Annotated in this window: 101 protein-coding genes, 3 pseudogenes and 1 riboswitch (1 of these 105 only partly in view); of the genes and pseudogenes, 37 read left to right on the top strand and 67 right to left on the bottom strand. The window is 35.7% G+C overall.

The window, feature by feature from the left end:
• Both U860_RS0100800 and spo0F read right to left on the bottom strand, forming a co-directional pair.
• Positions 1-341: the start of a class II fructose-bisphosphate aldolase gene (locus U860_RS0100800; protein ID WP_001131852.1), read on the bottom strand. Its footprint begins 517 nt before the window's first position; 341 of the gene's 858 nt are visible here — the first part of the coding sequence; it begins with the start codon at positions 339-341; its stop codon lies off the left edge, out of view.
• Positions 342-551: 210 nt separating this feature from the next.
• Complete coding sequence (gene spo0F, locus U860_RS0100795) at positions 552-920, bottom strand: sporulation initiation phosphotransferase Spo0F (protein WP_000398594.1); 369 nt, start codon at positions 918-920, stop codon at positions 552-554.
• Between the two features lie 202 nt (positions 921-1,122).
• On the opposite strand from spo0F, the gene U860_RS0100790 reads away from it, so the two are divergent.
• A complete protein-coding gene (locus U860_RS0100790; RefSeq protein ID WP_025147039.1) occupies positions 1,123-1,647 on the top strand; it encodes a DUF2529 domain-containing protein in 525 nt (174 codons plus the stop codon).
• A gap of 32 nt (positions 1,648-1,679) precedes the next feature.
• On the opposite strand, the gene pyrG is transcribed toward U860_RS0100790, so the two are convergent.
• From pyrG to U860_RS0100750, 8 genes are all read right to left on the bottom strand, one after another.
• On the bottom strand, positions 1,680-3,287 hold the full coding sequence (gene pyrG / locus U860_RS0100785; RefSeq protein WP_025147038.1) for a CTP synthase: 1,608 nt from the start codon (positions 3,285-3,287) through the stop codon (positions 1,680-1,682).
• Between the two features lie 257 nt (positions 3,288-3,544).
• Positions 3,545-4,087: a DNA-directed RNA polymerase subunit delta gene (rpoE, locus tag U860_RS0100780; protein WP_025147037.1), complete on the bottom strand. Its 543-nt coding sequence runs from the start codon at positions 4,085-4,087 to the stop codon at positions 3,545-3,547.
• A gap of 154 nt (positions 4,088-4,241) precedes the next feature.
• Complete coding sequence (locus U860_RS0100775) at positions 4,242-4,871, bottom strand: TetR/AcrR family transcriptional regulator (RefSeq protein WP_025147036.1); 630 nt, start codon at positions 4,869-4,871, stop codon at positions 4,242-4,244.
• Positions 4,872-4,936: 65 nt separating this feature from the next.
• On the bottom strand, positions 4,937-6,076 hold the full coding sequence (gene acdA, locus U860_RS0100770; protein WP_025147035.1) for an acyl-CoA dehydrogenase AcdA: 1,140 nt from the start codon (positions 6,074-6,076) through the stop codon (positions 4,937-4,939).
• Between the two features lie 22 nt (positions 6,077-6,098).
• The gene (locus U860_RS0100765; RefSeq protein ID WP_025147034.1) at positions 6,099-7,229 is read right to left on the bottom strand and encodes an acyl-CoA dehydrogenase; all 1,131 of its coding nucleotides are present in this window, start codon (positions 7,227-7,229) and stop codon (positions 6,099-6,101) included.
• 73 nt (positions 7,230-7,302) lie between these two features.
• On the bottom strand, positions 7,303-8,154 hold the full coding sequence (locus U860_RS0100760; protein WP_025147033.1) for a 3-hydroxybutyryl-CoA dehydrogenase: 852 nt from the start codon (positions 8,152-8,154) through the stop codon (positions 7,303-7,305).
• A 72-nt stretch (positions 8,155-8,226) separates the two neighbouring features.
• On the bottom strand, positions 8,227-9,510 hold the full coding sequence (locus U860_RS0100755) for an acetyl-CoA C-acetyltransferase (RefSeq protein WP_115610278.1): 1,284 nt from the start codon (positions 9,508-9,510) through the stop codon (positions 8,227-8,229).
• A gap of 9 nt (positions 9,511-9,519) precedes the next feature.
• Positions 9,520-11,631 carry a (Fe-S)-binding protein gene (locus tag U860_RS0100750; protein WP_025147031.1) on the bottom strand — a complete coding sequence of 704 codons (2,112 nt, stop codon included), beginning with the start codon at positions 11,629-11,631 and terminating at the stop codon, positions 9,520-9,522.
• A 238-nt stretch (positions 11,632-11,869) separates the two neighbouring features.
• On the opposite strand from U860_RS0100750, the gene cls reads away from it, so the two are divergent.
• The 3 genes and pseudogenes from cls (at position 11,870) to U860_RS30980 (ending at position 16,854) form a co-directional block, all read left to right on the top strand.
• A complete protein-coding gene (cls, locus tag U860_RS0100745) occupies positions 11,870-13,063 on the top strand; it encodes a cardiolipin synthase (protein WP_025147030.1) in 1,194 nt (397 codons plus the stop codon).
• A 33-nt stretch (positions 13,064-13,096) separates the two neighbouring features.
• Positions 13,097-14,050 (top strand): UV DNA damage repair endonuclease UvsE, encoded by a 954-nt coding sequence (gene uvsE, locus U860_RS0100740; protein WP_025147029.1) that lies wholly within the window; start codon positions 13,097-13,099, stop codon positions 14,048-14,050.
• 159 nt (positions 14,051-14,209) lie between these two features.
• Positions 14,210-16,854 (top strand): annotated as a pseudogene (locus U860_RS30980) (DUF4084 domain-containing protein).
• A 16-nt stretch (positions 16,855-16,870) separates the two neighbouring features.
• On the opposite strand, the gene papR reads toward U860_RS30980, so the two are convergent.
• Both papR and U860_RS0100725 read right to left on the bottom strand, forming a co-directional pair.
• Positions 16,871-17,017 (bottom strand): quorum-sensing peptide PapR, encoded by a 147-nt coding sequence (gene papR, locus U860_RS0100730; RefSeq protein ID WP_025147028.1) that lies wholly within the window; start codon positions 17,015-17,017, stop codon positions 16,871-16,873.
• An 89-nt stretch (positions 17,018-17,106) separates the two neighbouring features.
• Positions 17,107-17,964, bottom strand: coding sequence for a helix-turn-helix domain-containing protein (locus U860_RS0100725; RefSeq protein WP_025147027.1), 858 nt, complete (start codon positions 17,962-17,964; stop codon positions 17,107-17,109).
• 165 nt (positions 17,965-18,129) lie between these two features.
• Between U860_RS0100725 and U860_RS0100720 the strand changes: the two genes are divergently transcribed.
• The gene (locus U860_RS0100720) at positions 18,130-19,890 is read left to right on the top strand and encodes a M4 family metallopeptidase (protein WP_025147026.1); all 1,761 of its coding nucleotides are present in this window, start codon (positions 18,130-18,132) and stop codon (positions 19,888-19,890) included.
• 39 nt (positions 19,891-19,929) lie between these two features.
• Here U860_RS0100720 and U860_RS0100715 read toward each other — a convergent pair whose 3' ends face one another.
• From U860_RS0100715 to U860_RS0100700, 4 genes are read right to left on the bottom strand one after another with little or no spacing between them, the layout of a single operon-like run.
• Positions 19,930-20,532: a response regulator transcription factor gene (locus U860_RS0100715; RefSeq protein WP_025147025.1), complete on the bottom strand. Its 603-nt coding sequence runs from the start codon at positions 20,530-20,532 to the stop codon at positions 19,930-19,932.
• Positions 20,529-21,659 (bottom strand): sensor histidine kinase, encoded by a 1,131-nt coding sequence (locus U860_RS0100710; protein ID WP_025147024.1) that lies wholly within the window; start codon positions 21,657-21,659, stop codon positions 20,529-20,531. The genes U860_RS0100715 and U860_RS0100710 overlap by 4 nt, the downstream gene beginning before the upstream one ends.
• Complete coding sequence (locus tag U860_RS0100705; protein WP_002174390.1) at positions 21,660-22,394, bottom strand: ABC transporter permease; 735 nt, start codon at positions 22,392-22,394, stop codon at positions 21,660-21,662.
• Entirely contained in the window at positions 22,391-23,293 is a 903-nt protein-coding gene (locus U860_RS0100700) for an ABC transporter ATP-binding protein (RefSeq protein WP_025147023.1), read from the bottom strand. Before U860_RS0100700 ends, U860_RS0100705 begins: the two co-directional genes overlap by 4 nt.
• A 157-nt stretch (positions 23,294-23,450) precedes the next feature.
• Here U860_RS0100700 and map point away from each other — a divergent pair, with 157 nt between their 5' ends.
• The 3 genes and pseudogenes from map to U860_RS36200 all read left to right on the top strand — a co-directional run.
• Positions 23,451-24,245, top strand: a complete 795-nt coding sequence (gene map / locus U860_RS0100695; protein ID WP_025147022.1) for a type I methionyl aminopeptidase — start codon at positions 23,451-23,453, stop codon at positions 24,243-24,245.
• Positions 24,246-24,765: 520 nt separating this feature from the next.
• Positions 24,766-26,163 carry a M28 family metallopeptidase gene (locus tag U860_RS0100690; RefSeq protein WP_025147021.1) on the top strand — a complete coding sequence of 466 codons (1,398 nt, stop codon included), beginning with the start codon at positions 24,766-24,768 and terminating at the stop codon, positions 26,161-26,163.
• A 329-nt stretch (positions 26,164-26,492) separates the two neighbouring features.
• A pseudogene (locus tag U860_RS36200) lies at positions 26,493-26,663 on the top strand (M24 family metallopeptidase); the annotation flags it as partial.
• 193 nt (positions 26,664-26,856) lie between these two features.
• On the opposite strand, the gene U860_RS32540 reads toward U860_RS36200, so the two are convergent.
• From U860_RS32540 to U860_RS0100670, 3 genes are all read right to left on the bottom strand, one after another.
• The gene (locus U860_RS32540) at positions 26,857-30,540 is read right to left on the bottom strand and encodes a Cna B-type domain-containing protein (protein ID WP_162790985.1); all 3,684 of its coding nucleotides are present in this window, start codon (positions 30,538-30,540) and stop codon (positions 26,857-26,859) included.
• Positions 30,541-32,027: 1,487 nt separating this feature from the next.
• The gene (gene argS, locus U860_RS0100675) at positions 32,028-33,698 is read right to left on the bottom strand and encodes an arginine--tRNA ligase (RefSeq protein ID WP_025147020.1); all 1,671 of its coding nucleotides are present in this window, start codon (positions 33,696-33,698) and stop codon (positions 32,028-32,030) included.
• Positions 33,698-34,135, bottom strand: coding sequence for a DUF1934 domain-containing protein (locus U860_RS0100670; protein WP_000744343.1), 438 nt, complete (start codon positions 34,133-34,135; stop codon positions 33,698-33,700). Before U860_RS0100670 ends, argS begins: the two co-directional genes overlap by 1 nt.
• A 202-nt stretch (positions 34,136-34,337) precedes the next feature.
• On the opposite strand from U860_RS0100670, the gene U860_RS0100665 reads away from it, so the two are divergent.
• On the top strand, positions 34,338-35,324 hold the full coding sequence (locus U860_RS0100665; protein ID WP_025147019.1) for a S66 peptidase family protein: 987 nt from the start codon (positions 34,338-34,340) through the stop codon (positions 35,322-35,324).
• 25 nt (positions 35,325-35,349) lie between these two features.
• Here the strand turns inward: U860_RS0100665 and U860_RS0100660 are convergent, their stop codons facing one another.
• Positions 35,350-35,712 carry a YxeA family protein gene (locus U860_RS0100660; protein ID WP_002174401.1) on the bottom strand — a complete coding sequence of 121 codons (363 nt, stop codon included), beginning with the start codon at positions 35,710-35,712 and terminating at the stop codon, positions 35,350-35,352.
• A gap of 233 nt (positions 35,713-35,945) precedes the next feature.
• Here U860_RS0100660 and U860_RS0100655 point away from each other — a divergent pair, with 233 nt between their 5' ends.
• Positions 35,946-36,983: a PTS sugar transporter subunit IIC gene (locus tag U860_RS0100655; RefSeq protein ID WP_025147018.1), complete on the top strand. Its 1,038-nt coding sequence runs from the start codon at positions 35,946-35,948 to the stop codon at positions 36,981-36,983.
• 276 nt (positions 36,984-37,259) lie between these two features.
• On the opposite strand, the gene speB is transcribed toward U860_RS0100655, so the two are convergent.
• The 4 genes from speB to U860_RS0100630 form a co-directional block, all read right to left on the bottom strand.
• Positions 37,260-38,132 carry an agmatinase gene (gene speB / locus U860_RS0100645; protein ID WP_025147017.1) on the bottom strand — a complete coding sequence of 291 codons (873 nt, stop codon included), beginning with the start codon at positions 38,130-38,132 and terminating at the stop codon, positions 37,260-37,262.
• A gap of 218 nt (positions 38,133-38,350) precedes the next feature.
• On the bottom strand, positions 38,351-39,178 hold the full coding sequence (gene speE / locus U860_RS0100640) for a polyamine aminopropyltransferase (protein ID WP_000424696.1): 828 nt from the start codon (positions 39,176-39,178) through the stop codon (positions 38,351-38,353).
• A 186-nt stretch (positions 39,179-39,364) separates the two neighbouring features.
• On the bottom strand, positions 39,365-40,528 hold the full coding sequence (locus U860_RS0100635) for an MFS transporter (protein WP_025147016.1): 1,164 nt from the start codon (positions 40,526-40,528) through the stop codon (positions 39,365-39,367).
• A gap of 5 nt (positions 40,529-40,533) precedes the next feature.
• On the bottom strand, positions 40,534-40,941 hold the full coding sequence (locus U860_RS0100630) for a MerR family transcriptional regulator (protein WP_002016353.1): 408 nt from the start codon (positions 40,939-40,941) through the stop codon (positions 40,534-40,536).
• A 152-nt stretch (positions 40,942-41,093) separates the two neighbouring features.
• Between U860_RS0100630 and U860_RS0100625 the strand changes: the two genes are divergently transcribed.
• Positions 41,094-41,819 (top strand): glycerophosphodiester phosphodiesterase, encoded by a 726-nt coding sequence (locus tag U860_RS0100625; protein WP_025147015.1) that lies wholly within the window; start codon positions 41,094-41,096, stop codon positions 41,817-41,819.
• 101 nt (positions 41,820-41,920) lie between these two features.
• Positions 41,921-43,972: a PBP1A family penicillin-binding protein gene (locus tag U860_RS0100620; RefSeq protein WP_025147014.1), complete on the top strand. Its 2,052-nt coding sequence runs from the start codon at positions 41,921-41,923 to the stop codon at positions 43,970-43,972.
• A 32-nt stretch (positions 43,973-44,004) separates the two neighbouring features.
• Here the strand turns inward: U860_RS0100620 and U860_RS0100615 are convergent, their stop codons facing one another.
• Both U860_RS0100615 and U860_RS0100610 read right to left on the bottom strand, forming a co-directional pair.
• Positions 44,005-44,514: a YwhD family protein gene (locus tag U860_RS0100615; protein ID WP_025147013.1), complete on the bottom strand. Its 510-nt coding sequence runs from the start codon at positions 44,512-44,514 to the stop codon at positions 44,005-44,007.
• Between the two features lie 25 nt (positions 44,515-44,539).
• Positions 44,540-45,214, bottom strand: coding sequence for a site-2 protease family protein (locus U860_RS0100610; protein ID WP_002174409.1), 675 nt, complete (start codon positions 45,212-45,214; stop codon positions 44,540-44,542).
• 112 nt (positions 45,215-45,326) lie between these two features.
• On the opposite strand from U860_RS0100610, the gene U860_RS0100605 reads away from it, so the two are divergent.
• The gene (locus U860_RS0100605; protein ID WP_001147171.1) at positions 45,327-45,512 is read left to right on the top strand and encodes a 2-hydroxymuconate tautomerase; all 186 of its coding nucleotides are present in this window, start codon (positions 45,327-45,329) and stop codon (positions 45,510-45,512) included.
• A 38-nt stretch (positions 45,513-45,550) separates the two neighbouring features.
• Here U860_RS0100605 and U860_RS0100600 read toward each other — a convergent pair whose 3' ends face one another.
• The 6 genes from U860_RS0100600 to U860_RS0100575 all read right to left on the bottom strand — a co-directional run bounded on the left by U860_RS0100600 (position 45,551) and on the right by U860_RS0100575 (position 51,497).
• Entirely contained in the window at positions 45,551-46,855 is a 1,305-nt protein-coding gene (locus U860_RS0100600; protein WP_025147012.1) for an HD domain-containing protein, read from the bottom strand.
• 145 nt (positions 46,856-47,000) lie between these two features.
• The gene (locus U860_RS0100595) at positions 47,001-47,939 is read right to left on the bottom strand and encodes an ABC transporter substrate-binding protein (protein WP_002174411.1); all 939 of its coding nucleotides are present in this window, start codon (positions 47,937-47,939) and stop codon (positions 47,001-47,003) included.
• 202 nt (positions 47,940-48,141) lie between these two features.
• Entirely contained in the window at positions 48,142-48,954 is an 813-nt protein-coding gene (locus U860_RS0100590; protein ID WP_002174412.1) for an ABC transporter ATP-binding protein, read from the bottom strand.
• Positions 48,955-48,969: 15 nt separating this feature from the next.
• Complete coding sequence (locus U860_RS0100585) at positions 48,970-49,986, bottom strand: iron ABC transporter permease (RefSeq protein ID WP_001260763.1); 1,017 nt, start codon at positions 49,984-49,986, stop codon at positions 48,970-48,972.
• The gene (locus U860_RS0100580; protein ID WP_002174413.1) at positions 49,983-51,038 is read right to left on the bottom strand and encodes an iron ABC transporter permease; all 1,056 of its coding nucleotides are present in this window, start codon (positions 51,036-51,038) and stop codon (positions 49,983-49,985) included. Before U860_RS0100580 ends, U860_RS0100585 begins: the two co-directional genes overlap by 4 nt.
• A 234-nt stretch (positions 51,039-51,272) precedes the next feature.
• Positions 51,273-51,497, bottom strand: coding sequence for a DUF1450 domain-containing protein (locus U860_RS0100575; RefSeq protein WP_002174414.1), 225 nt, complete (start codon positions 51,495-51,497; stop codon positions 51,273-51,275).
• Between the two features lie 289 nt (positions 51,498-51,786).
• Here U860_RS0100575 and U860_RS0100570 point away from each other — a divergent pair, with 289 nt between their 5' ends.
• Positions 51,787-52,479 (top strand): RsfA family transcriptional regulator, encoded by a 693-nt coding sequence (locus tag U860_RS0100570; RefSeq protein WP_025147011.1) that lies wholly within the window; start codon positions 51,787-51,789, stop codon positions 52,477-52,479.
• 168 nt (positions 52,480-52,647) lie between these two features.
• A complete protein-coding gene (locus U860_RS0100565; protein ID WP_025147010.1) occupies positions 52,648-53,493 on the top strand; it encodes a biotin/lipoate A/B protein ligase family protein in 846 nt (281 codons plus the stop codon).
• 204 nt (positions 53,494-53,697) lie between these two features.
• Here U860_RS0100565 and pta read toward each other — a convergent pair whose 3' ends face one another.
• Positions 53,698-54,669 carry a phosphate acetyltransferase gene (gene pta / locus U860_RS0100560; RefSeq protein ID WP_000067215.1) on the bottom strand — a complete coding sequence of 324 codons (972 nt, stop codon included), beginning with the start codon at positions 54,667-54,669 and terminating at the stop codon, positions 53,698-53,700.
• 278 nt (positions 54,670-54,947) lie between these two features.
• On the opposite strand from pta, the gene hemQ reads away from it, so the two are divergent.
• The 4 genes from hemQ (at position 54,948) to gerQ (ending at position 58,220) form a co-directional block, all read left to right on the top strand.
• The gene (gene hemQ / locus U860_RS0100555; RefSeq protein WP_025147009.1) at positions 54,948-55,691 is read left to right on the top strand and encodes a hydrogen peroxide-dependent heme synthase; all 744 of its coding nucleotides are present in this window, start codon (positions 54,948-54,950) and stop codon (positions 55,689-55,691) included.
• A 194-nt stretch (positions 55,692-55,885) separates the two neighbouring features.
• On the top strand, positions 55,886-57,163 hold the full coding sequence (locus U860_RS0100550) for a serine hydrolase (protein WP_025147008.1): 1,278 nt from the start codon (positions 55,886-55,888) through the stop codon (positions 57,161-57,163).
• A gap of 174 nt (positions 57,164-57,337) precedes the next feature.
• Positions 57,338-57,760 carry a cell wall hydrolase CwlJ gene (gene cwlJ, locus U860_RS0100545; RefSeq protein ID WP_025147007.1) on the top strand — a complete coding sequence of 141 codons (423 nt, stop codon included), beginning with the start codon at positions 57,338-57,340 and terminating at the stop codon, positions 57,758-57,760.
• A 28-nt stretch (positions 57,761-57,788) separates the two neighbouring features.
• On the top strand, positions 57,789-58,220 hold the full coding sequence (gerQ, locus tag U860_RS0100540) for a spore coat protein GerQ (RefSeq protein WP_025147006.1): 432 nt from the start codon (positions 57,789-57,791) through the stop codon (positions 58,218-58,220).
• A gap of 31 nt (positions 58,221-58,251) precedes the next feature.
• On the opposite strand, the gene U860_RS0100535 is transcribed toward gerQ, so the two are convergent.
• From U860_RS0100535 to U860_RS0100525, 3 genes are all read right to left on the bottom strand, one after another.
• On the bottom strand, positions 58,252-58,620 hold the full coding sequence (locus U860_RS0100535) for a DUF423 domain-containing protein (protein WP_002174422.1): 369 nt from the start codon (positions 58,618-58,620) through the stop codon (positions 58,252-58,254).
• A 64-nt stretch (positions 58,621-58,684) separates the two neighbouring features.
• Positions 58,685-58,972: a YwdI family protein gene (locus U860_RS0100530; RefSeq protein ID WP_025147005.1), complete on the bottom strand. Its 288-nt coding sequence runs from the start codon at positions 58,970-58,972 to the stop codon at positions 58,685-58,687.
• A 6-nt stretch (positions 58,973-58,978) separates the two neighbouring features.
• Positions 58,979-59,971: a potassium channel protein gene (locus tag U860_RS0100525; protein WP_025147004.1), complete on the bottom strand. Its 993-nt coding sequence runs from the start codon at positions 59,969-59,971 to the stop codon at positions 58,979-58,981.
• A 95-nt stretch (positions 59,972-60,066) separates the two neighbouring features.
• Here U860_RS0100525 and U860_RS0100520 point away from each other — a divergent pair, with 95 nt between their 5' ends.
• From U860_RS0100520 to U860_RS0100510, 3 genes are all read left to right on the top strand, one after another.
• Entirely contained in the window at positions 60,067-61,350 is a 1,284-nt protein-coding gene (locus U860_RS0100520; RefSeq protein ID WP_025147003.1) for a purine/pyrimidine permease, read from the top strand.
• 205 nt (positions 61,351-61,555) lie between these two features.
• The gene (locus U860_RS0100515) at positions 61,556-62,377 is read left to right on the top strand and encodes a Cof-type HAD-IIB family hydrolase (protein ID WP_025147002.1); all 822 of its coding nucleotides are present in this window, start codon (positions 61,556-61,558) and stop codon (positions 62,375-62,377) included.
• 209 nt (positions 62,378-62,586) lie between these two features.
• Positions 62,587-62,877: a DUF3817 domain-containing protein gene (locus tag U860_RS0100510; RefSeq protein ID WP_002174427.1), complete on the top strand. Its 291-nt coding sequence runs from the start codon at positions 62,587-62,589 to the stop codon at positions 62,875-62,877.
• Positions 62,878-62,920: 43 nt separating this feature from the next.
• Here U860_RS0100510 and U860_RS0100505 read toward each other — a convergent pair whose 3' ends face one another.
• Genes U860_RS0100505 through U860_RS0100485 form a run of 5 tightly spaced genes read right to left on the bottom strand, consistent with a single transcriptional unit; the run spans position 62,921 to position 67,386 of the window.
• On the bottom strand, positions 62,921-63,598 hold the full coding sequence (locus U860_RS0100505; RefSeq protein ID WP_025147001.1) for a uracil-DNA glycosylase: 678 nt from the start codon (positions 63,596-63,598) through the stop codon (positions 62,921-62,923).
• Between the two features lie 19 nt (positions 63,599-63,617).
• Positions 63,618-64,610, bottom strand: a complete 993-nt coding sequence (locus tag U860_RS0100500) for an ABC transporter permease (protein ID WP_025147000.1) — start codon at positions 64,608-64,610, stop codon at positions 63,618-63,620.
• Positions 64,603-65,520 (bottom strand): ABC transporter ATP-binding protein, encoded by a 918-nt coding sequence (locus tag U860_RS0100495; RefSeq protein ID WP_002174430.1) that lies wholly within the window; start codon positions 65,518-65,520, stop codon positions 64,603-64,605. Before U860_RS0100495 ends, U860_RS0100500 begins: the two co-directional genes overlap by 8 nt.
• Complete coding sequence (locus U860_RS0100490; RefSeq protein WP_002174431.1) at positions 65,517-66,398, bottom strand: SGNH/GDSL hydrolase family protein; 882 nt, start codon at positions 66,396-66,398, stop codon at positions 65,517-65,519. The genes U860_RS0100495 and U860_RS0100490 overlap by 4 nt, the downstream gene beginning before the upstream one ends.
• Before the next feature lie 7 nt (positions 66,399-66,405).
• A complete protein-coding gene (locus U860_RS0100485; protein ID WP_025146998.1) occupies positions 66,406-67,386 on the bottom strand; it encodes a LacI family DNA-binding transcriptional regulator in 981 nt (326 codons plus the stop codon).
• A gap of 98 nt (positions 67,387-67,484) precedes the next feature.
• Here U860_RS0100485 and U860_RS0100480 point away from each other — a divergent pair, with 98 nt between their 5' ends.
• Positions 67,485-68,111 carry a YitT family protein gene (locus U860_RS0100480; protein ID WP_025146997.1) on the top strand — a complete coding sequence of 209 codons (627 nt, stop codon included), beginning with the start codon at positions 67,485-67,487 and terminating at the stop codon, positions 68,109-68,111.
• 29 nt (positions 68,112-68,140) lie between these two features.
• On the opposite strand, the gene U860_RS0100475 is transcribed toward U860_RS0100480, so the two are convergent.
• The 3 genes from U860_RS0100475 to U860_RS0100465 form a co-directional block, all read right to left on the bottom strand.
• Entirely contained in the window at positions 68,141-69,436 is a 1,296-nt protein-coding gene (locus U860_RS0100475; protein WP_025146996.1) for a homoserine dehydrogenase, read from the bottom strand.
• A gap of 141 nt (positions 69,437-69,577) precedes the next feature.
• The gene (metA, locus tag U860_RS0100470; protein ID WP_025146995.1) at positions 69,578-70,483 is read right to left on the bottom strand and encodes a homoserine O-succinyltransferase; all 906 of its coding nucleotides are present in this window, start codon (positions 70,481-70,483) and stop codon (positions 69,578-69,580) included.
• The gene (locus U860_RS0100465) at positions 70,467-71,765 is read right to left on the bottom strand and encodes a bifunctional O-acetylhomoserine aminocarboxypropyltransferase/cysteine synthase (RefSeq protein ID WP_025146994.1); all 1,299 of its coding nucleotides are present in this window, start codon (positions 71,763-71,765) and stop codon (positions 70,467-70,469) included. The genes metA and U860_RS0100465 overlap by 17 nt, the downstream gene beginning before the upstream one ends.
• A gap of 92 nt (positions 71,766-71,857) precedes the next feature.
• Positions 71,858-71,962, bottom strand: a riboswitch (SAM riboswitch).
• 323 nt (positions 71,963-72,285) lie between these two features.
• Here U860_RS0100465 and U860_RS0100460 point away from each other — a divergent pair.
• Positions 72,286-73,521, top strand: a complete 1,236-nt coding sequence (locus tag U860_RS0100460) for a chloride channel protein (protein ID WP_025146993.1) — start codon at positions 72,286-72,288, stop codon at positions 73,519-73,521.
• A gap of 43 nt (positions 73,522-73,564) precedes the next feature.
• Here the strand turns inward: U860_RS0100460 and U860_RS0100455 are convergent, their stop codons facing one another.
• Positions 73,565-74,260 carry a YjjG family noncanonical pyrimidine nucleotidase gene (locus U860_RS0100455; RefSeq protein WP_025146992.1) on the bottom strand — a complete coding sequence of 232 codons (696 nt, stop codon included), beginning with the start codon at positions 74,258-74,260 and terminating at the stop codon, positions 73,565-73,567.
• Between the two features lie 106 nt (positions 74,261-74,366).
• Here U860_RS0100455 and U860_RS0100450 point away from each other — a divergent pair, with 106 nt between their 5' ends.
• Entirely contained in the window at positions 74,367-75,038 is a 672-nt protein-coding gene (locus U860_RS0100450) for a transcriptional regulator YeiL (RefSeq protein WP_025146991.1), read from the top strand.
• Between the two features lie 58 nt (positions 75,039-75,096).
• On the opposite strand, the gene U860_RS0100445 is transcribed toward U860_RS0100450, so the two are convergent.
• The 3 genes from U860_RS0100445 to U860_RS0100435 all read right to left on the bottom strand — a co-directional run bounded on the left by U860_RS0100445 (position 75,097) and on the right by U860_RS0100435 (position 78,156).
• Entirely contained in the window at positions 75,097-75,723 is a 627-nt protein-coding gene (locus tag U860_RS0100445) for an FMN-dependent NADH-azoreductase (RefSeq protein ID WP_025146990.1), read from the bottom strand.
• A gap of 193 nt (positions 75,724-75,916) precedes the next feature.
• Positions 75,917-76,564: a response regulator transcription factor gene (locus tag U860_RS0100440; protein ID WP_025146989.1), complete on the bottom strand. Its 648-nt coding sequence runs from the start codon at positions 76,562-76,564 to the stop codon at positions 75,917-75,919.
• A gap of 20 nt (positions 76,565-76,584) precedes the next feature.
• Positions 76,585-78,156, bottom strand: coding sequence for a GAF domain-containing sensor histidine kinase (locus U860_RS0100435; protein WP_025146988.1), 1,572 nt, complete (start codon positions 78,154-78,156; stop codon positions 76,585-76,587).
• 134 nt (positions 78,157-78,290) lie between these two features.
• Here U860_RS0100435 and pdxK point away from each other — a divergent pair, with 134 nt between their 5' ends.
• Positions 78,291-79,115, top strand: a complete 825-nt coding sequence (gene pdxK, locus U860_RS0100430) for a pyridoxine/pyridoxal/pyridoxamine kinase (protein WP_002174443.1) — start codon at positions 78,291-78,293, stop codon at positions 79,113-79,115.
• Between the two features lie 120 nt (positions 79,116-79,235).
• On the opposite strand, the gene U860_RS0100425 is transcribed toward pdxK, so the two are convergent.
• From U860_RS0100425 to U860_RS0100390, 8 genes are all read right to left on the bottom strand, one after another.
• Positions 79,236-80,291, bottom strand: a complete 1,056-nt coding sequence (locus U860_RS0100425) for a diguanylate cyclase (protein ID WP_025146987.1) — start codon at positions 80,289-80,291, stop codon at positions 79,236-79,238.
• Positions 80,292-80,437: 146 nt separating this feature from the next.
• Complete coding sequence (locus tag U860_RS0100420; RefSeq protein ID WP_025146986.1) at positions 80,438-80,641, bottom strand: YbdD/YjiX family protein; 204 nt, start codon at positions 80,639-80,641, stop codon at positions 80,438-80,440.
• Positions 80,634-82,709, bottom strand: coding sequence for a carbon starvation protein CstA (gene cstA, locus U860_RS0100415; RefSeq protein ID WP_025146985.1), 2,076 nt, complete (start codon positions 82,707-82,709; stop codon positions 80,634-80,636). Before cstA ends, U860_RS0100420 begins: the two co-directional genes overlap by 8 nt.
• A 122-nt stretch (positions 82,710-82,831) precedes the next feature.
• Entirely contained in the window at positions 82,832-83,548 is a 717-nt protein-coding gene (locus U860_RS0100410) for a LytTR family DNA-binding domain-containing protein (RefSeq protein ID WP_002174447.1), read from the bottom strand.
• 140 nt (positions 83,549-83,688) lie between these two features.
• The gene (locus U860_RS0100405; protein ID WP_025146984.1) at positions 83,689-84,888 is read right to left on the bottom strand and encodes an MFS transporter; all 1,200 of its coding nucleotides are present in this window, start codon (positions 84,886-84,888) and stop codon (positions 83,689-83,691) included.
• 154 nt (positions 84,889-85,042) lie between these two features.
• Positions 85,043-85,783, bottom strand: a complete 741-nt coding sequence (locus U860_RS0100400; RefSeq protein WP_025146983.1) for a WecB/TagA/CpsF family glycosyltransferase — start codon at positions 85,781-85,783, stop codon at positions 85,043-85,045.
• 21 nt (positions 85,784-85,804) lie between these two features.
• Positions 85,805-86,914, bottom strand: a complete 1,110-nt coding sequence (locus U860_RS0100395) for a glycosyltransferase family 4 protein (protein WP_025146982.1) — start codon at positions 86,912-86,914, stop codon at positions 85,805-85,807.
• Between the two features lie 95 nt (positions 86,915-87,009).
• A complete protein-coding gene (locus tag U860_RS0100390; protein ID WP_025146981.1) occupies positions 87,010-88,461 on the bottom strand; it encodes an O-antigen ligase family protein in 1,452 nt (483 codons plus the stop codon).
• Between the two features lie 484 nt (positions 88,462-88,945).
• Between U860_RS0100390 and U860_RS0100385 the strand changes: the two genes are divergently transcribed.
• Positions 88,946-89,578: a TRIC cation channel family protein gene (locus tag U860_RS0100385; protein ID WP_002174452.1), complete on the top strand. Its 633-nt coding sequence runs from the start codon at positions 88,946-88,948 to the stop codon at positions 89,576-89,578.
• A gap of 127 nt (positions 89,579-89,705) precedes the next feature.
• On the top strand, positions 89,706-91,007 hold the full coding sequence (locus U860_RS0100380) for a globin-coupled sensor protein (protein WP_025146980.1): 1,302 nt from the start codon (positions 89,706-89,708) through the stop codon (positions 91,005-91,007).
• A 47-nt stretch (positions 91,008-91,054) separates the two neighbouring features.
• Here U860_RS0100380 and U860_RS0100375 read toward each other — a convergent pair whose 3' ends face one another.
• Positions 91,055-92,368, bottom strand: coding sequence for a glycosyltransferase family 39 protein (locus tag U860_RS0100375; RefSeq protein WP_025146979.1), 1,314 nt, complete (start codon positions 92,366-92,368; stop codon positions 91,055-91,057).
• Between the two features lie 388 nt (positions 92,369-92,756).
• Between U860_RS0100375 and U860_RS0100370 the strand changes: the two genes are divergently transcribed.
• The 7 genes from U860_RS0100370 to U860_RS0100340 all read left to right on the top strand — a co-directional run bounded on the left by U860_RS0100370 (position 92,757) and on the right by U860_RS0100340 (position 101,319).
• On the top strand, positions 92,757-93,269 hold the full coding sequence (locus U860_RS0100370) for an acyl-CoA thioesterase (protein WP_000412134.1): 513 nt from the start codon (positions 92,757-92,759) through the stop codon (positions 93,267-93,269).
• Between the two features lie 218 nt (positions 93,270-93,487).
• Positions 93,488-94,216 carry a glycosyltransferase family 2 protein gene (locus U860_RS0100365; RefSeq protein WP_025146978.1) on the top strand — a complete coding sequence of 243 codons (729 nt, stop codon included), beginning with the start codon at positions 93,488-93,490 and terminating at the stop codon, positions 94,214-94,216.
• A gap of 6 nt (positions 94,217-94,222) precedes the next feature.
• On the top strand, positions 94,223-94,567 hold the full coding sequence (locus U860_RS0100360; RefSeq protein ID WP_002174456.1) for a DUF2304 domain-containing protein: 345 nt from the start codon (positions 94,223-94,225) through the stop codon (positions 94,565-94,567).
• Positions 94,568-94,797: 230 nt separating this feature from the next.
• A complete protein-coding gene (locus U860_RS0100355; RefSeq protein WP_025146977.1) occupies positions 94,798-95,778 on the top strand; it encodes a glycosyltransferase family A protein in 981 nt (326 codons plus the stop codon).
• Positions 95,779-95,871: 93 nt separating this feature from the next.
• Entirely contained in the window at positions 95,872-97,293 is a 1,422-nt protein-coding gene (locus U860_RS0100350) for an oligosaccharide flippase family protein (protein WP_025146976.1), read from the top strand.
• 322 nt (positions 97,294-97,615) lie between these two features.
• Positions 97,616-100,288 (top strand): YfhO family protein, encoded by a 2,673-nt coding sequence (locus tag U860_RS0100345; RefSeq protein WP_025146975.1) that lies wholly within the window; start codon positions 97,616-97,618, stop codon positions 100,286-100,288.
• 92 nt (positions 100,289-100,380) lie between these two features.
• The gene (locus tag U860_RS0100340; RefSeq protein ID WP_029952790.1) at positions 100,381-101,319 is read left to right on the top strand and encodes a glycosyltransferase family 2 protein; all 939 of its coding nucleotides are present in this window, start codon (positions 100,381-100,383) and stop codon (positions 101,317-101,319) included.
• 53 nt (positions 101,320-101,372) lie between these two features.
• Here the strand turns inward: U860_RS0100340 and U860_RS0100335 are convergent, their stop codons facing one another.
• The gene (locus tag U860_RS0100335) at positions 101,373-102,311 is read right to left on the bottom strand and encodes an SDR family NAD(P)-dependent oxidoreductase (protein WP_025146974.1); all 939 of its coding nucleotides are present in this window, start codon (positions 102,309-102,311) and stop codon (positions 101,373-101,375) included.
• Between the two features lie 57 nt (positions 102,312-102,368).
• Entirely contained in the window at positions 102,369-102,941 is a 573-nt protein-coding gene (locus U860_RS0100330) for a TetR/AcrR family transcriptional regulator (RefSeq protein WP_025146973.1), read from the bottom strand.
• Positions 102,942-103,110: 169 nt separating this feature from the next.
• Between U860_RS0100330 and U860_RS0100325 the strand changes: the two genes are divergently transcribed.
• Complete coding sequence (locus U860_RS0100325) at positions 103,111-104,664, top strand: ABC-F family ATP-binding cassette domain-containing protein (RefSeq protein ID WP_025146972.1); 1,554 nt, start codon at positions 103,111-103,113, stop codon at positions 104,662-104,664.
• Between the two features lie 133 nt (positions 104,665-104,797).
• Here U860_RS0100325 and U860_RS0100320 read toward each other — a convergent pair whose 3' ends face one another.
• On the bottom strand, positions 104,798-105,673 hold the full coding sequence (locus U860_RS0100320; protein ID WP_025146971.1) for a TetR/AcrR family transcriptional regulator: 876 nt from the start codon (positions 105,671-105,673) through the stop codon (positions 104,798-104,800).
• 295 nt (positions 105,674-105,968) lie between these two features.
• Between U860_RS0100320 and U860_RS0100315 the strand changes: the two genes are divergently transcribed.
• The gene (locus tag U860_RS0100315) at positions 105,969-109,085 is read left to right on the top strand and encodes an efflux RND transporter permease subunit (RefSeq protein ID WP_025146970.1); all 3,117 of its coding nucleotides are present in this window, start codon (positions 105,969-105,971) and stop codon (positions 109,083-109,085) included.
• Positions 109,086-109,110: 25 nt separating this feature from the next.
• Here the strand turns inward: U860_RS0100315 and msrB are convergent, their stop codons facing one another.
• From msrB to lytS, 7 genes and pseudogenes are all read right to left on the bottom strand, one after another.
• On the bottom strand, positions 109,111-109,563 hold the full coding sequence (gene msrB / locus U860_RS36195; RefSeq protein WP_275887043.1) for a peptide-methionine (R)-S-oxide reductase MsrB: 453 nt from the start codon (positions 109,561-109,563) through the stop codon (positions 109,111-109,113).
• A gap of 45 nt (positions 109,564-109,608) precedes the next feature.
• A pseudogene (gene msrA, locus U860_RS36190) lies at positions 109,609-110,076 on the bottom strand (peptide-methionine (S)-S-oxide reductase MsrA); the annotation flags it as partial.
• Positions 110,077-110,172: 96 nt separating this feature from the next.
• Positions 110,173-111,207, bottom strand: a complete 1,035-nt coding sequence (locus tag U860_RS0100305) for an AI-2E family transporter (RefSeq protein WP_025146968.1) — start codon at positions 111,205-111,207, stop codon at positions 110,173-110,175.
• A gap of 332 nt (positions 111,208-111,539) precedes the next feature.
• Positions 111,540-112,232 (bottom strand): antiholin-like protein LrgB, encoded by a 693-nt coding sequence (gene lrgB / locus U860_RS0100300; protein WP_002174468.1) that lies wholly within the window; start codon positions 112,230-112,232, stop codon positions 111,540-111,542.
• 37 nt (positions 112,233-112,269) lie between these two features.
• Complete coding sequence (gene lrgA, locus U860_RS0100295; protein WP_025146967.1) at positions 112,270-112,701, bottom strand: antiholin-like murein hydrolase modulator LrgA; 432 nt, start codon at positions 112,699-112,701, stop codon at positions 112,270-112,272.
• A 132-nt stretch (positions 112,702-112,833) separates the two neighbouring features.
• Positions 112,834-113,574: a LytTR family DNA-binding domain-containing protein gene (locus tag U860_RS0100290; RefSeq protein WP_025146966.1), complete on the bottom strand. Its 741-nt coding sequence runs from the start codon at positions 113,572-113,574 to the stop codon at positions 112,834-112,836.
• Complete coding sequence (lytS, locus tag U860_RS0100285) at positions 113,552-115,321, bottom strand: two-component system sensor histidine kinase LytS (protein WP_025146965.1); 1,770 nt, start codon at positions 115,319-115,321, stop codon at positions 113,552-113,554. The genes U860_RS0100290 and lytS overlap by 23 nt, the downstream gene beginning before the upstream one ends.
• Positions 115,322-115,343 lie beyond the last annotated feature (22 nt).

Below are 115,343 nucleotides of genomic sequence, written 5' to 3'. Positions count from 1 at the left end.
TCGAATGGGTGGTGAGAAGCGTCGATCATTACAGATGTGAAACCTGCATCGATTGCTTCTTTACATTTTTCGAAGCTTGAACCGTGGTCAAGGTGAATCGCTACAGGAACAGTGATGTTCATTTCTTCGATTAAAGCTTTAACCATAGCTACAACTGTTTTGAAACCAGTCATATGACGAGCTGCACCCTCAGATACACCTAGGATTACAGGAGATTTTTCTTCTTCCGCAGCAGCTAAGATAGCTTGAGTCCACTCTAAGTTGTTCATGTTGAATTGACCAACTGCGTATTTTCCTTCTAGTGCTTTGTTTAGCATTTCTTTCATAGAAACTAAAGGCATGGTGAATCCTCCTAAAAAACGTTTTTTGTATCCGATAAGTTCTTATCGCTGGTAGTATGACCAGAATAAGGTAAAATATGTATATCTACATACCGGACTTTTTTCTACACTCAATAGGATAACAACTTGTACTCAAAAACTCAACCGTATTCACCTGCTCAATAGTCCATGTAAACGCTTTTTTCCATATTTTTTATAAAAAATTCATTTTTAAGCCTCTACAGCGAGCTCATTTCTCACCGCTTGACGAATTTCATCAATATCAAATGGTTTAGCGAAGTGCATTAAAGCTCCTAAATCCTTTGCTTCTTGGATCATATCAAGCTCTCCATAAGCAGTCATTAAAATTACTTTAATACTCTCATCAATTTCTTTTACATGCTTTAAAATCTCTATACCATCCATACCTGGAATTTTCATATCTAACACTACTAAATCTGGATTATCCTTTTTCACGATATCTAAAGCTTGAAATCCATTCGCTGCTTGGAACGTCTGATAACCTTCTTTTTGGAACACTTCATGTAATAACACACGAATGCCATATTGATCATCAACGATTAAAATTTTACCTTCCATAACTCCCAACCTTTCTGTGTGAATACAAGATTTAAAGCTTCTTATATCTTATCGATTTATTTTCGCTATTCTTTGCCAAATTCCTTCCTATTCTTTCTTATTTTACCGTTTCCTATTTTGTTATGCCACCCTACGATTTCCCCTTTCTAAAAAAAATAAGCTATAATGGGAACCGGCTAACACGAAAGAAAGGAGCAACAACATGTTAAAAATTTTCTCAACTCAATTAAGTGGATATTTCTCTAGAATTTCTCAAAAAGAAGAAATGAGCTTAGAAGATAGCGCCCGTCTACTCGCTCAAGCATTAGTTGGCGATGGCTTTATTTACTTGCATGGTACAAACGAAATGGAGGGCATTATTTCAGAGGCGTTGTTCGGTGCTGAACCAATGAAACAAGCAAAACGTTTAATAGAAAACGGGGAGCTGGAAACAGTGACTTCAGCGGACCGTGTACTTCTTATTAGCCGCTTTTCAACTGACGAAGAAATTGTAAAAATCGCGAAAAAACTTCAAGAAGAAGGTCAATCTATCGTTGGAATCTCTGCTATTCAAGAAGGTACGGAATCACTGGAACAATATACAGATGTACATATTGATACAAAATTGTTAAAAGGTCTTATTCCAGACGATGAAGGTAACCGTTACGGATTCCCAAGTTTAATTGTAGCTTTATTTGCTTATCACGGATTGAAATTTACGATTGATGAAATGTTAAACGAATATTAAAAAAAGCGCCCTATTTCAGGCGCCTTTTTTTATTACTTGCTCTCTTTATTCGTAATAGATGCTCTTACGAAATCATGGAACAATGGTTGTGGACGGTTTGGACGAGATACAAGTTCTGGGTGGAACTGTGCCGCCACGAACCAAGGGTGGTCTTTTAACTCAATGATTTCAACTAGACGACTGTCTGGGCTTGTACCAGAGAATACAAATCCTGCTTTTTCCATATCCGGACGGAATTGATTGTTGAACTCATAACGGTGACGATGACGCTCATATACAACCGGCTCATTGTAAGCATTGTAAGCATTTGTTTCTTCAGCAAGCTTACATGGGTATAGACCAAGACGAAGTGTACCACCTAAGTCTTCTACATCTTTTTGTTCTGGTAATAAGTCGATGATTGCATAAGGCGTGTCAGGATTAATTTCAGAAGAATTAGCTCCTTCTAATCCTAATACGTTACGTGCGAATTCGATTGATGCAAGTTGCATACCTAAGCAAATTCCTAAGAATGGAACCTTGTTTTCACGAGCATATTGAATTGCAACGATTTTACCTTCTACGCCGCGATCGCCGAAGCCACCTGGTACAAGGATACCATCTGTATCGCCAACTAATTCTTTTACGTTTTCTGCTGTTACGTGCTCAGCATTTACCCATTTTACTTCTACATCTGTGTCGAATGAATAGCCCGCATGACGAAGTGCTTCTACAACAGAAATGTATGCATCTTGAAGCTCTACGTATTTACCAACAAGAGCAATTTTTGTTTTCTTAGAAAGGTTGCGTACTTTATTAACTAGCGCAGTCCACTCTGTCATATCTGCAGCTGGGTTGTCTAATTTTAAGTGATCGCAAACGATTTGGTCCATGTTTTGTTCTTGAAGAGATAATGGAACCGCATATAAAGTATCTGCATCGCGTGCTTCGATAACTGCTTTTGTATCGATGTCACAGAATAATGCAAGCTTGTCTTTCATATCTTGAGAAACAGGTAGTTCTGTACGAACAACGATAATATTTGGTTGAATACCTAAGCTGCGAAGCTCTTTAACGCTATGTTGCGTTGGTTTTGTTTTCATTTCACCCGCTGCTTTTAAGTACGGGATTAACGTACAGTGAATGTACATTACATTGTCACGACCGATGTCGCTCTTAATTTGACGGATTGCTTCTAGGAATGGTAGAGACTCGATATCACCAACAGTTCCACCGATTTCTGTAATAACAACGTCCGCGTTTGTTTCGCGACCAGAACGATATACACGTTCTTTAATTTCGTTAGTAATGTGAGGAATAACTTGAACTGTTCCTCCTAAATATTCACCACGACGCTCTTTTTGAAGAACTGAAGAGTAAATTTTACCTGTTGTTACGTTGCTGTATTTATTTAAGTTGATGTCGATAAAACGCTCATAGTGACCAAGGTCTAAGTCCGTTTCTGCACCATCATCTGTTACGAATACCTCACCGTGTTGGTATGGGCTCATAGTCCCAGGGTCTACGTTAATGTATGGATCAAACTTTTGAATAGTTACGTTTAAACCACGATTTTTTAAAAGTCTTCCAAGAGATGCTGCTGTAATACCTTTTCCTAAAGACGATACTACACCGCCTGTTACAAAAATATACTTAGTCATGAAAATACTCCCTTCTATCTTGTTGTTATATAATCACCGTTGCAAAGCGCAACGTATGTAGATAACACTGTATCTATCTTATTGTTAGACTCTTTTTATTTTCTAAACAAAAAACAAAAAAGAAAATTGCTCCCCTCATCACATAAAGTAATAAGTAGGGAGCAATTTTCTTTTATATTTACACTTAAAAAGTATTATCGTCCTTTTTTAAAGAGCCCAAAAATGATTCTACATGGACGATAATGAAAAGTCAAGAACTACAATTCTTCCTCTTCTTCTTCTTCAGTTTCATCGTACTCAAGTTCTTCTTCAGCGAAGTCATCTTCATCTTCTTCTAAATCATCAAGATCATCATCTTCATCATCCGCGTCTTCGTCTTCAAGAACCTTGTCCAAATCTTCTACATCATCTTCATCTTCTTCTGCATTTCCGTCTGCATCGTCGAATTCATCTTCATCTTCTTCGATGTAGTCGTCAAAACCGTCCTCTTCAACTTTACGTTTCTTCTTCGGTTTTGGCTGAGGCAAGATTTCTTCATCAATTTGCTCATATGGGTACCAGCTGCGTAGCCCCCAACGATTTTCTCCTAAATTAATGAAACGTCCATCGATGTTTAAATCTGTATAAAATTGTGCGAGTTTCGCATTAACTTGCTCTTGAGATAGTCCCAGCACTTGAGCGATTTCTTGAACCAACTCGTTGAATGTCGTTGCTTGTCTTTTATCCCCTAAAACACTATGTACAACTTCAATCATGGAACATTCTTTTAGCTCTTCTGGTGAATATTGCTTAAAATCCACTTATGCGGCACTTCCTTTCATCAAATATAACCTTATATATAACGGTCTGCCTAAAAAAATCCATACTATTCATTATAAACAAAAGTCGCACAAATATGCTACAAAAAAAACGTGAAACTTTTATATGGTGATAAAATTATAATTTGTCCCTTCCTTATTTCGGAAGCATGTGTGCTCCTTGCAACACATACCTAATTTGCATTTCTGTATATTCCTCGAGCGTATACAGTTTTTGTAAAGCCCAGCGTCTAAATCCCCACATCTGTCCCTGTATGAAAATATTATGTGCAAGAAGCTGTATTTCTTTTTCATTTAATATGAATGTTCCATTTTCTGTACATTGTTCTAAAATATTCTCAAACATCCCTACCATTTGAAACTCCTTCTCTAATACATATGGGAGTGATTCTTTCGGTAAAAAACGTACTTCTTGATACATGATTAATACTTCTTCTTGCAATTCGTCCATCACTTTAAAGTAATTCGTTATCGCTATCTTTAAACTTTCTATACTCCCCTTCTCTGTACACACTACTTCCTCTAAACGTTCTTTTACATGTTCATAAATACTATCACAAACTAAATATAATACATCATCTTTTGTGCGAATGTATTCATAAAGTGTTCCAATACTAAATCCAGCCGCTTTCGCAATTTCTCTCGTTGTTGTACGCGGGAATCCTTTTTGCTTAAAAAGTTGCACTGCACCTTTAATCATTTGTTCACGCCTTAACGCAACTAATTTTTCATCTTTCACTGACGCATGTACATTATGTTTAACCATCCCCTTCACCTCACTCTATTATTTTTGGAAGGAAAAAGCGTAGGAAAATACCTACGCTTTTGTTCCTATTTCGTTAACATACGAGAAATTACAAGCCTTTGAATCTCTTGTGTTCCCTCATATATCTGTGTAATCTTTGCATCGCGCATATAACGCTCTACTGGATAATCTTTCGTATAGCCATAACCGCCAAATACTTGTACTGCTTCAGTCGTTACCTTCATCGCTGTATCACCTGCGAATACTTTTGACATCGCTGATTCTTTCCCGTACGGAAGCCCTTCAGATTCAAGCCAAGCCGCTTGATATGTTAAAAGACGTGCCGCCTCTACATCCGTTGCCATATCTGCAAGTTTAAAGCCAATCCCTTGTTGCGCCGCAATCGGCTTCCCAAACTGATGACGTTCTCTTGCATATTCTACAGAAGCATCTAAAGCTCCTTGTGCAATGCCGACCGCTTGCGCCGCAATACCATTACGGCCGCCATCTAACGTTTGCATCGCAACTTTAAATCCTTGGCCCTCTTCTCCTAGTAAATTCTCTACAGGAATACGGCAGTCTTCAAACATAATTTCAGTCGTTGGCGAAGAGCGAATTCCTAACTTACTTTCCTTCTTCCCAACCGAAAATCCTGGCGTATCACTCTCCACAATAAATGCACTCGTGCCGCGCTGCTTTGACTCAGGATCTGTTAATGCAAAAACAACATAAATATCAGCAATGCCGCCATTTGTAATAAAGATTTTCGAACCATTTAAAATATAATGGTCTCCATCTCGTTTTGCAGTCGTCTTCATTCCGCCAGCATCTGATCCAGAGCCCGGCTCCGTTAAACCATATGCACCAATTTTCTTTCCTTCAGCCATTGGGCGTAAAAACTTTTGTTTCTGCTCTTCTGTTCCAAATTTAAAAATCGGCCATCCAGCAAGTGAAGTATGCGCAGATAACGTTACGCCTGTAGAAGCACAGACGCGGGATAATTCTTCAACGGCAATTACATACGCCAAGTAATCGCTTCCAATCCCACCATACTCTTCAGGCCACGGAATACCCGTTAAACCGAGCTCTGCCATTTGGTCGAATAAAGCTCGATCAAATCTCTCTTCCTCATCACGCTCAGCTGCTGTCGGCGCTACTTCATTTCTCGCAAAATCCCGAACCATTTTTCTTATCATTTCATGTTCTTCTGATAATTTAAAATGCATTCCAGTCTCCCCCTTACCTTTTTTATAAAGCTCGACTAATTACAAGCTTTTGTATTTCACTCGTTCCTTCGTATATTTGCGTAATCTTTGCATCGCGGAAAAATCGTTCCACTGGATAATCTTTCGTATAACCGTAACCACCAAATACTTGCACTGCTTCAATCGCAACTTCAACTGCTGTCTTAGAAGCAAATAATTTCGCGATAGATGCTTCTTTACCACATGGTAACCCTTGCGCTCTAAGCGATGCTGCTCTATATACGAGTAGTCGCGCTGCTTCCACACTTGTTGCCATATCTGCAAGTTTGAAGCCGATTCCTTGTTGCACCGCGATTGGCTTCCCAAATTGCTCACGCTCTTTTGCATAATCAACCGCACACGCAAGCGCTGCTTCCGCGATTCCTAACGCCTGCGCTCCGATGCCAATTCGTCCAACATCTAAATTCGCCATCGCCACCTTAAATCCTTGTCCTTCTTCACCAAGTAAATTCTCAGCCGGCACTTTCATATCTTCGAACGTAAGTTGCACTGTACGAGAACCAAGAAGCCCCATCTTATGCTCATCTTTTCCGATGATTAAGCCTGGCGTATCTTTCTCTACAATAAATGCAGAAATACCACTTTTCCCTGCATCTGGATTTGTAGAAGCAAAGACAATGTACGTACTTGCTTCACCACCATTTGTAATAAATACTTTCGATCCATTAATGATATAGTGATCGCCTTTCTTTACAGCACGTGATTTCAAACTCCCTGCATCTGATCCTGCATTTGGTTCTGTTAATGCGAAGGCACCTAAATATTCACCAGTCGCAAGCTTAGAAACATATTTCTGCTTTTGCTCTTCTGTTCCAAAATATAAAATCGGATTCATTCCAACTGATGTATGTACAGCTAAAATTACACCAACTGTTGCGCTTATTTTTGAGATTTCTTCAATCGCTAAAATATAAGAAATAAAATCCATTTCTGCGCCACCGTATTTTGAAGGCGTTGGAATTCCCATTAATCCAAGCTCACCCATCTTTTGCAAAATCTCTTTCGGGAACACCCCTTGTTCCATACTAGGAACAAAGGGAGCTATTTCCTTCTGCGCAAAATCTCGAACCATTTTCCTCATCATTTGTTGCTCTTCAGTAAAATGAAAATTCATGTACTTCGCCCCCATTTGCTATATATCTTTTTAACTATTTGGTAAGACCACTACTTTATTAATGAGGAGGGATTTACTCGTAAACATAGAAGCCGCGACCCGTTTTACGTCCTAACCATCCTGCATTTACATACTTACGTAATAATGGACATGGGCGATACTTACTATCTCCTAATCCTTCATGCAACACTTCCATAATGTATAAACACGTATCCAGACCGATAAAATCAGCTAATGTAAGAGGTCCCATCGGATGATTCATACCGAGTTTCATTACTTCATCAATCGCTTCTTTCGTCGCTACTCCTTCGTATAACGTATAAATCGCTTCGTTAATCATCGGTAATAAAATACGGTTAGATACAAACCCTGGGAAATCATTTACTTCAACTGGAACTTTCCCAATCTTTTTCGTAATATCCTCAATCGTTTCATATACCGCATCATCTGTTGCTAAACCGCGAATAATTTCAACGAGCTTCATAACTGGAACTGGATTCATGAAGTGCATGCCGATTACTTTCTCTGGACGTTTCGTTACCGCTGCAATTTCCGTAATTGGTAGAGATGACGTGTTCGTCGCTAAAATTGCGTGTTCTGGAGCAATTTCATCTAGATTCGCAAAAATTTTCTTTTTAATATCCATTTTTTCAACAGCTGCTTCAATAACAAGATCAGCTTCTTTGACACTATTTAAATCGAGCGTCCATGTAAGACGATTTAATGTAGCTTCTTTCTCTTCTTCCTTCATACGACCCTTTTCTACTTGACGAGCTAAATTTTTCGTAATGACAGCCAATCCTCGGTCTAACTGCTCTTGCTTTAAATCTTGTACTTTCACGTCATAGCCTGCCATTGCACACACTTGTGCGATACCTGAACCCATTTGTCCTGCACCAATTACAACTATTTTTTGTACGTCCATTCTTTCTTCCTCCTTTTTAATAAAGCAAATCATTAACGACTAAAGAACCCGTTCTCTTACAGCACCGTTTGATTAATGAACTTCAATCATAATTGCGTCGCCCTGACCACCACCGCTACAAATCGAAGCGATGCCAATGCCGCCGCCGCGTTGTTTTAAAGCATGAATAAGAGTAACGATAATACGTGCTCCGCTCGCGCCAATTGGATGTCCCATCGCTACAGCGCCGCCGTTTACATTCAATTTCTCCGGGTCAATCCCAGCAATTCCTGTACTTGCAATTGCTACCGCTGCAAATGCTTCATTGATCTCAAATAAATCGATTTCTTCAATTGTCTTACCTGTCTTTTTCAGCAATTCGTTAATTGCATAACCTGGCGTTCTTGGGAAATCCTTCGATTCTACCGCGATTGCCGTATGCGCTAAAATTGTCGCTAATGGCTTTCTTCCTTCTTGCTTCGCTCTGTCCTCGCTCATTAATACAAGTGCAGCACCGCCATCATTCAATCCTGGAGCATTACCAGCTGTTACTGTTGCCGTCTTATCAAATACTGGTTTTAATTTCGCTAATTTTTCAATCGTTGTATCTTCACGTGGCGCTTCATCCTTAGCAACGACGATAGGATCGCCTTTTCTTTGCGAAATTGTTACTGGTACAATCTCCTCTTCAAAACGACCTTCCTTATGTGCTGACACCGCACGTTGATGGCTACGATATGCCCATTCATCTTGTGCTTCGCGAGAGATTCCGTCTTCTTTTGCAACTTCTCCGCCATAAACACCCATGTGTGTACCTGAAAATGCGCATGTTAAACCATCCGCAACGTTTAAATCGATAACTTCGTTGTGACCCATTCTGTATCCCCATCTTGCTCCTCGTAAAATGTAAGGACTGTTGCTCATCGATTCCATTCCACCAGCTACAATAAGCGATTGGTCACCAGTACGAATAATTTGATCTGCTAAAGTAACTGCGCGAAGCCCTGATGCACAAACTTTATTCACTGTTTCCGTCTGCACTTCCCAAGGGATTCCAGCTGCTCTCGCTGCTTGGCGTGATGGAATTTGCCCTTGCCCTCCTTGGATAACTGTTCCGAATATAACTTCTTCAACATCGCTAGCGGCAACATCTGCTCTTTCAAGCGCTGCCTTAATTGCGATTCCTCCAAGTTCTGTTGCTTTTACGTCTTTTAAAGCTCCTCCAAATTTTCCAACCGGTGTTCTTGCAGCACTTAAAATAACTGTTTTACTCATGTCCATTTCCCCCATTTCATTTGTTAGCGCTGAGCGCTCGTTCGGTATTCTTACGTTGAGAAGAGGTGCAATTATTGCACCTCTCTCTAAAGTTGTATGCATTCCTACAAATTACATTGCTTCTTTCTTCTGCCCGATAACAGAGCGTTCTAAAATCTCTGTTACATCGAGAGTTTGAACTTGTTCTTCCACTTCTTTTGCTTTCGTACCATCACTAATCATCGTTAAGCAATACGGACATCCTGTACCGATAATTGATGGTTTAGCAGCTAGCGCTTGTTCTGTACGAGCAACGTTAATACGAGAGCCTGTCGTTTCTTCCATCCACATTAGGCCCCCACCTGCACCACAGCACATTCCCGTTTCACGATTACGTGCCATTTCCACAAGGTTAACGCCTGGAATTGCTTTTAAAATATCACGTGGTGCTTCGTATACTTCGTTGTATCTTCCTAAGTAACAGGAATCATGGTACGTAACAGTCTCTTCGATAGGGTGAACTGGTTTTAAGCGCCCTTCTTTCACCCACTGAGCTAACAATTCTGTATGATGATAGACTTCTGCTTGCAAACCAAAGTCCGGATACTCATTTTTAAATGTGTTATAAGCATGAGGGTCAATCGTAACGATTTTCTTCACTCCTGCTTTTTCAAATTCTTCAATATTTTTTGTCGCCATCTCTTGGAATACGAATTCATTTCCAAGGCGGCGCGGTGTATCTCCAGAGTTCTTTTCTTTATTACCAAGAATCGCGAATGAGATGCCTGCCTCGTTCATTAACTTCGCAAATGATATCGCAATTTTCTGACTGCGGTTATCATATGATCCCATCGAACCAACCCAGAATAAATATTCGAATTCCTCACCAGCTTTTGATTTCTCTTTCACAGTTGGAACGGTTACCTCATCATCACCTTGGCGCCATGTTTCACGCTCTTTACGATTTAGACCCCATGGATTTCCTTGACGTTCAATGTTTGTCATTGCACGTTGTGCTTCTGCATCCATTTTTCCTTCTGTTAAAACGAGATAGCGGCGTAAGTCAATAATTTTGTCAACATGCTCATTCATAACTGGGCACTGGTCCTCACAGTTACGACACGTTGTACATGCCCAAATCTCTTCTTCTGTAATAACGTCTCCGATTAAACTTGGATCGTAAGCTAACGCTGTAGCCGCTGATTCTTGTTGTCCTTTTCCAGCTGCCATCATCGCCAACTGATTTCCTTGTGTATTATTAAAAGCAACAACTGGAACCCACGGTGCCTTTGATGTTACCGCTGCCCCTTTATCAGTTAAATGATCACGAAGTTTTAAAATTAAATCCATCGGTGATAAAATTTTTCCTGTTCCTGTTGCCGGACACATATTTGTACAACGGCCACACTCTACACAAGCATATAAATCAACGAGCTGATTTTGTCTAAAGTCTTCAATTTTACCAACACCGAACGTTTCTTGTGTTTCATCTTCAAAATCGATCTTTTCAAGTTTCCCTGGATTTGAAAGACGTCCAAAAAATACGTTGACTGGTCCAGCAATTAAATGCGCATGTTTTGATTGCGGTACATAAACTAAAAACGTTAACAAAATTAGTAAATGCACCCACCACGAGAAATAAAACACTGAAATAGCTACGGTTTCATTTACTCCCGAGAAAACGTAAGCGATTACAGAAGCGATTGGTTCACTCCATGAAAATTCCTCGCCGTGCCATATAATCCCCATCCCGTTACCAAGTAGCACTGAAAGCATTAAACCACCGATAAAAATAAGGACAAGGCCTGATTTGAAATTACGTTTTAAACGAACAAGCTTTTCAACATAACGTCTATGAAAAGCCCAAAAGACTGCAATTAAAATAACGAGTGTGACAATTTCCTGGAAGAATGTAAATGCAGGGTATAGTGGTCCAAGTGGAAGATGTGATCCTGGTGCGAGTCCTTTCCAAACGAAGTCGATTGCTCCAAATTGGACAAGAATAAATCCGTAAAAGAACATAACGTGAATGATGCCGCTCTTTTTATCTTTCAGCAGCTTTTTCTGACCGAAAACATTGACCTTAAGAAGATCCCAACGCTCTTTAAAACGACGATCAAATTCTATCTTTTTTCCTAATTGTATGTAGGCCATCCTCGTCCGTATAAGATATACAAACAAATATCCCGCATAAGCAATAACAGCAATGGCAGCCAGCCAATTAATAATTAGTAAGCTATTCATTTTTATGCTACCCCTCTCTTTGTAAGCCCTCTTTCTTTTTAGAATCTTAGAAAATATATAATTTTCTGAATTATATCCCCTACCACCATTATATAATGAGTGAGCATTCAGTCAACAGTTTTTTGTTATACAACAACACATTTTTTAATAAAGCTGTTTATTTCGGTGAAACTATAAAGTGAAATTTTAATTTGTAACAAACTGAAGGTGAAAAGAATGCGAAGGAGGGAATTTACTCATGTTCTTCTTATCTCTCTTGTTAATAGGCGCCACTCTTTGGATTACAATTGACCTTTCATACGGAAGAATTCTTCATTTAAAGCGTATACGTTCTCGTTCATTCCCTTTGCGTCAAAGTGACTTTCACCTTTATACATATGGAAAAGATTTGTATGATGCTCTATTTACTGATATTAAACAAGCCAAACACCATGTGCACGTTTTATTTTTCATTGTAAAAAACGATGAAATAAGTCGTAAGTTTTTAAAGTTACTTATCGATAAAGCACAAGAGGGAGTTGAAGTAAGACTTTTACTCGACCGGTTTGGAAGTCATTCTTTATCAAAAGAGGCGATGTACTCCCTACAAAAACATGGTGTCTCTTTTTCATTTTGTCACAAAGTGAAATTTCCTTTTCTTTTCTTTTCTGCAAATCAAAGAAATCATAGGAAAATTACAATTATTGACGGGAGGATTGGTTATATTGGTGGATTTAATATTGGCGAGGAATATTTAGGACACAATCAAAAGTTAGGTTTATGGCGGGATTATCATTTACGCCTTACAGGAGAAGGGATACAAGATTTGCAAAAACAGTTTTTACATGACTGGTTTGATGATACGAACCAAAATTTATTAGATTCCTCTCTTTATTTTCCAAAACAACAACGTGGTGCTATTCTACATCGCTTTATTCCAACTGATGGTGCCTATTTACAAAATACATTTTTACATTTAATCGAAAGTGCAAAAGAAGAGCTCTTTATCGGTACACCGTATTTCATTCCCGGTAAAGAAATTATGAATGCTTTATTAAAAGCACGGAAACGTGGGGTTCAAATAACGATTCTCGTTCCACAAAAAGCTGATCACGCCCTCGTTCGAGAGGCAAAGTTTCCATATTGCCGAAAGTTAATACAAGCCGGTTGTAATATTTACGCATTTCAACCAGGATTTTTTCATGCCAAGATTATTATAGTAGACGATTGTATTTGTGATATCGGAACTGCTAATGTTGATATGAGAAGTTTATATGTTAACCATGAGATCAACTGCCTTTTATATGATAAACATTTCATACAAGAAGTAAAAAACAAATTCGAGGAAGATTTGAAAAGCTCCTCATTGCTTTCCTTTGAAGATGTTAGCCCACTCTCTATTATTGATCGGGGAAAAGAGTGGATAGGAACGATACTCGCTTTCTTCTTATAGGAAGATTTCAAGAGCTAAAGGGGTGCATCACATATGATAATGCGATTTGGATATGTCTCACATGCTATGGCATTGTGGGACTGTTCTCCTGCCAAAACAATGACATTTACAAGCTGGAAAAAACTCAAAAAACAAGAGCGTGAGGATAATTTATATAATGCTACACTACAAAATCTAGAACATACAATACGTATCCTCCATTACAATATTGCACATGAAATTCCATTATATCGTTTATCATCTTCTATCGTTCCGCTTGCAACACATCCCGAAGTCGAATTTAATTATCTTCAAGCATTTGCACCGCTTTGGCGTAAAATAGGGGCATTAATTCAGGAACACAATTTGCGCGTAAGTTTCCATCCAAATCAATTTACGCTATTTACAAGCGACAAACCACATATTACAACTAATGCAATTACAGATATGACCTATCATTATAACGTATTAGACGCTATAGGAATTGCAGATTCCTCCTACATTAATATTCATGTAGGCGGCGCATATGGAAATAAGGAAAGTGCAATTGGACGTTTTCATAAAAACATAAAAAAACTTCCTTCACATATAAAAAAACAAATGACTCTTGAAAATGATGATAAAACGTATACCACTTCTGAAACTTTGGCTATTTGTCAAAAAGAAACCATCCCTTTCGTATTCGATTATCATCATCACATAGCAAATCTTTGTGGTGAACCGCTAGAAGAGTTACTTCCTGCGATTTTTGAAACTTGGTCACACACAAACGTCCCTCCTAAAGTTCATATTTCTTCTCCTAAATCAGAAAAAGAATTTAGGGCTCACGCAGATTATATTGATTTAGGGTTTATTAAACCCTTTTTACACATTGCAAAAAAAATCAATCATAATTTCGATATTATGATTGAAAGCAAACAAAAGGATTTAGCACTTCTTCAATTAATAGATGAAATCTCCTCCATAAGGGGAATAAAAAGAAAAAACGGCGCAACGTTACAATGGTAAATTGTAACATTGCGCTATTTTTTCAAAAAAAGTAATTTTCACAATGAAAAACATTCCATTTTATATGCTATTATTTAAATTAGCATTTTCAACCTGCGATTCAACTTTATTGAAACGGAGTCATAATATGATTAATCAAAAAAATATGTACAATTTGTCATGATGTATATTATTATATTTTCTCTTTGGATATTCCTTATTCCTAGGGACTTAAATATAAAAAAATTGGAATTCTATTCTTATTTTGTTTTGCAGCAATCTTTTCTTGCTATTGTTTATATAAAGCAATTAAGAAGATGAAAAGCGGTGATAAACTATTTTGGGTTTTATTACTATGTACTTGCCTATGTGGACTAACGATGGAAATAACTTTATTTCTTCATTCACTTTCCATTTATGATCAAGTCATATTCTCATATAAAGCACTACCTTTTTTCATCATACAATATATTTTTCTCTTTTCTGGCTTTGCTATAAAGTTCATAAAACATTACTCCATTAGAGGTATTGCTCAATTTTCATTCGATAGCGCCTTTATCGTTATTATGAATATTTACTTTACCTTAACCTTTATTTTAGATATTTCAAGCTTTCGTACGTTAACGAAGGATACGTGGGTTTTGATTGGGTATTTTATTGCACAATCATTAGTAATCTACGCCGTTATTAGCCTATATAGAAGAGAACGGTATTCTTCTAGTAGAATCTCATTAATTATTGGCTTCACTATCATGCTTTTTTACGGATATATACACCTATTTCAGTTAAACTTAGGAATGGAAACTTCTTCTGAAGTCTCTTATTTAATACATACTGCCTCGATTTTATTAATTGGTTTATCATCCATACTATACATTTTGGATAAACCAATGAAACATGAAACTAAAACAAAATATTATCGATTCGATTATGTACGCTTTATACTACCTTATTTTAGTATAATCATTACTTTTTCCTTTATTGTCATTCAGCCTTGGGATGATAAGTTCATGTTAATTGGTCTCATATTATCACTCATCTTATTATTCCTACGACAACTTTACATGTGGAAAGATAATCAAGCATTAATCGATACATACGAACAGTTGACTACACAACTAGAAGGCAAAGTTGAAGAAGGTGCATCGGCACTATCAAAAAGTGAACAACGTTATAAATCTTTATTTGAAGATCATCCTGATGCCGTTTTTTCTTTAAATATGAACGGGATTTTCCAACAATCTAACAAGGCTTGCGAAAGTTTATTTACAGCCTACTATTGTGAAGTAACAAGCTATTCTCTTCTACACTTCATTGATCCACAAGATCATGAGTTATTAAAGAAATCTTTACAAATTACAAAAGAAGGTAGACCACAAACTTTAGAAATTCGTACAAAAGAAAAAGAAGGCTATTATTATTACCTTCACATCACACTCATACCTACTTTCATAAATAAAGAAGTTGTTGGGATGTTTTGTATAGCACGTGATATTACAACTTTATATGAAAAACAAAAACAAGTAGAGCATTTGGCTTTCCATGATGCACTTACAGGACTACCGAATCGTCGAAAATTCGAAAAAGATTTAAAAACGATTTTAAATACAGCTCAAAATAACACAAATGACGTTGCTGTCATGTTCCTTGACTTAGATCGATTTTAAAAAATTAACGATCGACTCGGCCATGATGTCGGAGATTTATTATTAATTGAGGTAGCAAAAAGATTACGTGGATGTTTGCGTTCAAAAGATATCGTCGCTCGCCAAGGCGGAGATGAATTTACAATGCTATTACCAGATATGTACTCTGAAAAAAGCGCTACTTTTATAGCCGAACAGATTTTGACTATCTTAAATAAGCCCTTCTTCATTAAAGATGAAGAGCTTTCTATTACACCAAGTATCGGAATTGCAATGTATCCGGAATACGGAACCGATGTAACCGAATTAATGAAAAATGCGGATATGGCTATGTATCGAGCAAAAGCGAATGGAAAAAACAGATTTGTTTTCTTCTCAGAGGAAATGAGTATTGCGCAAAACGAAATACACTTCCTAGAAGGTGAACTTTCAAAAGCACTGCAACAAAATGAATTTTTCCTTGAATACCAGCCACAAGTAAACACAAAAACAAAACAAATTATCGGTTTTGAGGCATTAATTCGTTGGAAACATCCGAAACTTGGAATTGTATCACCTGCCCAATTCATCCCTCTCGCGGAGGAGACAGGATTTATTATTGAACTTGGTAATTGGATTTTACGTACAGCCTGCTTAGAAGCAAAGAAGTGGCATAACCAAGGATTTTCTCACTTAAAGGTTGGTGTAAATTTATCTGTTGTTCAATTTAACCGTTCAGATTTAATCCCAACTATTTCAAAAGTCTTGGAAGAAACAGAACTAAAACCAGAAGCACTAGATATTGAAATTACGGAAAGTATCGCGATTAATCAAAATCATTCTGTAATTGCTAAACTAGAACAACTTCAAAATCTCGGTATTCAAATTTCAATTGATGACTTTGGAACTGGTTATAGTTCTTTAGCTTATTTAACAAAATATCCAATCAATACATTAAAAATTGCTCGAGAATTTATTTGTGGAATTACAAATAGCCCGTTAGAAGAAGCGATTATCGCTTCCATTATTACACTATCAAAAGAATTAAATTTAGAGGTTATTGCGGAAGGTGTAGAAACAGATGAACAATGGAAGTTTTTACACGAACAAAACTGTGACCACATTCAAGGATTCTTCTTTAGCAAACCTGTTTCTAGTAAAGATGTGTGGATGTTACTCCATAAAAAAACAACCGTCTAAGTCAGACGGTTGTTTTTTAGTACTCAAAAGGTACATCTGAAGCTAATTGTATCTCTTGATCATCATGAGAAATTACTTGGTTTTTCTCTAAAGCTGTATCTCCTAATGAAATACCCCATGCCATTGCTAACGTTAACAGACTACCAATAAGTAGTTTTTTCATATTCCATCACCCGCATTTTTTCTTTAAATATATCATGAAAATTTATCCATATCTTATGCAATTATGCATATTTGTTTTTTAGGTCTTTTTTATTTCTTCATTTTTTTTATAAGTGATTCTTTTAACGCATGGATTCCTAATATATCGAGAAAGAAGCACGCTTTTTCGTAAGCATCTTCAATTTCTGCTCTATCACACTCTAGCTTTTCTAGGCATTCACCTTTTTGATAGTATAACTGTCCAATCAATGTCATACTATTAATTCGACACGATAGTTCAATGGCTTTATTTGCGTGACAAAGCGCTTCTTCGTATTGATTATCTAAGTATAAGGCTTTTGTATGATTATGTCTCACCTTCACATCAAACTCTTTATTATCATGCAATGCCTCTAATTGTTTTAATATATTTTCAAATAACTCAATACTCTTCTTAAAATAGCCATTTTCAGCATAAATGTTTGCAATTGCGTTTTCAATATAAAGATTCTGATATACATCTATTCCTACCAATTGTTGATTGAGCAATTTCTTTAATTCTAAAATACAATATTCGTAATCGATTTTTTTCAATATGTAAGCAGCTACATGATATTGCCATTGAAGAAATTGCTGAAGCTCGGGATGATATTCTTCTTTTTTCAACTCATTCCATACTCTATTATAAATTTCTTTATATTTTTTTTGCTTACAAAGTATAATAATTTGATCTTTTAACTGCTTATTCCTCTCAATATCAGAATAAATGAGTACCTCATAAAAATGAATAATGGGAACTTGTAACTTCGCTGCAATACCTTGCAATATATCCATACTTGGGTATACCGCGCCCGATTCAATTCGGCTCACTTCCGATTGATGACATATCTTCTCGGATAACTGTTTTTGTGTTAATCCCCTCATTATCCTAATTTTCTTTATTTCACTTCCTAATTTTTCTGCGTGCATACTTACTCACCATCCCATTATAACAATCTAATTTTTTGAGTTGTCATACCACTACAATAATGTGAATTCGACAATTTTTGATATGAAATAATGCATAATATATATAAAATTCGGCAAATTTTTCATACAATTCATCTCACATACAATAGATTAGGAGTGTTATAGATGAATTATAGAAAACTTGCTAGTGCATTCGTTACATTCGGTCTCCTTTGTCCTTTATCAACAGAAGCTATCCATGCCCAAGAATTAGATAAAAATGAAGTAAAAGTTGAAATTGCTCAGCCTGGTTTAACAATCGGGAAATTAACACAACCTCAAAATGATACGAAAGAGAACATTGCTAAAAAATATTTAAAAGGTGAGGTAAACGGGGCTAAAGCTCAACAAGAGCAAGTTACAACTGAAAAAAACGTTAATTTTCAACCTACAAATAAAGAAACAAAAGAAAATCAAACCGAAGTTCGCCTTGCACAAACTTACAAAAACTATAAAGTATATGGTCAAGATCTCATTGTAAAAGTAGATAAAAATGGAGTGATTACTACTGTTAGTGGTAAAGTTGTCCAAAATTTAGACCAACAACCTAATCTTACTATAACAAATTTTTTGTCGAAAAATGAAGTAAAATCTAAATTACGCGATACAGTTCAAATTCCAAACGATGCGGCTGAAACAGAATTCTCTAGCGAAACCGTTGTTTATAAGAAAAAAGATGGTTATTACACGTTCGCAACTATTATTACATTTACTTACGAAAACCATGAACAAATTATAAGCGGTAATGCAATCGTTGATTTAAAAACTGGTGAAGTACTATTCCAGGAAAAGTTCATTAAAAATAAAGAAAATAAATCTATTAATCAAGTAACAGCACCCAGCCTTTCCCTAGCTAAAGAGCAAGGAACTGGAAAAAATGCTCTACAGGAAAATGTATTATTTAATATTGCAAAGGGTTCTGACGGAAAGTTTTATTTAGCTGATCTATCCCGCGGAAGTGGTATTTATATTTATAACGCAAACTATGCTGATTCCCTCGGCGGAGATAGCCAAGTCGGCTATCCAGGAACGCTCATTTCAAGTAATACTCCTAATTTTGCAGATAAAGAAGCAGCTGGTGTTATGAAAAACATGAGCTATATTTACGACTATTTCAAGAAAGAACATAATCTAAAAAGTTACGATAATAAAGACTCAAAAGTTGTTGCTAGCGTCCACGGATTTGATTCTACAGAAGTTAGTGATGGTATAAAAGAAAATTATGTAAATGCATTTTGGCATCCGGCTTGGAATCAAATGGTCTTTGGTGACGGCCTAAATGGAAAATTAACCTCTGCTCTTGACGTGACTGCACATGAATTTGGACATGCTGTATTTAGTGGTACAACAAAAAATAAAATTGTGAGATATCCAAGTGCTGAAACATCTGCACTAAATGAAGGCCTGGCAGATTTCTGGGGTACACAAATAGAATATTACGTAAAGAAAGATAAAGGAAACTGGATTATGGGCGATACGTTAGGTGGCCTAACAATTCGTGACATCCCAAGGGAAATTGGTGATGGTGGCAACAAACTATATACAAACTTACAAGATTTCTATAATGATGGCAATAATCAAGAATCTCATGTGAATTCCGGAATCATTAGCCATGTATTATATCAATTAGCTGAAGGTAAAACGTATAACGGTATATTTGTTCAAAAACAAGGAAATGAAAAAGTAAGTAAAGTTGTTATGCGTGCATTGCAAAACTACGCAACTTCAGCGGAAGATTTTGAATCACTTCAATCTCACATTGTACAGGCTGCAAAAGATTTATATGGTAATACGACATCAACAGAATTCGAAAAGGCTTTCCAAGCACATGGATATAAGGCTCTAGCAAAAATTAATAAAGTAGTAGAAGTACAACAAGGAAAATAAGCAAAAAAGAAGTTTACCACTTATAGGTAAACTTCTTTTTTATATCCAGCCCTTCTCTTCTGCAATTGTAATTGCCTCAATCCTATTTTTCGCATCGAGCTTCGCTAATACTTCAGAAATGTAATTACGCACTGTACCAGGTGAAAGATAAAGTGCCTTCGCAATTTCATTTGCCGTCTTTCCTTCTTTCGCAAGTAAAAGTACTTCTTTTTCACGATCTGATAGCGGATTTTGCTCCTGCCATAACCCAAACATTAGCTCCTGCGAAATCTCTCGCTTCCCTTTCATGACATTTCGAATTGCTGAGGCTAAATCTTCACTCGGACTATCCTTCAATAAATATCCGTGTACACCAGCTTTGATCGCTCTTTCAAAATAACCGGGACGCGCAAATGTCGTTAAAATCATTACTTTACAAGATGATTTCTCCTTCTCCAACGTTTCAGCAACATCTAAACCACTTTGAATCGGCATTTCAATATCCATAATACTTATATCAGGCTTTAGCGATTCGATTAATTTTAACGCCTCTTCCCCATTCGCTGCTTGCCCAACAACTTCAATATCATCTTCTAGATCAAGTAGGGCTCCTAATGCGCCACGAAGCATCCGTTGATCTTCTGCAATAATAATTCGAATCATGCCCTCACCTCATCTTTTCCCGTTCTAATTACAATTGGAACTTTCACTGTTAACAATGTCCCTGAATTTATCGTATCTAGTTCAACGAATCCATCAATAAGAGCAATTCGCTCTTTCATACCGCGGATACCATTTCCATCATGGTTTTGATCCGCTAAACCGATACCGTTGTCTTCTACTTTCAAAATCAGCTCACCTTGCGATTCTAATACAGAGACTGTACACCGCGTCGCTTTACTATGTTTTACAACATTCGTCACTGCCTCACGTAAACACATTCCTACAATATTTTGTTCAATTGGTGATAACGAACTAGAATTAGCTTCTTGCTTCACTTCTAATTCAATATTAGCCGCTTGTAAGATCGCTTTTATTTGCTCCAACTCTTCTTCTACTGTAATCATATGCATATCAGAAATTAATTCTCTCAGCTGTTTTAAAGCTGTACGAGACGTTTGTGTAATCTCCTTCGCTTCTATACTTGCACGCTCCGGGTTTTTCACAATCAACTTCTCCACGAGCTGACTTTTTAAAGTAATGAGAGATAACGTATGCCCTAGCGTGTCATGAAGGTCTCTTGCAATTCGCTGACGCTCTTCACGTTTTACTAAGTCTTTAATTTGCTCGTTTGCCTCGTTTAATTGATTTTTCAACATCTTTTTTTGATTAAAATTACGCATTCCGAATGGTGTAAGAAGCATTAATATGAACATCGGAACGATATTCACTAAACTTGTAGTTGTTAGTTGATTAACGTTTACAAATATAAAAGCTCCCAACATTACAATTAATAGGCCCAACAACACCCGAAATATTTTTTTACTTGGTGCAAATCCCATCGCACTTGCCGTAAAAAATCCAAAGAAAATCATGAAAGGATTATAAAATACAGCAAATAAAAAAGTTAGTAACATTTGAATGCATGCCCATAAAATGAACGTCTTCTGAACAAAATATAGCTGACGGTATGCGACAATAAAAACTATCAACATACCGCTCCCTATTACAAGCTTCCATCCTGAAGCTTGTGCTAAGTGGTAAATTGGAAATAATAAATACACGAGCCACATATACGGGAAGAACCCCATATGTTTCGGAAAAATCTCAATCCTCTTCTTCTCTATCATTTATACCGCTTCCTGTCTTTTTCTTATATATATTGATACTACAACAAATATAAGGAAATAACCTCCTAGTACCGCAATGTTTTCCCAACCAATTGATTTTCCAGCTACAATATCCCATGCACCGCTTCCGAAATGATATGTTGGTGTCCATTCACCGATAGATCGTAATATTCTTGGAAATATTTCAATTGGCATCCATAGGCCACCAAGAATTGCTAAGCACATATTTAAAATATTCGCTAGACCAGCAGCTGCATCTGCCTTCTTAATTGAACCTATTACTGTTCCGAGCGCTAAAAATGGTGTCACGCCTAATAATAACCATAACCCAGCACCGATCCATTGTCCTACTGTTAACTGCACATTATTAATTAATATTCCTGCCATAAAAATAACTAAGATTGAAAAAGCATTCACTACTGTTTGAGCAATAATTTTAGCTGTTATATACGCACCCTCTGGAAGTGGTGTGATTTTTAAAAGATGTGTCCACCCTTGCCCTTTTTCCTGAGAAAGTCTCACACCGAAACTAAAAAGTGCAGTCCCTACAATACTGAAAGTTGCCATTGAAATTAAATAATGTGCTTTCCAAGCTTCTCCGTTCTGTGGCACTTGAACTACATTTGTAAAGATGTAATAAAACATAACTGGCATTAATAATGAGAAAAAGATAAATAATTTATTGCGAAACGTACGTAAAATCTCTATTTTGCACTGCATCCATAAAGCTTTCATGCGATTTCCCCCTTCTGATTTGCGACAAACTGTTCAAATGCTTCATCGAGACTTCCACGTTCCACTGAAACGTCTGTTACAGGTAAATTTCTTTGATAAATTGCTTTTAAAGTTGCATCCGTATCTTCAGTTGTTAAAGTGAAGTGACCTTCATTTGACTGTACTTCTGTTACATTCGGTAATTCCTTTAGCAAGCTTGTAGGAATATTTTCTTTCGAATAAAATGAAATTGTTTTTCGGGAGATCGTCGCTTTCATTTCGTCAGGTGTACCATCTGCAATGATTTTTCCATTCGCAAATAATAAAATTCGATCTGCTAAAGCATCTGCCTCTTCTAAATAGTGCGTCGTTAAAATAATCGTTTTCCCTTCACTTGCTAATTTTCTAATCATTTCCCAAAACGTTTTTCGAGACGTAATGTCCATCCCTACAGTTGGTTCATCTAAAAATAACAAATCTGGATTACCAGCAAGTGCGAGTGCAAAATTCAATCTTCTCTTTTGACCGCCTGATAGCTTTTCACATCTTTGCTTTCGCTCTGATTCTAAATTTGATAAGTGCAGTAATGTTTCTTTCGCTACTGGATTCGTATAATAACTACGGAATAACTCAATTGCCTCTTCCACTGTAATGCTATCAATTACACTCACTTCTTGTAGCATCGCGCCGAGGCTATTACGAACATCTCTATGCTTTGGGCTCTTTCCAAATATAGAAACCGTTCCTTCCGTTGGATCTTTTAATCCAAGCATCATCGATATCGTCGTTGTTTTCCCTGCGCCATTCGGTCCAAGTAATGCTACTATTTCCCCTTTATTCACATGAAACGAAACATTATTTACTGCGTTTTTATGTTTAAATGTTTTAGAAACACCATTTACTTCAATAATCTTTTCCATCTCTCCACCCCCGCCGTTTCTTATATTTACATTGTATGCGTTGGAAAAGTTAGGAAACAGTATGATGCGTCATGACATCCATATGACAATTGTCATGTATTATTTATGAGCAGAATCAACCCGCATACCGCACGCGAGTAGCAGGAGCAAAATAAACATGATACAATCGGATAAGATATATATTCGAGGAAGGACAGTGGTTTTCATGATTATTCGTAATGAACAAGATTTAGAAGGTTTACGAAAAATCGGCCGCATCGTTGCACTTGCACGCGAAGAAATGAAAAAACAAGCGAAGCCAGGTATGACAACGAAAGAGCTAGATTTAATTGGTAAAAAGGTATTAGATGAGCATGGTGCTATGTCAGCACCTGAAAAAGAATATAAATTCCCAGGCGTAACTTGCATTAGTGTAAACGAAGAAGTTGCTCACGGTATTCCAGGAGATCGCGTATTAAAAGAAGGCGATTTAGTAAACGTAGACGTATCAGCAGCACTTGACGGTTATTATGCTGATACAGGTATTTCATTTGTTCTTGGTGAAGACGAAGAAAAAGAAAAGCTATGCCAAGCTGCGGTAGATGCATTTTGGGAAGCAATGAAAAAAGTAAAGGCTGGATCAAAACAAAATCAAATTGGTCGTGCTGTTTCTAATTTTGCACATAAAAGTGGATATAACGTTATTCAAAACTTAACTGGTCACGGTATTGGTCTTAGCTTACACGAAGCTCCGAACCACATTTTAAGCTACTATGATCCAATGGATAATGCTCTTCTAAAAGACGGCCTTGTTATCGCTGTAGAGCCATTCATCTCTATGAAAGCTGATCATATTATCGAACGCGGTGATGACGGCTGGACGTTCGTTACACCGGACAAAAGCCTTGTTGCACAATGTGAACATACAGTCGTTGTGACACGTGGTGAACCGATTATCTTAACAGAAATATAATAAAAAACAGCCGTTTTGTAGATTCCTTCTACTAATCGGCTGTTTTTTTATTATTTTTAGGTATGTAAAAGCTTATATAAATAAAAAGGTGATGCATCAAAGTATCACCTTTTTAACGGGGTGAGGCTGTCCAAAAGTACGGAAAACCTTTGAACAGCCTCGTATTTTCATATGGATGCCTTACATATATCACTGATGATAATTATGAAATGCGGAAACATAGTTACCATCACATGATTCAAACATGAGAAAAGAAATCCTATAATGGATCCCTTTTCCCTACATAATCTAAAGTTTGGGTACACTAGATTCATGCAATGTAGGAGCCTTCAGAATAGAAAGCAATCCTTCATTTAGAATGATAGCATACATATCTCCGCTAAAAATATGTAAATATGCATATAGCATTTTTATTTCTCAACTTCCAAATATTGAAAATTCAGATATGAAAAGATAAAATAAAGTCGTTATCCGTCTTCTTTTGTCAGTCAGAGAGAATAGAAGAATGGGAGAGAAAAAAATGAGAAAATCGCTGAAACAAAAAATAGTAAGCTCCTTGCTTGCTGTATCACTCGCCGTTAGCTTAGCTCCAATCGGACAAGCAAAAGCTGATTCCACGTCAGAAATTACACAGACCCCACCTATTACAAAACAAGTTGATGCAAGCCGCGCCATCGAACATATCCGTTTCTTATCCGAAACAATCGGTCCCCGTCCAGGTGGTACTAAATCAGAAGAGTGGGCCTCTCGCTACGTTGGTATGCAACTTAAATCAATGGGATATGAAGTAGAATATCAGCCCTTTCAAGTACCGGATCAATACGTTGGCTTTATCGAATCACCATTATCCACAAAACGTAATTGGCAAGCTGGCGCTGCTCCCAATGCACTAATTTCTACAGAAGCTGTTACAGCCCCTCTTATCTTTGTTCAAGGTGGAACAAAATTGGATGATATTCCAAGTGAGGTAAACGGAAAAATTGTTTTATTCGAAAGAGGTGCAACAGCAGCAGATTATAATAAGCAAGTTGAAAATGCTGTTAGCAAAGGAGCAAAAGGTGTTCTTTTATACAGTTTAATTGGAGGTCGTGGAAACTACGGCCAAACCTTCAATCCTTACTTAACTAAAAAACAGTCTGTCCCTGTCTTTGGTCTTGCTTATGCTCAAGGAAATGCATTTAAAGAAGAAATCGCAAAAAAAGGGACAACAATTCTTTCCCTAAAAGCAAGACATGAATCTAATTTAACATCTCTAAATGTTATTGCTAAAAAGAAACCAAAAAATAGTACAGGTAATGAAAAAGCTGTCGTTGTAAGTTCACACTATGATAGTGTCGTTGGAGCACCTGGAGCGAATGATAACGCTTCTGGTACAGGATTAATATTAGAACTAGCTCGTGCTTTTCAAAATGTAGAAACTGATAAAGAAGTCCGCTTTATCGCTTTTGGTTCTGAAGAAACCGGTTTACTCGGCTCTGAATATTACGTAGAAAACTTATCACAAAAAGAACGTAATCGTATTTTAGGTGTCTTCAACGCTGATATGGTTGCAACAAATTATGATAAAGCAAAGAATTTATACGCTATGACTCCTGACGGTTCCACGAACTTTGTAACAGATGCAGCATTACAAGCAGGTAAACAATTAAATAATGATCTCGTTCTTCAAGGAAGATTTGGCTCTAGTGATCACGTACCATTTGCTGAAGTTGATATTCCTTCTGCACTATTTATTTGGATGGGCGTCGATAGTTGGGATCCATTAATCTATCACATTGAAAAGGTATATCACACACCTCAAGATAACGTATTAGAAAATATTTCGCTAGAACGTATGAAAATGGCATTAGAGGTCATTGGCACAGGCGTCTATAATAGCCTTCAATCTACCGTGAAAACAGAACGAAAAGCCGCTTAATACTATTTCAAGCCACCGATTAATCGGTGGCTGTTTATTGAGAAAAAATAAATATGCATAAAAGCATATTTATTACATGGTATTATCGTGTATAATTAAAATCTTAATATATAAATAAAAAATATATTTATTGCATAGCATTACCATGTAGAATAAAAATTGTAATAATATTGATTACATCTAATAAGAGGTTTTTCAATTATGAAAAAATTATCCTTGCAGTTGTGTTAACTTTAACTTGAATTTCAGGAACTAATGCTTTTATTCCTGAAATAAACGCTACTGCAGCTACTCAAGAACAAAGCTTTACAAAATACTATTTCTAAATTAGCCATAAAAATGGCTATGCATTCATCCAAAACTTAATAGAACATGGCATTGACCTTAAATTACATGAGATACCACGCTCTAAGCTTATGGTCCAATGGATAATACGCTTCTTAAAGACGGTTTTTGTTATCGCTTTAGAGCCGCTTATCTCTATGAAAGCTGACCATATTACTGGGCCACCGATTGAATCCAACTTGAAACTGTTCTCTTTTTTCTATAAAAAAACCCTTCAGGTTGCATTCTTCCCTTCACTTTATCGTGAAGTTTTTTGAATACTTTCCTAAAGGGCGTAATATCAATAGTAATTCTTTAATTCGTCTGCTACTCAGATTACAGTGTAATCAATAATCTAAAGCTTTTTTATTATTTTATTCGTTGACGAGCGAATAGGACTCCACCTAGAAGGAACAATACCATACCTCCAAGGATTGAAATCATTTCTGCTGATTTCCCTCCTGTGTTAGGAAGTAATGTTGGCTTATCATTTTCTGTAGTAGGTGGAACTTTTGAATCGCTATTTTTGTCTGTATTTGTGTTTGGATCTTTTGGATCTGTGCTTGGATCTTTTGGATCTGTACTTGGATCTTTTGGATCTGTACTTGGATCTTTTGGATCTGTACTTGGATCTTTTGGATCTACATTTGGTTCGTCCTTGATTTTTGTATTTGTGATGTCATAACCATTTACTTCGGATTTGTATCCAGCTACTGGTTGTTCTTTCACTTCATACTTGTATGCTACTCCGTTTGCATCATATACTTGTAGTTTTTCAAACGTGTACTTCCAGTTTGTTGCTTTACTTACTTCTTTCGTGTCAATTACTTGACCGTTTTGTAGTAAGTCTACTTTGATTGTGCTTGGGCGATCTGTTGCGTTGTTATCGTTCCAAGCCTTTGTTCCTTCTACTTTCGTTTCGCCCACTTTTGTATTCGTGATGTCATAACCGTTTACTTTTGATTCATATCCAGCTACTGGTTGTTCTTTCACTTCATACTTGTATGCTACTCCGTTTGTATCGTACGCTTGCAGTTTTTCAAACGTGTACTTCCAATTTGTTTCTGCTGTTACTTCTTTTGTATCTACTACTTTACCGTTTTTTAGTAAGTCTACTTTAATCATTTCCGGACGATCTGTTGCATTTCCGTCATTCCATGTCTTCGTTCCTTCTACTTTTGTTTCGCCTACTTTTGTATTTGTGATGTCATAACCTTTCACTTCGGATTTGTATCCGTCGATTGGTTGTTCTTTCACTTCATACTTGTATGCCTTACCTTCTGCATCATATGCTGCTAAATCTTTGAATTCATATTTCCAGCCCGTTGCTTTGCTTACTTCTTGCGTCGCAATCACTGTACCATTTTGTAGTAGGTCTACTTTAATCATTTCCGGACGATCTTTCGCATTATCATCTTTCCATATTTTCGTTCCTTCTACTTTTGTTTGACCTACTTTTGTATTTGTGATGTCATAACCATTTACTTTGGATTCATATCCTGGTACTGCTTGTTCTTTCACTTCATACTTGTACGCTGCTCCGTTTGCATCATATGCTTGGAGGTTTTCGAATGTGTACTTCCATTCTGTTGCTGCTGTTACTTCTTTTGTGTCTACTACTTTACCATTTTGTAAAAGGTCTACTTTGATCATTGTCGGACGGTCTGTTGCATTTCCGTCTTTCCATGTCTTCGTTCCTTCTACTTTTGTTTCGCCTACTTTTGTATTTGTGATGTCATAACCATTTACTTCGGATTTGTATCCTGGTACTGCTTGTTCTTTCACTTCATACTTGTACGCTACTCCGTTTGCATCATACGCTGCTAAATCTTTAAACTCATACTTCCAGCCTGTTGCTTCACTTACTTCTTGCGTCGCAATCACTGTTTCTTTTTGTGCTTGTGAGTTATCTTTTTGTACTAAATCGACTTTGATCGTTTTCGGACGATCTGACGCATTATTATCGTTCCACGTCTTCGTTCCTGCAACTGATGTCTTACCTACTTTTGTATTCGTGATGTCATAACCATTGACTTTGGATTCGTATCCATCTACCGGTTGTTCTTTCACTTCATACTTGTATGCTTTTCCATTTTCATCGTATACCACTAAATCTTTAAATTCATACTTCCAACCTGTTTCTTTGCTTACTTCTTGTGTCGCAATCACTGTACCGTTTTGTAGTAAGTCTACTTTGATGGCTTTATGCTCTTCCTCTGTGCCACCTTTCCACGTCTTCGTTCCTGCAACTGATGTCTTGCCTACTTTTGTATTCGTGATGTCATAACCATTGACTTTGGATTCGTATCCGTCTACTGCTTGTTCTTTCACTTCATACTTATATGCTTTTCCGTCTGCATCGTTTATCGCCAAATCTTTAAATTCATATTTCCAGCCTGTTGCTTCGCTTACTTCTTGCGTCGCAATCACTGTACCGTTTTGTAGTAAGTCTACTTTAATCATCGTCGGACGACCTTCCGCATTTCCGTCCTTCCATGTTTTCGTTCCTTCTACTTTGGTTGTTTGTACCACTTTTGTATTTGTAATGTCATAACCATTTACTTCTGTTGTGTATCCATCTATCGGTTGTTCTTTCACTTCATACTTGTATGCTTTTCCATTTTCATCGTATACCACTAAATCTTTGAATTCATATTTCCAATTGTTTGCTGCTGTTACTTCTTTTGTTTGAATCACTGTTCCATTTTGGTATAAGTCGACTTTGATCTTTTCTGGACGACCTGCTCCGTCTCCATCCTTCCAAGTCTTCGTCCCTGAAACAGATGTAGTTTTCACTTTATTTGGAATATCCAGTTCGACTCCATTTTCAGCATCTGATTTTATTTCAAACTCTACTTTTTTCTGACGATCGAAATCAATATAGTCTGGAGCTGAAACCTCTTGTACATAATATTTACCTGGTGATAATTGAGGAGTTTCAACTATCCCGTTTTCATTTGTTTTATATTCGCCCCCAACTTGTTCACCAGACTCTTTATACAATTTAAATGAAACATTCGGGATTACTTTTTCTTTATTTCCTTCAATATGTTTAACAATTTTCAGCTTTCCTTTTGGAACCTTGTTACCGGTAGCGCCACCGCCAACTGTCATATTTTCGACTGGGTAACTGCCCGATTCATTAACTGGCTCTTTATTTGCAACTTGATAATCAATCGTATAATCATTCTTAAAAAACTCCTGCTTCATTCCGGCTTCCGTTATAGTAGATGTATAACCAATCGAAAAGGCAGCAAGACGCGCTTTATCCTTATTAAGCACAACTTTAAATGATTTGTCACCAGTAAAGGTAATCGTTCCGTAACCTTGCTTTTCAAACTCTTGTAGCGTTAAATATCGATTACCTAGATAATTATCTACACTTATATAGAAACTCTCCTTATTAAGTGTTTGACCTTCCTGTAAATTATCAGTCACAACAATATCACGACTTAACTCTTCTTTATTTAAATTTATATTCAAGAACCAACGTACTTCATTGTCCTTACCTGAGTTCATATCACCAGTTTTATAAAAAAACGGTGGCTTTCCAGGATCTGTGCCACCACCACTACTTGGACCGGTAATTGTTACAGATTGCTTATCTACAGTTGTACCGAAATTAGTTTCAATCTCTTTCTTTTGATCCGTTCCTACATTAGTAGCTTCCACGAAAAAGTTTAAATACCCTTGAATATTTTCATATGTATCCACTTTATCATTAAATGTACATACCACAGTTCCTCCTGTAACTTTACAAGTACCATAGTCATCTAATGGAAACTCTCTATCTAATCCTTTTAATTCTGGAGGCAGTGTTAATGTTAGTATGTCTCCAGGCTTCAGCCTAAGTCCATCTTTTTCACTAAAGTTTACAGTTACTTTAGTCCGTTCTGTGGTACTTAGATTTGTTTTACCAATCTGAAAACTATCCACAAGTCCTGCTGTGTTTAGCTCTTGTGCATTTGCTACTATAGGTAAAAGACTCTGGCCTATAGTAAACATAAAAATCATTATAATCGAAAAAATTGAAGTTATCCTTTTTAAATACATGCTTTCTGTTATCCTCCCTATAAAATTAAATGTTTCTAGATTCTAGGACAAATATACTATGACAAAGATTCTACTATTCAATGTCATTAAGCCACTTTACTAAAATGTGTTTGATAGCTATTATCATCTTTTTCTCTTTTTTCAACCCTTCTATTATTTAGAAACTTGAAGTTTGACTCTTATATAGATTCATCTAATTTCTCCGACATTTTACTTCTGGCCTATACCGTTTAACGAAAACAGATACAGGACAGGAAAAATTTTGATAAAGAAATTCAAATTACAAGTACACATGAACGGGCCACAGAATAACTTCAAAGCTAGAAGAAGGCAATTCGAAAAGCATTCACGATAAAACTCATGACAGTCATTCATCTTATTATGCCGTAGGATTTCCAAAATTTCTTCATACCGAGCGCAAACGTTTGCCCTATAAATACAAAATTTCATTGCCGACAAATATGGAAGAGCTACTTCACGGTAAATATGCATTTGGTCAACTTCCTTACTTATCCTCCTAAAGAATAACAAGAAGTGTAATCTATAAGCATATCAGCCGAAGAAGATTAAAACTGTGAAACATACTTGGATACTCGTATTCTAAAAGGTGTTATTGAAGATGCATTTCTGCCATTATGAGTTGAGGTGAAATTGGCCATAGGTTAAAATGTTTTGTGTTTAGTTACACAACCGACCTACACACCTAAACAAGTAGAACAAAAAGCGTTCCACCGCCAGCATTATATAATTAAAAATGCTCTGGATGAAGTATTAGTTGCCTATGCAAGATGAACGCCATATTCTCCAAATTTAAATACAGTGGAACGAATTTGGGAGTAACTAAAAAGAGTATGATTGTCAACTGATTTCATGTAAATCATATAGAAATACGCAATTCAGCCTTTTCACTTTTGGAGTATATAAATGGGTGTCGAGAAAAAATACTTTGCCTACTGGGTTCCATGGCTATGTCGAAGAATTAAAATGAGCTTATATATGATGATAATATTAAAACAGAGAGATTTATATCCTTTCATTATTTTTATCAAATCATGAAAACTTTAATTGTACTATTTTTAAACATAACCCCCTAGTTTCTTGACTAGGTTGGAAGTTTTCATGATCAATTACTAATTGTTTAAATACTTGGTTAGATGAATCGTTATTTTAGTATTTGGCCTAGCTGTAACAATGGTTTTTACAACAATCACACCATTTCCCAGTAACTTTCCACCAACTAATAATACATATGCTGATTTTTGGAAATTTCACTCCCAACAACCTATTATTCTAGAATTGCCCCTAAAAATCAATAGTTAATTGTTAGTTTTCTATTTTCACTTCATCACCATAACATATATTTAGAGTAAAAAACTGCAACAGAAAAAGAGATAGCTTTGCCATCTCTTTTTCTGCTTCAGCTTCCCTTCATCAAGCCGTACGTGCGGTTCTCCTCATACGACTTTTCGGTACTTTTCTTTTGTCTATTACATTTTCTCTGGTGCAGATACTCCTACGATTGCTAATGCATTTTGAAGTGTAGTGCGTACTGCTTTCATTAATTCGTAACGAGCTTTACTTAATTCTAAGTTATCTTGGTTTAATACTTTTTCTGCATTATAGAAGCTGTGTAATGTTGCTGCTAATTCAAATGCATAACTTGTAATGCGGTGTGGCAGACGCTTTTGCGCTGCATCCGCAACTACAGCTGGGAATTCACCAAGTTTTTTCAGTAACTCTACTTCTTTCTCAGAAGTAACAAGTTTGTAATTCACGTCTCCGCCTGTAGCTAATCCTAACTCTTCACCTTGACGAAGGATACTGCATACACGAGCATGAGCATATTGTGCATAGTATACTGGGTTTTCATTAGATTTTGATACAGCTAAGTCCATATCGAAGTCTAAATGAGAATCGCCACTACGCATTGCGAAGAAGTAACGCATTGCGTCCACGCCTACTTCTTCCATAAGCTCGCGAAGTGTAACTGCTTTACCTGTACGCTTACTCATCTTCATTTTTTCACCATTTTGGTACAGTTGTACCATTTGGATGATTTCTACTTCCAGTGTTTCTTTATCGTAGCCTAGCGCTTGAATAGCAGCTTTCATACGAGGAATGTAGCCATGGTGGTCAGCACCCCAAATATTGATTAGCTTATCGAAACCACGCTCTAATTTGTCGCGATGGTAAGCGATATCTGGCGTTAAGTATGTGTAAGAACCGTCGTTTTTAATTAATACACGGTTTTTGTCGTCACCGTAAGTCATTGAACGGAACCAAGTTGCTCCGTCTTCTTCAAAGATTTCTTCACGCTCTTTTAATACAGCAAGAGCCTGATCAATTTTTCCGTTTTTGTATAATGATGTTTCTGAGAACCATACATCAAATTTAACACGGAAGCTTTCTAAGTCTTTTTGAAGTTTTGCTAACTCATATTTCAAACCATATTCACGGTAGAATTCATAGCTTTCTTCAGCATCAGCTTTTGCATAACGATCGCCAAACTCTTCTGCTAAAAGTTTACCGATTCCAATGATGTCCGCACCATGGTAACCGTCTTCTGGCATTTCTTTCTCTAAACCTAAAGCTTGCATGTAACGAGCTTCAACTGAAAGAGCTAAATTATGAATTTGGTTACCAGCATCATTAATGTAGTACTCACGAGATACATCGTATCCTGCTTTTGCTAATACGTTACATAAAGTGTCACCTACTGCCGCACCACGTGCATGTCCTAAGTGAAGGTCACCTGTTGGATTTGCAGATACGAACTCAATTTGTACTTTTTCACCTTTACCAGTATTCGTTTCACCGTAAGCTTCACCAGCGTTGACGATTGTTGGGATTAATTCTGTTAAGTAGCTATTATCCATGTAGAAGTTAATGAAACCAGGACCAGCGATTTCAATTTTTTCAATGGAAGCTTTTGCTTTATCGAAGTTTGCAACTAATTCTTCTGCAATCATACGAGGTGCTTTTTTTGCAACGCGTGCAAGTTGCATTGCCATATTTGTAGAGAAGTCACCATTTGTTTTATCTTTTGGAGATTCTAATATGACGTTTGGGATCTGTTCTTCTGTCGCTAATTCTGCCTTTAATACAGCAGCTTGAATTTCTTCTTTAATCAATCCTTTTACTTGTTCTAAAGAATTCATTATTTTGCCTCCTTCAAATTAATTGTAATTGTATATCTGCCAGCTTCTTGTTCACTTAGAAGCAATGCGTACGTTAGGAAGAGCTGTCCTTTTTTCTTTTCATCCGACCATTTAAAAAGAACATTATCAGTTTTCGTTTGCAATGCAAACGTACCAAGTTCACTCGTATACGTACCAGTTGTCCATTCACCTTTCACATGCGTCTGACGCATAGAAATAGCACCTGAACGCATAATGAGAACTTGTTCATCTTGAATTTTAATAATTGTTTTCACTTCGCCTTGTTCGTTCGGCTCTTGGAATGTTACATATGTACCTTGACCTTTTACATAGTATTGACCATTTGCTTCAAAAGCAACGGTTTCCTTCCTCGCCCCTTCACGGATTTCTGTTACGAAATGAACGTGTACCGGCAAGCCTGCAAGTTGTTTCTTCACGTCTTGCACACCTTTCAAATGTTATAGATATTAAATACTACTTATAATAAATCACTTTTCCTATCATATCAAAAAAAGACTCTGTCTGTCTGCTGAAAAATCAGGAAAACTCCTTTTCAAAAAATAATTCACCTTCACTTTATTTCATATGATAAAATGTTTTTCAAATCTAAATATTCCTTCATTTTAAGGGGCGAGTCTAATGTTACCAACAAAATTAAAAAAAGGTGATGAAATAAGGGTTATTTCACCGTCTTGCAGTTTAAGTATTGTCTCCACCAGCAACCAAGAGCTTGCTACGAAAAGATTGACCGACATGGGATTTCACGTTACGTTCTCAAAAAACGCTGATGAGATAGACCGCTTTTCTTCATCCTCTATTTCTTCGCGAGTTCAAGATCTTCATGAAGCATTCTCAGACCCTAATGTAAAAGCAATTTTGACGACACTTGGAGGGTACAACTCTAACGGTTTATTAAAACATCTTGATTATGATTTAATTCGTGAAAACCCAAAGTTTTTCTGTGGTTATTCTGATATTACGGCTTTGAATAATGCTCTTTATGCAAAAACAGGCTTAGTTACATATTCAGGCCCTCACTTCTCTTCATTTGGAATGGAGAAAGGACTCGATTATACGACCGATTACTTTTTAAATTGCTTAACTTCTCATGAACCTATTGAAGTACTGCCGGCTGAAACGTGGAGCGATGATTCTTGGTATATTGATCAAGAAAATCGAGGGTTTATTAAAAATGAAGGATATGTTTCGATTCAAGAAGGAGAAGCAACAGGAACTATTATTGGTGGCAATATGAGTACATTTAATTTATTGCAAGGTACATCATATATGCCAAGCTTACGAGATAAAGTTTTATTTCTTGAAGAAGATAGTTTAACGGGAAAAGCTACACTTAAAACTTTCGATCGATATTTACACTCTCTTATGCAGCAAACTGATTTTGAATACGTAAAGGGCATTGTTATAGGAAGGATGCAAAAAGGAGCGGAATGTACGATAGAGGACATCCAAGAGATGATTGCTTCAAAACCTGAGCTTAAACATTTACCTATCATTGCAAACGCAAGTTTCGGACATACAACTCCAATTTTCACTTTCCCAATTGGCGGGCATGCAAAAATTATTTCTAACAAAGAAAATACATCTATCACTATTTTAACGCACTAAAAAAGGAGCGAACGATTCGCTCCTTTTATGGTTTTTCTATTTTTTGCAGTGCTTTTTGTGGAATTGACTCTTTCGGGATTTCAGCCCACCCTTTTCCTTGCATACCTTTTGCATAAATTTTTATAAAAGCACCTGTATGCAATTCACGATTCACCATTCTTTTAATAACTTGTAGCTTTCCGTCTTCTGTATATCCATTAAATGTATACAAATATTCATCGCCTTTTTTCTCACCTTTATCTATAACTGCATAATAATCTTGTATTTCTTTATTTGAAAAGAAGTTGTCTACAAAAGCATGCACACCTTCTGTTTTTGAGTTTAAATAATATGCTGTACCACCTAAAATAATGGCGAATACAGCTAAAACTTTAATTACTAATTTCATACATGCGCCTCCTGTTTGCACTTCTTTCTCGCTAACCGTATGTCTATACCTGTATTATATGAAAAATGGCATACTATACTCCATCGAAATGTCTTACACTTCCCTTACATTATTGTAAGGGTCTTTCACCTTACGGCAATTTCCCAATAATTTTTTTTCCGTTTAACGAACTTTTATATTATTATTGAATGATACAAATTTTTATTACAAAAATCAAAGGAGACAGTTTTCAAATGGCTATCTTGCAAGGTTTAGCACTATTACTCGTTGTACTTTGTCTATTTACACTTTTTAGTTACCGTGCTCCTTACGGAATGAAAGCAATGGGTGCTTTAGCTAATGCAGCAATCGCGAGCTTTCTTATTGAGGCATTTCACCGTTATATTGGTGGGGAAATGTTTCATAATGATTTTTTACAATCGGTAGGAGAAGCTTCTGGTAGTATGAGTGGTGTCGCAGCGGCTATTTTAGTAGCGCTGGCAATCGGCGTTTCACCCGTATACGCTGTTTTAATCGGTATCGCTACTAGTGGATTCGGCATTTTACCAGGATTTTTCGCTGGATACGTTTGTGCATTCGTCGTGAAATTTCTCGAAAAGAAATTACCAGCTGGTGTAGAATTTTTAGCAATCTTATTTATCGCTGCACCAATTTCACGTGGAATGGCGATGCTTATGGACCCTCTCGTTAACGCAACGCTCGGAAAAATCGGTTCTATGATTTCAATTGCAACTACAGAAAGTCCTATTATTATGGGCATTATGCTTGGTGGATTAATAACAGTTATTTCTACATCTCCATTAAGTTCTATGGCACTAACTGCAATGCTTGGACTAACAGGTTTACCAATGGCCATTGGTAGTCTTGCCGTAGCAGCTTCTGCCCCAATGAATTTTATTTTCTTTAAACGACTAAAAATTTGTTCAAAGAAAGACACAATCGCTGTCGCAATCGAGCCTTTAACACAAGCCGATGTTGTCTCAGCAAACCCAATTCCTATCTATATGACAAACTTTGTTGGCGGCGCGCTTGCCGGTATTATTACGTCGCTATTCCAGCTCGTTAATAATGCACCAGGGACAGCATCACCAATTCCAGGACTTCTTGTCTTATTCGGATTTAATGACGTTATAAAAGTAACAATTGCTGCCGTATTATGCGGAATCGTTACCACGATTGTCGGATACGTCGGATCAATTGTGTTCCGTAAATATCCAATTCGTTCTGCTGATGAAATTCGTGGAATTACTTCGAAAGAAAAAGTTGCATAAGAAAAAAGAGCTATTCTCATCGTTTGAGAATAGCTCTTTTTTGATGTCGCGTGACGATAAATGAAATTATATCGGCGATTTTTTAAATATACCGACTTACCGACACAGAACGACAAAAATAAAAGCCTCCTAGTCGTCTAGGAGGCTTCCGCTTTTATTTCTATCCAGCTACAGTGGCTAGAATCTCCGGCCATTTCACACTCTCAGTCGAAGCCAAAAGTGCTTCTCGGTCGAGTGCTCCAATACCCTGCGATTCTGAGCGAGCTGCCTCCGCTTTTATTTCACCCAACCGAGCAGCATTTCCCGCACGAATTTGCTTGCTGCGATTGGTGTTTGATCGCTATGATCGTAGACTGGAGCTACTTCTACTAAGTCTGCTCCGACTACTTTTATATTTGAATTTGCAATTGCTACGATGGACTCTAATAGTTCTTTAGATGTAATACCGCCAGCTTCTAATGTTCCTGTTCCAGGAGCATGGGCTGGGTCTAACACATCAATATCGATTGTGACATAGACTGGGCGTCCTGCAAGTTTCGGTAGTACCTCTTTTAACGGTTCTAATACGTCAAATTTATATAAGTTCATACCTACCTCTTTTGCCCACTCAAATTCTTCCTTCATTCCAGAACGAATTCCGAAAGAATATACGTTTTCCGGACCAATTAAATCGCACACTTTACGAATTGGTGTAGAGTGGGATAAAGGCTCTCCCTCATACGACTCACGTAAGTCAGTATGAGCATCCATATGAATGATTGCTAAATCCGGATATTTTTTTGCCATTGCCTTAAAAATTGGCCAAGACACTAAGTGCTCACCGCCGAGACCTAGTGGAAACTTACCGGCATCTAATAGTTTTGCTACATATTCTTCAATCATGTCTATGCTGCGCTGTGGATTCCCAAATGGTAATGGAATATCACCCGCATCAAAATATTTTACTTCTTCTAGTTCACGATCTAGATATGGACTATATTCTTCTAGTCCAATCGATACTTCACGAATACGTGCAGGGCCGAAGCGAGAACCTGGACGGTAACTTACTGTCCAATCCATTGGCATCCCGTAAATAACTGCCTCTGACTCTTCAAAACTTGGATGACTTTTAATAAATACTTTACCTGAATAAGCTTCATCAAAACGCATATTCTTTTCCTCCTTATGTGGAACTTAAGGTATCCCAACCTTTCATTATTTCTCAAATTTGGAGCCTATAGCTCCTCTTTCTCGATTTACCTGCGCCTTCTTTTTATCATAAGAAGACTACTTCATTTGTAGCAGTGTAAGTAACTAGCATGTTCAAGCCTTCTAGACAAACACCTTAAATGAGTTACTTACACTTTATTTATTTCAATTTAACGCTCTTACTTAATTAAATCTCCAACAAACTTAGGTAATGCGAATGCTGCATTATGCAGTTCTTTTGTGTAATATTTCGTTTCAATTTCATGGAAACGCTCTTCACTTACTTCTAGTGGATCATGTTTTTTAGATCCGATTGTGAATGTCCAAAGTCCACTTGGATACGTTGGAATGTTTGCTGTGTATAAGCGAGTAATCGGGAAGATTTCTTTTACATCTTTAAACACAGTTGTAATTAGTTCTGGTGTAAACCAAGGGTTGTCCGTTTGTGCAACGAAAATACCATCTTCTTTTAACGCTTTAGAGATTCCAGCGTAGAAGCCTTTTGTAAATAGGTTTACTGCTGGACCTACTGGCTCAGTAGAATCTACCATAATTACATCGTATTCGTTCTCGCTTTCTGCAATGTGTAGGAACCCGTCTCCTACTTTTACTTCTACACGCTCATTATCTAATGCACCTGCAATTGATGGTAAGTACTGCTTAGAGTACTCAATGACTTTCCCATCGATTTCAACAAGTGTCGCCTTCTTCACACTTGGGTGTTTTAATACTTCACGAATAACACCGCCATCGCCGCCACCAACAACTAATACGTTCTCAGGGTTTGGATGTGTAAATAAAGGTACGTGTGCTACCATTTCATGATAAACGAACTCGTCCTTTTCTGTTGTCATAACCATGCCGTCTAAAATAAGCATGTTTCCGAACTCTTCCGTTTCAACCATATCAAGCTTTTGGAATTCTGTTTGCTCCGTATGTAATGTGCGGTTAATACGCGCCGTAATTCCAAAATGTTTTGTTTGTTTTTCAGTGAACCATAGTTCCATCGTACAATCACGCCTTTCGCTGCAAATTTATAATAGGGACATCATTAATGTCCCCTAACAAAAATAAAACAAAACATCCAAAAAGTATAGTTAAAAGTACAAAAATACCGAAAATATATTTTAGTCAGAGCGTTCTAACATCTATGTGAAAAGGGGTTGTCCTGTAATAGGAAAAAAAACCCTTTCTTAAGAAAGGGTTTTTGTCTCTACTTCTACTGGTTTACGAATCGGAATTAAGATTATAATACAACCAACTAATACAACAATTCCACCAACTAAAAATGGGCTTTGCGGCGAAACTATATGACCGATGACTCCTGATAAAATTGGAGCAATCGCGCCCCCTAACCAACGAACGAAGTTATAAACACCTGACGTCACAGATCTTTCATAAGGTGAAATATCCATTACATAACTTGTATATAATGCATTATTTAATCCTGATGTTAATCCAGATAGAACAATTAATACGATTTGTAACCACATAACTTTTACGAAGAATAGTGCAATTAATAACATCGCAAATACGAGCAAACTACCTTTTAACAATGTTTTCGGTTCATATTTACCTTCCAGCTTATGTGCTAATATTGCTGAACCGTAAGCCAACGCTAATCCCCATCCACAAAATACAAATCCTAATTGAATAGCAGATAAATGCATAATCAGTGGTGAATATGCTAGCACGACGAAAAATCCGTAGTAGTATAACATCCCTGAAATGGCACCTTGCATAAATGGTTTATATTTCACCAAGTTAAGTAATTCCCCCACACCAGCTGCTTTACGCTTCACTTTTCGCTCCGGCTCTTTTACAAAAAAGAAAACTAAAATAAATGCTAAGAAAATTAAAATACTCGTCGCAAAAAATGGATAACGCCAAGAATGTCCACCTAATATACCACCTAGTAACGGCCCACCAGCCATCCCTAAACCAATGGCTGCTTCATATAGTCCTACTGCTTCATGAACTTCTTTACTTAATGCAATTAATAATGTCATTGCTGTTGCGAAAAACATCGCATTTCCTAATCCCCATCCTGCGCGGAAAAGAGATAATTGAACAATCGTTTGCGATATACCGCATATGAACGCAAATACAGTCACAATTGCAAGACCAATTGTCATCATTCTCTTATCACCAAATCTTGATGCAAATATACCGGCTGGCAACATCATAATTGCCATCGTTAAAATATATGCTGTAAATAACATTTCAACTTGCCAATGCGTTGCACCTATTTTCTCAGCAATAATCGGCAAAATTGGATCGACTACCCCTATACCTGAAAAGGCAAGGAAGGTAGCCACTACTGTAATCAATCTCCCTAGTTTTTGTTTACTCCCCATTTTAATTACTCTCCTTTTGTATTCTCTAAAAATGTAACCGCTCGACTTAAACTATCCTCTAGCTCCGCCTTCACGCGCTGCATTTGCTCCATTTTCTCGTCTAACGTTTGCACTTGTTTTTCAAGCATCTCTTTAATTTCTTGAATAACTTCACGATCACGAGGATTTTCACTATTTCTTCTTTGTTCCATTCTTTCTTTTAACGATAAGAAATGCTGCATTTCTTGAAGTGTGATTCCTAACACTTCTTTAGCTTCTACAATCCTTTTAATTCTTGCAATATCCTCATCTGTATACAGGCGAATATTCCCCTCACTACGCTCCGGAGGATGAATTAAACCAATTTCCTCATAATAACGAAGTGTACGTTTTGTTAAACCAACTTGTTTTGTTACTTCATCAATTTTATACATGTTTATTCCTCCCTTCACTCGATTATTACATTTTACGTTAACGTTAACTTTTGTGCAACTGTTAGACTTTTGTAAATGTTTGTCCTATTCAATTGTATTTTTCTCAAAGCAGTTTCATAATGAAAGAAACGAAACGATAAGGAGATTTTCAAATGAATAAACCACTTATTTTCGCTCACCGCGGGGTAAAAGGAACACATCCAGAGAATACAATGATCGCCTTCCAAGAAGCTGAGCGCATTGGTGCTCATGGAATTGAACTTGATGTCCACCTATCAAAAGATGGTGAACTTGTTGTGATTCACGATGAAACAGTCGATCGTACAACAAATGGTGTAGGACTTGTATCTGAAAAAACTGTAGAGGAATTACAAGCTTTAGATGCCGGTAGCCATAAAGACCCTTCTTTCTACGAAGCAAAAATTCCAACGTTACGCGAAGTATTCATTTGGCTATCTACAACAAATTTACAGCTCAACATTGAATTAAAAACAGATGTCATTCACTATCCAAATATCGAGGAAAAAGTTGTTGCTCTTGTTCGTGAGTATCATCTATCCAATCAAATTGTATTTTCATCATTTAACCATGATTCTGTTTCATTATTAGCAACAATTGCTCTAGAAATTCCAAGAGCGATTTTGTACGATACATCACTTGCCGATCCTATTGCTGAAGCAAAAAAACGTGAGGCAACTGGATTACACCCAAACTTTCAATTATTAACGGAAGAGTTTGTCCAATTAGCACAAGGGCAAGGATATGTATTCCGCCCTTACACCATTAATGAATATAAAGATTTACAAACTATGATTGATTATGGCGTAGATGTCATCATTACCGACTGGCCAGCACGTGCTTTTGAGCTCCTTTCTTAAGTGAAGGGGCTCTTTTTATTTTAGAAATTTCATTGTTTAAAATAAACCAAAACCCTCAATACTAATACCATAATGCTTGTATTAATGAGGGGCTGAAAAAGATGGATCAAACTATGAATCCAAAACTTAAAAAATATAAACGTCTTTTCTTCACCATAATGTTCTCTTGTGTTCTTTTTTTCGTTTTTTCCTTTTTCATTATCATTATAGCTGCAAAAATCATGGGACCTCCCCCTGTTGCGGTTCCACAAACAAGTGTCTTTTACGCTAACGATGACACTGTTATAGGACAAAGTAATGAAATGCAAAAACGCTATAATGTATCTCTCGATGAAATTTCTCCTTATGTAAAAGAGGCGACACTCTCTATTGAAGACCAACGATTTTACAAGCACCATGGCTTTGATATGAGGCGCATTGCCGGTGCCATTATTGCTGATTTAAAAGCAATGGCAAAAGTACAAGGTGCTAGTACTATTACACAACAGTATGCTCGTAATCTTTACTTAGATCATGATAAGACGTGGAAACGCAAACTATTAGAAGCAATGTATACCATTCGTCTTGAAGTAAACTATAATAAAAATCATATTTTAGAAGGATATTTAAATACAATTTATTATGGGCACGGCGCTTACGGAATCGAAGCTGCGTCTCGTCTGTATTTCGATAAAACGGCAAAAAAATTAACATTAGCAGAAGCTAGCATGCTAGCAGGTATTCCGAAAGGACCCAGCGTTTACTCTCCTTTTTTAAAAGAAGAACGTGCTAAAGGGCGTCAATCTCTCATACTAGATGAAATGGTAGAACAAGGATATATTACAAAACAGCAAGCAGCCTCGGCAAAAAAGGAAACTCTTACATTTTCCTCATTGGATACGAAAAAAGTAGCAGAGATTGCACCTTATTTCCAAGATGCTGTACAAGCTTCTCTTCTTCGTGATATCGGATTAGATGAGCAAGCCTTACAGCGAGGTGGCTTGCGTATTTATACAACTCTAGACCCTAAATTACAAACTGTAGCAGAGCAAGCTGTAAAAGATCATATACCTGAAACAACAAACATACAAACTGCCCTCGTCTCCATGAATCCAAAAACTGGTGAAGTGGCTGCCCTTGTTGGTGGAACTGATTATAATACGAGTCAATTTAACAGGGCTACACAGGCCGCTCGTCAGCCTGGTTCTACATTCAAGCCATTCCTATATTATGCGGCCTTAGAACGAGGATTCACCCCTGCTACACGCTTAAAAAGCGAATACACTGTATTCACTTTAGGTGATGGTGTATCAAAGTATAAACCGAAAAACTATAAAGATTATTATGCAGATGATTTTGTAACGATGGCACAGGCTCTCGCAGTCTCTGATAACGTATATGCTGTGAAAACCAATTTATTTTTAGGAGAAGACACACTCGCAAAAACGGCGAAGCAATTCGGAATTACAAGTGCATTAAAAGACGTTCCTTCTCTTGCTCTCGGTACATCTCCTGTAAAACCAATTGAAATGGTGAATGCTTATAGCATGTTCGCAAACGGTGGAAAAGAAGTAAAACCTATTTTTATTCGCCGCATTATGGATCATGAAGGGAATATGTTATACGATGCTCATTTGGAGAGTAAGCAAGTTCTCGATAAGAGCAAAGCTTTTGTGATGGAAGAAATGATGACAGGTATGTTTAATAAAAAACTAAGCAGTTATGCCGCTGTAACCGGTCAATCAATGTTATCAAAACTATCAAGAACATATGCTGGAAAGTCTGGTTCTACCGAAACTGATAGTTGGATGATTGGATTTACCCCCCAACTCGTAACTGGTGTATGGGTTGGATACGATCAACCTAAATCAATTTCAAACCCAGCAGAACAAGGATATGCGAAAAAAATATGGACCGATACGATGGAAAAAGGCTTAGATGGACAGCCTAAAAAGGATTTTAAACGACCAAGTGATGTCGTAGCAGTCGACGTTAACCCTGAAAACGGCAAAATCGCTACAAAAAACTGTCCAATTTCTGTAAAAATGTATTTCGCAAAAGGTACAGAGCCGACTGAATATTGTATGGATCACGTTGATGATAAAGAAGAGTTTGAAAAGGCTAGTGAAGAAAAGACTAAAGCAAGTTGGTGGAAGAAATATCTCCCGTGGTAAAAAAATAGCTGACGGAAATCCGTCAGCTATTTTTATTCACCTAATAATGCGTGACGCAATTCTTCACTAGATTCGTTCCAAATTGCTTCGTTATGCTCTTTTAAAAATGCACCAAGTACTTTTTTAGATGATTCATCCATATGGTCAACCATAATGTGACGCTTTAATGATTTATCCATTTTGTTTACATGCTCTGGAAGTGATTTATATCCGCGGCGAATTTCACGGTCTACTGTCATTTCACAAGCTGTTACACCTGCATAATAAGCACCGGTTGCCGTTCTTTCAATCGTTACCCAAACAAGCCAAAATGGTTTTCCGTTTGGAACTTCATCTTTATTTGTTAAAAACTTAATTCCTTTTTCTACTGTGCTACGCGCATGCATCGCACCAATATCAACGAACGCAGTTTTTTCTAATACATCAACAAATACAGGAGAAATATTTTCTAGACTTAATGCTCCAACTCCAAACCCACCATGTCCATCTGTTGAGTCATTCTTTACAATATTAAAACCAATCTTTTTCTTTTTCTCTGTCATATGTAACTTCCTCCTCGCTTAATGATTATAAAAGCCCGAAAATAGGCGCAATGATATTTTGTAAAAATACTAATACATACGGAATAACAACATTGAAAATAGGCTGAATTGTGTAATTGCTAAGCGGTGTAATAACAAGAATTAACAAAGCAATTGATCCATACTTTTCATACTGTGTCATTTTTGCACGCACATTTGCTGGTGCTAAATCTTCAACAACGCGATATCCATCAAGTGGTGGAATCGGTAATAAGTTAAATACAAGTAAAACAATATTAAGCATAATAAAAATTTGGAAAAATTGAGCTAACGTATCTGCTACTGCAAATGGAATGGAATCTAATACTCCAAATGTTAATAAGCTATACCAAATAATTAAACCTATTGCACTTAAAATTAAATTACTTATCGGTCCTGCAATAGAAACTAATATTCCAGCAAGACGTGGTCTTTTGAAATTATACGGGTTAACAGGCACTGGTCTTGCCCAACCGAATCCAAGAATTAATACAGCAATCATCCCGATAGGATCTAAGTGAGCCATCGGCGATAATGTTAACCGTCCCTGTTTCTTTGCTGTATCATCTCCAAATTTATATGCAACATACGCATGTGCAAATTCATGCACAGATAGCGCAATAATAATTGCCATTGCTACCAATGGAATTTGGTGCAACGGGTATCTAAATAACTGATCCATACTTCATCTCCTCTTCCATATGTCAAAAAAAGAAAATATTTGTTTTTTCGATTGTTCTTCCTCATAATCCGCTATAATAAGAGTGTAACTTACATAAAAGGAGCGATTGTACATGCCATACGTAACAGTGAAAATGCTAGAAGGACGCACAGAAGAACAAAAGAAAGCTCTTGCTGAGAAAGTAACCGCAGCAGTAAGCGAAACAACTGGTGCTCCTGAAGAAAACATCGTTGTTTTCATCGAAGAAATGTCTAAAAACCATTATGCAGTTGGTGGAAAACGCTTAAGCGACAAATAATTTCAAGTTTTTCATAAGAAGCAGCCATTAGCTGCTTCTTATTTTTTTCCTTCTAACAACTCGATAATTCTTTCTTTATATTTTCCTTTTCTTCCATCTTCATAGATTAAATCATGCGGATAAAATAACTTTTGATCCGTTCTCTTCTTACCCGTAATCGCCTCAACAATATCCGATTCACGTGAAAGCTCTCTAAGTTCCCCGTTAGGCATAAGGAGTAAGATTGGCAGACGCTCTTCTTCTTCTCCTGCGCGGTAAAAGTCATACGGTAAATCCGATGTTGAATCAACAACTAAATAATACTCTGGATCTAATCCAATCTTTTTAAATAAGCTACTTAGCTCCATCCAATTATCTAAACCGTGCTTATCCGTAAACTCTACATACTTAAATAGATTTCGATTCATAAATCGGCGGCATAAATCACTTAAAATTGGATCTTCTTCGTCTTGCCATACTTGGAAGTAATAATACATAACGTTCTCGTCTAGCTTTAAATAATCCTCTACTGTTACCTCTTCTTCAAATAAAGAGTAGAAATGAACAGGATGATATTTAAAAGTATAGTACTTCTCATGCAATGATTTAGCTCGATGTAAAATCTTCGTTAAAATAACTTCTGCACTACGCGTTACCGGATGGAAATATACTTGCCAATACATTTGATAACGGCTCATAATATAATGCTCTACAGCATGCATACCACTATTTTTAATGACTACTTGATTCCCATATGGACGCATGACACGCAGTATACGTTCCATATCAAAGTTGCCATACTTTACACCTGTGAAATAAGCATCTCTTAATAAATAATCCATACGATCAGCATCAATTTGGCTTGAAATCATACTAATCGCTAGTTTATTAGTAGATGTTTTCGCAATTACATCTGCTACCTTTTGTGGAAACTCCTTATCAACACGGCTTAACACATCATTAATTTCCGTATCGCCAACGATAACCTTTTGCGTAAATTTCTCATGATCTAACGAAAATACTTTTTCAAACGAGTGAGAAAATGGGCCGTGGCCGACATCATGAAGTAATGCCGCACATAAACATAATAATCTATCTTCAGCATTCCAATTTGGTCTGCCATCAAACACATCATCAATCATACGACGAATAATTTCATATACACCTAACGAATGAGTAAAGCGACTATGCTCTGCACCGTGAAATGTAAAAAATGTCGTTCCAAGCTGCTTAATACGGCGCAAGCGTTGAAATTCTTTCGTTCCGATTAAATCCCAAATAACACGATCACGCACGTGCACATATTTATGTACTGGGTCTTTAAACACTTTTGTTTCGCTGAGTTTGTCGTTTAAATATACCACCTTCCGACATCCCCCTTTCTTTACTGCATTCTTACTATATATTATAAACGATATAGGAAACAGAAAGAAATGAAAGACTATATTAATTCCTTGTATATAAAGAAAAATCACTTTTACCGAAGTAAAAGTGATTTCTTTTTGTATATTATTTTCCTAAAACAAACTCAGCAACTTCGTCTAAGATCATTTCTTTACCTAGTGGGAAGTATCCTTTGTTTAGGTCTTCATTGCTAATTGTGAATACGTGATTGTTTTTAACAGCGTTCATGTTTTTCCAAATTGATTCTTCCTGGAATTCTTTTAGACGCTGAGAACCGTCACCAGTTGTAAATACGAATAAGTAATCTGGGTTGTAATCGATTAAAGCTTCTTTTTGTACTTGTACTAGCGGTTTATCAGTTGGTGTACCTTTAACTGCTGGTAATTTTAAGTCATTAAAGATTACGCTACCGTAACCGTAGTCACCGTATACGCGGAATGCATTTGGATATGCAGCCATTTTCATGAATGTTGCATCGCCAGTTTTTGCGATGATTTTGTCATGTAATTTGCTTGCTTTTTCATCATACTGCTTGAACCATTCTTTTGTTTCTTTCTCTTTACCGAAGATTTGACCTACTTCTTCGAATTTTGGACGCCATTGGTCTAATGGAGTTTTTAACATAACTGTTGGTGCAATTTTAGATAATTGATCGTAGATCTTTTCTTGACGATTGTTTACAAGAATCAAATCTGGTTTTGCAGCAGCTACTGCCTCGATGTTAATTTTATCGCCCCAAGCAGAACCAACTGGTTTTACACCTTCTAATTTCTTCGCGATATGTCCATCAATTTTTTCTTGTGTTGTATTTGCAGTAATAATCGGTTTCATACCGAAAATTAATAATTCTTCTGTTGAACCACTAAGGTCAGCGATTTTCTTTGGATTTGCAGGAATTTTAATTTCCCCTTTTGCATGTTGTACAGTGCGCTCTTCAGTCTTCGCATCTGCTTTCTTTTCTTCTTTGTTAGAAGAACAAGCCGCAAATAGTACAGAAGTAACAACTAGTACCATTGCTAATAGTGCCGTTTTAAATTTCTTCATATTCCCACTCCTTCTAGCTGTATTTCTCTTATAATTTGCATTTAACTATAAGAAACAAAAACAACATTTAATTAATATATTTTTATTAATTGTTGTTTATAGCCCATTCTAATGGGCGTTCAACTTCCCATTCATCAATAAGAAGCTCAACGTCCATTAGAATCCCCCCTCTTACCTCTTTAAGAGGGGGACATTCTATTAATTATGCTTTTTTACGCAATTGATTACTAATCATCGTTAAATCGTATGTTAAACAAATTGGTTTACAGTTTACTGGACATGGAACGATTTGCGCTTCAATCTCAAATACATTACGAAGCGTTTCACTTGTCATAACTTCATCTGGTGTTCCTTGTTTCATTAACTTCCCAGCTTTTAATGCAATCATATGATCAGAGAAACGAGAAGCATGATTTAAATCGTGAATGACCATAACAATCGTTCTGCCTTCTTCTTGGTTTAACTTCTTCAGTAAGTTTAATACTTCAAGTTGATGAGCCATATCTAAGTATGTTGTTGGTTCATCTAACACGAGTAAATCTGTTCCTTGTGCAAGAGCCATCGCAATCCATACACGTTGACGCTGACCACCTGATAAAGCTTCTGCTGGACGATTTGCGAATTCTGTCATTCCCGTCACTTCAAGTGCCCAATGAATGTAGCGATAATCCTCTTCTTTCAATGTTCCAAATCCTTTTTGATGAGGAAAACGTCCATATGAAACAAGTTCAAACACAGTAAGGCCCGTTGGCACTTCTGCAGTTTGTGGTAAGATCGCCATTTTCTTTGCGATTTCTTTTGTTGGCTGTTTCTCAATTGCTTTTCCATCAAGATAAACAGTACCTCGTTTTGCTTTCAAAATACGAGAAGCCGTTTTTAATAATGTGGATTTCCCACAACCATTTGGTCCAATAATCGTTGTAATTTTCCCTTCCGGAATTTCAACTGTTAATCCATCTATAATTAACCCTTCATTATAGCCAACAGATACCGAATCAACTGCTAAAGTTGCCATACAAAAAGCCTCCCTTTATTTTGTCCTCATAAGTAAATATATGAAATATGGTGCGCCAATTACAGAAATAACAAGACCGACCGGTATTTCTGAAGTTGGTAACACACTTCTTGAAATTACATCTGCAAATAAAAGCAAGAACGTTCCTATTAATGCAGCTGTTGGTAACATAATTTGATGTTTACCACCAACGAGGCGTCTCGCTAAATGCGGAGCCATTAAACCGATAAAGCCGATTCCGCCCGCAACAGCAACAGATGCGCCAGCTAAACAAACTGCAATAAATAATAATTTACGTCTTTCCTTTTCTACGTTTACGCCAAGACCAACTGCTGTAGAGTCACCTAAATTCATTACATTTAATATGTGCGCTTTACTAATGGCAAGTGGTAAGAAAATAACCATCCACGGAAGTACACTTAGTACGAATTTCCAATCTGTACCCCACAGACTTCCCGCTAGCCAAATCGTGGCAAAGCGGAAATCGTTAGATGTCATCTTCATAGAGAAAATTAAACTAACAGCACCAAATCCCGCTGCAACTGCGATACCTACAAGTATTAATCGAGTCGATGAAACGCCATCTTTCCATGCAAGTAAATAAATAATAACCGCTGCTAATATCGCTCCAACTAGCGCGAAAAATGGAAGGATAAATACAGATAAAAGTGTACCAGTTCCAACTTTTCCAAAGAAAAAGTAGACGAATACAACAACTGTTAATCCCGCTCCAGCGTTAATACCTATAATACCTGGATCAGCGAGTGGATTTCGTGATAACCCTTGCAAAATCGCTCCTGACATAGCTAATGCAGAACCAACTAATATAGCAATAACCATACGTGGCATACGAAATTCAAATAAAATAACAGACTGATCTTCTGCACCTAATCCAACTAATGACTTTAATACATCCATTGGAGGTATTTTAAATGTTCCTGTATTTAAGCTTACTAAAAATACAGCAACGATTAATCCTACTAAAATCGTTAAAATTGAAACATTCTTTTTTGTTAAAACACTCGTCCTCACATTTTTCCTCTCCCTTCGTTACGTGCTAAGTAGAGGAAGAATGGAACCCCAATTAGCGCTGTAATTGCTCCAATTGGGGTTTCAAATGGTGGATTAATAATACGAGATAACATATCTGCACATTCAATTAACAATCCACCTAAGACCGCAGAACACGGGATAACCCATCTATAGTCTGAGCCTACAAGGAAACGAGTCATATGCGGAATTACAAGTCCAACGAATCCAACCGATCCTGCCATAGAAACTGCAGAACCTGTTAATACAAGAACAAGTACTGTTCCGATAAATTTAATTAATGTCGTATTTTGACCAAGTCCAATCGCGATTTCTTCACCAAAGCTTAAAATGGTAATATATCTCGACATCATAATTGCAATAATGAGACAAACTAGACCAATCGGCACTAACATATTAATACTTTGCCATTTCACACCAGCAACACCGCCTGCATTCCACATACTCACCTCTTGGGCAAGGTTGAAATACAGCGCAATTCCAGATGAAATTGCCCCTAATAAAGCACTAATCGCTGCACCAGCTAAAGCTAATTTTACAGGCGTTAATCCACCTGGTGAAGAAGACCCAATACCATATACAATGCTCGCACCAAACGCAGCTCCAATAAAAGATGCGATAACAAACATTAAATAAGGTGAATTAGGGAAGAATGCATACATAATTGCAATCCCAAATACAGCGCCATCTGTAATCCCCATTAAAGATGGTGATGCAAGTGGGTTTCGTGTCATACCTTGCATAATTGCTCCTGATACCGCTAAAAAGGCACCCGCAACTACGCCTCCTATTGCTCTAGGCATGCGAAGTTCTCGAATTACGTTATGATGCGTCAACGACCCGTCAAACTGAAAAACAGCTTGCCATACGGTCTTTAAACTAATATCTGCTGCACCAAACGAAATAGAAACCGCCATACTTAAAGCTAACAAAATTGTACCCGCTACTAAAATAATAGAAGCGATGAGCGGTCTGCTCTTAATCTCTTTAATATTTACATCTTGTTGCTCTATACTCCTTGCACTCGCTTCCATCCCTCAACCATCCTAACCAACAACATATATTTAATAAAATGAAATTTATTCTCAAATAACAATAAAAAAATTAGGTGAATTGGCCTTACTTTGATAATGATTATCAGAATCACATCTTCTATTCTACCTATCGCTCCAAAAGGCTGTCAACCATTATTTTGAAATACGAACTCATACAAAGCACTATCTTATGGGCATAAAAAAAGAAGAGTAATCGGTTCACTCTTCTTTTTCTTACTTATTTAACTTTGTTTCAATTTTTGTAATTAATTCATCTTCTGTTGGCGCTGCAACCGGACGATTATTTACAAATGCGAATGATTTCTTACGACCAGGTCCGCAGTAAGACTGACATCCAACTTCAATCGTTGCACATGAATCTACTTTTTTTAACTTCGGAATTAGCGTTTTAACGTTCGTCGCCTGACAATCATCACACACACGAAATTCGTTTCCCATTATATATAACACTTCCTCTATTTTAAACTTTTCACAAGTACATTTAAAAATAAACACTAAATGGTATTTTACCGCTCTTTGAAGCTTGTTGCAAGTCTCTGGGCATAGCTCTATTCCTATATAAAGCTACATACTTTTTATATTTTCTCCTTCAAAAGCTCCCATCATTCATAGCAAAATTTCTTCTCTTCATTGAAATCTACCATATTTTTAAAAGCTTTGTATAAAAGCTCATTTTTTTGCCCATTATAAAAATAGGAAGTTCATAAAAAGAAAGGGAGTTGAATCTATGAAAGTAAGACAAGATGCTTGGACAGACGAGGACGATTTATTACTTGCTGAAACGGTACTTCGCCATGTTCGAGAAGGAAGTACTCAATTAAATGCATTTGAAGAAGTAGGAGATCAGTTAAATCGCACATCAGCTGCTTGTGGTTTTCGCTGGAATGCTGTTGTTCGCTATAGCTACGAACAAGCTCTTCAACTAGCAAAAAAACATCGTAAAGATAAAATGCGTGCTGCGAGCGGTGAACAAGCAAAAAAACGTTTACTTTATACACCACCAGCTTCAGAAGCGGTAAATGATTATGAAGAACTAGTACCATACGAAACAGCTGTTCAATATAAAGAAACTATTCCGTATCAAGAACCGACTGTTCCTGCTTCAAAAAGCTCAATAACAATGCAAGATGTTATTTACTTTTTACAAACAGTTGGATCTTCAAATATAAAAGTAACAGCTCTTGAAAACGAGAATACGAGATTGAAACAAGAAATAAAAGCGCAAGTGCTACGAAATGAAGAACTAGAAAAGAAACTAGAAAAATTAGAAAAGCAATCTCATACTGTACAAGAAGATTACGAAACACTTATGAATATTATGAACCGAGCTCGCAAATTGGCAGTAATGGATGATGAGGAACGCTCACAAACATCTTTCCGAATGGATCGAAACGGTAATTTAGAAAAAATCGCAGAATAAAAAGGATGCATATGTGCATCCTTTTTTATTTCACTTCAACTATGTGTGCTTCTTCGAATTTAGAATCCCCCTTTATCATTCTTAGCCAAGAAGATTCCTTTCAAAAACCTTCTTCCTTCTTTTTTGCTATAATAGAGATTGTCATTTTAAAGATAAGGGGTTAGTTATATGAGCAATTCCCGTTCGATTTTATCTCAGCCAGAGTGGCGTATTGTGGATCAGTCTAGTTTAGGGCCAACATTCCATGCATTGCAGTCATTCGCAATGGATGACACATTATGCACAAGTATTGGAAATGGCGAATCAGCTGCAACAATGCGCTCTTGGGTTCATCACAATACAATTGTTCTAGGCATTCAAGATTCACGCCTACCACATTTAGAAGAAGGTATTTCCTTTTTAAAACAAAACGACTTTAATGTTATCGTTCGTAATTCTGGTGGACTTGCGGTCGTACTTGATGAAGGTGTTTTAAACGTATCACTTTTATTCCAAGAAACAGAAAAAGGTATTGATATTGATCTTGGGTACGATACGATGTGGCATTTAATTAAGGAAATGTTAAACGATTACGATGTTACTATCGAGGCAAAAGAAATTGTTGGTTCTTACTGTCCTGGTAGCTACGATTTAAGTATTCGTAATCAAAAATTCGCTGGTATTTCACAACGCCGTATTCGCGGTGGCGTTGCTGTACAAATTTACCTATGTGCTACAGGAAGCGGTTCTGAGCGTGCCGCACTCGTTCGTGATTTTTACAACGTAGCAATTCAAGGAGAAGAAACGCGATTTACGTACCCTGAAATTGTGCCGAGCACGATGGCTTCACTATCTGAATTACTTGGCGAAACAATTACAGTGCAAGATTTAATGATGCGTCTTTTAAAAACGTTGCAGCAATTCGCTCCAAAGTTAACACCATCTCAGCTAACATTAGATGAAATTCCTTTATACGAGACGAATTTACAACGTATTATTGATCGTAACAATAAGGCACTTGGCTTAGAAAAATAGAAACCGTCGCTATAATAGCGGCGGTTTCTATTTTTTATATAAATGCTCTTATTTCTTAACCACAACGAATTGTTTATCTTCTAAGAAAAATGTATCCCCTAATAATTTAAAACTACTTAATTCTTTAATAAAAACAAAAATGACCATCCTATTCCGTTATACACGAAATAGGATGGTCATTTTTCATATCAATTCGTTATAGAATTAAAGTGCTTGAGCCGCTGTAATTAAAGCTAACTTGTACACTTCTTCTTCGTTACATCCACGAGATAGGTCGTTTACAGGCATGTTTAAACCTTGTAAGATTGGGCCTACTGCTTCGAAGTTACCTAAGCGTTGAGCGATTTTGTAGCCGATATTACCAGCTTCTAAGCTTGGGAATACGAATACGTTAGCATCACCTTTAATTGTAGAACCTGGAGCCTTTTTCTCAGCCACAGATGGTACGAATGCAGCATCGAATTGGAATTCTCCATCTAAAGTTAATTCAGGAGCCATTTCTTTTGCAATGCGAGTTGCTTCTACAACTTTTTCTGTTTCTGGAGATTTCGCAGAACCTTTTGTAGAGAAGCTTAACATAGCAACGCGTGGATCAATACCGAATAGTTCAGCAGTTTTCGCACTTTCGATACCAATTTCAGCTAAATCTTGGCTATTTGGTGCGATGTTAATTGCGCAATCAGCGAATACATACTTCTCTTCTTCACGTACCATAATGAATACGCCAGAAGTTTTTGTAACGCCTGGTTTTGTTTTAATAATTTGAAGTGCTGGACGAACTGTATCAGCTGTAGAGTGAGCTGCACCACTTACTAAACCGTGTGCTTTGCCCATGTATACAAGCATTGTACCGAAATAGTTTTCGTCTTTAAGGATTTTGCGAGCGTCTTCTTCTGTTGCTTTACCTTTACGGCGTTCAACGAAAGATGCTACCATTGCATCCATTTCTTCATATGTAGCTGGATCGTAAATATCAACGCCTGCTAATGTTAAGTTCATGCTAGCAGCTTTTGCGCTAATTTCTTCTTTATTACCAACTAAAATTGGTTTTACTAGTTCTTCTTTTGCTAAACGCTCTGCAGCGCCTAAAATTCTTTCATCAGTTCCTTCAGGAAGTACGATAGAAATGCCTTTTCCTTGAACTTTTTCTTTTACTGTTGTAAATAAATTGCTCACGAATAAACCCTCCTACAAATGTTAAAAAACTCTACCTTTAAGAATACTTCTTTTCATCTATATTTTAAACTTATAGCCCCCAAAAAATAGATAAAATAAAAATAATTATATTTTCATAAAATTCAGCCTAGAAATAAAGCCTACTTAAGCCTTATTTTCTCCCGTTTTTCATTACATATAAATGTGACAATTTTATGCGCCGAAGCTTTATATAGATGATTTTAAACCTATATATGCTATAGTTAACGTGTAAAATATCATTAACTGAGGTGAATAGAATGAGTGAAGCAACAACAACGTTAGATGGCTGGTATTGTTTACATGATTTACGTTCTATTGATTGGGCAGCATGGAAAACATTATCTAGCGACGAACGCGGACAAGCAGTGTCTGAATTTTTAAATGTCGTTGAAAAATGGAACGAAGTAGCTACTGCAAAAAAAGGTAGCCATGCAATGTATACAGTTGTTGGTCAAAAAGCAGATATTATGCTTATGATCTTACGTCCAACAATGGAAGAGTTAAATGAAATTGAGACAGAATTAAATAAAACAACATTAGCTGAATATATGGTTCCTGCATATTCTTACGTATCTGTTGTTGAACTAAGCAACTACCTTCCAGCTGATGAAGATCCATACCAAAACCCACAAATCTTAGCTCGCTTATATCCTGAATTACCGAAAGCAAATCACATTTGTTTCTATCCAATGGACAAGCGTCGCCAAGGTAATGACAACTGGTACATGCTTCCTATGGAAGAACGTAAGAAACTTATGTACAGTCATAGTAAAATCGGTCGCCAGTACGCAGGTAAAGTACGCCAAGTTATTTCAGGCTCAGTCGGATTCGACGATTTTGAGTGGGGCGTAACATTATTCGCTGACGATGTTCTTCAATTTAAGAAACTTATATATGAAATGCGCTTCGATGAAGTAAGTGCCCGCTACGGTGAATTTGGTACATTCTTTGTCGGAAACATTTTACCAGACGAAAAAGTAGCGAAATTTTTACACGTATAATATCGAAAAAGGAACGAAATTCGTTCCTTTTTTTCATATCTAATATATTTCTCCCGAAAATCCCCTTTTTTCATCAATTATCAGCAAAAATAGACATATTTTTTTCGAATTTCTTGTAAAATTGTAACCTTTCGATATCCAGATTTATGCTAAAATGGTACGAGCTATATGCTAATAACGATGCGAAGGTGATAATGTATATGAAGAAAATCTTGTCTATTTTACTATTGCTTCTATTGTCATTTTCTTCCTTAGAAGTAACAACATCCCATGCGGAAGAAAAAATACATATAGAGGCAGCTGCTGCACTTCTATTTGATGCAGATACAGGAAAAATACTGCATGAACAAAATCCAGATGAATTACTAGCTATTGCTAGTATGTCAAAATTAATTGTTGTTTATGCCGTTTTAGAAGCGATTAAGGAAGGTAAAATTACTTGGGATACGAAAGTAAACATCTCTGATTATGCTTACGAAGTCTCACGTAATAATGAATTCTCTAACGTTCCATTTGAGAAAGGACGCCAATATACGGTAAGAGAATTATATCATTCTATTGTTATCTTTTCTGCGAATGGATCTAGTATTGCTTTAGCGGAACTTCTTGCAGGAAGCGAGAAAAACTTCTTAAACCTTGCAAATGAACATGCGAAAAAACTAGGGTTAAAGAAATATAAATTTGTAAACGCTACTGGATTAAATAATGCTGATTTAAAAGGAAAACATCCTGAAGGAACTGATCCGAACGGAGAAAACTCTTTATCAGCTCGCGATATGGGTATTCTTTCAAAAACAATTATTACAAAGTATCCAGAAATGCTAGAGGATACAAAACAAAGATTTAGAAACTTCCCAGATAATCATCCAAAACCAATTCGTATGGAAAACTGGAACTGGATGTTACCAGGTGCTGCCTTCGCTTACGAAGGATCAGATGGTTTAAAAACAGGAAGTTCTGATACAGCTGGATATGGTTTTACCATTACAGCAAAACGCGGTGATTTACGTCTTATTTCTGTTATTATTAAAACGAAATCAATGGACGAACGTTTCACAGAATCTCGCGCATTAATTGAATATGGATTTAATAACTTCGAAAAACAAAAAATAAAAATAGATAAAAACAACAAAATTTCTGTGGTAAAAGGAAAAGAAGACTACGTAACAGTTGCACCAGAAAAAGAAGTGAAAGTAGTTACTGCAAAAGGTAACACACCATCTTACAAAATTTCAGCTGAAGCCGATAAATCAATTGCTGAAGATGGACATTTAGTTGCCCCTATTAAGAAAGATGCAAAAGTAGGCTCAATCGTTTTAGAATCAACTGATAAATACGGTTTCTTAGACGGAAATAAAAGTATGAAAATTGCTGCAAAAACGACTGAAGAAGTAGAAAAAGCAAATTGGTTCGTTTTAACAATGCGTTCCGTTGGTGATTTCTTCTCAGGCTTATGGTCTAAAGTGTTTTAATAAAAAAAGCTAGCCCGCGCTAGCTTTTTTTATTTCCCCCTCTAAATGTAAAACTTCGTTTGGTTGTCATATCCGAGTCCTTTTTCTCATACGTATGAACTAGTAATTATTCCACACTTCATCTAGAAATAAACCTCTTTCTACAGTGCATTCCCAAAAGAGAGGTGACACATAATGGGTGTTATCGCGTATAACGAAGAAGATGTAAAGTTATTAGCTAGACTGATGCGTGCTGAAGCCGAAGGAGAAGGGCAACAAGGAATGTTAATGGTCGGAAACGTTGGCGTAAATCGTGTCCGCGGAAATTGTTTAGATTTTAAAAAAATACGTAATTTACGTCAAATGGTTTATCAAAATCCTGGTGGTTTTGAGGCAACTCAAAAAGGGTATTTTTATCAACGAGCAAGAGAACAAGATATCGCCTTAGCGCGGCGAACCATTCAAGGACAACGTTTTTGGCCTGCCAATTTTGCCCTATGGTTTTTTAGACCTGAAGGTCCTTGTCCGCCAACTTGGTATAACCAACAAAATTCTGGTCGCTTTAAAAAGCATTGCTTCTTCCAGCCATCTAGTGAAGACTGTCCGAGCGTATATTAAGGAATGAAAATGAGGAGGGATTTTTTAAATGGCACAGCAACAAAATCCATACAACGGAACAGGTTTTTATCAACCATCTGGAACTTATATGCAACCGCAACAAATGACTCCACAACAGCAACAACAGCAACAGCAAGCAATGCAACAACAAGCTGCTCAAGCTCAATATGCAGTGTCTCAAGGTATGTTGCCAATAGAGCAATCGTATATTGAAAATATCCTTCGTTTAAACAAGGGTAAACCAGCTACAGTTGTAATGACTTATGAACGTGGCAGTTCGCTTGGTACACAATCTTATACAGGGATTATCGAGGCAGCTGGCCGTGATCATATCGTTATTAGTGAACCAAAATCTGGAAAGCGCTATTTACTACTAATGATTTACTTAGATTATGTAGAATTCCCAGGAGAAATTGCGTATTTACCTGGTCAACAAGCAACTTATGCTCCAAGGCCATAAAAAAAGCTGGCAAATGCCAGCTTTTGTTTTTTTATAACCCTTTTACAACTGCAGTTCCGACTAAAATCCACGCCACAATAAACGCTACACCACCAAGCGGTGTAATTGGACCAAAGAACTTAATGCCTGTCGTACTTAATGCATAAAGACTGCCTGAGAACATAATAATCCCGGCTACCATAAGCCAACCAGCAGTGCTTAAAAGCGACGATTGAATCTTATCCATTAATAAGGCAACTACGAATAATCCCCCTGCATGAAACATTTGATATGTAACGCCCGTCTTCCACACTTCTAACATTTTTGCAGAAACTTTATTTTCTAAACCATGTGCTCCAAAAGCCCCTAATGCAACAGATAGTCCCGCTGCAATACAACCTAGTAAAAAGAAAATTTTCATCTTAATTCCCCTTTTTTACCTTTATCATAAGCAATTTTCACATATAAGCCAAACGATTTTACTTTTAAAAATCAAATAAAGAATTACCGTTTGCATCATTTTCTTTTATATATACTTTTTCTCCAGAAACTGGCATAACTGGTTGAACTGTCATCATAGGTTGAGATCCGATTACTTGTGATTGAACTTGTGGTTCTCTATACGTATGTGACTCAACTTGTTCATCTAATAATAAATCACATAAAGCACGTACAACTAATAAATGCTCTTTTGATTGCTGTCCTTCACTACTTTTCGCCTTTGCAATTTCATTCGCCATTTTATTTAAAATCTTATCACTAGATACTTGCATTCCTTGTCACCTCTTACTTTGTAGTTCTTTCTCAAATTGCCCCAGTTTCTCAACTGAACCAAATACTATTATCATATCATGTTCTTGCAGTTTTTCCTGCCCTGTCGGATTGTGGATAATTTTCCCATTTCTTAAAATCGCTAAAATCGTTACATCAAATTGATTTCTCACATTATTCTCTAGTAACGATTTATTGGCTAAGATAGAATCTTTACCAACTTGAATTTCTTCAATTACAAATGATTGCTCCACTCCATACAATACTGTATCAATATAATGAACTGTTAACGGATTCGCAATACCTTTCGCTATATGAATTCCTGCCATACTAGACGGATTAATAACCTTATTTGCACCAGCGCGCCGTAATTTCTCTTCTGTTTCTGGTTTTTCAGCTCTTGCTACTATTTTAATTGCATCATTGAGCCCTCTTGCCGTTAATGTAATAAATACATTTTCAGCATCGTTTGCTACGATAGCAACTAGACCAGCTGCCTTTGAAATTCCAGCATTATGTAAAACGTGATCTTCAGTTGCATCTCCATGTACATATAAAAGTTTTTCCTGTTCGAATGTACTTCCATCTTTATCCACAACTACAAATGGGATTTTCTTTTCCTGTAATTCATGTACAACTTGAAGCCCTACTCTTCCGCAACCACATACTATAATATGATTTTCTAACTGTGCTATTTGTTTATCCATCTTCTTCCTCCGTACTGCATGAAATAAATTCCCTTCAATAATCATAGCTGCTACTACCCCAATTGCATATGTAACGATACCGACACCAACAGGTATAATAAGAAGCGCAAAAACTTTTCCCGCCTGTGTCACAGGAACCGCATCACCATATCCAACAGTTAATACAGTAATCATCGTCATCCAAAATGCTTGAAACAAGCTAATCTCTTCAATTGTCATAAATCCTAGCGTTCCTAGAATTACAACAAAGGTCATACATATAACTGCTATCCATAATTGCTTACGTGCATTCATATTATGTTTCAACTCTTTTCTCTATCTACAATCTTTGCCAGAGGAAATGAAATACGTATATACTAGAAACGGAATCTATGAAAGAGGTTGATATAATGAAGATATTTCTTTCTGCCTTACAATGGGCACTATTTATTTTAGCTGGAAGTCTTATTGTACCAATTAGTGTCGCAACTAGTTATGGTCTTGATGGTGCTGAAGCAATCGCGTTTGTACAAAGGACATTATTTGTTCTCGGTTTTGCCGGCCTCTTACAAACTATATTCGGTCATAAACTTCCTATTCAAGAAGGCCCTGCAGGCCTTTGGTGGGGAATTTTCTCCCTTTATGCAAGCTTAGGTGTCGTATTATTTGGATCAAGTAATGAAACACTTAAGGTCCTTCAGTACGCTTTCCTATTAAGTGGCATCATTTGTATTATTCTTAGTGTTTTTGGACTTATTGATAAACTAGTTCGTTACTTTACACCGACAGTAATTGGAACGTATTTATTCCTTCTCGTCGCACAACTTAGTGGCTCCTTCTTAAAAGGCATGTTTGGCCTTGATGGACAACATACAGAAGTACAGCCAAAGGTATTTATTCTTTCACTCATTGTTATTTTACTATCTTTTTTCATTATGAAGCTACCTATTATTGGACAATATTCCGTTCTTTTCAGTATCGTCTGCGGCTGGATATTATTTGCTTGCTTCGGATTGTCTAATCCAGTAACACCTGTGACAGATATAATTCGTCTTCCATCGCTATTTGTTTTCGGGATGCCCCGCATTGAATGGAACATGGCAATTACAGTAGTTTTCGTCACGCTACTACTTCTAACAAATATGTTAGCAAGTATTCGCGTTGTACAAAAGGTTGTTTCTAAGTATGAAGAAGATGCCGCTCCAGACCGCTTCAAACAAGCTGGCATTATAACAGGAATAAATCAATTACTAGGTGGTCTATTTTCAGCCATTGGTCCTGTTGCCATTTCCGGATCAGCAGGGTTTATCGCAACGACTAATATTTATAAACGCCTCCCATTTATGTTAGGGTCAAGCTTTATTATTCTCGTTAGTATATTCCCAAAGATTACTTCATTCTTTGCAGCAATCCCTGTCGCAGTTGGATATGCTGCAATTTATCCTGTATTTGCAAGCATGATTGGTCTCGCTTTTCGCGAATATGACACTGTACAAAATAAAGAACAATTATTTAAAGTAGCAGGTCTTTCAATCTTTACAGGAATCGGAGTTATGTTCGTTCCAGCAGGGGCTTTTTCTACACTGCCACCATTTTTAGCATCATTTTTGAGTAATGGTCTTGTTCTTGGATCTGTAATGGCTATCTTACTGGAAATACTACTTTCTCGTTCTAACGAAAAACAACTATCGTAAATTGGAAAACTTCCATTATTGCACTCTACCTTTAGAGTTGTTACGATAATGATAAATTATCATGGGCAACACGCTCATGATAATTTATACTAACAATGCAAGACTTCACCTAATTCCATGTGAAGAGGTTCGATGTCTTACTATATATTCCCCAATACCTTCATAAAAATTTATTTCTATTTAAACAAAGAAAGGAATTTCCCATATGACTTATAAAATGATTGTTTTAGATTTAGATGATACTTTATTACGCGATGACCATACAATTTCACCTCGTACGAAAGAGGCTTTAATGACAGCACAAGAGCAAGGAGTTAAAGTTGTACTTGCTTCTGGGCGTCCAACGTTTGGTATGCGCAACGTCGCAAAAGAGCTTCGTTTAGAAGAATACGGTAGCTTTATTCTATCTTTTAACGGCGCAAAAATTATTAACTGTAAAACAAATGAAGAAATCTTTAGTAGTACTCTATCTCCTGAAATCGTTCACAACCTATTTGAAATTAGTAAAGATGAAGACGTTTGGATTCATACTTATATTGGCGATGATATCGTAACAGAAGAAAATAATCCTTATACTGAAATTGAGGGCGAAATTACTGGTATGCCAATTATTGAAGTTGATAATTTCAAGGCTGCAGTCAAAGAACCTGTAGTAAAAGTGTTAATGAATAAAGAGGCTGAACGCCTTGTTGAGGTAGAAAAGAAACTACAAAAACAACTGGAAGGTCAATTAAGCGTTATGCGCTCAAAACCATTCTTCTTAGAATTTACTGAGCATGGTGTTACGAAGGGAACGAGTCTAAACCAACTAATCCAAACACTTGGCATTAAACGCGAAGAAGTAATCGCAATGGGTGATAGTTATAACGACCAAGCGATGATTGAATTCGCTGGTCTTGGCGTTGCAATGGGCAATGCACCAGATGATATTAAAGAAATTGCAAACTATGTTACAGATACAAATATGAACGATGGCGTTGCAAAAGTTGTAGAGAAATTCGTACTAAAAAGCGAAGCGCTTGTATAATATTTTCATTCATAAAACCTATTTGAAGTCAAATGCTTCAAATAGGTTTTTGTTTAAATTCCCATGCTTTTGTGACTATATTTTGAACTTTGCACTATTCTCGTAGTGTAAACTTTCTTTTTGTATATAATGGAACAAAATAGACTATTTCATTTTGAAAAAGAATACATATTTACTATATACAAGCATACGTTAAAGGAGGCTATTTCATGTTATCTACACCAATCGGACGATTAAGAGCAATCGGCTTAATTGAGGGGATTTCTTTCCTATTACTATTATTTGTAGCAATGCCGTTAAAATATTTCGCGGGGTTTGCAACAGCTGTTAAAATTACAGGTATGGCTCATGGTGTTTTATTCATACTATTCATCTTTGCGGTAATTCAAGTAACAATCGTACACCGTAAATCAATTTTATGGGCACTTGGCGCACTTGCTGCATCAGTTATCCCATTCGGCACTTTTGTACTAGATGCAAAACTTAAAAATGAACAGTAATAGTAAAAAGGTAGTTAACAATTGTTAGTTACCTTTTTAGCGTTTATATATTCGGAATTTGCCAATCGATTTCTTTTTCATCCATATTAGATAAAATCTCATTTACTTTAGAGTACGGCTTACTTCCAAAGAAACCACGTCTTGCTGATAATGGACTTGGATGTACGGATTCAATAATATGATGATTCGTATTCGTAATTAACTTTTTCTTCGCCTGTGCATGGCGTCCCCACAATATGAAAATAACTGGCTTTTCACGTTCATTTAGCAGTTCAATCACGCGATCTGTGAAATGCTCCCATCCTTTCCCTTTATGAGAATTTGCCTCACCTTGGCGAACCGTTAATACAGTATTTAATAATAATACTCCTTGCTCTGCCCACTTTACTAAATAACCATTATTCGGAATTTCATAGCCATATTCATCTCGCAGTTCTTTATACATATTTAACAGCGATGGCGGTGTTTTTATACCTGGTTGTACAGAAAAGCTTAAACCATGCGCTTGATTCGGTCCGTGATACGGATCTTGTCCTAAAATAACAACCTTTGTATTTTCATAACTTGTATACTGCAGAGCGTTAAAAATGTCTTCTATCTTTGGATAAACAACATGCGTACTGTACTCTTCTTCCAAAAAACCGGCTAAAGTTTGATAATATTCTTTTTCAAATTCTGATGCCAGTAATGAACCCCAATCATTCTGTAAAGTATTTTTCATACCTTCACTTCCTATCCAATTAATTCACCATATCTTGTTTTGTAAATACTACGAAAGAAATAATAAGGGAAACTACTGCCCATACCGCTAAATTCATTAAAGAAAACCCCATTGATAACCCTTGTAATGCAGGCAGTTTTCCTGATAAATAATCCGTTAGCGATAAGTTGACACTAAAAATATATTTCGCACCTTCCCAAGACGTTGCAAAAGAACTCAAAATTCCGCCAGCAATTAATGCAGCTAACATAACGCCCATACCAGCTGGTGTATTTCGAATTAACACAGAAACCATAAATGATATAGTTCCTACCACAATAGCAACAAACCAAGCTAGTCCGTACGCCATTAATATGTATTGCCACTGCGGGATAAGATGTACAAAATTCGTATTTAATGTCTCCTTATCAATAACGAATCCTGTTAAAACAGGCAAATTCCATCCTGAGTATCCAAATACAAGCCCCGATAACGCGTAAGCAAACACACCGACAAGAAGCAAGATGAGCGAAATGAAAAATAACATCGTCACATATTTACTAAGGAGTATTTTCCAGCGCCGAATCGGCCTCGTAAGAAGCATTTTCATCGTACCATCACTTCGTTCTCCTGAAACGATATCAATTGCGACAATCATAACGAGCAATGGAATAAATAACGTTATTCCTTGTTCAATAAACGCCCTCACAAATGTCGGGGCTCCTGGTGCAGTCGGATTAATATCATGATCCAAATAATATTGTTGCTGTTCCACCCTCACCTTTAACCAATCACGCCATTCTTCTGGCAACCTTGAGTTGTTCAAACGGTTCTGAGAATCAACAATTTGTTGTTGCAACGATACTTTCCAATCAGTTGTGCCGAGTCTTTTTTGGGTTGTTTCTATTTCACGATACTGGGCGTACACAAAAAGTGGAATCAAAATTGCTAAAATAAGCATGACAACGAAAATACGTTTCTTACGGTAAATTTTTTCTGATTCGTTTAAAACTAGATTCGCAAATTCACGCATGTTGCTCACCCCTTGTGAGTTCAATAAATAAATCTTCTAACGTAAATACGAGCTCTTTAACGCTATGTACATCTATCCCGTTTTCTACAAAACGCTTATTCCAAACATTAATAGACGTAACATCCATACGACATAGTAAACGCTCATCTTCTATACTAACTTCCCCTATTTCCTCAGCGGCATCTAGCATGTCTTTCGCCTTGGAAATCGGTGTAACAACCCACTCTACACGATCACTCGCCGTTTTGATTAATTCTTCTATAGGTGCAACTGTTATCATTTTCCCTTTATGAATAATAGCGACACGGTCACATATCATTTGTACTTCACTTAATAGGTGACTCGAAATAAATACACTCATGTTCTCTTCTTTTACAAGCTTATGTATAAATTCTCGCAGTTCTCTAATTCCAGCTGGATCTAAACCGTTCGTCGGTTCATCTAATATAAGTAATTTCGGATTTCCAAGAAGCGCCTGTGCGATTCCAAGACGCTGTTTCATACCAAGGGAATATGTTTTTACCTTATCGTGAATACGTTCATCTAAGTGAACCATTTTCGCAATTTCACTAATACGTTCGTCGGGTATATCACCAAGCATACGTGCAAATTGCTTTAAGTTTTCCCATCCAGTTAAATATGTATAAAGCTCTGGGTTTTCAACGATACTTCCAATTTGACGCATCGCTTCTCTGAAATTTTCCTTAATAGAATAACCACCAACAGATATAGTACCTTCTGTCGCTTTAATAAGTCCGACTAACATTCGAATAGTTGTTGTTTTTCCAGCTCCGTTTGGTCCTAAGAAGCCGAAAACTTCCCCTTGTTTTACATCAAACGAAATGTTTTCTACAAGTGTTTTCTTTCCAATTACCTTCTTCACGTCTCGTACGGAAAGTATCGTCGTCATTTTACCCCTCCTTGTTCTAGTTTTAATTTACTTACAACATTTTGGACTAATCGCTCTGCCATGTATGTGTAACCTACTTCATTCGGATGAAAATGATCGGAGTATAATAAATCTTTTCCACGATTTTGGAATAAATCGAATGTAGGTGTAATATATACATTTTTATCATTTAATGCTAACTTCTCTAAAGAAGCATTCCAATCAACAACTATGTTCGATGACCCTTTTAAATCTTCTACATCCTCAAAAGGATTGTATAAACCTAGCCAAAAAATAGGGCTATCTGTATTTAATTTACGAATTTCTTCTATAATTTTCTTTGCTTCATTTTGAAACGTTTCAGTATCAGGACGATACGTCTCTAAATCTATCTTTCCGAGCGATTCCCATCCTGGGAATAAATCATTTCCTCCAATTGTTAAAACAATTACATCGGCTTGCTTAATTGAATATTGAGCTCCGCTACTTTCAATTTGTTTTAATAAATCAGGCATTTTCGCACCACTAACTGCTAAGTTGGTTAGTGCAACTTTTTGTTTATAATCTTTTTGTAAATCTTCTTTCATTCGTCCAATATAGCCAATTCCTTCTTTATCACCAACGCCGCGCGTTAACGAATCACCTAAGCTAACTATTTGTAACGTTCCATCTTTCTTCTTTTCTTTCTCCACTACGTCAGTTTTCGTAATTAATTTTGAAGCTTTCGGATTCAATACATCATTCACACCTGAAACAAAACCATATGCAAATAAACAGAAAGACGCAATTGTGATGAGTAGAATCACTTTTACCAATTTCGATCTCATATCAAAACCCCTTTTAGCCCTCATAGATTGTCCATAATTATACCAAACGAATTTTTGAAAAGCGATTTTCACACCTTCCCTAGTATGTCGTTTCCCTATCTACCAAATTTGGTAATAACTCTACATGTTTCACATCTATTTCTTCATCATTAATCTTTTCATATAATAATTCAAATGCTTTTACACCAACGTTTTTACTGGAATGTGAAATCGTCGTTATACCCAATATATCTGCCACCTCTTGATCATCACATCCAATAAGCGTAATATCCTCTGGAATACGAATTCCTTGTTTTTTCGCCTCCGTTACCATACCCGCAGCAATATGGTTGCAAGATACGAGAAACGCCGTCGGCTTTACAGGAATATGAGTCCACTCTCGCACTACATCACGCCCATCTTCCACTGTAAAACACCCTTTAAACTTCCAGGCTTCTAATGGTGTTACAGCAATCTGTTGAAGTGAATCCTCATACGCTTGTTTTCTTCTTTGACTATTAATGCTATTACTTCTTCCAATACAATATCCAATACGCGTATGACCTGCATCTATTAAGCTTTTCATCCCTTGTGAAAACACTTTATAGTAATCAATATGTACACTCGAAATAAAATTTGAATCTATTTCCTCACACATAACAATTGGACCAAATTTCGTATACTCTTCAAGTTTGTCCTTACTATTTGTTCTTGAACATATAATTACTCCATCAAGTTTTTTCATTTTCAACATATGTAAAATTTCCAACTCTTTTTCTTCACTATAATTCGTTTGGCAAAGCATCATATTATAATTGTTCTTCGCGGTTTCTTTTGATATACCCTCAATAATAGCACTATAATATTGATCATTTACGTGTGGTAATAAAACACCGATTACATTTGTTTTCCCTTTCACTAAATGAATAGCATTTACATTTTGCGTATAATTTAATTCTTCTATAATCTCTAAAATTTCTTTTCGTTTCTGCTCATTTACATACGGGTGATCATTAAGTACACGTGAAACAGTTGAAACAGATACCCCAGCAAGTTCAGCGATCTTTCTTATATTAGTCATCTCATTCTCCCCTTTTCGTAAAAATTCTTACTTGACCTGGTAAGCTTTCCACAATATATCCTTTCCTAGCAAATACGTTTAGAAAGGATACACACTATATGCTTCAATTCAAATTAGAATATATATTTTTCATTGGCGGTTTACTCATTCTCTCCATCGGTATTAATATGATGACGACAATTACTTCCTTTGGACTTAGCCCTTATGATTCCTTCTTTATTGCACTATATCAAAATTTCGGGGTAAGTATTGGTTTTTGGATTTTCATGATTAACTTTGTTTTTACACTTATCGTACTCTTTTGGGATAAAAAACAAATTACAATCGGCACGATTGTAACGATGATTCTTATTTCTCTTTTTGTTGATTGGATTGGTTCCATTACAACTATTATGGACTTTATCCGCTCTCTTCCAAAATATATAACACTTGTTTGTGGAAATCTATTCGTCGGAGCTGGAATCGGTCTTTACGTCTCTACAAACCTTTGCGCTGCGCCTCAAGAGGCTTTCGTTTTAACTGTTGCTGAGAAGAAAAAATGGACATTCAGAAGAACTGAAATTTCATTAGCTCTTTTATTTTTAACATTAAGCTTCTTATTAGATGGACCAATCTATTTCGGAACAATTATCTTATCCTTTACAACAGGTTGGATTATTCAAGCATTTATACAAGTTGGCACGCAGATTTTAAATAGAAAAAAACCTATTAAGCAAGCTGCTTAATAGGTTTTTTCGTTTTTTTATAGGAAATACTACTTAGCATCTCCTTCAATTCGATAGTTTGCTTTCACACAATCTATTTCTTCATACGATTGCAATGTATGTAGAATGTAATCGTAATCTGCAAGAGAAGCACGATGCGTTACAATTACAATTTCGGCTTTCCCTTTCTCTTCAAGTGGCATTTGAATAATCTTTTCAAAGCTAACACCGCGCTCAGAGAACAAGGATGTAATTTTTGCAAATACACCAATCTCGTCTTTGACATGAAGTCTTAAAAACTTTTTCACAACAATTTCATCTGGCTCTTTTAATACTTTTTTATATTGTGGGGATACGGCACTATTTCCGTTTACACCTAACCTAATATTTTGCATTACAGCAACTAGGTCAGAAACAACAGCTGTCGCTGTCGGTAAGCTTCCTGCCCCCGGTCCATAAAACATCGTTTCTCCTACTGCCTCACCATACACATAGACAGCATTATATTCATTTTGCACTGCTGCAAGAGGATGTGTATTTGGAAGTAAAGTTGGCTCAACTGTAACCTCTAATTTCTCGCCATCTCGCTTTGCAAGACCAATTAATTTAATTGTATATCCTAAGCTCTTACTATATTCAATATCTTCTTCTGTAATAGAAGTAATTCCTTTTACCTTCACATCTCCAAGCTCTACATTTGTAGAGAAACCGAGAGTAGCCAAAATCGTCATTTTTCTTGCTGCATCTAAACCTTCTACGTCTGATGTTGGATCTGCTTCTGCAAATCCAAGCTGTTGGGCTTCTTTTAACACGTCGTTATATGCTCTCCCTTCGTCTGACATTTTCGTCAAAATAAAATTTGTCGTTCCATTTACAATTCCCATTACTTTCGTAATAAGATCTGAAGAAAGCCCCTCTACGATGCTTCTTAAAATCGGAATACCTCCAGCTACACTAGCTTCATAAAACAAATCAGCCTTGTTATCTTTTGCTACCGCCAGCAATTCTGCCCCGTGTAACGCCATTAGATCTTTATTTGCAGTCACAACGTGTTTCCCACTATTTAAAGCTTGTAAAATATATGCTTTTGCATCATCGATTCCACCCATTACTTCGATGACAACATCAATATTAGGATTATCTAAAATTTCACTCGCATTTTGTGTTAATAGAGTAGAAGGTACCTCGACCTCTCTCTCTTTTTCAATATTTTGCACCAATACTTTCGTTACTTTCACTGGACAACCTACTTGGTGTATAAGTCTTTCTTGATGATCTGCAATAATACGAACTACACCACTACCAACTGTCCCAAGACCTAATAACCCCACTTGAATTTCTTTCATAATACTGTCCACCCCTCAAAAATTGTGTTTAGATGCCATTATATAAACAAAACATCTAAAAAACAATGTATTTTGAACATTCCGAAAAATATAGGTTAATCTTTACCAAGAAAACGCTACCACGTGTTACACAATCATTATTTACAATAGATAAGGGGTCTCTTGATACACGTAATAATTCAACCAATTAGAGAATAATAAATTTCCATGACTCCTCCACCTAACAAGCGGCTTTTCATCTGGATTATTATGTTTAAAATAATTTTTTGGCACATCAATATTTAACCCTTTTTGGCTATCTCGTTCATATTCTTGTTTTAACGTATCACAGCTATATTCACTATGCCCGAGTACGAAAACTTGCCTTCCCTCTGGCCCAATAACAAGATGAACACCCGCTTCTTCAGAGTTTGCTAATAACGTTAATTCTTTCACCTTTTCAATATCACTCTCTCGTACTTCTGTATGACGAGAATGCGGGGCAAAAAACAATTCATCAAACCCTTGTAACAATTTCACATGTTGCTCGCGAACCTCATGTTCAAACACACCAAACATTTTTTCAGCAAGAGGATACTTCGGAACGCCATAGTGATAATACAAACCTGCTTGTGCTCCCCAGCAAATATGAAGCGTAGATGTTACATTCGTTTTTGAATACTCCATAATACGTTCAAGCTCTTCCCAATAATCTACTTCTTCAAAAGAAAGAGTCTCAACTGGTGCTCCTGTAATAATGAGTCCATCAAATCTTTCGTTTTCAATATCACGGAAAGTTTTATAAAAGCTCGTTAAATGTTCCTGTGCTACATTGCGAGATAGATGTGATTCCATATGTAATAAATGAACATCTAATTGTAACGGTGTATTTCCAATTAAACGAAGTAATTGTGCCTCTGTTTCTTGCTTTGTAGGCATTAAATTTAATATTGCAATTTTCAAAGCACGTATATCTTGTGTTTCTGCTCGCTCCTTCGTCATTACAAAAATATTTTCTTCTTGTAATACTTTGCGAGCTGGTAAATCTTTATCAATTATAATCGGCATGTTGTTTGCCTCCGACTAGCGCTGCTTCTAAATCGGCAATAATATCAGAAACATCTTCTATACCGACCGATAAACGAATTAAATCAGATGTAACACCAGCTAAACGTTGAGTTTCTGTACTTAATTGTCTGTGTGTCGTACTAGCGGGATGTATTACACAAGTTCTGGCATCAGCTACATGCGTTACGAGAGTTGCCAGTTTCACACTTGCAATAAATTCTTTTGCTGCTTCTAATCCGCCTTTAATACCAAAAGTTAAAACACCACTAGCACCTTTTTTCAAATACTTTTGTGCTAACGAATAATTTTCATTGCTATCTAATCCCGGATAATTCACCCATTCAATACGTTCATGATTAGCAAGCCACTTAGCAACTGCGAGAGCATTTTCACTATGACGCTCCATTCGTAAATGCAATGTTTCCAAGCCAATATTGCTAATATATGCATTGAATGGGCTCATACAGTTTCCATAGTCTCTTAATAATTGAACGCGTGCTTTCACAATATAAGCTGCTGCTCCAAAATTTTGAACATAACTTACGCCGTGATAACTCGGGTCAGGTTCAACAAGCTCAGAATATTTTCCATTTGTCCAATCAAAGTTCCCTCCGTCAATAACAATGCCGCCTAATGAGCTCGCATGACCATCAATATATTTCGTCGTAGAATGAACGATAATATTTGCCCCATGTTCAAACGCTTGGCATAAATAAGGCGTCGCTAATGTATTATCAACGATAAAAGGTACTTCTAATTCTGTTGCCGCTGCTGAAAATTCTTTGAAATTTAAAACGTTCATCGCTGGATTTCCTAATGATTCTGCATAAATGAGCTTCGTCTTGTCGTTAGCAAGTGCCGCAATTTCATCGGCCGTTAAATTTGGATTAAAGAACGTAACATCAATACCAAGCTTACGCAAACTCACTCCAAATAAATTAAATGTCCCCCCGTAAACTGTTGAAGAACAAAGTAAATGGTCTCCGCTACTACAAATATTTAAAACTGCGAGCATAATAGCTGCCTGCCCAGAAGCTGTTGCAACAGCCCCTACACCGCCCTCTAAATCTGATAACTTCTGCTCAAATGCAGCTAGCGTAGGATTTCCAATACGCGTATATATATACCCCTCTGCCTCCAAATTAAATAGCGCTGCTAAATCATCTGAAGTATCGTATTTATACGTTGTACTTTGATAAAGTGGCAAAACACGTGGTTCACCATTCTTTGGCGTATAGCCACCTTGCACACAAATAGTTCCTTTCCCCCATGATTCTCCCATCTCTCGTTCTCCTTTCTTTTATGAAAAATAAAAAACTGCCCCTTTCCTGAAAACAAGAAAGGAGCAGTTTGAAAACACGCTCTAAAGGCTCTTTCTTATCTCTCAGGATTATTACCTGCAGGATTTGGCACAATTCCGTTATACGGCTGTTGCCAAGGTTTCATCGGGCCTGTCCCTCCACCTTTTCTTGATAAGACTATGCAATTACCGTTGATTTTATAGCAATAATTTCCTAATGTCAAATAGTTTTTCTGAATGTTCTAAATTAAATGTCAGGAATTTAATATAAACAACAAAAGAAATATATTCCATGTTTATATGAAAAATACCTTTCAAAAACTCGAATCACTATATACACTTAAATAAGTGCTTTAACCGTGCAGATTTCAAATTCTCATGAAATCGCAATGTATAAATTGAATAAGCGGACCTCTCAAAAAGATACTATATATATTCAATTCATTTCATACTAGCATATCTAACCCCTTCCATATCAAAACTTACATAACGGAGGTATAACATGACAAATAAAAAGGACATGAACTATATACTCGTCCTATACGGCATTCTTCTAGGCTCTATAGTAGGAGCTACAGTCTGGCTATTTTTAGTTACAATAAATTTCGGAATCCACTTTATTTGGGACTACTTACCTAAAGTATTTTCTTCTCCCCCTTATTACACCATTTGTGTAACAATAATCGGCGGTATTCTCGTGGGTTTAACACAAAAATACTTCGGTACATATCCACGTCTTATGCCGGAAGTAATGGCTGAATATAAAAAAACAGGTAGAATTGAATACCGTTTTGTACATAAAGCTACTTTAACTGCGATTATCGTTTTAATATTTGGAGCTAGTCTAGGTCCGGAAGCAGCGCTTGTTGGAATTATCGGTGGACTTTGCACATGGGTAGGGGATCGCTTTAAATTCGCTTTAAAGGGAATGAATGAACTAACAGAGGTTGGAATTGGTGCTACTTTAAGTGTCATTTTCAATGCACCATTATTCGGTTATTTAGCTCCGAATGAGAATGAGAGTGAAGATGAACAAATTGCTGAGTTTTCTAAGAGAAAAAAAGCAATCGTATATTTAGCTACCACTTTTGCCGGATTTTCCGTTTATTTATTGCTTAGTAAATTAGATAATCGTGGATCTTTTATTGTTAATTTTGGAGAAGGCTCTCTTTCTCTCAATGAATGGATCGCCTTTCTACCACTTGCAAGTATCGGTGCCATGGTCGGTTTCCTTTATTTCAAATTAGAGTTTACATTAGAGAAAGTAATTCATCCTTTCCGAGAATACAAACTATCACTTGGAATTATCGGTGGTATTTTATTAGGAATTGTAGGAACAGTTCTCCCATATACATTATTCTCAGGGGAACATCAGTTAAAAGATTTAGTCGTCGAATGGAGCCATTTATCTTTTTGGGTATTACTTCTTTCAGGGGTTTTAAAATTATGTATTACTGCCGTTTGTTTAAATACGGGGTGGCGCGGCGGACATATTTTCCCCATTATATTTGCTGGATCAAGTATTGGATATGCTATAGCTTCTATTGCCCCTATAGATCCAATAGCTTCTGTAGCCATCGTAACGACAGCTATTTCAAGCTATGCATTAAGAAAACCAATAGCTATAACATTACTATTACTCATGTTTTTCCCGCTCAATTTATTATTACCAATGCTCGGGGCGGCGGCCATTGGTAATGCATTTCCGCTTCCTAAACATAATGAAGCTACAAACTAATATAAATAGGCAGTGGGGACAAAATCTTCACTGCCTATTTATATTACACAAGCTTCTTTAATAGTGCGTATAACTCTTCAAAATTATGTACCTCATACGTTGGCACAATCCCATTTTCATTTGATTTCTTTTCTGGATTAAACCAACAAGTATCGATTCCCGCTAAATATCCGCCTTTAATATCGGCACTTAACGAATCCCCAATAATAAGTCCTTCTTCAGAAACGAAATTAGGAATGCGTTCAAAAACATAATCAAAATACTCTTTCATTGGCTTTTGGAAGCCCGTATCTTCAGAAACGAAAATATCTTTAAATTTTGAATGTATTCCTGCATTACGCAGACGCTTATCTTGTGTTTTTGAAGCACCATTCGTCACGATATATAAATCATACTCACTTTGAATATTTTGTATAAATTCAAAGGCCCCTTGTATAAGTTGATTACCTTCTTCTAAATAACTACGATAATTATTTTCAAATAATATCCCATCTACTTCTTGACCATACTCTTTAAACAAAATCGAAAACCGTGTATTTACGACTTCATCACGGTTTATTTCGCCCTCTTCAAAAGCATCCCAAAGACTTTTATTAATTTTTTTATAATGCGCTTCAACCTCGCTAGTTAGAGGAATCCCTTTCTCTTCAAAAAGCATACGTAATGCCACTTTCTCCGCCTTCTGGAAATCTAACAATGTATCATCTACATCAAACAACAATGTTTTATATTTTTTCATAAGCCCTTCACACTCTCTTTTCTACAAAAACAAATTTAAATAAATCGTATCATTCTTTCTTGTAAAAATAATAGGAGATATCTCATACTAAATATGAGGTGAAAACATGAAAATCAGCAAAAATAGCGAAGAAATCTCTCATTACATGCAAACTTACAACTTCCACACTCTTTTTTCTTTTGATGTCTTACCGTATACCGAACTACATTCCTTTCAAAAGAAAGAAAGGATATGTAATGAAGGAGCTGATTTCCCTTATCTTTATTACTTAATTTCTGGGAAAGCGAAAATATATATGAGTCACAAAAACGGGAGGGTCTCCTTAATTAACTTTATTCAAGCACCTTCGTTCATTGGGGAATTAGGCTTAATTGGCGTAGAATCCGTTACGAAAGCGGTTGAGGTAATCGACGATTGTATTTGCTTAGCCCTTCCTCTTAAAAATTGTCAGCATCTTTTATTGCAAGATGCTACCTTTTTACAGAAACTATGCAAATTTATTGGCGAAAAAACAATTACCCGAACAGAAAGTTACGCCAAAAACTATAGTTATCCGTTCGAAAATCGATTAGCTGCGTTTATTCTATTAACGGAACAAAATAATTGCTATACCGAAAAACATACCGAGGCCTCAGAATACTTAAACGTCAGTTACCGGCATCTTCTATACGTATTAAACCAGTTTTGCCAGCAAAATTATTTAAAAAAAGACGGGCGCGCCTATTACATACACGATCGAATTCAATTAAAAAAACTTGCTAATGAACTTAAAGCATAAAAAACAGCATTAACGTTTATGTTAATGCTGTTTTTTCGAGTGACGATTATAATTTTAATTAAAATTTACTTGCTACTTTAGCTGCTTCTTCAAGACCTGTTGTAATAATCTCTTCTGCTTTATCTGGGAATTGGTTATGTCCTTCAATAACTACTGTTTCCATGTTTGTTGCACCGAAGAAGCCCATCATGCTTGCTACATATTTAACAGCCATTTCTACTTCAGCTGCTGGTCCTTCAGAATATACGCCGCCACGTGCATTTAATAACGCAATTTTCTTATCTCCAATAAGTCCAACTGGACCTTCTGGTGTATATTTAAACGTTTTACCAGCACGGTTTAAATAATCAATATACGTGTGTAATACTGCTGGAATCGTTAAGTTCCATAATGGGAAACCGAAAACTACTTTATCAGCTTCTAAGAATTGATTTAAATACTTATCAGCAACTGCTACCGCTTTTACTTCTTCGTCTGTTAAATCAAATCCTTTACCAGCTTTGAATGTACCATTAATCATATCTACGCCTACATATGGTAATTCTTCTTTATATAAATCAAGTTCTACTACTGTATCATTTGGATGTGCTTCTTTATAGCTTGCTAAAAATGCCTCATATAATTTCACACTAACTGCTTGGTCCGCTGGGCGGTTGTTTGCTTTTACAAATAAAACTGTTGCCATGATTCTTCTCCTCCTACTACTCACTCTTACGTTGTTATATATTACTTACGAAAAAGGGTTACTCCCTTGTAATTGTTGTTGCTTACAAATACATTTTATCTTTATATCAAGACAATTTCGTCCTCACATAGACGTATTTTTCCATAAAAAAAGTCCACCTTCTAAAGGCGAACTAGGTCTTACGACTTTAGTCTTATACAATTCCGTTTTTCACTGCATATAATGCTGCTTGTGTGCGATCGGATAAATTTAACTTACTCAAAATACTACTTACATGAGCTTTAACCGTTTTTTCAGTAATAACTAAAACCGAAGCGATTTCTTTATTACTCATCCCTTTCGCTAATAGCTGCAATACTTCATTTTCCCTTGCCGTTAGTACATCTACATGAACGAAAGATTCTTCCTCTTTCTCTTCTTGAGGTAATGTTTGAGAGAGAAGAGCATTTGCTATATCGGGATGTAATTGAATGTTACCTTTATACGCACTTCGAATAGCTTCAACAAGCTGATCTGGTTCTACATCTTTTAAAATATAGCCACTTGCCCCAGCTTTTAATGCTGGCAATACATGTGCTTGATCCGAAAAACTAGTTAATACAATTACTTTCACATTTGGATATTCTTTTTTAATACAAGCCGTCGCCTCAATCCCATCCATCTCAGGCATATATAAATCCATTAATACGACATCTGGATTCGTTTCGCCTACTTTCACTAACGCCTCTTTTCCATTATTCGCTTCCCCAACTAATTCAAAATCTTCCTGCGTACTTAGAAAAAATGCTAATCCTTTTAAAACAACTGTATGATCATCAACTAACAATACTTTTATTTTCACAAACTTCCCTCATTTTCACATCATAATGGTACATTTACTTTTACACTCGTCCGTTTTTTGCTGCTTACAATTTTAATCGTTCCACCAACTAACTCTACTCTTTCACGCATCGTAGTCATACCAAGCGATTTCTTCTCTTTTACATCCTCTTCTACAAATCCATTTCCTTGATCGACTATTTCTAATGATACATTCTTCCCCGTCACTTTGAAATAAATTGTCGCTTCTCTTACATTCGCATGCTTACTTACGTTATTTAAAGCTTCTTGTCCAATTCGCCATAGTGCTTCTTCTACTACACGCGGCAAATCACGCACACCTGTAACTTGTTCCCGAATTTTTAATCCTAAACTTTCACCGTAGTGCTTTAAAGCTGGCAATAATCCTTTCTCTAGTCCCGCTGGACGAAGTTGCCAAATTAATGTCCTCATTTCTTTTAAGGCACCTTGTGCTAATCCACGCATCTCATACAAAGACTGATCTACCTTTTCATTTTGCCCCTTTAAAACAGCTTCAGCGCCTTTCGTCATAAAGGTTAATGAAAACAGCTTTTGTGAAACAGAATCGTGTAAATCTCTAGCTAAACGATTACGTTCTTCCATTCGTACAAGTTCGCGGCGCTTCTCATTTAACCTCAAGTTCTCTATCATTAATGAAATATGATTTGCTAACGCTTGTACAACATCTATCGTATTTATATCAAATTCCCCATTATTAGAACTTACACTTAGCACGCCAAATATATGATTTTGAATATGTATTGGAATAGCAATAACTGCCCTATTAGGATGTACTATATTACCAACCTGACGCTTCAGCAAGACAGACTCCTCTTTTTCCAATGCTTCCCGTGCTGACGCCGTCAAATCATCTTGTAGTTCACCCGTCTTATAAGAAGCTCTCACAGTTAGTTCATTTTCTTCTCTAATAAAGAATACGACTTGCTCCCATAGAAATAAACTCCCTACCTGCTTTACAACTTCCTCAGGTAATTTATTAAATTTATGAATCGCTCTTAAAGCTTGAATAAAGCGTTCTAACTTTACATAATAATGAGCTCTTCTCTTTTCATTTTCATACAATTTTGTGCGCTTTAAAGCTGTTCCAATTTGAAATGCAACTGATTGTAATAGTACTAATTCTTCTTCAGAAAAATGTGTTTTACCTGGGCTAGCCACATTTAATACGCCAAATTCGTCTTCACCTGCTTTTAGCGGTACAGTCGCATGATGTACAATCCCTTCTGTATCTCCCCAGTTGTATTCAATTGCATTATTTATTCTCTTACATTCAATAATATTAACCGCTCGCTCTAATTTCCCTTCCACAAAGCTGTGTAGGCACCAACAATTCCCTTCGCACATCGGTCGTTTATTTTCGAATTTCAGTGCCTCCGGTAAGTGGTAATCAATTAACTTCGTATATCTACCGTTTTCATCCGCAAGAAAAATCCACCCTGTTGTTAAACCAGTTACATTTAATAATTTTTCCAGCACAGCCTGAAGTACGTGATATGTATCATTTGAGGTATTCAACGTTTCTGCAATCTCTTTTAATATAACTAATTCATTTGTACGATTCTCTTGAAACATCCTTCGTCTCCTACATACAAGATTTTAAATAGTACTTAACATAAATCATCTACTTTTCACTTTGTACTTATTCGTAACATTGATATAATAGTGAAAACGTAGTTTTCATTATATCACCTAAGGGGGCTTTCCTAATGACATTAAACAAAGCACTTACAATCGCTGGTTCTGATACAAGTGGCGGTGCTGGTATACAAGCAGATTTAAAAACATTCCAAGAACTTGGCGTATACGGAATGACATCTCTTACGACAATTGTAACAATGGATCCACATAACGGTTGGGCACATAACGTATTCCCAATCCCAGCTTCTACATTAAAACCACAATTAGAAACAACAATTGAAGGCGTTGGCGTAGATGCTTTAAAAACAGGTATGCTTGGATCGGTAGAAATTATTGAAATGGTTGCGAAAACAATTGAAAAGCACAATTTCAAAAATGTAGTAGTTGATCCTGTTATGGTATGTAAAGGGGCAGATGAAGCGTTACATCCTGAAACAAATGACTGCTTACGTGACGTTCTTGTTCCAAAAGCATTAGTTGTTACTCCAAACTTATTTGAAGCGTATCAATTAAGTGGTGTGAAAATTAATTCTCTTGAGGACATGAAAGAAGCTGCAAAGAAAATCCATGCTTTAGGTGCTAAATACGTACTAATTAAAGGTGGTAGCAAATTAGGTACAGAAACTGCTATTGATGTGTTATATGACGGCGAAACATTCGATCTTCTAGAATCTGAAAAGATTGATACGACAAATACACACGGCGCAGGTTGTACATATTCTGCTGCAATTACAGCAGAACTTGCAAAAGGAAAAACTGTGAAAGAAGCAGTCAAAACTGCAAAAGAATTCATCACAGCTGCAATTCGTCATTCATTCAAAATTAACGAATATGTAGGACCAACACATCACGGTGCATACCGCAAATTCGTTGCACCGAAAGAACTTGTCTAAATAAAGCTACCCATTAATAGCTTTAAAAGTATATTAAAACCCACAGGGAATTTATTCTCCCTGTGGGTTTTAATCATTTACAAGGGTATTTGAGAGAAACCAACTTCTCTCCCCTCATCCTTATGATGCTGCACTAACCTTATTTCTACCATTTCTTTTTGAATAGTATAATGCGTCATCAGCTAATTGAATAAATTGCTCGGGTGATTTTTCATACTCCGAAACCCCAACTGAAACTGTAATTTTAATTTCTTCCCCACTTAACAATTGGAAGGAATATCTTTCAACAGCTAGACGAATTTGTTCCCCTATACGAGTTCCATATGCCAACCCCTTTTTTGGTAATAACAGGGCAAACTCCTCGCCACCCTTTCGAAAAACCAAGTTTGAGAATGGTGCATTCTCTAGTAAAATATACCCCACTTTTTTTAATACCTCATCCCCAGCCGGATGACCATACGTATCATTTACATACTTAAAGTGATCAATATCAATAAGTAATAAACAAAGCAAATCATTTTTCATATGTTTGTTACCAATATGACGATTCATCTCTAAATCAAATTGTCTTACATTTCCTAGACCTGTTAATGCGTCCATCGTTGCATACTGCTTCATCGTTTGAAATAATTCATTCGATTGCAATACGTAGCTTGCACTTACAAATGTGATGTATGCCGCAACAATACTACAAACTAAATATAATACCACTACGAATATATCCTTAAATAAAATAGAAAGTGGTATTGTTAAAATAGACAAACTGTACACATTAAACCATACCCATTTTGTGAATATAGAAACTTTCATCCGCCAAATGAAGATAATACCAATCCCTATTGCCACGATAGTATAGCAAGCCAATTCAGAGGCTAAAGAGTACTCAGTAAAAAATAGCCGAGTGATTAAAATAATAGTAACTGTTATACTACTGGCTATCGGACCTCCAATTATAATTGCCAAAATAACAGCTAAATAACGTAAATCCAACATAATATCTTCAATATGTACGCCAAAATGCATCAATAATATACTTAGTATTCCAGTAAAAATACCGGCCACACATTTCTGTCCAAAAGAGAATTCCTCTTTTAATGACTTATCTCTTAAAAGCTGACCACCTACAAAGATAAAGGAAAGAATAATTGTCATATTTACAAATAGATCTCTGAACATAAAATAATCTCCCTACTTTTTCTTTTCCATCTATCCCCTTCTATATTTTATTGTATTACGAAATCCCTATAATTCCCAAAGTTTTTTATTTTGTTGTTCCACGTGGAACAACAAAATAAAAAAGGGACGAAATTTCGCCCCTTCCATTAACAACATCGTGATATTTTTCCGCCTTTTGCATTAAATCTAGCTTCTTGTGCCTCAGCAAAAAATTGTTTTTGACAAAGAATTTCCTCTTCTGGATGATGTACTTTCATATGATTTACATATGTTTCATAACTTGGAACTCCGACAAGTAAACTAATAAATTGTTTTCTCTTTCCCCATACCTCCTGTAATCTTTTAAGCATAGTTCCTCGACTCACTTTCATCTCTAGGAATATATGGTGCCTCTTTTAACGGCATTGGCTTATTTCTTAATACTTGAATCCAAATTCGAAGTGCAGAAATTAATACTGCAATTACAACTATCATAAAAATCCCACAAAGCGTTGCATCAATATAGTCATTAAAAATAATTTGTTTCATTTGCGCAACGTTTTTAGCTGGAGCTAATACCTTCCCATCATCTAATGCTCCTTGGAACACTTTCGCATGGGATAGAAACCCTATTTTAGGATTTTCATGAAATAACTTTTGATAACCAGCTGTCATCGTTACAATCAGTAATCCTACAGTCGGAATAAGCGTTACCCAAACGTATGCCTTTTTCCCCATTTTGAATAAAATTGTCGTTCCAAGTAATAATGCAATCCCCGCTAACATTTGATTTGCAATACCGAAAAGTGGCCATAGCGTATTAATTCCACCGAGAGGATCGACTACCCCTTGGTATAAGAAGTACCCCCAGCCTAGTACGCATAGCGTTGTAGCAATCACATTCGCTAATGTAGAATCTGTTTTCGCAAACGGCTTATATACATGGCCTAAAATATCTTGAATCATAAATCGACCTACACGTGTTCCGGCATCAATCGTTGTTAAAATAAATAGTGCTTCAAAAAGAATAGCAAAATGATACCAAAATGCCATCATCGCCGTTCCACCTATTACTTGTGAAAATATATGCGCCATACCAATTGCTAATGTTGGTGCGCCACCTGTACGTGATAAAATGGTCTGTTCTCCGACGTTAACAGCAAGTTCTTTTAATTCATTCGGTGTAATAGCAAATCCCCAGGAAGAAATAACTTGAGCTGCTTGTGATACATCTGTTCCGATTAGTGCCGCTGGACTATTGATTGCAAAATAAGTTCCTGGTGTTAATACACAAGCTGCAATCATAGCCATCGCTGCTACAAATGATTCCATTAACATTGCCCCATAACCAATTGGTTGTGCATGACCTTCTTGCTCAATCATTTTCGGCGTCGTACCTGATGAAACGAGAGCATGGAATCCAGAGACAGCACCGCAAGCTATTGTAATAAATAAGAACGGAAATAAATTCCCAGAGAAAACAGGGCCTGTTCCATCAATAAATTGAGATACTGCCGGCATCTTCAAATCTGGAGCTACAATTAAAATACCAATTGCTAATCCAACAATCGTTCCTACTTTTAAAAATGTACTTAAATAATCACGTGGTGCAAGGAGCATCCAAACTGGTAATGCCGATGCAATGAATCCATATACAATAAGCATAATAGCAATTGTTTCACCACTAAAAGTAAACATACTTGCAAGCGTTGGATTTTCTGCTACATATTGCCCGCCAATAAGAGATAGTACTAGTAGAACAATACCAATTACTGATCCTTCCCCTACTCGTCCTGGTCTAATGTAACGCATGTAAACTCCCATTAAAATAGCAATTGGAATCGTTGCTGCGATTGTAAACATTCCCCATGGGCTTCCAACAAGTGCCTTCACAACTACTAAAGCTAATACTGCTAATAAAATTATCATAATACCCAAAATACCAATCATTGCAATTAACCCTGTAACAGGACCAATCTCATCTTTAATCATTTCCCCTAATGATTTACCATTACGTCTCATTGAAGCAAATAAAATTACAAAATCTTGTACAGCTCCAGCGATAACTACCCCAACAATAATCCAAATTGTCCCAGGTAAATATCCCATCTGCGCCGCCAAAATTGGTCCTACTAAAGGACCTGCCCCAGCAATCGCTGCAAAGTGATGTCCGAATAAAACCCATTTATTTGTCGGAACATAATCCTTCCCATCATTTAACGTATGAGCAGGTGTTTGCCTATTATTATCTAGGCCAAAAACTTTTCTTGCTATAAATCTACTATAAAAGCGATAAGCAATCGCATACACTGATACAGCAGCAACTAATAGCCATACAGCATTAATTGTCTCACCTTGCGATAAAGCTATTACACCAAAAGCAGATGCTCCTAGTGCTGCAATTACTCCCCAAAGTAAAATTGATTTCAATGTTTTCACATACAATCCCCCCATTACTACTTCTTAGAGGAGATTGTACTAAATTTTCTGAATATTTAACTTAAATCCTCCCTATCATGAAGGATTTTTAGGTTATTATGTTGAAATTCTCTCATTACTTGTCATAGCTCAATTTTATTTCGAAGTCGTTTTACATAATTGCGGCTTACTGGAATCGGTTGCTCATCATACCTGTCTAAATACAAATTATACGTGCCATTATAATAAGGTTTAAGCTCTTGTACATATGACATGTTAATTAAATAGCTTTTATGTACACGTAAAAAATCATATGCATTTAGTTTATTTTCTAATTCCTGGAGTGTGTAAGTTGAAATATACTGATTATTCGTTGTATAAATTGAAACTGTTTTATTTTCCTTATTTTTACTTACATACACAATATCTTCTGGGAAAATATATCTAATCCCCTCATGACCTTCTATCGGCAATTTACGCAAATGACTCTTTGCCTTCTCAACTTGTTCTTTCCCCATTTTATATAAAATGAATTGTAAATCTTCTTCACGAAATGGTCGTAATAAATAATAAAACGCTTGGAAACGAAAAGCTGTAATTGCCTCTTCTATATCCTCACCAATAAAAATAAATTTCGTATAACAATTTACTTCTCGTAATAAACTCGAGTATTCAAAACCAGTACCATCTATTAATTGCGAATTTAAAAAAACAAAATCAGGTGTATGTTTTTTCATTATTAGCAAAGATTCTGTTCCAGTTTTCGCTTCAAAACATTCTACATTTCGAATATTCTCAGTAAAGTTCTCAACTAATTTTCTTCGCTCTTCTGTCTCTTCCATGATAAGTAAAATTTTCATTTATCCAACCACCTAATTCCTTTGTCCATATGTCCTGTTGTATACATTCGCTTTAGTAAGAAACAATCCCTTTTTCTTACTATACCATTATTTATCTAAAAAAACAGAAAAAAGGAAACCACTTTGGTTTCCCTTTTCTTTTATGCCAATTCCCTCTGTTTCGTTTCTTGACCAAGTATAACTACAGCAAGTGCCCCAATTAAAATTGATCCACAAAAAATCGTAAATATTAGCGAGAGCGAAGCTTGTGAAGCAACTAAATAACCTACTAATAACGGGCCAAGAATACCACCAATACGCCCGAATGCTGCTGCCATTCCTGCACCTGTACCGCGAATAACCGTTGGATACTGTTCAGGTGTATAAGCATATAAGGCACCCCACGCACCTAAATTAAAGAAGGATAGTAACATACCAGCTACTATTAATGCTGTTAATGAATCCGCGATCCCGAACACATACGCACTACATGCTGTACCAATTAAATACGTAACCAATACAAATTTACGACCAAGGCGTTCAATAAACCATGCAGCTGTAAAATATCCTGGAAGTTGGGCTAAAGTCATAATGAGTACGTACTGAAAACTTTTTATTAAACTAAAGCCTTTCAATACCATTACACTAGGTAACCAAAGGAACATGCCATAATAGGAAAAGACAACACAAAACCATAGGATCCATAACATAATTGTTGCCTTACGATATTCTCCAGACCAAACCGATTTTATATTTTCAATAACAGATGGCCTTTTTTCAACCTTTTCAAATCGCGGGGAATCGGGTAAATTCCATCTTAAATATAAAGCATATAACGCTGGAACTGCACTTAATACCATCGCAACTTCCCATCCATATTTAGGAATAACAAAATACGAGATAAGAGCTGCGATTAACCAGCCACCAGCCCAGAAACTTTCTAATAGTACAACTATTTTTCCACGTTCGTGCGCTTCAACACTCTCCGATACAAGAGTAGATGCAACTGGAAGTTCTCCGCCAAGTCCCATACCAATTAAAAAGCGTAAAATAAGAAACATCGCGAGTGTCGTCGTTAAAGCTGTTAAACCACTACCGATAGAAAATAGTAATAATGTAATGATAAAGACTGATTTCCGTCCTATTTTATCTGATAGTATCCCAAAAACGAGCGCCCCTACAGCCATACCAATTGAGTTAATACTCCCTATCCAACCCATCTCTTGAGTACTTAATCCCCAATCTTTTTGTAATGCCACAATTACAAACGAAAGCATTCCAACGTCCATTGCGTCAAATAGCCAGCCAAGCCCTGCTATACCAAGTAGCTTTCGCTTTGAAATTTCTTTTACCTTACCCACAAGAGGTCCTCCTTACACAGCTGTCTTTACACATCATTTTACATGTGTGAATTGTATAAGTAAAATACTTTCGCGTAAAAAATTCTCCTTCATCATTCCCAAAAAATAAAATGTTTATCAAAAATGAACAAATAAAAAAAGTAGCGATGTTCCGCTACTTTTTTAAACGCATTACTTCTTTTAAAAATTCCGCTAATACTAACTGACGGCGCCAACGTGTTGGATTGCTACATAATCTATAAAACCACTCTAAATGAATAGCTTGAATCCATTTTGGGGCACGTTTTACCTCTCCTGCCCATACATCTAAACTACCGCCTACTCCAACAGCCATTTTCGTTTCTAAACGATGCTTATTGTTTTGGATAAAGTTTTCTTGTCTTGGGAATCCAAGCGCAACAAGTAATAGGTCTGGTTTTGCCTCTTGAATACGTGAAACAATATTCTCTTCTTCTTCTTGTTTAAAATATCCATCTTGTATACCCACAATAGATACAGCCGAATATGTCTTCGTTAAATGATCAGCTGCAGCTTGTACAACATGTGGTTTTGCACCTAATAAGAAAACAGATACTGATTTCTTATCTTCTGATAACTTTGCAAATAAATTGCTCATTAAATCAAATCCAGCCACACGCTCTTTTAATGGTGTGCCAAGCATACCACTTGCTTTTACAACCCCAATACCATCAGGTGTAATTAAGTCTGTATTTAATAATGTTTTATGGAACTTTTCGTCCTTTTTTGCGCACATAACAATTTCAGGATTTGCTGTTACCACCTGAAAAGTATGAGCTTGCTCTAATTCTAGTTGCTTCTTTAAATATTGGATCGTTTCATCCATTGTCATTGTAGAGAAAGGAACGCCTAGAATATCAACTGTTTGTACTGCCATAATTAACTATCCTCTCTATTATTAAAGGTTTTTCGCTATTAATTGCTTATACGTTTCTTTCGTATCTTCATATAATTTGTGTAGTGAGAAGTTCATTGTAGCGTGTTCGTAAATATGTTTTCCCATCACAGCTAGTTCTCCTGTTTTCCACTTGTCATAAGCTTCCTCTAGTGCCTCTGCTAATGCTTTACCATTACCGGTTGGTACAATCCATCCATATGTTTCATCTACAATTAGCGGTTCGATTTCTCCCGCTCTCGTCACGATAGATGGAACACGTTGATTTGCCGCTTCTAATAGGACTAATGGGAACCCTTCACTATGCGATGTTAATAAATTTATATGTGATGATGCAAATAATTGTTTTACATCTTGACGATGTCCTAAAAACTCAACTTTATCATTAATCCCTTTTTCAGTAGCTAGCGCCTTCAGCTCATTTTCTAACGGACCATCACCAACTAATAGTACTTTAATTTTCGTCAATTTCGTCTGCTTCAATGCATCGAATAAAACTTCATGTCCTTTAACAGGATGCAAGCGTGCCACTTGAATTGCGGTAAACACATCTTCATCAATATTAAACATTTCCTGTTTATTATAACCTTGTGCTTTTTCCTTATCATATTCAATCCCATTATAAATAACATGCATCTTTTCATTTGAAATGCCTAATGCCGCTAAGCTTTTTTTCAATCTATTCGTTACAACAAAAAATAAATCTATATTTTTTAAAGCCTTTAAGTTTAATTTGGTAAAAATCCAACCCTTTAAGCCTTGTTTAGTAAAGTCTTGAAATGGATCACTATGAATTGTCGTTACCCATTTTGCCTCGATTTTCTTTTTCATTAGAGAAACATAGAAATTCGCCCTAGGACCGTGTGTATGAACTACATCAAATTTTTCTTTATTAATGAAGTTACTTATGTTCTTTAAAATGGATAAGTCATAGCGAGATTTTTGTGAAAACACATGAACTTTTATCCCTAGCTCTCTTGCTTCTTTCGCAACAATTCCATCTTCAAATACTGCTAATTCTACTTCACCAGTTGGGAACTGATCGAGAAGTGAAATAATATGTGTTTTTCCTCCTCCATCTTCTGCTCCTGCATTCATATGCAATATCCTCATATTTTTTCCTCCTTTAAATCTTCGCTACATTTCCATCTATCTTTATTTTACTGTACTAAAAAATAAAAGCTAACAAAAGTTAGCTTTTATTTTTATCATTCAATTTCTAGATCTACAATGAGATAAGCTAACACCACTACAAAGTAAATACCAACTCCTGGTGCTGTCAAAATATGTCCTGCAATATATGCAATGCCTAGTGCTAATACTAAGCTTGCTGAAAGCATTCCATATTTTACATTAAATATTTCCTTAAATCTTGTAATAAATGCTAGTAGGATTCTTAAGCCGTAATAAATAAATGGAATCATTAGTAATGCAAAGCCAATAATTCCGAAATCATAAAACCAATCATGGAAGTCCATTTCAATTAACTTCGGATCTGGTTGCTTTTGTTCATTATACTTAAAGTTACCTGCATAACCCATTCCTAATAGCTTTTGTGACATTGGCGCTTCTTTAAAGAACTGCTTATGTCTCTCTTCATATACTTGACGTCCGCTGAAAATAAGATTTTCTTGATTTTCTTTCTTTTGCTCTTTCTCCAGCTCTTTCTTAACTTCTGCTTCTATCTTTGCCTTTTCTTCTGGCTTTTCAACTTTATGTTGTTTTTCTTCTTTTTTAATTTTCTCTTTAATTTCTTTCTCTTTTTGACCTTGCTGCGCTACATTTTGTTCTGATAAATAGTTAGTATGAATGCCCATATTTTGTGCTAATGGTGTCATTTTAAACGTTCCGGCAACACCAGCTAATAGGACGACAGCAATGAATGCATTAAGTACAAGAGACTTCTTATTTGGATTTTTTCTATCGAATAGTAATTGTAGTACGATAATCCCGATTGCTGCTGCTAACGTAGCACCAATTGAGCCCATTCCTACTTTTGTACCAACTTGAATTAACGAGTAAATCATTAAAAGCGATGGAATCCAATATAAAACATGTTTCACGCTCTTTGTTTTTTGAATAGAATATAGTACCACAATAGGGAAAATGATAGCTAAGATTGATCCTAGTTCATTACCTGCATAGAACCATCCTCGGGAACCAACTTTCATCCATTCATAACTACCAAAGTCTGTAGATGTTGAAATAGAAATAACCATAACAGCGTTAATGATTAATGTAGAATATACAATGCTATTTCTGACTTTATCACTAATATTTACTGTCTTTTTCAATGATTTTAAAGCTAAAATGTATGACCCTAGCATAATATATATATATAATGCCTTCGCAACAAACTTAACTTCTTCACTCAGTACAATAGGATTCTTAACTAGTGTATTATTAATAAATCCTATTCCTAATACTACTGCTAATAATATAAGGTAAATTAAAAACTTCCTATTTTCCTTCTCTTTCGCCTGAATTAAAATGTAAATACCACCAACAGCCATAATAAGAAATCTTACTAAAATTCCAACAGTGGCATTTGCCTTTAATAAAATGATGCTAAGAGACGTTAATAAATCTAAAACAGGCTGTAAAATAATAAAAAAGAGCAAAAAATGCTCAAATCTAACCCTAGCTTGATTTGCTAACATTCCAAGACCTCCATACAAAATCTTTACATTATCTTTTAATCATAGTTTTCTATCGTTTAAAAAACACCTAGCAATTATAACATAACTCATATTTAAATTGAGAACTATTTTTTATGCCGAAACTAGTCAAATCCAGCATTATTAGTAGTAGCAGATATTGTCCTTTAGCTATCCTTCCCTATCCCTATAAAAACTATCTAACACTCATTTACTTATTTTCGACAATATAGAAATATTTTTTTATCATTTTATACAAATGTAAAACTATTCTTTTTCTATTGTAATCCCCCTCCAACTAAGCCACAGCAAAAAACTACAAAATTAATCTCTCAGCACTTTTTTAATTTAATTTCCAAACATTTTCAAACGCTTTCTTTATGTATTTCATCCGTTTTTCTACATGTAGCGAAAAGTAATTGTTATTTCCAAAACTTTAGTGTATATTTTTTCTCTGGAACATCTTTAAGAGAAAGGGATTAAGGCCATGTTATTAATCGATATATTTACGTTTCTTGGCATTATCGCCGCTGCCATTTCTGGTACATTAGTTGGTTTGAAAAAAGATTTAGATTTATTCGGTGTCCTTTGTTTAGCTGTAGCTACTGCGCTCGGCGGCGGTATTATTCGTGATATTATGATTGGTAACCTGCCTCCCGTCGCATTTGTAAAACCCATTTACTTTTTCGTAAGTGTACTATCAGCATTATTCACATGTATGTTTTTTGAGCGTATTAATAAACTTCAAGTCGTTATTATGCTTTCTGATGCTGTTGGTTTAGGTGTTTTTACAGCCATTGGTGCAAATGCAGCAATGTCACATCACGTTGACGCCTCGTTTTTAGTCGTTTCAATGGGAGTCATTACAGGTATTGGAGGCGGTATTTTACGCGACATTTGCGCTCAAGATATCCCTTATGTATTCCGAAAAGAAATATACGCAATTGCTTCTATTTTAGGAGCAGTTAGCTTCCTAATCACACATGCACTGGGGGCACACGTGTTAGCTTTCTATGTTTGTTTATTAATAACATTCGTTATTCGTGTCGTCACCGTAATATATAATGTACATTTCCCAGTTTTCTTTAAAACACATGCAAAGATTAATAAAGGTCATTAAGAGAATTCTATAAAGAATTCTCTTAATTTATATACAATTCTACATACTATAGAGTAATTTTATATATACATATATAATTATATATGAACCAAAAAATGAAAACGCTTTACAAACAGGGGGAAGAATGATGCTTGGGGTTTTTAAAAAAAATAACAATAAAACAAGCGCCAGTATAATTGAATTAAGTAAAGGCCAACAAATAATATTTAACGTGCCCGTTAATTCTGAACTGAAAACTCAAATGGATATGCTGCATATTTCAAAGGAAGATTTACAAATTGTAAAAGTACTACAGCCTTTTATTTATGAGGAAATAGATTGGATCACAGAAAAATTCTATACCAATATCACAAAACAACCTAATTTAATTACTATTATTGAACGTTACAGCTCTATTCCAAAATTAAAACAAACTTTAAAGACACACATTAAAGAATTATTCAGTGGAAATATGCATGAAGATTTTATTGAACAACGTATTAGAATTGCAAAAAGGCATGTACAAATTGGTTTACATAGAAAATGGTATACTGCCGCCTATCAAGAATTATTTCGCTCTGTCATGAAGATTTTACAAACAAAATTTTCGACGATAGAAGATTTCTCTTATTCTATAAATGTAATAAATAAATTATTCACATTAGAACAAGAACTTGTTATTGCAGCCTATGAATCTGAATACGAAAGAATTCAAAAAGAGCATGAAAAGGAAAAAGAACTGACTGCTATGACGATTACACATATTGCAACAGAACTAGCAGCTGTATCTGAAAAAACAAGCTCTTCTATTCAAAAATTAACATCTAAATCAGAAAATATCGTGGGCATTGCAAAAACAGGTACATCATTAGCTACGACATCAGAAGAAAAGGCCAACAAAGGACAGGAACAATTAAATCTGCAAAACAAACGAATGGCAAGCATTCAAACGAATATGGAAACTATTATTACAGATACTCATGAACTTCTTGATATTTCTAACAAAATTAACGAAATCATTGATATTGTAAAATCAATCGCTGAGCAAACAAATTTACTCGCATTAAATGCTGCTATTGAGTCTGCACGCGCTGGCGAATTTGGTAAAGGTTTTTCAGTTGTGGCAGGGGAAATTCGAAAATTATCAGAACAAACAAAAGAATCAATATCCAACGTTACAAAACTCGTTGAAAAAACTAATGAACAAATTATACATGTCTCTTCTTCCGTGGAACAAATTAGCTCTCTCGTATCTGAAGGGACAGATAGTATGCATGCGACAGATCAATATTTCCAAGAAATCGTAAAAGATATGTCTAACTCTAAAGAACAAAATAAAAAAATTGAAAATGAGTTAGAAACTATTTCACAGATAATGAAGAATATTCAAGATGATTCCTCAAAAATAGCCATAACAGCTGATAGTTTACAGCTAGAACTAAACCGATAAGGCGACTAATAATCCATCTATAAAAAAAGAATCCGAACTGGATTCTTTTATTTTCTGAAAAAGACCTTTTGGCAATAAAAATAACTCATATAAACACCAAAGCTTTGTAAAATAAACAAAGCCGGCATAATAATATTATAATATGCCATATCTACTTGAAAGAGCCTTAATGATACGTATCCGCCAATTAATAATAAAAACAACATATATCCTTCATTTTGTTGTTTTTTAATGAGAAAATGTAATAAAGCTATAGCCATAAATACTGTTACCGCTATATATATAAGTTTTTCACATTTAAAAAGAATCGAGTTTATTCCCTCATCTGAAAACTGGTTGATTACCGGCTTTAAAAGCTTAAATCTTTCTACTTCAATCTCTTTTAACTTTTGATCAATGTGCTCTTTTACACTTTGATTTCCAGACGTTTTTTCTCCATTTTCACTTTTTCCAATCAAAACAGATTGAACATACGTCTCATTAGAAATCGTATACTGTGGCATTCCCATCGCCTTGATCCCATAGCTCACGCCAAAATGCGTACTATAAAATAGAATAAGTATTCCTATCATTTTTAATAGCAATTTTTGCTTCGTTGCTGATTGAAATAATTCAATTAACAGCACATATACAGCTATAAAAATAGGTAAAAATAAACCTAGCGGGAAAATCATATTACTAAGTGCAAATACAATAGCTGAAATCCCCCACATATAAGGATGATCTAATCCTTTATATAGAAGTATGTAACAAGCACAATAAAATAAACATATTGCGAGCGATTCCGCCGTTAATAAAGAACTCATAAATATATTTGGAATATATAAAGCGTAAAACACAGAAGCAATACGACCACACTCTTCCCCAAACACCATTGATGCAATACGATAAATGAAAAATGCAGTTCCTGTGCAAAATACAATATTAAATAATTGTAAGGCGAATACAGTATCACCAAATATACGAATAATGATTGATTCATAAATAATAAAAGGTAACTGAGTTACATCCCCTACGTTATTACCAATGGCAATCTGCTTTGCAGACTCATACATAGCTTTCATATCACCTATCATTGGAACATCTGCAAACAGAACCACGCCAAGTCTCACAACTATGGATATGCTTATAAGAAAAATAAGAAATTGTTTATCTGTAAAACGATATTGCAAAATCGATGCCACTAACAAAATGAGGATAATAAAAATTGCCAGTACGATTGTTACACTTGTTGTACTTCCTCCAAAAAATTGCTTACTCATTTCAAAAGCGGACCAGCAACTATAAACAAAAAATGCGAGCATCGCACCAATCATTATTTTACTGAAGAAAGACGAAAAATTTGTTTGTATATGATTCATATGTCCATTGCACCTCTATTTCCATTCATAACAAAACGATTCTATCATGAATAGGCACACGGCTGATAGGGAATTTCTATGACAAATACATAGTCATCACTTTTTCACTTGCAATGTAAGCGAATCCTCTTTTACACTACATTTTATATACGATAAATTTTCTTTCAGTTACATGAATACAAATACAGAAGTTTTAATAAAGTGCAACTTTAATCAGTAAGGGGTTTATTCATCCTCCACTAATTATTAGCCCACACCAATCGGGCTTTTGCGGGATAATCCTCTTCAAAAACATTTTACTTCGTTAAATATCTAGTATTTTTTAATAATTGAGTACTCCACTTACACATGTCACTCTGATTGAAAACAGAAAATAGGGGCTGAATATATGGAAAAGAAATTCATGCGAGAATCAAAAGCAATTAAAACAACACGTGTTTTTCCTAATGATTTAAATAATCATCAAACACTTTTCGGAGGAAAATTATTAGCAGAAATTGATAGTATCGCTTCAATTGCAGCTGCGAGACATAGTCGTAAACACTGCGTAACAGCATCTATCGATTCCGTTGATTTTTTAACTCCAATTCACCAAGCAGATTCTGTTTGTTATGAGGCTTTCGTATGTTATACAGGAAAATCTTCAATGGAAGTTTTCGTAAAAGTAATTGCAGAGAATTTATTAGCAGGCGAACGTAGAATTGCTGCGACTTGCTTCATTACATTTGTCGCATTAAAAGATGGAAAACCTTCATCCGTACCGCAAGTACTTCCCGAAACAGAGGAAGAACATTGGTTACACACAACCGGCTCAGAACGCGCAGAAAACCGAAAAAAAGGACGCTTAAAAAGTAAAGAAATGGCTGAAGTATTAACTTTAAGTAAGCCTTGGAATATGTAACATTAGACTTTTATCTTATACATGCACAGGTTTTTTTCTTCCTTGCATGTATTTTTTTTATAATAAAGTGTTACTCCTTACCGCTTTTATTCGATGCCTGTTTCCTAAAATCACCCAGCAGCTTTTCCTTTATTTTGTTATACTATTAATGGTATATTAAATAATGTTCGTTTAAAAATAACCATATTATGATTAAGTATATAAGGGATGGTGCGGTAATGTCTATTGAGGTACCAATTTCAATACCAAAAACGTTAATTATTATTCCAGCGTATAATGAGGAAGAAGCAATTGCAGATACATTAACAAGATTATTAGAACTAAAACAGCATTTTACAGCATTAAGCATTTGCGTTATTAATGATGGATCAAAAGATAAAACAGCTCAAATCGTAAAAGATTTCCCTGTTCACCTTGTTAATTTACCATACAATCTAGGTATTGGTTCAGCTGTACAAACTGGATATAAATACGCTTATGAGAACGGATATGATATTGCGATTCAGTTCGATGCTGATGGACAACATAATCCTGATGATTTATACAAAATTATACAGCCTATTGCCGAGGATCAATGCGATATGGTGCTAGGTTCACGTTTTACAGAAAAAACAGCATATAAAGGTAGTATTTCCCGAAGAATCGGTATTTTTTACTTTACTGCTCTATTGAAATTACTAACAAAACAAACATTTATGGATCCAACTTCTGGGTATCGTGCTATCAATCGAGAAGTAATTAAGATTTTTGCACACAATTATCCAAAAGATTATCCAGAACCAGAAGTCCTTATTCATTTAAAAAAGAAAAAACTGCGCATTAATGAAATATCTGTAAATATGCAGGAGCGACAAGGTGGACAATCTTCCATCACGCCTCTTAAATCTGCATATTACATGGTTAAGGTAAGTCTTGCTATATTGATGCAAAAAATCGTGAAAGGTTGATAATGAATGCATATAATTACCTTTTCATTCATCTTTATTTTATTGCTATTCTTCTTAATTATTAATTCCATTCGTCGTGGAACTTTAGAAACAAAATATGCTATTTTATGGATTTTCGTTTGTATTGCAATGGCTATTTTAAGTTCTACGGATAAAATTATAAATTGGATTGGAAAACTATTAAAAGTAGAATATCCTCCATCCATTTTATTCTTATTTGGACTACTATTCTGTTTTATCTTAATTTTTGACCTGACGAGAAAAATCTCCAAATTACATCATCAACTTGTAACATTAACGCAAGATTATGCATTATTAAAACAAAAGTTAAAGATAACAGATAAAGAATAACTTCCTAACTAAATACTAATATATTAAAGCTCCTTAATTTCGCTTGAAAAATTAAGGGGCTTTTATCATTTCACATTATTTCTTTTTAATTATCGAGGTACCACAATAGAAAGTTGATTTACAAAGTTTATATGCGTTAAACTTATACAGATGTTCTTGTAATCTTCTTCCTTTCAAAAGGCTTGTATATATGGTACAAAACATAAAAAATTTGAGGAGATAAAAACTCTATGATGGAACAAAAACAACTCGTTTCCGTTGTCATACCTCTGTATAACACGGAAAAATATATTGAAGAAACGATGCAATCAATACTAGATCAAACATATAAAAACATTGAAATTGTAATTGTAGATGATGGAAGCAAAGATCAATCACCTTCCATCGTAAAAAATCTTGTACAAAAGTACCCAGGACAAATAAAATACGTCCCACAAGAAAATCAAGGCGTTTCAGTGGCTCGTAATACAGGAATTGAAAATGCTAGCGGAGAATATGTTGCTTTTCTTGATAGTGATGATTTATGGCACCCAACAAAAATAGAAAAACAAATCGAGAGCATGCATAAAAACAAAATGAACGCTTGTTATTGTGGCTATATGAACTTTTACGAAGAGACTGGGGAAAAGATTGAGCACACGACAAACTTTATTAAAGGTGATATGACAAAGGCTTTCTTAACACATCAAGTTGTTGCTCAAACGAGCACTTGGATTTTCAAAAGATCTATCGTGATGGATCATAACATTCGTTTCACGCCAGGATGTAGCTGGGGAGAAGACTTAGAATTTCTATTTAAATTAATGAGTGTAACAAATGTATGCTATGTAGATGAATATTTAACATATTATCGAATCTTATCAGAAGGAAATCTTTCTTCAAAGTATAAAGATTATGAATTAAAAACAACAAAAGAATTAGAAGTATTTAATCGAATGAAGAATTGGGTTCGTACTAAATCAAAAGATTTAACCGTGAATGATTCTACAGAACTTATTGAAATCCTTGAAACTTACCTATTCCCATATACAGTCATTAATAATGCTTGTATATACATTAAAGGAAGCTCTAAGTTAGATAAATCACAAGTTCAATTAATCAAAAAAGATATAAAACAATATTGCAGCAAAATTTATTCAAAAAATGGAAAACGAAGCAAGAAGTTATACGCAATGCTTTGGTTTGTACGAATTAAGTTTATGTTTTCTTAAATTAAAAGTACGCTTCTAAACATTCTTTCCGTAAACAAATCAAATTTACAACTAGGACAACGTACGTCCTAAGGAATAGAAAGGTCTTTTTCCATGAAAAATAATAAAATTCTTAAAAATGCCTCCTACCTATTTGTAGGAAACATTACTGTTCGATTTGTACTTGCTATCGCAACTATTTTCTTTGCAAGATATGTTTCACCAGGTGAGTATGGGATGTTTACAACTGCATTAGCAGTTTCCGCTGTTATTTGTTATTTTACAGATGCAGGTTTGACACATACGTTTATGCGTGAAGGAACGAGAGGCGACGCTAACATTAGCGTATTAATAAGTAGTTATTTACGTATTCGTTTAGTATTAGCTATCGTAATTTCTGTGCTCTTCGCTATTTTTGCTCAGTTCTTCTACACTGATGCTTACTTACGTGCCATGGTATATTGGGTCGTACTACCAACCATGTTTGGAGCCACCTTACAAGGTGTTGGGATGGCTTATTTCCAAGTAACAGAGCGTATGCAATTTACAGCGATTATTTCTGTGCTACAAGGGGTAACAGCCGCGGCTGCTCTTCTGCTAGGGATGTCATTTAAATGGTCACTTATGATGGTCGCTGCCATGTACGGAATATCTAGCCTTGTAACAGGAGTCATTGCCTTTATAATGACAATCCGTTATACAACAATTCATAAGGGCTGGGATAAAGGCATTTTAGATCAATTACTTATTTTCACAATCAATGGCATTATCATTATGCTTTTGCCACAGTTAGGCCCCATTATATTACAAAAAGTTTCAACGAATGAGCAAGTTGGATTCTTTGGGGCCGCCTATAAAATACCTGCTGTACTTTATCAAATACCCGGTGTAATTGCAGCAGCCTTTTATCCAAAATTGTTTGCTTTTGGAAATGAAAAGAATATTGATGAACATAGAAAACTATCTCAGTTCGAATTAAAACTTATGTCTTTCTTAGGAATGGGAATTTCTATCCCATTTATCGCCGATCCAAGTTTTTGGATTGTAACTTTATTAGGTGAAGAATATGCACCAGCTGGTGATGCCCTTGCAATTTTAGCCTTTATAGTCATTTTACAATCCATCAGCTATCCACTTGCTGATAATTTAACGACAATTGGTCAACAGTGGAAACGTGCAACAACGATGGGGGGTGGATTAGCTGTTGCCCTTATAAGTTACATCGTATTAGGTAGCCAATTTGGAATGCTGGGCGCTGCTGTAGCTGCTATCCTTACCGAGATCACGTTATTAATCGGATTTACTTTATTTGTTCGTAAAGGTTTCACATTACTATTCAAGGGGATTATATTCAATACCTTTGCCTTTATAATCAGTTACGCACTATACCGCACCATATTAATTAACTTGCCGCCACTAGTAGCTTTAATACTTACTGGCTTATTGTACGGTATTATCGGTCTTGCAATTGATCCACAAATACGCGGATTAATTTTACGATTTGTAAATGAAAAATTATTTCACAAAAATGCTTAAAAGCCAAAAGCTTTTCCTATTAAGAATGGAAAAGCTTTTGGCTTTTTATATACCGTCATTTACAGAAAATAAACAATGAAGACTACACTTCATTGTTCTCGACTTTCCAATAGTTAAAAAATGCTATATATTCCAGGGCAAATTGACTTACTTTCCGAGAATGCTTTATACTAAATTACAAGTAAACTATGAAATTCAATGCTTATAAAATATATATGATACAACAAAAACATATATTTTTTATGCTAAAACTAAAAAACACACCTTTATAATCGGTGTGTTTTTATATGTGACAACTTTCAAAGGAGGATTATAAATTTTTATGAGCGTAAAGCCGAACAATAAGATTTTCTCAAAGAAAACTATAATAATTATTCCAACATTATTATTGTGTGCTTTTGCTTTTCATTATTTCTTTTTAACATCTAATCAAGTATTTTCTGGCTCAGGTGATGCATTAGAACAATTTGGATTCTTTACGTTTCTCCTACAACACGCCTTTAAAGATGGTAATCTTTTTTGGTCTTTTGATTATGGGTTAGGTGGAGATTTATTTGGAGAGTTTAGTTACTATTACAGCACAGCACCGTTCTTCTGGATTACACTATTACTACCTAAACTAAATATTGAACAGATTTATGATATGAAATTATATATGAGTATTTTAAAAAACTTTTTAGCTATGTTATTCATGTATGGTTCTTTACGTTATCATAATAAAACAGCCTTCTCATCCTTTATTGCTGCTATTATGTATGGTGGATGTATAACTTTTATGCGCCATTCATTACTTTGGGATTTCATGGCTGATGCCATCGTATTTTTACCATTAGTAATATGGGGACTTGATAAATATATTATAGAAAAGAAACGCGGACTTTTCCTAGTAGCTGCTGCTTTAATGCTAGCATCGAACTTTTATTTTGCTTTTATAACAAGTATTTTCATTTTCATTTATGCATTTTTCCAATACTTTGCCACACAGCAAAATAAAACAATCGTCTCTTTTCTAACTTATTATATTAGAATTGGATTATTATACGGTCTATCACTTGGCTTAGCTGCAGTTTGCTTTATTCCATCAGTCAATGCGGTATTTAGTGCCGATCGGTTAACGAAGAAATTTGATATACCTTTATTTTTTGACGATAAATTTTATAAAGATCTAATGGAAACTATCTTCTTCTTATATGATCCTGAAAATCATCAATTAGCTTTGCCAGCTTTAATTTTATTCCTAATCATATTTGGAATGTTTATACGTGATAAACTCATTAAAAACAAAGTATTCTTTACGTTTTTCATGTTCATTCTGTTTATGCTTCCATACACATATTCTGTATTTAATGGTTTTTCAGCAATGCAATATAGATGGCTTTATTTATTTGTATTTGTAATTGCTCAAACAATTGCATACATCTTAGATTGGATGATTGTTCATAAGAAAGAATATAAATTACCTTATATAATAAGTTCACTAGTGTCTATCGGATTATTCATTTATGCATTTTATAGAAAAGTAAATATAAATGTAACTGATAAACCTTTACAAGAAGTTGACAACATTTTACTCGGGACTGTCGTTCTTTCTGCCATTACAGTATGTTTATGGCGTTATCTTTCTAAACATTTCATACAATTTTTAGTTGTATTGAACGTGCTCATTAGTACAATTTCCATGAATTACATGTACGCTAATAATATGCTTAGTACTGTTTTTGGACAAAGCACTGTTTCGGCAGAAAGATTACATGAATCAGGATTTGATAATAAAGAAGAAATTGCCGCGATTCGTTACATACAAGAACATGATAAAGACTTTTATCGTATCCTTAACCCAGGTAGCGCTCGTAACACACCAATGCTACAAGGTTACCATGGTGTAAGTACGTATCAAAGCTTGGTTAATTATTATGTCCATGACTTTATGAAAAATAAATACAACGTATTCCAAGGATACGACACACCTTCGATGTTCTATCAAGCTGATAGTAGACTACTACTTGAAAATATGTTGGGTGTAAAGTACCGCGTACTACACGCTGATACAGATCCAAAAAATATCCCATATGGATATAAACTATTAAAACAAGTAGGACCATATAATGTTTACCAAAATGATTATGCTTTACCATTAGGGTATGTATATGATTCTGGTATAAGTGAAGAAGAATTTTCTAAATTAAACTTCGCTCAGCGTGACCAATTATTATTACATGCTGTAGTCGTTAATAATGTAAAAGACTTTTCATTAACTCATTTTGATAAAAAGAACCTTAATTCAAAACCGGTATCTATCAAAATGGAAAAAGTACAACTAGAAAATATGGAAAAAGAGAATAATAAACTCATTGTCCATGGCGATGGAAAGATGATCGTACCTATAAATTATCCTAATACCCCTGGAGACCTAATTGTAGAATTAAAGATAAAAAATAAAGGCTCATTCCATGCAGTAGTTAACGGGAAAGATATGGGGAAAGGTGAAGACACTGGTGCATACTCATATCCTTTAGAAAGATTCGTTTATAATTTAGGTAAAGATGATCGTCCAGACCAACTAACTATTTCAATTGATGCACCAGGTGAATACGAACTTGAAGACTTACAAGCAAATATCGTAAATTACGAAGGTATACAAAAAGAAACAGAAAAACTAACTGAAAATAGACTTCAAAATATTTATTATAAAAACAACTATTTAAAAGGGGACATCAACTCAAATAAAGATGGTCTACTCTATTTATCGGTTCCATATAGTAAAGGCTGGACTATAAAAGTTGATGGAAAAGAAACAGAATTTACGAAAGCTAATTCTGCCTTTATCGGTGTACCAATTACAAAAGGCTCACATGTAATCGAAATGACTTACGTTACACCTTACTTTAAATTAGGTATGATTATATCAATTATTTCACTAATTATTTGTGTAGCTTTACTAGTTTTTACAAATCCAAACGGACGACGAAAATTCTCTTTTAAAAAGCAGCAATGATCACTCAATAAATCATGAAGCTATCCAAAGCGGATAGCTTCATAAAAAATGTTAAATACCGTTTTAACCATTATAAACAAGGAGGGTCAAAAATGACTCTTTCAATAGTCGTACCATGCTACAATGAAGAAAAGATGCTTCGAGCCTTTTATTCAGAGACATCTCTTGAAATTCATAAATTAACTACCGATTATGAATTTGTTTTTGTGAATGATGGTAGTAAAGATAATACATTAAATATTCTACGTGATTTGGCAAATTCAGATTCAGCTGTTCACTATATATCATTTAGCCGAAATTTCGGCAAGGAAGCCGCTATGCTAGCTGGTTTAAAATACGCTACAGGCGATGCAGTTGTTATTATGGACGCCGATCTACAGCATCCTCCTACACTAATAAAAGAAATGTTAGAAGGATATAACGAAGGTTACGACCAAGTTATTGCAAAAAGAACAAGAACAGGTGATTCGCCCGTTCGCTCTTTCGTTTCTCGTCTATACTATAAAGTGATGAATAAGTTTGTAGATATTGAATTAGTAGACGGCATTGGAGATTTTAGACTTCTAAGTAGAAGAGCAGTTGATTCTTTATTATCTTTAAGCGAATACAATCGCTTCTCAAAAGGTTTATTCTCCTGGATTGGATTTAATGAACTAATTATTGAATATGAAAATGTATTACGTTCTGACGGAGAAAGTAAATGGACTTTTTCTAAATTGTTAAATTACGGAATAGATGGTGTTATCTCATTCAATAATAAACCGTTACGACTATCTATATATCTTGGATTATTAACAACTATTTTAGGAATTTTATACGTACTCACTACATTTGTTCAAATTATTGTTGGTGGTGTTGAAGTCCCAGGATACTTCACTTTAATTTCCGCTATATTATTTATTGGTGGTATTCAACTCATTTTCCTAGGTGTTATGGGAGAATACATCGGTCGCATTTATTATGAAACGAAACGTAGACCACATTTTATTGTAGCTGAAAAGAAAGTTAGTGAAGTCAAACAAAAAGCGTAATATAAAAAAAGTTACTTCTACCTACAGAAGTAACTTTTTTTATATACTAACATTTACACACCTTTATTTTGCATAGATATAATCGTTTCTTTTAGCCCATTATAATAAGAAGTTCTTGGTATATCCCCAATATACCTCTCATATTTCTCCCCACTTAATACAACTGGATTTTCTGTCAAATATAGCATTTCCACAAATTCTTTCATCTGCTTATCAAATAGTCCAATTAAATTTATCATACCTTTTTTTACCGTCATTACTGGTTTTGTATACCCCGTTAATTCTCGTATATGTTGAATCATCTCTTCTCCTGTAATGACACCATAACCTGGTATGTTCCAATTTTGTCCATAGGCCTCATCACGTAAAGCTAATTCAATCATTGCTTTTGCACCGTCTGGCGTGAAAATATACTCACGTGCGATCCTTTTATCCCCAACAAAGCTTGCTAACTTATTTGCAAGTACACCTTTCAAAGTATGATGAACGAGTGTACTTTCTGCATTCGGACCATAGAAATCCGGAAAATGAGCAATAAACATTTTTACATGAGCCTGTTTTGCCATCATTTCAAGTTGCAACCGAATTTTCCCTTTCTTTGTATGTGGTGCCTTTTTAACTTCTTCCGCTACAGGTTCTTTCCCTTGCCTTCCATACGCATAAATATTATCCACTATCCCCAACTTACTGTCGTAATACCTTGCTACTTCCAATATATTTTTTAATAATCTTGGTTGCTTCTTCTCCCAATCTGAATATGGAATGTTCACAGCATGGAATATAATATCAACGCCTTTCGCAGCTTCCATTATATCCTCCTGTATAAATACATCTCCCGCTACAACTTTCACATTTTCTTCTCCAGAAAATAATACCTCTAATTTCTCTTTATTCCTCGCAAAGGCCGCTACGTGAATTCCACGGTTACATAATTCTTTTACAATTGCATACCCCATTGATCCAGATGCTCCTAGTACTAAAGCTTTTTTCATTATAAATCCCCCCTAATTAATTAACCACTGTTCAATTAATATTAAAAAGAAAATCACTTACATAAGAAGCGATTTTGAAATAAACTCCACGTGTACTTTAGCTAATCCTCTTACTTCTTCAAATGTTTGATCACTTCCACAATAGTGTGCCACAAACCCATGTAATGATAGAAAAACAGACCATATTGTCATTACATTTACCTTCTCATTACACAAAGAAGATACAACAGTAGCAAATTTTTCGTAACTAACATTTGGGCCATCTGCTAAACATTCTTTTAACTCATCATCTCTAATTAAAAACATGATTTCATAATGACTTTGATTTTGCAAACCAAATTCAATAAAACCAAATAAAACAGCTTTTAATTGTTCCTCTTGTGGTAAATTTTGACCATTAATCTCATCTAACTTTTGATTTAGCAACTGAAAATCTTGTTCTACCATTGCATAAAAAAGCTCTGCCTTATTTTTAAAATGATAATAGATGGCGCCGTGACTATACCCTAGTTCCGTTGCGATTTTACGCATTGAAGTATGCCGATACCCTTGTGCTATAAATAGGTCCCTTGCCACATTCATAATCATTTCTCTCGTTAATTCTTGTTTAACTGCCCTTCTTGGCGACATTTTTCATACCTCACATTTTAATTGACCACTGTTTAATTTATATTATAACCTTTTCCCAAAAAAATACAATATCCTTCTTACAAAAAGATACATTTCGAAAGGATAGCATTATACTCAATAATCTAGTATCATGATTCAAGATACTATTTTGAAATGGACGGAGGATACTATGAGCTTATTAACAGTCGAAAAACTAGGACATACATTTGGTGATCGTACATTATTTAAAGATGTATCTATGCGATTACTAGCAGGTGAACACGTTGGATTAGTCGGTGCAAATGGTGTTGGTAAATCAACATTTATGAATATTATTACTGGACAGCTTATTCACGACCAAGGTCGTGTAGAGTGGACACCAGGCACACATTACGGTTACTTAGATCAGCATACAGTTTTAACACCTGGTCGTACAATTCGTGACGTATTAGCTGATGCATTTTTACCTTTATTTAAAAAGGAACAGGCGTTAAATGAAGTTACAGAAAAAATGGGAACTGCTACACCAGAAGAATTAGAGGACCTTCTTGAGCAGATGGCAGAAATACAAGATGCACTCGAAGCAGGCGGTTTCTATTTACTAGATATGAAAATCGAAGAAGCAGCACGAGGTCTTGGAATTGATGCGATTGGTTTAGATCGTGATGTTTCAGCACTAAGTGGTGGACAACGTACAAAAGTATTGCTTGCAAAACTTTTACTTGAGCAACCAGAAGTGTTATTACTCGATGAGCCTACCAACTATTTAGACGTTGAACACATTCATTGGTTAACGAATTATTTAAAAGAATACCCGCATGCATTCTTATTAATTTCCCATGATACAGAATTTATGAATAAATGTGTTGATGTTATTTTCCATCTAGAATTTACGAAAATGACGCGCTATACAGCGACATACGAAAAATTCCTAGAACTAGCAGAAATCAATAAAAACCAACATATAAACGCTTATGAAAAGCAACGTGAGTTTATTAAAAAGCAAGAAGATTTCATTGCGAAGAACAAGGCTCGTTATTCAACTACAGGTCGTGCAAAGAGTCGTCAAAAACAGCTTGATCGCATGGAGCTTATTGATCGTCCTGAAACAGCAATTAAGCCAGAATTCTCATTTAAAGAATGTCGTGCAAGTAGCCGTTTCGTCTTTGAAGGTGAAGATGTAGAAATCGGATATACACACCCATTACTACCAAAACTAACAATGACAATTGAACGCGGTGAAAAAATCGCTATCGTTGGATGTAATGGTGTTGGTAAATCAACATTATTAAAAACGATTTTAGGAAAAATTAAACCATTAAGCGGTAAAACGAGTCTTGGTGACTTCTTAGAACCTGCATACTTCGAACAAGAAGTAAAAGCTGATAATATAACACCAATTGATGACGTTTGGAACACATTCCCTAGCATGGACCAACATCAAATCCGTGCCATGTTAGCGAAATGCGGATTGAAAAATGAGCATATATCTCGCCCTCTAAGTCAATTAAGTGGTGGCGAGCAAGCAAAAGTTCGTTTATGTAAGCTAATGGGTGAAGAAAGTAACTGGATATTATTCGACGAGCCAACAAACCATCTTGATGTTACAGCAAAGGAAGAACTTCAAAAAGCTCTGAAAGCATATAAAGGGACAATCCTTCTTGTATGTCACGAACCAGAATTTTATGAAGGCTGGATCACAAAAACTTGGAATGTTGAAGAGTGGGCAGAACAAAATAAATAAGCCTTAAATTATTTCATTATAATTGTAAAATAAAATCCGTTCCTAGAAAGCATTTAGGAACGGATTTTTTTATAATAACGAAGCTTTCAGTAGCTTCAGGCCAATAAGACAAAAAGATTAAACTAACATTTCATTATTTCAACTCTATATTATAATATCGAGCTAACCTTAATCGAAAATCCTTCAAATCATTATACGCTTCCAAATTCGCTAACATCCCTCGAATAACTGGAATCCTTGGATTTTGAACTCTCATTTCTGATTCTAAAACATCTAAAGTGACTAAAACCTCATCATTTTCCAGTTGATCTGCTAATGTTCGCTTTAACATAATAATTTCTTTCAAAAAATGCTCTTTCACCTGTTCTTTAATAAGCTCTGAGCTACAAAAAAACTCCCCCATCTTTTCCTCATTTAAAACAGGTTCCTCCGAAGAGCCTAGAAGCCCTTCTACTAAATGGTCTATTCTTTTTAAAATAAATGAAGAAACATAAGAAAAATCAATTTCTGGCTCATTTAAAATAATTAACTGTAAATAACCATGGCATATTCCTTCCACCATAATTACCAAATCTAATAAATATGGACTGACTTTTTCACCATAAATGGACAGTAAGCTATTCCGATAAAAGGCATGAGACTCTAATTTCATCCGCATCATAAACTCTTCTACTTCTTTATTAAACGGAATTGCATTTTCTCTTGCATGCATAATAATAAATTCTTTATGCTTTTGCACATCAGTAAACTGACAATATAATTGTTTTTCGAATTTTTCACGTGGTAATAAAGATTCTTTCTCAATATCCAGCATTTTTTTTTGGATTTTGTCATAATAATATCGAAGTGTTGCTAATAAAAGCTCGTCTTTCGATTTAAAATACAAATAAAAAGCCCCTTTCGATATACCACAGGCGGTGACGATTTCTTGTACTGACGTTGCATTTACACCCTTAGTCGCAAATAACTTCATAGCCATCTCTATAATTAAGCGCTCTTTTTCTTTCATATTTTCTCTCCTAAACTTAATTTCGCATCTTATGTAAATTTAATCTTATATTAGCAAGCAGCAAGACTCCTCCCCAAAAATTTAACGGAACAAACAAGTTATTTTTGAGGCCTACTATCTATTTAAAAGTTCAATTAATAAAAGCTAATAATTCAGTAAGGAATAATAAAAAATCTCTCCCCTTACATTTTAGCTTTATTATACCATCTCTTTTCATTGACGACTGACCAATCGGTCAGTTATATTATGTATTAGACTGACCGATTGGTCAATACAATAAAAAGGGAGCGCAAACATGAACAAAATCATCAATTTCTCGTTAAAAAATAAGTTCGCAGTTTGGCTACTAACCATTATTGTTACTATCGCAGGTATTTATTCTGGACTCAATATGAAGCTTGAGACAATTCCTGATATTACAACACCGATTGTAACAGTAACTACGGTTTATCCTGGTGCTACGCCAGCTGAAGTAGCTGATAAAGTGTCAAAACCGATGGAAGAGCAACTGCAAAATTTAAGCGGCGTAAACGTTGTTAGCTCATCCTCTTATCAAAATGCATCTTCTATTCAAATAGAATATGATTTTGATAAAAATATGGAAAAAGCCGAAACAGAAGTTAAAGAGGCACTCGCAAATATGAAACTGCCGGAAGGTGTAAAAGATCCGAAAGTCTCTCGAGTAAACTTTAATGCCTTTCCTGTTATTTCATTAAGCGTAGCAAGTAAAAATGAATCTTTAGCTACCTTAACTGAAAATGTTGAAAAAAATGTTGTTCCAGGTTTAAAAGGACTTGATGGTGTCGCATCTGTTCAAATCACAGGTCAACAAGTAGACGAAGTACAACTTGTCTTCAAACAAGATAAGATGAAAGAATTAGGTTTAAGTGAAGATACTGTAAAAAATATTATTAAAGGTTCGGATGTATCTTTACCACTTGGCTTATATACATTTAAAGATACGGAAAAGTCAGTTGTTGTAGACGGTAACATTACAACGATTAAAGCATTAAAAGAATTAAAAATTCCAGCTATCCCTTCATCACCAAATGGTCAAGGTAGTCAAAGTGCTGGTGCCGGAACACAAGCACCACAAATGAATCCCGCCGCTATGAATGGTATACCAACGGTCACATTAGAAGAAATTGCTGATATTAAAGAAGTCGGAAAAGCAGAATCTATTTCTCGAACAAATGGAAAAGAAGCAATTGGAATTCAAATTGTGAAGGCTGCTGATGCAAATACAGTTGATGTTGTAAATGCAGTTAAAGATAAAGTAAAAGACCTTGAGAAAAAATATAAAGATTTAGAGATTATTTCAACATTCGACCAAGGTGCACCTATCGAAAAATCAGTTGAAACAATGCTTAGCAAAGCTATTTTCGGTGCTATCTTTGCGATTATTATTATCATGTTGTTCCTAAGAAATATTCGAACAACACTAATCTCTGTCGTTTCTATACCACTTTCTTTATTAATTGCAGTCTTAGTAATAAAGCAAATGGATATTACACTTAACATTATGACACTTGGAGCAATGACGGTCGCTATCGGACGCGTTGTCGATGATTCAATTGTTGTTATTGAAAATATTTACCGACGTATGTCGTTATCAGAAGAGACATTACGTGGTAAAGATTTAATTCGTGAAGCTACGAAAGAAATGTTTATCCCAATTATGTCTTCTACAATTGTAACAATTGCTGTATTCTTACCTCTTGGGCTTGTAAAAGGTATGATTGGTGAAATGTTCTTACCATTCGCTTTAACTATTGTCTTTGCCTTATTAGCATCATTACTAGTGGCAATTACAATTGTACCAATGCTAGCTCACTCCTTATTCAAGAAAGAGAGCATGAGAGAAAAAGAAGTACATCATGAAGAAAAGCCAAGCAAATTGGCAAACGGTTATAAACGCATACTTCAATGGGCATTAAACCATAAGATTATTACGTCCAGTATCGCTGTCCTTCTATTAGTAGGTAGCCTTGCATTGGTACCAATTATCGGTGTCAGCTTCTTACCATCTGAAGAAGAAAAAATGATTATCACAACGTACAACCCTGAACCAGGTCAAACGTTAGAAGACGTTGAAAAAATTGCAACGAAAGCTGAAAAGCATTTCCAAGATAAAAAAGACGTCAAGACGATTCAATTCTCATTAGGTGGCGAAAACCCAATGAGCCCTGGTAAAACAAATCAAGCTATGTTCTTCGTTCAATATGATAACGATACGAAGAACTTCGAAAAAGAGAAAGAACAAGTCGTTAAAGATTTACAAAAGATGTCTGGAAAAGGCGAATGGAAAAACCAAGATTTCGGAGCAAGTGGCGGTAGTAACGAAATTAAACTATACGTTTATGGAGATAGCTCTGAAGAAATTAAGCCTGTCGTTAAAGATATTCAAAATATCATGAAGAAAAATAAAGACTTAAAAGACGTAGACTCTAGTATTGCGAAAACATATGCAGAATACACTTTAGTCGCAGATCAAGAAAAGCTAAGTAAAATGGGGCTAACTGCTGCCCAAATTGGAATGGGACTTTCTAATCAACACGACCGTCCTGTTCTTACAACAATTAAAAAAGATAATAAAGATATAAATGTATATGTAGAAACTGAAAAACAGAACTATGAAACGATTGATGATTTAACGAATCGTAAAATTAAAACACCGCTCGGTAATGAAGTTGCTGTTAAAGATGTTATGACTGAAAAAGAAGGTGAAACTTCTAACACCGTAACACATCGAGATGGCCGCGTTTATGCCGAAGTAAGTGCAAAATTAACATCTGATGACGTTTCAAAAGCATCGGCTGCAGTTCAAAAAGAAGTGGATAAAATGGATCTTCCTTCTGGTGTAGACGTTTCTATGGGCGGTGTTACAAAAGATATTCAAGAATCATTTAAGCAACTTGGCTTAGCGATGTTAGCTGCAATTGCCATTGTATACTTCGTCCTTGTCGTTACATTTGGCGGTGCCCTTGCACCATTTGCAATCTTATTCTCGCTACCATTCACAATCATCGGTGCACTTGTTGCCCTATTAATCTCTGGCGAAACATTAAGTGTATCCGCAATGATTGGGGCTCTTATGTTAATTGGTATCGTTGTAACGAATGCAATCGTACTTATTGACCGCGTTATTCATAAAGAAAACGAAGGTCTATCAACACGTGAAGCATTACTAGAAGCTGGCGCAACACGTCTACGTCCTATCTTAATGACTGCAATTGCAACAATCGGGGCTCTTATCCCGCTTGCATTAGGATTTGAAGGTAGCGGCTTAATTTCTAAAGGACTTGGAGTAACCGTAATTGGTGGATTAACAAGTTCAACGTTATTAACACTTCTTATCGTACCAATCGTTTATGAAGCACTAAGCAAATTTAAAAAGAAAAAAGCAAAATAAAAAAATAACCTCGCTAACTGCGAGGTTATTTTTTATTGCCAAACAGAATTAAGAAATCACCATATCCTTCTTCTTCTAATTTCTCTTTTGGGATAAATCGAAGAGCCGCTGAATTAATACAATAACGAAGACCATTTGCTCCTGGGCCGTCTGGGAATACATGCCCTAGATGTGAATCTCCCTCTTTACTTCTCACTTCCGTACGCGTCATATTATGACTAACATCCATTTTTTCTTTTACACTAGCTGACATAACCGGTTTCGTAAAACTCGGCCATCCGCATCCGCTATCGAATTTATCTAAAGAAGTAAATAGCGGTTCACCTGAGACGATGTCTACATAGAGGCCTTCTTCTTTATGATTCCAATATTCATTTTGAAAGGGTGGTTCTGTCCCATTTTCCTGGGTCACATAAAATTGCATCTCGTTTAATCTTTCTTTTAAATGAGCATTGTCCTTCGGCCAATGCTTTTTAATAAAAGCTTCACGCCCTGAGCCCTTGCGGTATAGTTCATAGCGGAATGTATTTTTCTTATGATATCCTTGATGATATTCTTCAGCTGGATAAAATGTAGCAGCTGGCAATATTTTTGTAGCAATTGGCTTTGAGAAACGTCCACTCTTCGCAAGCTCTTCTTTTGAAGCCTCTGCTCGTCTATGTTGTTCTTCATTATGATAAAAAATCACCGTTTCGTAAGACTGTCCACGGTCGTGAAATTGCCCTCCAATATCAGTCGGATCAATTTGTCTCCAATATATATTTAACAACTCTTCATACGGCATTATATTTGCATCAAATGTAATTTGTACTGCTTCATAATGTCCAGTAGTTTCCGAGCACACTTCTTTATACGTCGGATCCTCTTTATGGCCACCTGTATAGCCTGAAACAACTTGTATAATTCCTTCCATCTCTTCAAACGGCGAAACCATGCACCAGAAACACCCACCAGCAAATGTAGCTAACTCTCTCTTTTCATTTATAGCCATTATTTCACCCCAATTGTATATTCTTCTTACAGTATGTCATAAGATACCATACTTTATAAAAGAAAAAGCATCGAATATCGATGCTTTTTCTTTACTTTATTTTTTAGAAAAATCCTTCTCATTTTCATCACTTGTCACATCTAAAACATCTAATAAGAATATGAAGATTGGAATACCGATAATTAGTCCCCATACACCTAAAAAATGTTCAGAGAAAATTAATACCATAAATGTGTAGAAGATTGGTAAGTTTGTTTTTTGTGACATAAACTTCGGATTTAATACATAGCTCTCAAGCGCATGAATTACTGTTACAATAACTATAATATAAACGACATACATAATACCGCCGATATTGTAAGCAATCATACAGAGTGGGAATAACGAAATGATAACACCTGCTACTGGAATTAAACCAAGTAAGAAAATCATTAACGCTAAACCTAGCAATTGTGGAAATCCTAATATCCATAATGCAATAACAGATAAAATACAGTTAACAATTGCAATTAAAAATTGTGCTTCAATTACTTTTCCGAATGAACGTGCAAACTTTTTTCCGAAATACTCAATCTCAGTATAGAAAATTGCAAGTCGGCTTTCTTTAAATTTCGCAGTAAAGGCAAAAATACGAGCCTTTTCAAGTAAGAAAAATAAACTTAAAATTAAAGAAAGTAAAACTTGAAGGCCAAATTTCCCAACATTCGTAATAGATTTATACAAAATGTCTACGCCTTGCCCTACATATTTAGAAAGCTCCATATGATTAACAGCATTAACTGCATATTTAATTAATTCACTATCCGGTGGATTTCTTAAAAATACATTAAATTGATAAATTAATTGTGAAATTTGTATTGTTAATACCGGTAAATATTTAAAGAGCGTAATGGCGATTCCGGCAACTAACATTACATATAAAAACGCTATAATAATTTTCCGGTTAATTGGCATGAAATGATCTAATTTACGAGAAATGAACTTTTGAAATCGATCCATTAAATACGTCAACATAAACGTAATTAAAATTAAATTTAACATACTTTGCAGCCCATACAATATGAGAGCAAGTAGCACTAATACGAGTAACCTCTGAAATCCTTTGCTTTGAAACAGGTTTTTTATTTGCATAATCGACGAGTACTCTCTCCTGTCCTATAAAGTAAAACTTTTATAAGTATATTTTCTCTATATCCTACTTATAATTAATCCTTAATATTAGTATTACAAGCAATTTATCTCTTCTACAATTGCTCATTAATATGTCCTATATTATGTTACTTCTTATTTTACAATACAATGACCTATTTCAAAACGCATTATGCATAGTATTAATGAAGATTTAAGGAAACTTTTATTCTAATACAAATAGGTCTTACCACTACTGTAACATAAAAAGCAAGCTATCAGTAGAAATCCGTCCTACAAATAGCTTGCTTTTATAATTTTTTAAGTAAGTTTTATTACCCAATGAATGGCATGAACATCGGAATGACAACCACTGTTACAACACCCACTACTGTCACAGCGATACTCGCCATAGCCGCTTCTACTTCACCCATTTCAATCCCTACTGCAACCCCTAACGCATGCCCTGCTGTTCCAAGTGCTAACCCTTTAGCGATCGGGTGTTTCACTCTAAATGTTTTTAAGAATAAAGCTCCCAATGCGTATACGATAACTGCGTTAAAGATAACTGCAAACGATGTAATTGCTGGAATACCACCAATACTTTCAGATATTGGTAATGCAATTGCTGTTGTTGCTGCCTGTGGTAACATTGAATTCATTACAGATGTATCTAAGCCAATTGCTTTTGCGACAATGAACACGACAACCACTGAACAAATAGATCCAACCACGATAGCCGATAAAATTTGCCACCAATATTTTTTTAATTTATCAACTTGTTTATATAACGGAATTGCAAAGGCAATTGTTGCTGGCTCTAAGAAGAAACTAATCATTTTCCCACCAGTATTGTATTCCTCAAAAGTAAAGTTACCTACCTTTAAAAAGACGATCCCTAATACCATTGCTACAAATAGTGGTGTAAATAAGAAGAATCCTTTTGAGTGCTTGAATAAGAGTGTTCCGATTCCGTATGCAATTAATGAGACGACGATTCCGAAATATGGAGTCATTGTGCTTGTCATGTTCATTACCTCCTAACCATGTAATGGTCTAAAATAGTTACGCAACTTTCCCTTGCTTGCGTCCTTTATTTACTACTTTCAATTCCTTTGCATCTTTTGTTTCTTTGTCATCTTTACCTAAAATCAATTGTGCAAATAAACCTGTTACAGCAAGTAAAATAATTGTTGCGACAACGATTACAGTTATGATTTGTACAAAATATTGGCTCATTACACCAAGGGAGTTAATAACTGATATACCTGATGGGACGAAAAGAAATCCGATAATACCTGTTAAAGCTGTTCCGAGTGATTCAACTTGCTCCAATTTAATAACCTTTAAACATAATAGACTAAATAAAACGACTAACCCGATTACTGATGAAGGCATCGGAATTGGTAAATGTGTTGAGATAATATTAGAAACTAACATAATAGCTGAAAAAACGAATATTTGTGATAGAAAACCATATACTTTTTTTGTGCTCATTTTGACCACCTCTTTTGATTTGGTACCTTTATTGTATAGGATGTAAACATTAAAGTAAGCGTTTACATAACGGAATGTCAAATATATACAACCAGTTACAAAAATCATAGAATGAAATACAAAAGCTGCTCCTTAAATACGAAGCAGCTTTTTAAGTTCTTTTGCATATGTACGACTAACTGGGACTTTAGACCCCTCTTTCATAATTAAATTATAAGTCGAATTAAACCACGGCTGTATCTCAGAAATATGATTAATATTAGCAATGAAACTACGATGAACACGCATAAAAATTGTTTGCGATAATTTCTTTTCCAAAATCACAAGTGTATCATGTGTTACATATGTTTCTTTCATTGTTTTTACAGTTACTTTCCCATCTACAAGTCCTACATAAATAATATCTTCAATATTAACAAGTACAATTGATTCCTCAATTGGTAGTGCTAATTTATGCATCTCGGCCGTTACATCTATACTCTTTGCATCTTGCTTTGTTTCTATTTTTATTTGCTTTTGTTTCTTATATTTCTTTAATGTCTGTACGATACGCTCTTCATCAAATGGCTTTAAAATGTAATCTAACGCATCTACTTCAAAGGCTTGTAGTGCATATTGATCATATGCAGTTGCAAACACGATTGAAGGTGGGTTTTTCATCTTCTTCAATATACTTGCGATTTCAAATCCGTTATCATCGGATAGTTGAATATCTAGAAAAACAATGTCTGGCTTGTTTTTCATTAATTCTTCTAATGCATCCTCTACACAATCAGCCTCGCCAATTATCTCCACTTCTTTCGTTCGCTCTAATAAATATTTCAATTCATCCCGTGCTAACATTTCATCATCAACTACTAATACCTTTAACACTTGTTTTTTCCTCCCCTACTTTTTTCGGAATTATAAAGAGGATCTTTGTTCCTTGCTCCAATTCACTTTCAATTTGAAGCATCGTCTCTTTTCCAAATAACCCGATAAGCCGTTCATTAATATTGTATAAAGCTGTTCCAGTCCCTTTCTTTGATGGAACTACCATTTTTCCTAATTGCTCTAGACGTTCGTTCTCAATTCCTTGCCCATTATCCTTCACCTCAAAGTAAACCATTCCCTCTTTTTCAAACACATGTACCTCAACTTGGCATACTGATTGCTTTTTTGGAAAAGCATGGCGCAATGCATTTTCAACTAATAACTGAAGCACAAATGGTGGAACTAACGTTGTCTTTAATTCTTCTTCAATGTACATCTTTACTTCATACTTATTCGGAAATCTCGCTTGCTCTAACGATAAATATGCATGTACATGATTTAACTCTTGTTCTAATGGAATAAGTAATTGACGTGCCCCTTGCAAATTACAACGGAAATAGACGCTAAGCTGTAGCAATAATTTTCTCGCTTTCTCTACATCTGTTCGGCATAAAGCTGATACTGTATTAATTGCATTAAATAAAAAATGCGGATTGATTTGTGCTTGCAGCGCCTTTATTTCAGCATCTTGTAATAACTTACTTTGCAACTCAGCTTCACCTAACTCAAGCTGTGTGGAAAATATTTTTGCCAGCCCTTCCGCTAGTTCTTCTTCAACACGACTTAATTGGTTAGGGGTTTTAAAATAAAGTTTTAATGTTCCTATCGTATTTCCATGTGAAGTTAATGGAATGACAACTGCCGCTTGCAATGGACACCCTTCATGTTGGCAATTAATAATCTCACGTGATTTCGCTTTCATTATTTTCCCTGTTTTTAATACTTCTTTTGATAAACCTGTGATTAAACTATGTGAAGGAATATGATGATCTGATGCTAATCCAACATGAGCTAAGATTTTCTCTGTATCTGTTAAGGATACCGCATCTGTTCCCGTAAAGCGGTGAATAATTTGTGCCACATGCTTGCAAGATTCTTCTGTTAAACCTTGGCGAAAATATGGTAACGTCTTATCAGCAATTCGTAATACTTTATGTGTTTGCAGAGCTTTTGCATTCTCTTCTTGACGCAAAATAGCCTGTATCATAGAAAGTAAAATAAAGCTTCCGAAACTATTTACAAGGATCATTGGGATCGCAATTGTTTTCACAATACTAATTCCATCCTCTACAATTAATAAAATCATAATCATTTCTAAAGAAACGATAAAAACACTTAAAGCCGCTGAAAATTTAGGGGTAATTGTACGATTATATTTTTTGAAAATGTATCCAATATAACCTGTTATAATTCCTGCTAAAATTGATGAAATTGCACAACTTGCCGCTGTCGTTCCGCCAAGCATATAACGATGAATACCAGCAATAGACCCTACTCCAATTCCAACGATAGGCCCACCCAGCAAGCCACTAATTCCAACCCCCATGATTCGTGTATTCGCAATCGTGCTAGATGAAGAAACACCTTGTAGCCAATTTTCATTCATAATAGTATTTCCTGCTATTTCAATCCCTGTGTAATTGCTTACAATTGTAAACACCGAAAAAATACAAATAAGCTTAAGCTTATCTACATATCCGTCCTGTTTATGAAGAAGGCGTCGGAACGTTTTAATATGAGAAAGTAAAAATCCTAAAATAACAATAAGTCCGACGCGTTCAATCATCATAAGTACTAAATTTAGCATCTGTGATTCATTCCTTTTTTAT

The sequence above is a fragment of the Bacillus sp. H1a genome, from assembly GCF_000633475.1.
Lineage (GTDB): Bacteria > Bacillota > Bacilli > Bacillales > Bacillaceae_G > Bacillus_A > Bacillus_A paramycoides.
The sequence above is the reverse complement of the archived record's forward strand: the minus strand, read 5'-3'. Positions and strand labels throughout refer to the sequence as shown.

What these genes read in the sequence shown, in the direction of transcription:
- U860_RS0100590 (WP_002174412.1), bottom strand. Translation starts at nt 48,954, where the DNA reads ATGGCAACTTTAGCAGTTGATTCGGTATCTGTTGGCTATAATGAAGGG.
- papR (WP_025147028.1), bottom strand. Translation starts at nt 17,017, where the DNA reads ATGAAAAAACTACTTATTGGTAGTCTGTTAACGTTAGCAATGGCATGG.
- U860_RS0100775 (WP_025147036.1), bottom strand. Translation starts at nt 4,871, where the DNA reads ATGGTTAAACATAATGTACATGCGTCAGTGAAAGATGAAAAATTAGTT.
- U860_RS0100480 (WP_025146997.1), top strand. Translation starts at nt 67,485, where the DNA reads ATGCTTCAATTCAAATTAGAATATATATTTTTCATTGGCGGTTTACTC.
- U860_RS0100725 (WP_025147027.1), bottom strand. Translation starts at nt 17,964, where the DNA reads ATGCACGCAGAAAAATTAGGAAGTGAAATAAAGAAAATTAGGATAATG.
- U860_RS0100705 (WP_002174390.1), bottom strand. Translation starts at nt 22,394, where the DNA reads ATGAAAGCTTTATGGATGCAGTGCAAAATAGAGATTTTACGTACGTTT.
- U860_RS0100515 (WP_025147002.1), top strand. Translation starts at nt 61,556, where the DNA reads ATGACTTATAAAATGATTGTTTTAGATTTAGATGATACTTTATTACGC.
- U860_RS0100495 (WP_002174430.1), bottom strand. Translation starts at nt 65,520, where the DNA reads ATGACGACGATACTTTCCGTACGAGACGTGAAGAAGGTAATTGGAAAG.
- U860_RS0100395 (WP_025146982.1), bottom strand. Translation starts at nt 86,914, where the DNA reads ATGAGGATATTGCATATGAATGCAGGAGCAGAAGATGGAGGAGGAAAA.
- U860_RS0100625 (WP_025147015.1), top strand. Translation starts at nt 41,094, where the DNA reads ATGAATAAACCACTTATTTTCGCTCACCGCGGGGTAAAAGGAACACAT.
- U860_RS0100660 (WP_002174401.1), bottom strand. Translation starts at nt 35,712, where the DNA reads ATGAAATTAGTAATTAAAGTTTTAGCTGTATTCGCCATTATTTTAGGT.
- U860_RS0100570 (WP_025147011.1), top strand. Translation starts at nt 51,787, where the DNA reads ATGAAAGTAAGACAAGATGCTTGGACAGACGAGGACGATTTATTACTT.
- U860_RS0100755 (WP_115610278.1), bottom strand. Translation starts at nt 9,510, where the DNA reads ATGCATACAACTTTAGAGAGAGGTGCAATAATTGCACCTCTTCTCAAC.
- map (WP_025147022.1), top strand. Translation starts at nt 23,451, where the DNA reads ATGATACAATCGGATAAGATATATATTCGAGGAAGGACAGTGGTTTTC.
- U860_RS0100550 (WP_025147008.1), top strand. Translation starts at nt 55,886, where the DNA reads ATGTATATGAAGAAAATCTTGTCTATTTTACTATTGCTTCTATTGTCA.
- U860_RS0100750 (WP_025147031.1), bottom strand. Translation starts at nt 11,631, where the DNA reads ATGAATAGCTTACTAATTATTAATTGGCTGGCTGCCATTGCTGTTATT.
- U860_RS0100425 (WP_025146987.1), bottom strand. Translation starts at nt 80,291, where the DNA reads ATGTTCAGAGATCTATTTGTAAATATGACAATTATTCTTTCCTTTATC.
- U860_RS0100720 (WP_025147026.1), top strand. Translation starts at nt 18,130, where the DNA reads ATGAATTATAGAAAACTTGCTAGTGCATTCGTTACATTCGGTCTCCTT.
- U860_RS0100535 (WP_002174422.1), bottom strand. Translation starts at nt 58,620, where the DNA reads ATGAAAATTTTCTTTTTACTAGGTTGTATTGCAGCGGGACTATCTGTT.
- lrgB (WP_002174468.1), bottom strand. Translation starts at nt 112,232, where the DNA reads ATGACAAGCACAATGACTCCATATTTCGGAATCGTCGTCTCATTAATT.
- U860_RS0100700 (WP_025147023.1), bottom strand. Translation starts at nt 23,293, where the DNA reads ATGGAAAAGATTATTGAAGTAAATGGTGTTTCTAAAACATTTAAACAT.
- U860_RS0100370 (WP_000412134.1), top strand. Translation starts at nt 92,757, where the DNA reads ATGGAAAAGAAATTCATGCGAGAATCAAAAGCAATTAAAACAACACGT.
- U860_RS0100530 (WP_025147005.1), bottom strand. Translation starts at nt 58,972, where the DNA reads ATGCAAGTATCTAGTGATAAGATTTTAAATAAAATGGCGAATGAAATT.
- U860_RS0100765 (WP_025147034.1), bottom strand. Translation starts at nt 7,229, where the DNA reads ATGAATTTTCATTTTACTGAAGAGCAACAAATGATGAGGAAAATGGTT.
- U860_RS0100505 (WP_025147001.1), bottom strand. Translation starts at nt 63,598, where the DNA reads ATGAAAAATACTTTACAGAATGATTGGGGTTCATTACTGGCATCAGAA.
- U860_RS0100715 (WP_025147025.1), bottom strand. Translation starts at nt 20,532, where the DNA reads ATGATTCGAATTATTATTGCAGAAGATCAACGGATGCTTCGTGGCGCA.
- argS (WP_025147020.1), bottom strand. Translation starts at nt 33,698, where the DNA reads ATGAATTCTTTAGAACAAGTAAAAGGATTGATTAAAGAAGAAATTCAA.
- U860_RS0100710 (WP_025147024.1), bottom strand. Translation starts at nt 21,659, where the DNA reads ATGATAGAGAAGAAGAGGATTGAGATTTTTCCGAAACATATGGGGTTC.
- U860_RS0100400 (WP_025146983.1), bottom strand. Translation starts at nt 85,783, where the DNA reads ATGGCAGTACAAACAGTTGATATTCTAGGCGTTCCTTTCTCTACAATG.
- U860_RS0100360 (WP_002174456.1), top strand. Translation starts at nt 94,223, where the DNA reads ATGCATATAATTACCTTTTCATTCATCTTTATTTTATTGCTATTCTTC.
- hemQ (WP_025147009.1), top strand. Translation starts at nt 54,948, where the DNA reads ATGAGTGAAGCAACAACAACGTTAGATGGCTGGTATTGTTTACATGAT.
- lrgA (WP_025146967.1), bottom strand. Translation starts at nt 112,701, where the DNA reads ATGAGCACAAAAAAAGTATATGGTTTTCTATCACAAATATTCGTTTTT.
- U860_RS0100635 (WP_025147016.1), bottom strand. Translation starts at nt 40,528, where the DNA reads ATGGGGAGTAAACAAAAACTAGGGAGATTGATTACAGTAGTGGCTACC.
- U860_RS0100790 (WP_025147039.1), top strand. Translation starts at nt 1,123, where the DNA reads ATGTTAAAAATTTTCTCAACTCAATTAAGTGGATATTTCTCTAGAATT.
- U860_RS0100760 (WP_025147033.1), bottom strand. Translation starts at nt 8,154, where the DNA reads ATGGACGTACAAAAAATAGTTGTAATTGGTGCAGGACAAATGGGTTCA.
- U860_RS0100315 (WP_025146970.1), top strand. Translation starts at nt 105,969, where the DNA reads ATGAACAAAATCATCAATTTCTCGTTAAAAAATAAGTTCGCAGTTTGG.
- U860_RS0100345 (WP_025146975.1), top strand. Translation starts at nt 97,616, where the DNA reads ATGAGCGTAAAGCCGAACAATAAGATTTTCTCAAAGAAAACTATAATA.
- U860_RS0100355 (WP_025146977.1), top strand. Translation starts at nt 94,798, where the DNA reads ATGATGGAACAAAAACAACTCGTTTCCGTTGTCATACCTCTGTATAAC.
- U860_RS0100320 (WP_025146971.1), bottom strand. Translation starts at nt 105,673, where the DNA reads ATGAAAGAAAAAGAGCGCTTAATTATAGAGATGGCTATGAAGTTATTT.
- gerQ (WP_025147006.1), top strand. Translation starts at nt 57,789, where the DNA reads ATGGCACAGCAACAAAATCCATACAACGGAACAGGTTTTTATCAACCA.
- U860_RS0100380 (WP_025146980.1), top strand. Translation starts at nt 89,706, where the DNA reads ATGCTTGGGGTTTTTAAAAAAAATAACAATAAAACAAGCGCCAGTATA.
- U860_RS0100580 (WP_002174413.1), bottom strand. Translation starts at nt 51,038, where the DNA reads ATGGAAGCGAGTGCAAGGAGTATAGAGCAACAAGATGTAAATATTAAA.
- U860_RS0100330 (WP_025146973.1), bottom strand. Translation starts at nt 102,941, where the DNA reads ATGTCGCCAAGAAGGGCAGTTAAACAAGAATTAACGAGAGAAATGATT.
- U860_RS0100385 (WP_002174452.1), top strand. Translation starts at nt 88,946, where the DNA reads ATGTTATTAATCGATATATTTACGTTTCTTGGCATTATCGCCGCTGCC.
- U860_RS0100325 (WP_025146972.1), top strand. Translation starts at nt 103,111, where the DNA reads ATGAGCTTATTAACAGTCGAAAAACTAGGACATACATTTGGTGATCGT.
- U860_RS0100595 (WP_002174411.1), bottom strand. Translation starts at nt 47,939, where the DNA reads ATGAAGAAATTTAAAACGGCACTATTAGCAATGGTACTAGTTGTTACT.
- U860_RS0100510 (WP_002174427.1), top strand. Translation starts at nt 62,587, where the DNA reads ATGTTATCTACACCAATCGGACGATTAAGAGCAATCGGCTTAATTGAG.
- acdA (WP_025147035.1), bottom strand. Translation starts at nt 6,076, where the DNA reads ATGCATTTTAAATTATCAGAAGAACATGAAATGATAAGAAAAATGGTT.
- pdxK (WP_002174443.1), top strand. Translation starts at nt 78,291, where the DNA reads ATGACATTAAACAAAGCACTTACAATCGCTGGTTCTGATACAAGTGGC.
- spo0F (WP_000398594.1), bottom strand. Translation starts at nt 920, where the DNA reads ATGGAAGGTAAAATTTTAATCGTTGATGATCAATATGGCATTCGTGTG.
- U860_RS0100435 (WP_025146988.1), bottom strand. Translation starts at nt 78,156, where the DNA reads ATGTTTCAAGAGAATCGTACAAATGAATTAGTTATATTAAAAGAGATT.
- lytS (WP_025146965.1), bottom strand. Translation starts at nt 115,321, where the DNA reads ATGCTAAATTTAGTACTTATGATGATTGAACGCGTCGGACTTATTGTT.
- U860_RS0100365 (WP_025146978.1), top strand. Translation starts at nt 93,488, where the DNA reads ATGTCTATTGAGGTACCAATTTCAATACCAAAAACGTTAATTATTATT.
- U860_RS0100465 (WP_025146994.1), bottom strand. Translation starts at nt 71,765, where the DNA reads ATGGGAGAATCATGGGGGAAAGGAACTATTTGTGTGCAAGGTGGCTAT.
- U860_RS0100305 (WP_025146968.1), bottom strand. Translation starts at nt 111,207, where the DNA reads ATGCAAATAAAAAACCTGTTTCAAAGCAAAGGATTTCAGAGGTTACTC.
- U860_RS0100455 (WP_025146992.1), bottom strand. Translation starts at nt 74,260, where the DNA reads ATGAAAAAATATAAAACATTGTTGTTTGATGTAGATGATACATTGTTA.
- U860_RS0100485 (WP_025146998.1), bottom strand. Translation starts at nt 67,386, where the DNA reads ATGACTAATATAAGAAAGATCGCTGAACTTGCTGGGGTATCTGTTTCA.
- U860_RS0100500 (WP_025147000.1), bottom strand. Translation starts at nt 64,610, where the DNA reads ATGCGTGAATTTGCGAATCTAGTTTTAAACGAATCAGAAAAAATTTAC.
- speE (WP_000424696.1), bottom strand. Translation starts at nt 39,178, where the DNA reads ATGGAACTATGGTTCACTGAAAAACAAACAAAACATTTTGGAATTACG.
- cwlJ (WP_025147007.1), top strand. Translation starts at nt 57,338, where the DNA reads ATGGGTGTTATCGCGTATAACGAAGAAGATGTAAAGTTATTAGCTAGA.
- U860_RS0100375 (WP_025146979.1), bottom strand. Translation starts at nt 92,368, where the DNA reads ATGAATCATATACAAACAAATTTTTCGTCTTTCTTCAGTAAAATAATG.
- U860_RS0100475 (WP_025146996.1), bottom strand. Translation starts at nt 69,436, where the DNA reads ATGAAAGAAATTCAAGTGGGGTTATTAGGTCTTGGGACAGTTGGTAGT.
- U860_RS0100525 (WP_025147004.1), bottom strand. Translation starts at nt 59,971, where the DNA reads ATGAATGCACGTAAGCAATTATGGATAGCAGTTATATGTATGACCTTT.
- pyrG (WP_025147038.1), bottom strand. Translation starts at nt 3,287, where the DNA reads ATGACTAAGTATATTTTTGTAACAGGCGGTGTAGTATCGTCTTTAGGA.
- U860_RS0100605 (WP_001147171.1), top strand. Translation starts at nt 45,327, where the DNA reads ATGCCATACGTAACAGTGAAAATGCTAGAAGGACGCACAGAAGAACAA.
- U860_RS0100450 (WP_025146991.1), top strand. Translation starts at nt 74,367, where the DNA reads ATGAAAATCAGCAAAAATAGCGAAGAAATCTCTCATTACATGCAAACT.
- U860_RS0100630 (WP_002016353.1), bottom strand. Translation starts at nt 40,941, where the DNA reads ATGTATAAAATTGATGAAGTAACAAAACAAGTTGGTTTAACAAAACGT.
- U860_RS0100445 (WP_025146990.1), bottom strand. Translation starts at nt 75,723, where the DNA reads ATGGCAACAGTTTTATTTGTAAAAGCAAACAACCGCCCAGCGGACCAA.
- U860_RS0100410 (WP_002174447.1), bottom strand. Translation starts at nt 83,548, where the DNA reads ATGAAAATTTTACTTATCATGGAAGAGACAGAAGAGCGAAGAAAATTA.
- U860_RS0100655 (WP_025147018.1), top strand. Translation starts at nt 35,946, where the DNA reads ATGGCTATCTTGCAAGGTTTAGCACTATTACTCGTTGTACTTTGTCTA.
- U860_RS0100565 (WP_025147010.1), top strand. Translation starts at nt 52,648, where the DNA reads ATGAGCAATTCCCGTTCGATTTTATCTCAGCCAGAGTGGCGTATTGTG.
- U860_RS0100340 (WP_029952790.1), top strand. Translation starts at nt 100,381, where the DNA reads ATGACTCTTTCAATAGTCGTACCATGCTACAATGAAGAAAAGATGCTT.
- U860_RS0100665 (WP_025147019.1), top strand. Translation starts at nt 34,338, where the DNA reads ATGTTACCAACAAAATTAAAAAAAGGTGATGAAATAAGGGTTATTTCA.
- U860_RS0100575 (WP_002174414.1), bottom strand. Translation starts at nt 51,497, where the DNA reads ATGGGAAACGAATTTCGTGTGTGTGATGATTGTCAGGCGACGAACGTT.
- U860_RS0100610 (WP_002174409.1), bottom strand. Translation starts at nt 45,214, where the DNA reads ATGGATCAGTTATTTAGATACCCGTTGCACCAAATTCCATTGGTAGCA.
- cls (WP_025147030.1), top strand. Translation starts at nt 11,870, where the DNA reads ATGTTCTTCTTATCTCTCTTGTTAATAGGCGCCACTCTTTGGATTACA.
- U860_RS32540 (WP_162790985.1), bottom strand. Translation starts at nt 30,540, where the DNA reads ATGTATTTAAAAAGGATAACTTCAATTTTTTCGATTATAATGATTTTT.
- U860_RS0100690 (WP_025147021.1), top strand. Translation starts at nt 24,766, where the DNA reads ATGAGAAAATCGCTGAAACAAAAAATAGTAAGCTCCTTGCTTGCTGTA.
- U860_RS0100620 (WP_025147014.1), top strand. Translation starts at nt 41,921, where the DNA reads ATGGATCAAACTATGAATCCAAAACTTAAAAAATATAAACGTCTTTTC.
- U860_RS0100350 (WP_025146976.1), top strand. Translation starts at nt 95,872, where the DNA reads ATGAAAAATAATAAAATTCTTAAAAATGCCTCCTACCTATTTGTAGGA.
- U860_RS0100460 (WP_025146993.1), top strand. Translation starts at nt 72,286, where the DNA reads ATGACAAATAAAAAGGACATGAACTATATACTCGTCCTATACGGCATT.
- U860_RS0100335 (WP_025146974.1), bottom strand. Translation starts at nt 102,311, where the DNA reads ATGAAAAAAGCTTTAGTACTAGGAGCATCTGGATCAATGGGGTATGCA.
- U860_RS0100615 (WP_025147013.1), bottom strand. Translation starts at nt 44,514, where the DNA reads ATGACAGAGAAAAAGAAAAAGATTGGTTTTAATATTGTAAAGAATGAC.
- metA (WP_025146995.1), bottom strand. Translation starts at nt 70,483, where the DNA reads ATGCCGATTATAATTGATAAAGATTTACCAGCTCGCAAAGTATTACAA.
- U860_RS0100520 (WP_025147003.1), top strand. Translation starts at nt 60,067, where the DNA reads ATGAAGATATTTCTTTCTGCCTTACAATGGGCACTATTTATTTTAGCT.
- U860_RS0100390 (WP_025146981.1), bottom strand. Translation starts at nt 88,461, where the DNA reads ATGTTAGCAAATCAAGCTAGGGTTAGATTTGAGCATTTTTTGCTCTTT.
- speB (WP_025147017.1), bottom strand. Translation starts at nt 38,132, where the DNA reads ATGCGTTTTGATGAAGCTTATTCAGGTAAAGTATTTATTAAAAGTCAT.
- U860_RS0100420 (WP_025146986.1), bottom strand. Translation starts at nt 80,641, where the DNA reads ATGCTTAAAAGATTACAGGAGGTATGGGGAAAGAGAAAACAATTTATT.
- uvsE (WP_025147029.1), top strand. Translation starts at nt 13,097, where the DNA reads ATGATAATGCGATTTGGATATGTCTCACATGCTATGGCATTGTGGGAC.